We start from the raw sequence: 115,343 nt of genomic DNA, 5'->3' as shown, positions 1-115,343 counted from the left end.
TGCGGATGCTGCGCGACCCGGCGGACGCCGTCCCGCTCCAGCCGGTGCCGGGCCTCGGCGAGCTGGAGGCGTTGCTGGACAGTCACCGGGCCGCGGGCGGGACGGTGGAGCTGACGACGGGCGGCGCGCCGGAACCCGTGCCGGGCCCGGTGCAGCTGGCGGGGTACCGCATCGTGCAGGAGGCGCTGGTCAACGCGCGCCGGCACGCGCCCGGGGCACCGGTCCGGGTGAGTGTCGAAGGCGACGCGGGAGAGTTGCGGTGCGAGATCGTGAACGGTCGTGCCGCCCGGCGCGGTACGCCCGGCGCGGGTGTCGGACTCGGACTGGTCAGCATGGAGGAACGGGTGGACGCGCTGGGCGGCGAACTCGTCGCGGGTCCGACCGAGGCCGGCGGATTCCGCGTCATGGCCACGATGCGGTGGGAGCCCGCGGGTGTCTGAGCAGATCAGCGGGTCCGTCCTGGGCGAAGGGCCGATCAGCGTCCTCGTGGTGGACGACGAGCCCGTCATCCGCGCCGGGCTGAGCGCCATCCTGGACAGCCAGGCGGACATCACCGTGGCGGGCACCGCGGACGACGGTGAACAAGCCGTCGAGGCGTGCGCGCGGCTACGGCCGGACGTGCTGCTGATGGACATCCGCATGCCGCGTCGCGACGGCCTGTGGGCACTGGCCGAGCTGGGCCGGCGCGGACTGCTCGGGCCGGGGCGCAGCCGAGTGCTCATGCTGACGACGTTCGACCTGGACGCGTACGTCGACGACGCGCTGACGGCCGGGGCGTCCGGATTCCTGCTGAAGAACAGTTCGTACGAACAACTGACCGAGGCCGTCCGTGCTGCGGCGGCCGGGCACAGCGCGCTGAGCCCCGCGGTGACCCGGCGGATCATCGAGGGCCATCTGAGCGGCCGTCCACGGCCCAGCGACCAGGAGCTGGCCCGGCTGCGGGACCTCACCGAGCGGGAGGTCGACGTGCTGCGACTGATCCGGGACGGGCTGAGCAACGCCGAGATCGCCGGGGAACTGGTGGTGAGCCTGCACACGGTGAAGACGCACGTCAGCCGCGTACTCATGAAGACCGGCTGCCAGAGCCGGGCGCAGGCCGCAGTGCTGGCCAGGAACACCCTGTCCTGACCTGGGCGCCTACGGGTCACTCCTTGGAGTGACCCCGGGCCGACGGGAAGCCCGCCATCGAGCGATGTGCCGGCGGCGCGCCACTGACTGAATGGTTGTTGTGCGTGGGACCCGCCGGCGGCCGCTCGACGGGTGCCTGCCCGGTCCCTCGACGCACACAGCACATCGTCACGCGCCGAAGGGAACCGCCATGTCCGTACACACGCCAGACGCGACGTCATACACGTCGTCTCGATACACCTCGTCCCGCCGCCACCGAGTTTTCCGGGGAGCGCTGACCATGGTGCTGGCGACCTGCATGGGAGCGGCGCTCGTCAGCTGCTCGGACGCGGGTGCGGAGGAGGACGGGCGGAGTGCGGCGAGCCCGGCGGCCGGCGAAGAACTGGCCGGTCTCGCACAGCAGGCGGCGGACGCGGGCTCCCTGGGCATCGTCGTCCGCGTCGACTCCGGCGACGGAAAGCCCGCCGAGGCCGCCCGGCAGGCCGCCTGGACCAAGGACGATCACCGCCTGGCCGCCGACGACCTGTTTCGGGTCGGTTCGAACACCAAGACAGTGACCGCCACTCTCGTCCTCCAGCAGGTCGCCGAGGGCCGGATCGGCCTGGACGACCCGGTGGAGAAGTGGCTGCCGGGACAGCTGGAGGACGGCGCGGACATCACCGTACGGATGCTGCTCAACCACACCAGCGGGCTCGGCGACTTCCTGCTGACCTCCCAGTTCCTGCCCTCTCTCACCGGCCAGGAACAGCGCACGTGGACGCCGGAGCAACTCCTCGCCAGCACGCCCCAACGGGTGTCCGCGCCCGGTGAGACGTACTCCTACAGCAACGCCAACTACGAGGCACTGGGGCTCATTCTGGAGAAGGCCACCGGCACGGGCCTGGCCGAGCTGATCGAGAAGAGGATCACCGAGCCGCTGGGTATGGAGAATTCGTTCCTGGCGACGAACGCCGACTGGGACACCGACGAGACCACCGGGAAGCAGCACGTGACCGGCTACGAGCCGGCCGCCGAGCGCCTGAAGACCATCCTCTCCGCAACCGTGGACCTGCCCGAGGGCGTCGGATTCACCGGTCCTAAGCGTCCCGGGGACAACATCGACACCTCCGCCATCGACCCGAGCTGGTCCTGGGCGGCGGGCGGCATGGTCTCCACCGCACAGGACTGGCAGCGCTTCCTGACCGCGCTGATGTCGGGCGAGCTGCTGCCCGAGGCGCAGCTGGAGCAGATGCGCACCACCGTCGACGCTCCTGAGGAGGGCGGAGGCTACGGACTGGGCCTGATGCGGGTGGACACCTCCTGCGGCACCGTGTGGGGGCACACCGGAGGTCTGCCCGGCTACTCCAGCGAGATCTACACCGACGTGAGCGGACGGCGCAGCGTCGCCGTCCTGACGAGCACGAACTTCGGCATCAAGGACGAGAAGGCCGCCACCGCGAACAAGGCCCTCGTCGACGCGGCCACGTGTCAGATGCTCGGCGAGCCACAGCCCTCGGACAGCCCGACCGCATGACGACCGCGGACAGTCCGGCGGCGTCCTGCGGGCTCCGGACGGGCACAGCACCGGTGACGCCGGTCCCCAGAAGGCCGTGACGGCTCCCCTCGGGGAGATACGAGCATTCTTCTCCCGCATCGCGGACGTCAGCGATCTCCTCGCTGACGTCCGCGCCGGCGATCTCCTCGCTGACGGAACTGTCGGCGAGGACGAAACCACCGCCTGCGCCCAGGTGGCCCGCACCGTGAAGAAGACCGGACTCACCACGCCGAGTACGGCGGCACCGACCGGGCCATGCGTGCCGGGCGCGGCCGCCGTCTTACGGGGAGGGCACCGGTGACGCCGAAAAACGCCCGTCAAGGAACCGCGAGATCGTCGATGCCGGTCGCGCCCTGCGGGAGCCCATCGCCGGTATGTGGCGCACCTTGGGCAGATGCCCGATCTGACCGTTGACCAGGCCGAGGCGTTCACCAGATGTGCGCGCACCATCGAGAAGTCGGTCAGGGAACACAGCCGGCAGCAATCTGACGGGCAATCAGGCGCACCCGGCCCGGCCGGTTGAGGACGGCGACCGAGCACGTGCACCTGCCGCACGGCCGACTCCGGGCTCACCGCATCCAGTGCCCGTCCGCGCTCCACCCCACGAAGCGCCGGGCCCGTCCGGTGTCCGCCGTCCCGTCACGGCCGAAGGCGCCCCCCTCGCCGACCAGAACCAGGCCCGCCGGGGCTGGAGCGAGCCGGGCAGCGACATGGGCCGGGTGGCGGGCCGTCTCCTCCGTCATGCCCGCGATGGCCCGCCGCTGCTCCTGCGGCGGGCACAGGGACAGGTGGAACACCATCTGGCGCCACGCGTACGCGGCGTCCTTGATCGTGCCCAACGGCCGCGGGTTGCGGTGCACACGGGCGGTCAGCCGGCACACGGTCGCGAAGCAGAGGCGCGCCAGGTCGGACCATCCGGCCCGGGGGGTGATGCCCACCCGGTTCACCAGGGTGGCCAGGTTGTGCGTGGTGAGGATCTGCGCCTGCTCGATCACCATCCCGTTCGCCGCGACCGACCAGGCCCGCGAGGCCGGCCCAGCCCGTTCGGCGCACAGCCGCGCGAAGCCGGGAGAGGTGCGGGTGCCGGACGAACGGGACAGAGCCTCACCGGTCTCGACGATCGCCAGATTGCGGATGGCCGCGTAGTCGATGCCGTAGTAACGCTCGTACAGCGTGCCGCCGAGCAGCTCGCCCGCGACCCGTGCGGCCTTGAGGAACTTCGGGCTGAACGTGCCCATGAAGATGTCGGCAGCCAGCTCCTCCACGAACGGGGCCCCGAGGTCGCCCTGGCGGCCGAGGACGCCGAACTCGCGGATCAGCGGATTGGGCAGGAGTGTCCCCGGGAAGGCCTGTACGGCCAGCTCGCCCAGGTGCCGCAGCACAAAGAGCGCGCCCTCGCCGTCCGGCGTGTCCGGTGCCGCCGATCGCTGCCGCGAAACCGCCCGTACCCAGGGCAGTTCCTCGACACGCACCTGCCGTTCCAGATTGAGCAGGAGCAACGAGCGGCGGTTGCGGAACGCCCGGTAGTTCGCGGCCATCACGGCTCGCAGGGCCGCGTCGCCGTACGCGTGTGCGGTGGTGGCGGCGACCAACTGCGGCACCAACTCGGCCATGACCTCGGCGGACGGGATGACGCCCCGCTCCACGAGCGTGCCGATCGGGGCGCTCAGCGCGGACTCGACCACCTTGCTGACCGTGGCCGGTACGACGGCTCCGAGGGGCAGGCCGGTCTCCCGGCTCTCCTCCCCGTCCACCGGACCCAGGAGCGGGGCGATGTCGGTGATGCCCGTCCCCGGAGGGAGAGCGGCGAGCCGACGCGACATCAGCTGCGCCAGGGCGTGATGTGAGGGAAGCGCCGCCTGCTCGGCCTGCCGACGGCGCAAGGCCGTGTGCGCGGCCGAGCCGGGCAGACCGCGCCGCCGCACCATGGACCGCACCGCGTGTCGCAGCAGACCGAGCCGACGCGCCTCCAGCGGCCGTCCGGCGACGACCTCCTCCAGCGCCTCCCGAAGAATGCCCAGGTTCTCCTTGGGGTCGCGGTGCTTGGTGCACAAGGTGTGCTCCGCGGCGAGCACCCGGTAGCGGTCGAGCAGAGCCTCGCCCTGCGCCGGCCAGTTCGCCTCCGGAGCGAGCCCGAGAACGTCGCCGCCTTGAGCTGTCCGCAGCCAGTGGGTGAGCAGTTCGTCGGCGAAGGGCTGCCACACGGCGAGCGCCTCGCGCTGCGTCTCGACGGCCGCGTTGGGCCGCCGCCGGGCCAGGGTGTCGACGGTCTCGGAGACGGTGCGCCGATGGACGGCCGCGGTGGCGTCCGGTGCGGGCCCGTCCGCCGGGCGGGGCAGGAAGCGCAGCCGGTCGGCGAACGGCTCCAGCTCCGCCACGAGGTCGAGCGCCGCGCCGGTCTCCCCACGGCGCACCAGCCAGGCCACGGTGAGCAGTGCGGCTTCCTCGGGTACGCCGATCTCGTAGCAGCCGCTGTCCAACCGGGCCCACAGCCAGGCAAGTCCGGGTTCCGTGAGGCAGTACGCGAAGAGCGCACGCCGCTGAGCGGGCACGCGGAAACTCCGCGCGGCCTCGGTCTCGTGGGTCCGGAGCGGGCCGCCCGCGCTCGCCGAACCGGTGGCGAAGCCGCCCCGGACCACCTCGGGAGTGACCCACGGCGGAAGCCCGACCACGGGCGTACGCGAACCGACCGAGAGGCGGTCTGCGGCCAGCGCCGCCAGAACCTCCCGCCAGCGCTCCCCGCGTACCTCGGCGCGATGCCGTGCGCCGACGTCCTCATGGGTCAACGCGGTCACGAAGGCCTTGGCCAGTTGGCCCTCCGGATAGGACAGGGCCACGGTGAGAGGCTGCTGCTCAGCGTCGTCATTCATAAGCCGACGTGGCAGGTTCCGCCCCTGCGCCCTCCGGGACCAGAGCCCGGTGCTCTCCTGCTGAGCTACACGCCGATGACGGTAGACGCTAGACGCCGAGCTGATCATCGCACAACGGCTTTTCCGTGAGCGCGCACCTCGTGAGCACACCGGCGGGAAGCAGCAGCAGGTGACAGGGCGGACTCCCCGCGGGGAACAAGCGCCGGTCCCGTTCGGCCGGACCAAGCCGTTCACGGATCCGCGGCTCCGCCCGGCCGTCGACCGCCTCACCCCCAACGGCACGATCGTCGAGACGGGCACCACTGCCGCCACCACCTCGCGCATACGCGGGCACGAGCCGAGGAACCCGCCGCGGCCGAGCTGACTCCGCTCCCTTCAGGCGCCTGCGCCGCCGCCGACCGGCAGGATCGCGCCGGTACCTCTGCCGCCCGCCTTCGGCGCCGCGGCAGCCGCTCCGACGCGTCGTCGCCTTCACCCGATTCCGGTTCACGCGCGGCCCTGGCCGTAGAAGCGCACGTAATCGACCGTCATCGTCGCGGGAGACGGTGTCGAGGCGTCCGGGGGGCCGGGCCAGTCGCCTCCGACGGCAACGTTGAGCAGCAGATGCATGTCCTGTTCGAAGACCCAGTCGCGTGGCGCGGGCAACTTCGACGGTGTCAAGGTGAAGTACGGTTCGCCGTCGACGGACCAGGTGATGCGGCGGGGCTGCTTGTCGAGGGCGTACGTGTGGAAGGCCTCCGACGCGTCGGCCGGTAGGTCGGTGCTGCCACCCGCGCCGTTCTCGTTGAAGTAGGTCGGCCCGTGCGCGGTGCCGTACACCGTCCGCGGTTCTCCGCCGACCACCTCGCAGATGTCGATCTCACCCTGCGCGGGCCATTCGGCTCCGTTCTCGCCCAGCATCCAGATCGCCGGCAGCAGTCCCGTGCCGGTGGGTATCTTCGCGCGGATCTCCACGCGTCCACGGGTGAGCGCGACTTTCCCCTCGGTCGTCAGGCGGGCCGACGTCCAGGTGCAGAACTCCTGCGTGTAGCACGGCAGTTCGGAGCCGTCGGGGGCCGGACGCGCGGAAATCGCGAGGTGGCCCGCGCCGTCCAGAGCGGAGTTGGCCACGTCGTCCGTGTAGTACTGGAGCTCGTTGTTGCCCCACCCCTCGGCATCCAGGTTGCCGGTTTCGGTGTTCCAGAACCGTTCCGACGGGCGGGCGCCCGCCGCCCCCTCGAACTCCGCCTGCCAGAAGACTTCCTCACCGGCCGAGGAAGAGGGCGACCCTGTCGGAGCGGTCCCGCATCCGCCCAGCAGCCCGCTCAGTGCCAGCACGAGCGCCAGGCGGGTAGGTCGCTTCATCACGCTGCTCCTGGGAGGGGTACGGAAAGTGTGAGCACGGCCTGCTGCCCCAGGTGCCCGGGGCGAGCGTGAGCCCAGAGGCCGCCCAGCTCGAAAACCTCGCGGAACGGCGATTCTCGCAGACGCGCGAGCCCTCGGCGGGTACAGGAGTGCCAGGGCGTCCGGGGGAGGGGCTCGGCTCCGCCTCGCCTGCTCTGCCCGGCGGGACGCCCGCTGCCCCGGCCCGTCGCCCCGAGCGGCTTCCCCTCCCGGGGTGAGCGCGCCGGCGAGCCGCTGCGCACCCCGCTCGGGGAGAGGGGGCGGTCCGCGTGTGCCGGTCAGACGGGGCAGTGGGCACCACCGCGCCTGGCCCCTGACCGGTCCGGCCCGGCCGTCCGCCGGACAGCGCGGGTCCTGTCAGGGCGCGTGAGCGCGGCCACGGCGCCCCCGCCCGCGTCCGTTCAGCCCCGGGGCGGAGTCGCCGTGAGGGCGTCCGCGGACGCGTCCCCGGCCAGCGGGTCGACGGAGCGCGGCAGCCATTCCGAGGCGGGATGGACTCTGCGCCAGTGACGTGCGATGTCCACGCGGCGGGCCACCCACACGTCGGGGTGGCCGGCCACGACGTCGAGGAAGCGGCGCAGGTCCGCGGCACGGCCGGGCCGTCCGCTGATACGGAGGTGCAGCCCGACACTCATCATCCGCGGGCGCTCCGTGCCCTCCTCCAGGAGGAGTTCGAGCGCGTGTGTCAGATACGTGGAGAAGGACTCGGACTGGAAGCCGTAGGTGTTGACGTACCGGCCGTCGTTGTTGTCGAGGGTGTAGGGGAGTACCAGGTGCGCGGTGCCGTCGACGTCGGTCCAGTACGGCAGGTCGTCGCTGAACGAATCCGAGTCGTAGAGGAAACCCCCGTGCTCGACGACGAGGCGGCGGGTGTTCGCGCTGTTGCGGCCCGTGTACCAGCCGTGCGGTGCCTCACCGCACACCTCGGTGTGGATCCGTACGGCCCGCTCGATGTGCTCGCGCTCGGTGTCCGGGTCGAGTGCGGCGTAGTCGATCCACCGCAGCGAGTGCGAGGCGATCTCCCACCGGGACTCCCGCGCGGCCGCGACCAGTCCGGGATTGCGCCGGAGCGACTCCGATATACCGAAGACCGTCACCGGCAGACCGCGTTCCTCGAAGAGCCGGCGCAGACGCCAGAAGCCCGCCCGGGTGCCGTACTCGTACTGGGACTCGACGTTCAGGTTGCGACGGCCCCGTAGCGCGCTGGTCGGCTCCTCGGTGAGGAACGCCTCCGACGCCTCGTCGCCGTGCAGGACGTTGTTCTCGCCGCCCTCCTCGACGTTGACGACGAACTGCACGGCCACCTTGGCCCCGCCGGGCCATTGCGCGTGGGGGAGATCCCCGCCGTAGCCGGCCAGGTCGCGGGGGTAGTCGCTGGGGGGAAGGGTGCGCGTCATCGAGAGTCCTGCCTTGATCGCGGAAGGCCGTGCCGCCACAGGAACAGGCACGGTATCCTGAGTTCGGCAGGCGTCGGTCAGTTCTGACTAACCATGGCGGCGGAGGTGTGCGCAGTCAAGGGCGGGACTTCGGCGGCTTGCCCCTCGCCGAGGGCGGGGGCGGAACGGCCGGCGGACACGAGGCGTCCGGCGGGACGAGCGAGGGGACGACCATGAATGACCGCGAAGGGGCCATGCTTGCGCTCCTTCAGTTGATGTCCGCGTCGAGCGGGCCGCTGGGGACGCGCAACGCGCAGCGAGAGCTGGCGAAGCGGGGCCGGGAGCTCAGCGAGTCCTCCGTCTCGCGCCTGCTGCGGGAGATGGACGCCCGTGGGTGGACCGTGCCCGTGGGCACCAAGGGGCGGACGCTGGCCGCTGAGGGGCGGCGACGCGCGGCCGAGGCGGTTCTGACCCATCGCGCGTCGGACTCGTTGCAGCACGCGGTGCGTGACACCAAGGACCTCCTCGACCTGCTCAGGGCGCGCAGCGCCGTGGAGAGCGCGGTGGCGGGCGATGCCGCCCGCGCGCCGGAGGAGGACCGGCTGCGGGAACTGCGGAGCCTGTCGGACCAGCACGTCCGTGTCGTCGGGAGCGCCCCGATGATCGAGCAGCCGGGGCTGCGGTTCCATCGGGCCATAGTCGAGATGTCGACGAACCGGATACTCAAGGTGGCGGCCGAGATGATGCTCGCGCCGCACCTGGACCGGGTCGAGGCGGTGCTCGACACGGTGCTCGCCACCCGCCGCGACGAGGAGAACGTCGTCGCCGAGCACCAGGCGGTCCTCGACCGGATCGAGCGGCGGGACCCCGCCGGTGCGGAGGAGGCCATGAGGGCGCACTTCGAGGCGATGATCGCCGCCGTGGAGACGTCGATCGTCGGCGGCAACGAGGTGCTCGTCCAGCGGCTGCTCGACTGGGTGCCCGACGCCGCCCGAGCGGAGGAGGGTGTTCGTCAGTATTGACAGACGTTGGTGCCTGCTCAACACTGTCGTGCACCGACGCACGTGCCACCGGCACGGCACCACCGACGACAGGAGCAGGCATGACGCGGACAGGCACCATGTCCCCCGCCCGGATTCACCCCCGTCCCACCGGCGCCCGGTACCAGGACGCGTACCGCAGGTGGCAGGGCATACCGTCGGTCGAGCGAACCCGGGGCGGGCGGCTCTACGCCAACTGGTACACGGGGATGGAGACGGAGACCGGCGGCAACTTCGTCGTCATCACGAGCAGCGACGACGACGGCACCACCTGGACCGGCCCCAGGTTCGTCGTCGAGCACGACGACCCCGAGGTCCGCGTGTACGACCCCTGTCTCTGGCGGGACCCCGCCGGGCGCCTCTGGGCGACGTGGAACCAGAGCCGGGACTTCTTCGACGGCAGGATCGGTGTCTGGGTCGCCACGAGCGGCAACCCCGACGACGACGAGCCCGTCTGGACCGCTCCGCGGCGGATCGCCAACGGGATCATGATGAACAAGCCCACCGTGCTCGCCGACGGCACCTGGCTGTTCCCCGCGGCCATCTGGGCATGCCACACCCCGACCGAGGAACACGCCCTGGAGGCCGAACGGTTCTCCAACGTCTACGTCTCGACCGACGAGGGCGAGACGTTCGCCTACCTCGGCGGAGCCGACGTGCCGAACCGCAGCTTCGACGAGCACATGGTCGTCGAGAAGCGTGACGGCGAGCTGTGGATGCTCGTCCGGTGCTTCGACGGCGTGGGCGAGAGCTTCTCGAAGGACGGGGGAAGGACCTGGTCCCCCGGCCGCCGGAGCCACATCGACGGCCCCTGCTCGCGCTTCCACATCCGCCGGCTCCCGTCAGGACGCCTGCTCATGATCAACCACGCGGACTTCGGTGACCGGCGGTCCCGCGAGGAGATCGAGGAGCAGGGCAACGTCAAGGAATGGAAGGGCCGTACCAACCTCACGGCCTTCCTCAGCGACGACGACGGCGCCACCTGGCCGCACCGGCTCCTCCTCGACGACCGCGACGACGTCTCCTACCCCGACGCCGCCGTCGGTGCCGACGGCCGGATCTTCGTCGTCTACGACCACGACCGCTTCGGCGACCGGGCCGTCTACCTCGCCCGGTTCACCGAGGACGACGTCCTGGCCGGCCGTATGGGCAGCACCGGCTCCGCCGCCCGGATCGTCGTCAACCGCGCTCTCGCCCTGCCCGAGCCCGAGGGTGACGCACCGTCGCCCTCCGGTTCCGCCGCCGCCGGGTGACCGGGCGCCCGCTCCGATCGGCCCGACCGTCCCCCAGGGCGTACGCACCCGAGGTCCGCGCCCGCACACACCAGCAGAGGAAAGACCCATGGCCACGGCGAAGACAGTGTCGCAGAAGCGGTGGACGACGCTCCCCAACTGGAAGTTCCAGCTCCTTCCCCGGGACACCCGCACCATCATCACGTGTGTGTTCCTCGGGCTGACCATGGCCGTGATCCTCCAGATCACCGAGCGCCTCGACCTGGCCCTGACCGGCGGCAGCGTCCCGATCGTCTCGGCGATCGTCGTCTGCGCGATCTGGGTGCCCGCCGCGGCCTTCTACGGCCTCACCGGAGCGCTGATCACCGCGTGGATCAACCCGGTCATCTCCAACCTCACGGCCTCCCAGCCGATGGCGCCCTTCCTGTTCCTGACCAACGCCGCGCACACGATCCCCGTGGCGCTGCTGGTGTGGGCCATGAAGTCCCGCGACAAGGGCCTGAAGCTGTGGCAGCTCATCCTCATCGGTCAGATCGGCGGTCTGGGCGACGCGCTGATGTTCGGCGTGGGCAACCGCGTCATCCTGCATCTGCCCTGGGGCTTCATCACCGGCCAGGTCCTCGTCGTCCAGCCGTGCTACCTCGTCGGTTCCCTCATCACGTACGGGATCATGCGCCGGCTGGTCAACACCGGGCTCGTCCAGAAGGAACGCGACCTCAAGGCGGCCGCCGATGCCATCTGACCGGCCCACACGAACCGAAGGGGTACCGCGATGAGCGGAACGATGCTCTACCAGCCAGGAAAAACGTTTCTGCATCGCGCCGACGCCCGCGCGAAGATCGCCGCGATCATCGTCGTCCTCGTCGTCGCACTGACCACGACCCGCATCGACGTCCTCGTCGCGCTGACCGCCGTCGTCGTGATCGGGCTCGCGGCGCTCGCACGGATCACGCCCGCCTCGTACGCCAAGGCCCTGCTCCTCATCATCCCGCTCGTCCTCCTCCTCACCCTCCTGCAAGCCCTGGTCCAGGGCGGACCGGCGATGGCCACGATCGGCGGCCTCTCCCTCTCCAGGGCGGGTGTCCTGCTCGGTCTGGGCATCGGGATGCGCCTGTTCGCCATGGGCATCTGCTTCTACGGGTTCTCGGTGACCACCAGTCCGTCGGACATCGCGCTCGCGCTCCACAAGGTCGGCGTGCCCTACAAGTTCGCCTACCTGACGAGCTTCGCCTTCCGCTTCCTGCCCCTTCTGCAGGACGAGGCACGGACCCTGCTCACCGCCATGGCGGTCCGTGGTTCGGCCGAGAGCAGTTCACGCCACCCGCTGCGGAGGGGCCGCGCGATCGTCCGGATGCTGTTCCCGATGCTCGCCGGCTCCATGAAGCGCAGCAGCGACATCGCCCTGTCGATGGAGCTGCGCGGCTACAGCCTGCCGGGCCCGCGGACGTTCTACCGGACGTCCTCCTTCCGGGCCGGCGACGCCCTCCTGGTCATCGGCGTGGTCCTCCTGGCCGCCGCGCTCCTGGTCATGCAGTGGCAGATGCCCGCACCGTTCACCGAAGGGGCATGAAATGACCGCACCGGCACTGGCCGTCTCCGGCCTGACCGTCCGCTACGAGGGCGCCGAGCGGCGCGCACTCGACGAGGTCGACCTCGTCGTCGCTCCCGGGGAGATCCTGGGCATTCTCGGCCCGACCGGCGCGGGGAAGTCCACCCTCCTGCAGTGCCTGTCCGGCGTCATCCCCCACCACGAGGACAGCGCGGCCATGCGCGGCGGCATCGAGGTCTTCGGACGCCCGCTGGAGGACTTCACCGGCCTCTCCGAGATCACCGAGACCGTCGGCCTCGTCATGCAGGACCCGGAGGTGCAACTCGTCAACACCGTGGTGCGAGAAGAGCTGGTCTGGGGGATGGAGAACCGGGGGATCCCGGTACCGGAGATCGAACGGCGTCTGCGACGCGCCACCGACCTCTTCGACATCGGCGGCCTCCTCGACCGGTTCACGCACGCCCTCTCGGGCGGAGAGAAGCAGCGCGTCGTCGTGGCCTCGATCTTCTGCCTCAGCCCACGGATCATGCTCCTCGACGAACCGACGTCCGAACTGGACCCCGCCGGAACCGAAGGTGTCATGGACGCCATCCGCGTGCTCGCGGACGAAGGCGTCACCGTCGTCGTCGTCGAGCACAAGATCGAGGAACTCGCCGTCTACGCCGACCGGCTCGTCGCCATGCGTGCCGGCCGCGTCGAAGCGGCCGGCACCCCGCGCGAGGTACTCACGGGCCCGGCGGCCCCGGACCGGCCCCAGGTGCTCGACATCGCCCTGCGGCTGCGGCAGCGAGGGCACTGGGACACCGAACTCCCGCTGTCCGTGCCGGCGGCGGTCGCCGGCTGGCAGTCGATGACGCACGACCCGCACAGCGACAGGAACCACGCATGAACCATAAGGACACCGTCATCGAGATCACCGGCGTCGAGCACACCTACGGCGGAGGGGCCAAGGCCCTGGCGGGGGTGGATCTGACCATCGGACGGGGCGAGTTCGTCGCGATCATCGGGCGGAACGGCTCCGGCAAGACGACCCTCGCCAAGCACTTCAACGGCCTGCTCAGGCCGACGAATCCCGGCGGTACGGTCCGTCTGCACACCCGGGACGGCGCGATCGTCGACACCCGCGGCACCCGCCTCCACCACCTCGCCGCGACCGTCGGATACGTCTTCCAGAACCCGGATCGCCAGATCTTCCACGACACCTGCCGCGAAGAGCTGGAGTACGGCCCGCGCAACCTCGGCGCGGACCCCACGACGCTCGCCCGCGAGGTGTCCGACACCCTGCGACTGGTGGGACTCGAAGGGCGCGAGGAGACCAACCCCGTCCACCTCTCCCGGGGTGAGCGCCAGCGGCTCGCCATCGCCTCCACCCTCGTCATGGGCTGCGACGTCGCGGTCGTCGACGAACCCACCACCGGTCAGGACCGGGCCGAGTCACGCAAGATCCTCGATTCGCTCGCCCACCACCACGCCCTGGGCCGCACGGTCGTCATCATCTCCCACGACATGGCGCTGGTCGCCGAGTACGCCACCCGTGTCATCGCGATGCGCGAGGGCCGCGTACTCACCGACGGCACCCCCGCAGAGGTCTTCTCGCAGCGCGAGGTGCTCCAGGAGACCAACATCCGGCCCCCGCAGGCAGCGGTGCTCGCCGCCGAACTCGGGCTGCCGGGTGTGCTGACGGTCGACGACGCCGTACGCGAGATGAGTACCGTCCTCGCCCGCCCGCGCCCCGGGGCAACGCCCCTTCCCCACGACGACAAGGTCTGCTGAACATGCGCTATCTGGTCACCGGCGCCCGCGGTTTCGTCATGAGCGTCCTGGTCGAGCGACTGCTCACCACGGAGCCCGACGCCGTCGTCACCGCCGTCGATCTGCACGCACCCGACGACGTACTCACCGCTTCCCTCGCCGGACACGAGGAACGCGTCCACCATGTCCAGGCCGACGTCACCGACAGCGCGGCCGTGACGGACGTGATCGCACGGAGTGCGCCGGACGTCGTCGTCCACGGCGCCACGGTCACCCACGACCCGGAAAGCGAACACCGCGACCCCGGACGCTTCGTCCACGTCAACACCCAGGGCACCACGACCGTCCTCGACGCCGCCCGGCGCACCAGCGGGGTACGGCGGGTCCTGCTGGTCAGCAGCGGTGCCGTCTACGGAAGTTCACCCCTGCGGCTGCTCGCCGAGGACGCCCCGCCCTCGCCCGACGAGATGTACGGCATCAGCAAGCTGGCCGGTGAACTCGTCGCCCGCAGGTTCGGTCGGCTCTACGGTCTCGACGTCCCCGTGGCACGGCTGACCAAGATGTTCGGGCCGATGGAACGGCCGAGCTCGGGCCGCTCGGTCATGTCCCTGCCGTACCACCTCGCGGCCGCCGCGGTGCAGGGCCGAGCCGTCAAGGTCACGGAACGCACGCTCCGGGCGGGCGGCGACTGGCTCGGCGCCACCGAGGCCGCCCGCGCCCTGCAACTGCTCGCCCGCGGGGAGGGCCGAGGAGACGGGACGTACAACATCTCCAGCGGCGTCCGGACAAGCGTCCCCGACCTCGTGGCTCTCTTCGGCGTGGAGACCCTCCAGGTACCGGCCGACTCGGCCGAGGCCGACATGGACCCCGCCACCGAGTCCGGCAAGAACGGCGTCTACTCCTCCGACCGGGCACGACAGGAGCTGATCTGGCAGCCGGCCGGCCTCGCGGACCAGGTCGCCGCATACGTCCGGTGGGCGCGCGAGCACCCCGCGTTCTTCACGGCCGGCAGATGACCGCGCGGCGACCGCACGGCGGCAGGCTCGTCACCTTCGGAGAGGCGACGGACGTGACGTGGGCGGGCCGGCTCGGCCGCGACGCCCCACTGATCGCGCGGACCGACGCACCCGACAGGTGAACGCCGTCGCGCCCTCACCGGCTCGGCCTTCTCGGCTGCGGTGGCGTGCTCGTAGCCCGGGCCACCGATTCATCGGACGGTATACCCGTCCCACAGCGGACCCCCGGCCTGGTCCAACACATCCGACACGACCGCGGCGAAGGTGCCGGTGTGCCCGGCTACGGCTTGCTCGGCAGCCTCGGTCAACGCGCTGTGCAGGCCGGGGTCGGCCACGGCCAGCCGCCGTGACAGCCATTTGCCTCCGCCGATCCAGTGCCCCCCGGTCAGCAGGGCGATCTCCGAGGCACGCTGCAGCATGTGCGAGACCAGGTACACCCGCTCGGCCGGGTCTCCGCACCCACGCAGGTCGTCCAGCAGGTCCGTGATGCTGTACCGGTGGCGGTCACGCTCAGGGGCCGTGAGCGGCGGCGGGCCCGCAGCCCAGCGCCTTCGCGCCTCAGCCTGGAGCGAAGCGCCCAGCCCGTCCATGTCCACGAGGAGGATGCCGACGGAGCACATGGCGAGCAACGGCGAATTCCGCTTCGCCGTCTCCTGGTCAGCGAAGTCATGCCAGGTGGCCTCGGTCTGCACGAACAGCTCCACCGGCCAGCCGTGGTACACCAGGTTCTCCCGGTAGGGCGCCGGCGGACCGTCAAGGACGACCACGATGTCGAGATCGGAGGTCGGCGTTCGGCGGTCGGTCACTACGCTGCCGGCCAGGAAGGCCGTCCGGGCGGCGGGAAAGCGATCCCGGACCAGTTCGTGGGCGGTGAGCACAGGGTCGTCCATGACCGCAGCGTACGTGTCAGGGGCACGATGCTTTCCCGGCAAGCACCCCCGTAGCCAAGACTCGGATACCGGCAGGGGTTGTGTGGTCCGTAACCGTGGTTCGCGGCTCAGATCTGGAAGAGGGCTCCCCCTGGGGACGGGCCACCAGATCGCGCAGTTCCCGGGCGATGAGCCACCCGTTCCTCGGCCCCTCTCCGGCGCGCCTCGCCGTCCCGGCTCTTCTCGGCCCCCCGGGCCCGCTCCTCCACGGCCGCCAAGTAGGCCCGCCGGTTGCGCACCGAGCGACCGAGAACGCCGGCCACGAGCGGGAACACCGCCACCACTCCCAACCCGCCCCACCGGCAGCCCGCTCGGTGCGACGGCGGCCGTGCCGTCACGGGCCGCGGCGAAGTGGACCGCGGCGGCAGGGGCGGGCGTTCAGCAGTGCCCGCGCTCGTCGTCGCTGAGTGCAGGAGGCCGAGACATTCACAGGCGAGGACCTTCGGACGACAGGCGGCACCGAACGGGTGAGTCGACCGGCCGCACTGTGACGGCCATGGCCCCGCACGCCCTACTGGCAGGCGGCAATATGGCCGCATGACGACGAAACGACCGACGATCACCCTGGTACTCGGGGACATCACCGAGCAGCACTCCGACGTCCTGGTCAATGCCGCCAACTCCTCACTCCTCGGCGGTGGCGGGGTGGACGGCGCGATCCACCGGCGTGGCGGGCCCGATATCCTCGCGGCCTGCCGGGCCCTGCGGGCCTCGCACTACGGCAAGGGGCTGCCGACCGGGCAGGCGGTGGCGACGACGGCCGGCCGACTGCATGCGCGGCACGTCGTCCACACGGTGGGCCCGGTCTGGTCGCGTACGCAGGACCGCTCCGCATCGCTGGCCTCCTGTTATCGGGAGTCCCTGCGCGTGGCGTCGGAGCTGGGGGCCCGGACGGTCGCCTTTCCGGCGATCTCGACGGGCATCTACGGTTGGCCGCTCGACGACGGTGCGCGGATTGCCGTGCGTACGGTTCGTGAGGCAGCGTTCCCTTCGATCACCGAGGTCCGGTTCGTGCTCTTCGACGAGGAGGCCTACGCCCACTTCGATCGGGCGCTGACGGCGTAGGGGGCCTCGCTGCCCGCGACTTCCAGGACGGAGTGGTACGCGGGGGCACCGGGGGCGTCTTCGCGAGGGTGCTTCACGTCCCGTCGGCGCCGACGGGACGTGAAGCCGAATCCAGTCGGCCACGATGCCGCCACGGGCATGCGGTGTCAGCCGTCGGAAACACCTTCTCAGGTTCTGCTAGGGCGTGTGCAAGAAGTCGACCAAGGCGTGCGCTGATCACAGCACGTGACGTGGGGAGTCTTGACTGACGCTCAGTGGGTTGTGCTGGAACCGGCGACTCCCCAAGTTCCAGGTGGTCCTGGGCCACATACGCGTGCCGCGTCTCGGCCCAGGACGGCCACGCACCCGGCCGGACAAGGTCCGCGCGGACAGGGCATAAGCGCGAACAGATCGGCAACCGCAAGAAGCGCGGCTCGCACGGGGGCAGGCCACCGAAATTCGACAAGGACGCGTCACGCGGTCGAGTGCGGGATCAACCACCTCAAGAGGCAGCGCGCGGTTGCCACGAGGTACGACAAGCGCTCCGTCCGCTACGAAGCGACCGTGTTGGTCGCGGCCATCGACGAGTGGCCGTGACAGACCGGCGCCAACCCCCGCGAAAGGCAGAGCTCCCCGCTCCGGTTGGATGTCGTCGACAGCTTCGCGCAATGCGGGGGTGCCACGAAATCGGATAAGCGCTGAGCTCGTGAACGGGTTGAACAAGGTACTAGCGGAAAGCCGCTACCCCGGACGCGGGGTGCTGTGGTGCCGAACCGGCGACGGCGACCTACTTGGCGCGGGCACGAAGTCGCTACCGGCGACCCGTTCGCCGAGGTCCGCATCGCCGCCGAAAACCGCAGCGGCCTCCTCGATGAGCTGTGCGCCTCCCTGTCGGCTCACCTTCGGATCGCTGCCGCGGTCTTCTCGCCCGGCGGTCTCGCGGAGGCCGACATTCGGCAAGCAGCGCCGGCCCAGAACTGACATCAGCCGGGGCATCGAGTCCGCAGCCACGATCAGCCTCGGTGCCCCGGCTCACAAAGATCACTCCTGAAACACGCCCTAGGTCCTGTCTGATAATTGAACTTGTGGTGGGTCGTGGTGAGCTGACGGATGCGGCGTGGGAACGGATCGAGCCCCTGCTGCCGGGTATTGACGGTCGTGGGCGGCCGTGGCGAGATCACCGGCAGGTGATCAACGGGGTGTTGTGGCGGTTGCGGACCGGTGCCCCGTGGCGTGACCTGCCGGAACGCTACGGGCCGTGGCAGACGGCCTATGAACGGTTCGCCCGCTGGGAAGCGGACGGCACCTGGGCCCGTCTGCTCGAACAGGTCCAGGTCCGCGACGACTCCGTCGGAGCCGTGGAGTGGACGGTGTCGGTGGACTCCACGATCAACCGGGCCCATCAGCACGCCGCCGGCGCCCGCAAAAAGGGGCGACGGCGGGGGACGAACTGGAAAATCCGGCACGCGCGTCGGCTGGTCAGGCGCTGGGCCGGTCCCGCGGCGGGGTGACCACGAAAAGTCATCTCGCCTGCGACGGCCGGGGCCTGCCCCTGGCCGTCGTCGTCACGCCCGGCAACGTCAACGACTCCACCGTCTTCGACACGGTCATGGACGAGTTGCGGGTGCCCCGGGGCGGTGCCGGGCGGCCCCGCCGCAGGCCCGACGCGGTCATCGCGGACAAGGCTTACTCGTCCCGGGCAATCCGCCGGGTCCTGCGCAGGCGAGGCATCCGGGCCGTGATCCCGGAACGGGCCGACCAGAAGGCCAACCGCCTGCGGCGAGGGAAGGCCGGGGGCAGACCGCCGGCCTTCGATCGCGAGCTCTACAAGGCACGCAACGTGGTCGAACGCTGCTTCAACCGTCTCAAGCAGTTCCGCGCGATCGCCACCCGCTTCGACAAACTCGCCGCCCGCTACAAGGCCGGAGTCCACCTTGCCGCACTCATCCTCTGGCTCCGCGAACCCGCCCAAGATCCTTTGTCAGACAGGACCTAGCAGCTGAGACCTTCTCCGGGCTCGACGCCCAGAACCTGCGTGAAGCGCTCGTAGATGTCGATACGGCTCTGGACCTGCCCGGGGTTGCCACCGTCGCATTCCAGGCTGCCGTTGATGGCACGGATGGTCTCACCGAAGCCGGCGCTGTTGACCATCGCGTCGTGCGGCGTCATGGTGCCGGGCCCGCTCTGGGTGTTCCAATACCACAGGCCCGTCTTCCAGGCGACGGACGCGTCGTTCTGGACCAGGTCGGGGTTGTTGAGCAGGTCGATGCCCAGAGCGTCGCCTGCGCTCTTGTAGTTGAAGTTCCAACTGAGCTGGATGGGCCCGCGTCCGTAGTACTTGTCGTTGCCCGCCGGGCAGCCGTACGGCTGGGTGGCGTCGCAGTAGTGCGGGTAGTTGGCGGTGTTCTGTTCGACGACGTACACCAGCCCACCGGTTTCGTGGCTGACGTTGGCGAGGAAGGCTGCGGCCTCCTGCTTCTTCACCGTGTCACTGCCGGCGTTGGCGAAATCCGGATAGGCGCTGAGCGCGGCCGTGAGACCGCTGTAGGTGTAGAAGGAGTTCCTGTTCGGGAACATTTCGTCGAACTGGGCCTCGGAGAGCACGAACTCGGCGGCAGTGGACCGCGCGTCCGTCTTCTGGGCAACCGCTGTCGGAGCGAGGATCAGGGTGCAGAGGGTGGCGGCCGCGCCGGTGGCGGCCAGTAGTGCGAGTTTGCGGGACTTCATGATGTCGACTCCTGCTGGACGGGGACGAAGGCGAGACGGGTGGGAGGTCGGGAGGGGCTTGCCGTGACAAGCCCCTCCCGCGGGCGGGCGCGGTCGGCAGGCCCGTACGGGGCCACCGCTCTCCCGGCCTCACTCCACTTGGTGTGTCAGGCGCCGACGTTGACGTCGATGCAGGCGTAGAACGCGTTGTCGGTGTCGGCCACGTTCCACACGGCGAGCACCTTCTGCTGTCCGGTGATGCCGCCGAAATCGACCTCGTGGTTCACCACGGCACCCGGCTTGGCGCCGCCGTCGTCGAACGATGCGATCTGCTGACCGCCGACGTAGTACTCCCAGGTGCTGGTGGAGTGCTGAGCGGTCAGCTTCCAGGAGAACGTCGCGTTCTTCGGGACCGAGGTGACGGCCCAGCCCTTGCTGTCGTCGTCCAGCTCCGAGAAGCGGCTGTTCCCGCCGCTGCAACTGGTCAGGCCCTTGGGCCCTTCGACGCTCTGGGGTTCGTACGTGATGTCCCCGCAGGACACCGTGCCCGCGGCGCACTGAGCCTGCCGGCTGGGCGGGTCCGAGATGTAGCCGTGGGCGCTCGCCGAACCGGCGGGCAGACTGATCGCGATGACGGGGGCCAGGGCCGCACCGATCAGTGCCGCTGTCTTCCTACTGGCGTGCATACGGAACTCCTTCACATCAGGCCGCCCGGGGTGTGCGCGGTCATGTGTGGGGGTGACCGCACGCGCCGGGTACGGCCTCTGGGTGGGGGCCAAGAGGCGCGAAGGTCACGCGCACTCACCGTCCTCGTCGGCGTGCGGAGATGCCGACAGGGATCAACTCCGGAAGCGGAGCGGTGAGTTCTGTTGGACTAGACCATACAAGCGGAGGTGTTCGTGTCAAGCATGTGTCACGACATCGCCTGCGGGCGGTTCCGGGTGAAGGGGCAGGGGTGCGGCAAGGTTCCGGCCGGCCGGCATCACTGCGCGGGGGGCTCGCCTACTGGCTGCGCCGCCCGCTCCGGAGCGAGATCGCGGAGGAGTGGCGGCGCGTTGGGTTTTGGCGAGTCGGCGTGGTCGAGGCGGGGTCAGCGTGCCCATTTGGTGATCGCGACCTGGGTTCCGCCGCCGACCTCGGTCTGCAGGGTGAAGTCGTCGACGAGGCGGCGCGCTCCGCTGAGCCCGAGGCCCAGGCCCCCGCCGGAGGTCCACCCGTCGGTCAGCGCCTGGTCGACATCGGGAATGCCGGGACCCGAGTCCTCGAACACCGCGGTCACACCGACCCGCCCGTCCCGGTGGACCAGACCCACCCGCATGACCCCGCCACCGCCGTAGACGAGAGTGTTCCGGGCGAGCTCACTCGCGGCGGTGACCAGCTTGGTCTGGTCGACCAGCGAGAGCTTGCACTGCTGGGCGAGCGCACGCACCAGCTGACGCGCCCGGACCACATCATCGTTGGAACCGATCGGAACGCTCTCGTGCTCGGCGTCAGGAACGGGCGCGAGCCCACTCATAGCTGAGCCGGACGGGAATCGTCCCGCCTGGCCAGGATCTCCAGCCCCTTCTCCAGAGTCAGAGCCGTACGCACGCCCCCCAGCGACAACCCCAGCTCCACCAGCGTGATCGCGACCGCCGGCCGCATACCCACCACCACGGTCTGCGCATCCAGCATCCGGGAGATCGCCGCCGTCGTCGCCAGCATCCGCCCCACGAACGAATCCACGATCTCCACCGCCGTGATGTCGATCACCACCCCCGACGCACCCGAATCGACGATCCGCGCCGCCAGATCGTCCTGCAACTCCAGAACGACCTGATCCTCCAGCTCCACCTGGATCGAGACGAGAAGGACGTCACCGATCTTCAGCACAGGTACGCGCTCGCTCACGCCCGGCCACCGGGCCGCACGACAGCCGCGTCACCACGACGCAACGCATGCTTGAGAGCATCGGCCAACGACGACTTGGTGACGATGTCACCGAACTGGATCCCCAACGCCACAATCGTCTGCGCGATCTGCGGACGAATCCCCGAAATGATGCACTCCGCACCCATCAACCGGGCCGCCACCACCGTCTTGAGCAGATGCTGCGCCACCTCGGTGTCCACCGCCGGCACACCCGTGATGTCGATGATCGCCTGATCCGACCCCGTATCGACGAGAGCCTGCAGCAGCTTCTCCATCACCACCTGCGTCCGCGCCGAATCCAGCGTGCCCACCAGCGGAACAGCCACCACCCCCTCCCACAGCTTCACCACCGGGGTGGACAGCTCCATCAGCTGCTCGGCCTGCGCGCTGATGATCTCCTCACGCGTCTTGGCATACACCTCCAGAGTGAACAGACCCAGCGCGTCGATGAGCTTGCTCAGATGCAGATAGGCCCGGACGTCCCCCGCCGAAGTGTCCTCCGAGGGCGCCAGCACATCCTTGCCCGCCAGCACACTCGTCGCGGTCTCCGTCGGCGTGAAACCCTGCCGGGCCCGCGTCCGCGACAGCTCCGCCAGCAACGCCCGCACCTCCCCGAACGCATCCCCCCGCCAGTCCAGACCGCCCCCACGCAGCCCCTCCACCAACGCCGCGTACAACTCACGCAGCTCACGGTCGAGCTCGGCCAGCGAGATACGCCCACGCAACGTCCGCGAGACCGCCTCCACCCAAGCCGCACCTAGCGACTCCTGCTCCGCGGTCAGCAGCTCGACGAGCCTTGTGCATGTGTCCTGCTCAGGCACTGAAGTAACTCCTTCTTCCATTCCGGTCTCCAGCGACGCGGCATGCCGCAGCGCGCTACCGCCGGCAGCCGCCCAGGCGCGGGGGACCCGGCGCCCAGCTCCATCTTAAGTTGCCGTCCGACAATAGTTGTCGTCTGTCGCTTATGGGTAATCCTGTACGGCTCCGGCCCGGGCCGGTCTGCGCAGTCCCGGTGGCGGGGTCGTCCGAGGTGGCAGTAGCAGCCGCATGGGAGGCAGGTCAGGGCGTCGAGCAGTCGTCGCGGTGGATCGGTCGTCCCGGACGTCGGGGTCGGGTTTCCGCGTGCTCAGCCGGTACCGGTCGGAGACCGGCGTCGCGACATCCCGTGCGTCAGAGGCATCGACCTCGGCGGAGGCGCCTGGCCCAGGATTCCCGGCGACGGTGAGCGCACCGCTGCTGAAGGCACGACCGGTCCGGTCTCGGTGAGGTAGCCGTCGATGGATACGCGAACCGAACCCCCTGCCGATCACCCGCGACCTTGGGCAGGATCGATCGTTCGCCCCACACGTATCCCTTGGCCGGCGTACACGTCCGGGGGCGCGCTCTCCCTCATGGCGCATCACGCCCCGGCCGTCCTTCGGCTGCCGCTGCCCGCCGGTGCCCTCGCTCGTGCCACTCCCACGCCCCCGTCCCGGCGTTCACAACAGGTCTGGTGTCACGTCGACGTGAGCCCGGCTCAGGTGGTGGCAGTGCTGCGGGACAGGGCGCCGCGCGGCGTGAAGGCACCGAACAGGCGAGCATCGGGCATCCCGGACGAAGCTCCCGAACCGCTTGGTGCGGCAGGCCGGATGAGCTGATCCGAGCAGTTGACACCCTGTGGTTCGCTCGGTTTACTCATGCAACGTCAGAGCCGAGCGCTCGACGCCAGAGGTACGCCCATCCGGTAATACGGCCCTCGCGCCGTCAGTCCGGACCGAGTCGCCAGGACCGCGTGAAGCGGAGTCCGAGGCGGGGACGTGCCCTCCCACGTCGTGGAGTACGAAAAAATGCCCAACATCCACCGCGAGCGGTCCTGGAAAGGCCTCACCGTACGGGCGGCGGTAACGGCCGCCGCGATCGCGCCTCTGCTCGCCTGCTCCGCCGCGGACGCGGCGAGCCAGACGATCACCCTCCCGCCCGCGCACGCCGGTTTCGACTACCAGATCAACAAGCCCTACGAGCCTCCGGCCGGGGTCGAGGTCGTGAGCCGTGACCACACCGCGTCACCCGCGCCGGGGCTCTACAACATCTGTTACGTCAACGCCTTCCAGGCGCAGCCGGGCGCCGAGGGGGAGTGGAAGGACCTGCTGCTGAAGGACGCCGACGGCGAGATCGTCTACGACGGCGACTGGGGCGAGGCCATGCTGGACATCCGGACCGACAAGAACCGCAAACTGATCGCCGCCAAGGTGAACGCCTGGGTCGACTCCTGCGCCGACAAGGGATTCGACGCCGTCGAACCGGACAACCTCGACACCTTCGACCGTACCGACCTCCTCGGCGCGGACGACGCGAAGGCGATGATCAGGCTTCTGGCCGACCACGCCCACCAAAAGGGTCTGGCGACTGCGCAGAAGAACACCGCAGAGTTCTCCACGATGCGGGACGAGACCGGTCTCGACTTCGCCGTGGCGGAAGAGTGCGGACAGTGGGACGAGTGCGGGGACTACGCGGAGGGCTACGGCGACCACGTGATCGTCATCGAGTACGAGCAGGAGCATTTCGACAAGGCGTGCAGCGGTTTCGCGGACCGGCTGAGCATCGTGATGCGCGACCGCGATGTCCTGTCCCCTGGTGATGCCGGGTACGTCCGCGAGGTCTGCTGACCCGTACGCCCAGGCGGTCGTGACCGGCCCGTCACGCGCCGTAGCGTCGCGACCTCGCGGCCGCCGTCCGGCTGCGGGACCGCGAGCGGTGGATGAACAGCGGCACCTGCTCGCCCGGCGCCACACGCCGACGCCGGGGGACACCGTGCCGCTCCGGCGCACCGACGGGCCGGCGGCGGTGCGCCGGAGCGGCATGGTGCGGATCAGGGTGTCTCCGCTGTGAGCCACCGCCACCGCCACCGCCGCCGTTGTCGCGGGGACGGGCCGGGCCACCGGCTGCCGAGCGAGGCCGCCGCCCGTCCCGCCGCTTCGGGCTGTTCCGCCGACCGCCGTGGCCTCACTGTGCTGGTTGCACATCGTGGTGCCGTACGCGGCATTCCTGCGCTCCATGTGTTCGGTACCCGAGCGCCCTTCTCTCGGCAGGCAGCTCAGCAGTCCCGCGCGGCACTGGCGAGTGATACGCCCGGACGGAGACCGTCGGTGGTCGACATCGCGTGGCCCCCGCCCGCCTTTCGGCGCACGGCATGCGAAAGCCCGCACCTGTTCGGTACGGGCGATGGTCAGTTCCGGCGTGCGGCACAAGAACGCAAGGCACTCCTTCTCCTTGCCGTACCCAACGTATAGCGCACCGGGGGGCTTGTGGCAAGGCCCGGGTCGTGACGCAGAATCGTCGACCGAGGCCACGGCCCGCGGAAAACGGAGCCACGACGTGCGGCTGTTGTCGTCGACGTATCGGGGCTGCCGACCGGCCGGTCGTCGGAGGGACGGGACACCGAACGGGACACCGACTGGTGACGGGGTGTCCGACAAGGGGCTCGACGGAGAGTGAGATACCGATGATTCGGTCGGTCGGTGCAGTGCTACGGAACATGGCCGCCTCGGAGGCGGCCCGATGATCGAGCAGTATGCCCTGGACCTGCACGAGGTGGACGAGACGCAGGCCGCGGTCGTCGGCGGCAAGGGCGCGCACCTGGGCGGACTGGGCCGGATCGAAGGCATCCACGTGCCGACCGGCTTCTGCGTGACGACGGACGCCTTCCGGCGGGCCATGGACAAGGTGCCGGTCCTCGACCGCCGCATCGAGCAGCTGTCCCACCTCGAGCCGGACGACCGCGAGGGGGTACGCGCACTCAGCGAGGGGATCCGCCGTGCCATCGAGGGAGCCGCCGTCCCGGACGACCTCGCGGCGGCGATCACCGGCGCGCTCGCCCGGCTCGGCGAGCAGGCGGCCTGCGCCGTTCGGTCCAGCGCCACGGCGGAGGACCTGCCGACGGCCTCTTTCGCCGGCCAGCACGACACCTTCCTGGACGTCGTGGGGCCGACGGCGATCATCGAGCACGTGAAGCGGTGCTGGGCCTCGTTGTTCACCGAGCGGGCCGTGACCTACCGCCGACGGAACGGCATCGACCACCGTACGGTCCGCATGGCCGTGGTCGTGCAGCAGATGGTCTTCCCACACGCGGCCGGCGTCCTGTTCACGGCCGACCCCGTCACCGGCAACCGGGAGGTCGCCACCGTGGAGGCCGGCTTCGGCCTCGGAGAGGCCTTGGTCTCCGGCCTGGTGAACCCGGACGTCTTCACGGTGCGGCACGGTGAAATCGTCGCCAAGGCGATCGCCGCCGAGCAGCGTGCCGTTGGCGTCCTGCCGGCCGAGCGGGAAGCGGTGGTCGACGCACAGCGGCGGAAGCGGCAGCCCTCGCTGACGGATGCGCAGGTCGTACAGCTCGTGCGGATCGGGAGGCGGACGGAAGCATACTTCGGGCGCCCGCAGGACATCGAATGGTGCCTGGCCGACGGCACCTTCCAGATCGTTCAGAGTCGGCCGATCACGACGCTGTTCCCTGTCCCCGAGACCGGTGACCGGGAGAACCACGTCTACGTCTCCGTCGGTCACGGGCAGATGATGACCGATCCCATGAGGCCCCTGGGGCTCTCCATGTGGCAGCTGACGGCCATGGTGCCGATGCACGCGGCCGGCGGGAGGCTGTTCGTCGACGTCACCCCTCGCCTGTCCTCGCCCGCGAGCCGCGCCGGCCTCCTGGACGCCATGGGGAAGGGCGACCCCTTGGTCCGGGACGCTTTGGAGACCGTCCTCGACCGCGACGGTTTCGTCCCGTCGCTCCCGGACGCCGATCCGGGCGGGCCGCCGTCCGGCGGTACCTCCGAGCCGATCGAGGCCGATCCCGCCGTCGTCACTGAGCTGATCGAGCGCAGCCGGACGTCCGTCGCCGCCTTGGAGCACGACATCCGGACGAAGGCCGGGCCTGCGCTGTTCGACTTTCTGCTGGAGGCATTCGAGGAGCACAGGCGGGTTCTCGGTGATCCACTGAGCCTCCAGGTGATCACGGCGGGGATGGATGCCACGGGGTGGCTCAACGACAAGTTGCGGGAGTGGCTCGGCGAAAGGAACGCGGCCGACACGCTCACGCTGTCCGCCCCGGGCAACGTCACCTCGGAGATGGGCCTGGCACTGCTCGATGTGGCGGACGTGATCCGTCCGCACCCGGAGGTGGTGGCGTTCCTCCAGGGTGTCGAGGGCGAGGACTTCCTGGACGAGCTGGTGGGGCTTCCGGGCGGAACCGAGGCGCGTGACGCCATCGAGTCCTATCTCGACCGCTACGGCATGCGCTGCGTCGGCGAGATCGACATCACGAGACCGCGTTGGTGCGAGCGCCCCAGCACGCTTCTGCCAGTGATCCTCGACCACGTCAGGAATTTCGAACCCGGCGCCGCCGGGAGGCACTTCGAGCACGGGCGTCAGAAGGCGCGGGAGAAGGAGCAGGACGTGCTGTCACGCTTGCGGACCCTGCCGGACGGGGACCGGAAAGCCGACGAGGCCAAGCGGATGATCGACCGGGTCAGGACCTTCATCGGATACCGGGAATACCCGAAGTACGGAATCGTCAGCCGCTACTTCGTCTACAAGCGCGCCCTGCTGGAGGAGGCCGAGCGCCTCGTGCGGGCCGGTGTACTCGCCGAGAAGGAGGACGTCTACCACCTCACGTTCCAGGAGTTCCACGACGTCGTCCGCTCGGCCCGGGTGGACGACCGGCTCATCCAGCGGCGCAAGGACGAGTTCCGGTCTTACCACGCGCTGACACCACCCCGGGTGCTGACATCGGACGGCGAGGCCCTCAACGGGGCGTACCGGCGCGACGACGTACCGGCCGGCGCCCTGACCGGCCTGCCGGTCTCCGCCGGGACCGTCGAGGGAAGGGCCCGGGTCGTCCTCGACATGGCGGAGGCTGACCTCGAAGCAGGCGACATCCTGGTCACGGCCTTCACGGACCCCAGTTGGTCGCCGCTGTTCGTCGGGATCGCGGGCCTGGTGACGGAGGTGGGAGGCCTGATGACACATGGCGCCGTGATCGCCCGGGAGTACGGCCTGCCCGCCGTCGTGGGCGTGGAGCAGGCCACCCGGCTGATCCGCGACGGGCAGCGGATCCGCGTGCACGGAACCGACGGGCACGTCGAGTTCCTTTCGTGACCGAGCGATCCGGCGCGCCGCCTCGGCCGGACATCCGGCTCAGGGGTTCGGCCCGGAGGCGTCCCTTCTCGTGGGGCATGAGACTGTCCGGTCGTGCGAAAGATGACGAAGGAACTGGAGGCCACCCTGGCTGAGGCGTCGTCTCCCGCGTGGACGCGACGTGTTCGTGCCGGGCGTGACCTTGCTTCCTCGGCCGATGTACCTGAGGCTGCGGAAGCACTGGTGGGTCTGCTGTTGGACGCCGATGACACAGCGGTGACGCGGCAGACGGCAGAGGCTTTGACCCGGGAGGGGACCGAGGCCTCCGTAAGGCTCATCGCTCGCGCGGTTGCCGAGGCCGACGACAACCGGGCCGACTGGCTGCAGACCGGCGTGCACGACGCGCTCATGGGGCCGGGTGGTGCGCCGGGTGTCCTCGCGGCCTGTGGAAAGCTCGCCCGGGATCCGGAAGGAGCTGTCCGTCAGGGGGCCGCGCACATCGCGGCATGGGCGGCCGACCCACGGTGATGATCGATCTGCGCGACCTTCCAGCGGGTCGCTTCATGCGGCCGTTGCCCGGGGCGCACGAGAATTCGTGGAAGGCGCCGTCACAGCATCGCGAACAAGCGGACACGGCGGCGTCCTTCGCGTCGGTCCCGACCTCGCCCGGGCAGGGATCGGCGATGCTCCGCATGGCCAGTTCGGGCAGGTGGTCCGGTCCGGGGGAGTGGCTGTACAACCGGTGCCTGCCCGCCCCGGGAGAAGCGGAAGCTTCGGTGATACCCGCCACCGGAAGGGACACCCGCCCACCGGCCGGATCCACGCGCGCAGCGTGCTCCGCACGCGCCGGTAGTTACGGCGGCCGGGTTCAGGCGCAGGGCCGCCAGCCCAGTGCCGGTGCCAGCTTCGACGCGATGTCGGTGAGGATCTGCTCGTAGTCCTCACGCTCGAAGGTAAAGGGAAGGGCGAACGCCACCTCGTCCACCTCACGGAAAGCCGGGTGCGCCCGCAGCCGCTCGGCGATCACCTCCGAGGTGCCGACCAGGTCGGGCGCGAACATCATGCGCGCCGGGCCCTGTGGCGCCGCGGTGCGGGGCAGCCGCTCGGCGGCGTACCGCTCGTACCTGGCCCGCTGCTCGGGTGAGGCCGAGTCGGTGGGGATGACGACCAGGCCCTGGGAGACCCGGGCATCCTCCCCGTCGGGGTGCACCGCCCGGAAGGCGCGGATGTGCGAGAGCTGGATCGCGGCGAAGTCGGCGGGCTCATCGCCTGGGCCCTCGGCCTTGACGACGCTGCTGGTCAGCAAGTTCATCCCGTGCTCGCCCGCCCACCGGGCCGACCGCAGACTGCCGCCGCCGTACCACATCCGCCGAACCAGGCCCGGTGAGTGCGGCTGTACCCGGTCCGAGAAGACTTCGAAGCCCTCTCTGCCGCTGGAATCAGCGGCGGGTTCGCCTCGCACGAGGTCCATCAGCCGTTCCACTCGTCCGTAACCGAAGTCCTCGGCGTCCGCGGTATCCGGGTACAGGGCGTCCTTGACCCGGTCGTAGAACATCGGAGGGCCGACGCTGATACCCGGATTGAGTCGACCGCCGGACAGGACGTCAACCGTGGCCAGGTCCTCGGCGAGCCGCAGCGGGTTCTCCCAGCCGAGCGGCGTGACCGCGGTGCCGAGAGCGATGCGCCGGGTGCGCTGCGTGGCGGCCGCCAGCACGGCGACGGGAGAGGAGATGCCGTACTGGAGATGGCGGTGGCGGACCCAGGCGCTGTCGAAGCCCAGGCGCTCGCCCAGCTCGATCAGCTGGAGCGTGGCCTCGTGGCCCTGGCCCGGGTCGGTCTCGTCGAAGAGCCCGATGGTCAGGAACCCCAGCTTGCGCAGCGGTCGTGATGTGAGCGGCACTCAGCCCTCCAACATTGGGTCGCGTCAGACCTACGGGCGTGCCAACAGCAAGCCGTCCAGCGATGTTCCCCCGATACCTTCTTCGTGGCTCCGCAACGGAGCCTTGGGCCTTCGGGTCCGGCACGACTTCCCCCTGTTGCGATGCCATGCGCCGCTCGGGCAGCCGGACGCCGGCCGTCTCCTGAGGTGTCGTACGGTGGCGATGGTCTGTGGATCATGTCGGACGACTCCCTCTCATACAGAGCCTGCGTACAGCGGTCGCCGCCGCCTCAGCGGATGTACCCCTGCGCTTGCACCTGGCCCAGCTCTTGCTGGAGGCGGACCGGTCCGACGAAGCCGTCGCCGACGGCGCCTGCGCGCCGGTATTCGGGTCAACCTGCACTCACTCGTCCGGCGCCGAGTCTGGCCCCGTGTGGTCCTCGGCCAGGCGGCGTGGGCCATGCTCTGTGCCCTGCTGATCACCCAGGTCCCCTGGACACAACGAACGTTCTCCCTCGGGCTGTTCTGGGTCGGCATGGTGCCGACGGTGGCGACGCTGTGGTTCGACCGGAAGAAGAACCGCTGAGTGCCGGAGTGGCCCGCGCTGACGGCCTGCTCGCTGCGGAAGGTGTATCCGCGAGCAGAGTGACGCGCGTCGGTGACTGCCCGTCGTCCCTCCGGCGCCCGCGTATTGATCCGGGAGATTGCCCGAGCCCCCAGCAGGAAGCCGGGCGGACGGGCACCTCGCCGAGTTGGTCGAGGGGAGCGATGCGCTCATCCGTCACCGTGCACGGATGGGCCCAGTCGTCGTCCAAGCCGAAGACGTAGGTGAATCGCGCGCCGCCCATCGCCACTACCGCTCATCGATCCTCAGCTTGCGGCTCAAGGCTCGGTTCTTGGCGGCGTTTCGTGCCTTCCTGGTGTTGGCCGACTCGGCGACCAGGGCGAGTACCGCAGGCGACGTCGAATGCTCGGCGAGGAAGCGCCGCAGTGGTGGCGCTGTCCGCCGGGCACGCGCGTCGACAGCCCTGCCGTCCCTCGATGAGCTGTCGAACTCGGTCTACCAGGGCGGGCGGGTGTCGCGGCGTGCTTCCGGGGTCTGCTCGGGCAGAGCCGTGTCTTGGTCGGTGCGCAGCAGCATGCCCGGATCGGGTTCGAAGTCCTCATCGGGAGGTGCCGGCTGGTGGAAACGCTCGGTGCGCGCAATGGTGACTTCCACCAGTCGGCCCTCCTGGAACATCCACAGCCCGAAGCAGTCGTCGTCCTGGTCGCGAAGCAGGACCTGCACCGTATGCGGATACGGCCACGGCAGGGACTCCAGGTGCCTGAGCAGGCCCTTGCGGGCCCGCGTTTTCTCGAACTCCAGGGCCCACCCGAACTCGTGGCCCCACTGCCCCGCTATCGGGACGAAGCGGCCGCGCCACAGGCGTTCCGGATCGTCCTGGGTCAGCGGTTCCATCACCTCGTCCGCCCAGCGGGCGAGCACGATGACCTCGGCGTCTCTACTCATGCCGGAGTATCACCGCATCCGCCTGATCCATCGCAACCGCATTGTTCAACCGGTCGACGCAGGCAACGGTGGCTCGATCGGCGACGAGCTCTCAGTGCCAGCGGACCCGGCGACGGGGCCCCGCCAGCCACCAGCCAGTTCACGCCACCACCCCCTGCCCGTCCTGTCCCGGTCCATGACCGGCGACAAGCGCGGTGGAGCGGTCGGTCACGTGCTCGTGGGTCCCGGGTTACAAGTGTGGTCCCGGGGTACGCGCGGTGGCGTACGACGCACGCGCTATCCAGGGAGGTACCCCCATGGGCAAGCTGGGAGACATGGCGAACAAGGCCAAGGAGATGGCGAAGGGCCACCCGGACCAGGCCGACAAGGGCGTCACGAGCGCCGAGCGGATGGTCGACGAGCGTACCGGCGACAAGTACGACGCCCAGACCGACAAGGCCGCCGACGCGGCCCGCCGCTCCTACGGCGGCCGGCCCACAGAACGCTGACCCGCGTACTTCGAAGCCCCGGGACTTGGCCGACGCGCCGAGTCCCGGGGCCTCCTGACGGGAACCGGCCCGCTCCCCGCCGGCGCCTGGACGTCGTCGGCATGCTCCTGCTCCCGCCCGGCATCACCGCCGCCATCTACGATCTGACCCGGCTCAGCGGATCCGACGGCTTCACCACTCCCAAGGTGTGGCTTCCCCTGACCGCCGGACTCGCCCTGCTGCTCGGACACCTCGCCTGGGCACTGCGTCGCGGACCGGACGCCCTGGTCAACATCAGGCTGTTCCGCCACCGCGCTCCGGCTTCCTCGTGCGTCAGCCGCCCGCGAGGGAGGTCGACCGGACGGCGGCCGCCGCCCTCTTGCGCCGCCTGCGCAGCAGCACGACGACGAGCGCGAAGAGCTGGAGCAAGAGATCCAGGTCCGGCAGGTCGGCGGTGGCCTCGGAGCGGACGTGCCCGGTGCGGCGGATCGTGCCGACGGGCTCACCGTCGTCGCCGAACATGGTGTACTCCCGGTCTGCCGCCGCGGTCCGCCGGAACGGGACGACCCGCTCGGAGCACGTCAGGTTCCAACTCCGGCGCACCCGGTCCGTGCTCGCGACGACGGTCCCGCCGGCGTCGAGCAGTTCGTAGACGCCGCTGAAGCGGTGGGTGCGGACGTGGTAGTCGCTCCCGTGCAAGGTGAACCGCGCGCCGACGCGGCCCCTGCGCAACGAGAACGTCGTCAGCGCCCGGCCGTCCTCGGTGAGCTCGTACTCCTGGCTCGGCAGATGGATCCTCTTCGCGTGCAACATGACTTCATCGCAGCATCCGCCCACTGGCCGGACCCATGCCATTTGTCATGCATGACCGGGGGAGAACGCGAACGGGGGCACCGTTCAGGGGAGGGCCATGCTTACCTGCTCGACCCCCGCATCGGGTCCCCGCTCGTCCGCCCCTGCGACAGCCGGGCCGTAACATGAGCGCCGTGGACGCACGCGATCCGGACGAGTTCTCCGTCGGCCAGTGGCCGGACTGGAGTTTCTGGAAGAACCCGCCGGACGGATACAGGGCCCGCAGTCGGGGCCGCGTAGCCGTCGCCACGGCCACCGCGCTGGCCTCTCTCACCCTGATCGCACGGGCCCGGGACATCGCGCACGGCACCGAACCTCCCCTGCTCACCGCGCTCGCGATCGGCCTCGTAGCCTGCTACGGCATCGGTTGCATGCTGGCGCCCTGGTACGGGCCCGTGGCGCTGCGACGGGGGCGTGTCACCATCGTGGCGGTGTTGTTCCTGCTGGGGGCGGCACCGGCCGTGCTCCTCGTGTCGCCGTACTACCTGACCGATCTGACCTATGCGCTGGCGATCGGACTCATGCTGCTGCCGCTACGCCACGCGCTGCTGCTCGGCCTCGCCACCGTGCTGGGGCAGATCGTCTGGATGCGTCTGGCCCAGGGCGAGGTGGCCTGGGCGCAGGTGGCCATCCTCGTCGGCGTGACCGCGGCACTCGGCACCGTCTTCGCGCTCAACTTCACGATCGGTCACCTGCGGGCCGCGCGCGAGCAGGTCAAGAGGCTGGCCGTGAACCAGGAACGGGAACGGGTCGCCCGGGACATGCACGACGTCCTCGGCCACAGCCTCTCCACGATGACCGTCAAACTGGGGCTCACACGACGCATCCTGGAGTCCACCGGAGACGTGGCTCTCGCCGTCGGCGAGGTCACCGAGCTTGAGACCATGGCGCGCACGGCGCTGTCCGACATCCGGGCCACCGTTTCGGACTACCGCACCCTGTCGCTGGACAGCGAACTCTCCGGCGCCCGCCTGGCGCTGCGTGCCGCCGGTGTACGGGCCGATCTGCCCACCGCGACCGATACCGTACGTGCCGAGCTGCGCGAGGTGTTCGGCTACGTCGTGCGGGAGACGGTCACCAACGTGCTGCGGCACACCGACGCCGAACTGTGCACCGTCCGCCTCGGGCCCGACTGGGTCGAGGTCACCGACAACGGGAGTCCCACCGGCGTGACGAGTGCCGGGAACGGGCTCACCGGCCTCACGGAACGACTGGCCGCCGTGTCGGGCACGCTCGAACACGGGCCTGCCCCCGGCGGCGGGTTCCGGGTCCTGGCCCGCGGGCCCGCCCCGGCGACCGACCCCGCACCTCCTCAGAAAGCCGAGCCGACATGATCCGAGTCCTACTGGCCGACGACCAGGCACTCGTACTCGGCGCCCTCGCGTCCGTGCTCCGGCTCGAACCCGACATCGACGTGGTCGCCGAGATCGGCACCGGCACCGAGGTGCTGGCCGCCGCGCAGCGGGCCGTGCCCGACATCGCGCTGCTCGACGTACAGATGCCCGGGCGTGACGGCCTGACGGTCGCGGCCGACCTCCAGCGGGCGCTGCCCGCCTGCCGCACCATCATCTGCACGACCTTCAGCCGACCCGGCTACCTTTCGCGGGCGATGTCCGCGGGCGCGTCCGGGTACGTCGTGAAGGACTCCCCGCCCGAACAACTGGTCGACGCGATCCGCCGCGTCCACGCCGGCCTGCGCTTCGTGGATCCGGCCCTCGCCGCGGAAGCGCTGGCCGGCGGTGCGAGCCCGCTGACCGGGCGCGAGGCGGACGTGCTGCGCGTCGCCGCCGAGGGCGGCACCGTGGCCGACATCGCCAGGGCGCTCCGGCTGTCCCAGGGCACCGTGCGCAACCACCTGTCATCGGCGATCGGCAAGACGCAGGCCCGCACCCGCGCCGAGGCGGCCCGGCTCGCGGAAGCCAACGGCTGGCTGTGACCGCGACGCCGCCCATCAGGCCTTGGCCGGCCGGACTTACTTCCGCCGGAGAGGGCTGTCGGACCCTCATCGCATCGCAGGTGGCAGGAGTCGGGGCGTCGACGGATCTGGGCCTGATCGATGCCGAGTGGGCTGAGGCGAGGGCGGCGGGCGGCGGAAGCCGTGCCGGAGGCGTGGCCCGGAGCGGACGTTCACGGCCCCGCCACTCCCGCCGGGGGCCCGAACCAGTGGTGAAGGGCTTCACGCAACCGCTGGGCGGTGGTGCGGTGGGATGCCGAGGGCGTTCCTGTCCAGGCGGCGTGGCCGTCCGGGCGGACGAGCACCGCGGACGCACCTGACAAGCCATCAGATCGCGCCGACACCACGGTCACCCGGTCCGCCCACGCCTTTGCCGCCTCGCGCAGCGAGTCCGTTCCGTTGCTCTCGTCCACCAGCAGCGCTCCGCCGGCCGTACGGGCCAGTAGCGGCAGCAGACTGTCGCGTTCCAGCTGGACGTCCGGCACCATCCTCCCCTCCCAGGGATGACCACAACCGTGCCGAACCGGATAGCGGGTGCCGACGCCGGTGATCGCCTCGGCAAGGTATCCGGCCGTCTCCTCGGCCTGCGCCAGCTCGGCGAGCAGCTCGCGCACCGGTGCCAGCCGCTCGTCCTCCGCGGCAACCGCCGCCTGCGCCCGGGTGTTGCGCAGCAACCTGGCGCCAGCCGCATGCCGCTCGGTGTGGTAGGTGTCCAGGAGAGTCCCGGGAGCCTGTCCGCGCGCCACGAGTCCCAGCTTCCAGCCGAGGTTCATGGCGTCGTCGATAGCCGCGTTGACGCCGATGGCGCCGGCCGGGGGATGGATGTGTGCGGCGTCGCCCCCCAGCAGCACCGCGCCCTGCCGCAGCTGTTCGGCCAGCCGGGCCGCGTCCCCGTACCTGGTGAGCCAACGGGCTTCGGCTATCTCCACGTGCCGCCCCAATGCCCGGTCCAGCACGTCCTGGAAACCGGACAGCGTCACCGGCTCGTTGCGGTTGTCCGGCGGTTGAGGGTCGTGGGTGATGAGCCGTACACAGCCGGGCCGTGGGATGGCGAACACCATGCCGTTCGCGCCGGCCGTCACGCCGAACGGGATCGCCTGCGGATCGGCCAGGACCACGTCCCCGAGCAGGGTGAAGTGGCGTGCGGGTGTTCCGGGGAAACCGATGCCGGCCAGCTTTCGCACTGTGCTGCGACCGCCGTCGCAGCCGACCAACCATCTTGAGCGCAGCGGTATGCGCCCGGCCGGGGAGTCGACCTCGGCGCGCACCCCGCTGCCGTCCTGGTGGAACCCGGTCAGATCATGACCGCGCAGGATACGCACGCCCAGTTCCACGGCCCGCTCAGCGAGGATCTCCTCCACTCTGGTCTGCGCGATCCCCAGCACGTAGGGGTGTTCGGTGCGCATAGCGGCCAGGTCGAGCTGGGCCGCTCCGACGAACGCGGTGGTCGGCATGGTGGGGCCCTCGGCGAGGAAGCGATCAGCGAGGCCGCGGCGGTCGAGCAACGCCAGGCTCCGGGCATTGAGGTTGAAGCCGCGGCAGAAGCCGGGCGGGGCCGGCTGCCGTTCGAGTACCACGGTGCGCACACCGGCCAGGCCCAACTCGCAGGCCAGCATCAAGCCTGCGGGCCCGGCCCCCACCACCAGGACGTCCGCGTCGCCGTCCGGCGCATCTGTCGGCGACGCCGGTAGCGGGGAGCGCGGGGCGGTCGGCGGGCCGGTGGATATCGGCGCATCGGGTGAGTGCTGCTCAGCCCGTATAACTACGGGCCCAGTTGTGTCAGGCATGGGGGGAGACCTCCGGCCATTCCAGGGTGCCCTGCTCGATCTCCTCGGCGGTCCGCAGTACCCACTGCATCTCCGCTTGCAGCATCGCTCGGGCGTACTCCGCCTCGATCACGAACAGCCGTGGCGCCTTGTGCTCCTCCCTGGCGGCCCGATACGCCTGCTCGCCTTCGGAGACGCGGGCCTGCAAGGCCGCCGCCCGTTCGCGCAGCGCCTGCGCCGCCCGCTGCTTCCCCAGTACGCCCAGGTAGCTGACGGCGGACAGGAACCTGGGGTACTCCCGGGAGGGCTCGCGGACGATTTCGTCCAGCCACTCGGTGAACCACCGCTGCCCGTCACTGGTGTGCCGATAGACCGTACGCATCGGGCGGCCGCCCACCTGCTCGGTGTCGGTCGCCTCGATCCAGCCGTCTCGGGCCAAGGCCCGCACCGTGTCGTACAGCGACCCCGTGGTCAGTTTGAAGGCCGAGTCCATCTGGCGCTCCCGAAACGCGGTCGCCATGGCGTGGGGGTGCATGGGCTGCTCCAGCAGCACGCCCAAGACCGCAAGGGCCAAGGGGTTGGCCGGTCGTTTCACGGGCATCTCACTCCGCATTCAGGCTCGGGATCACTTGCGCTCGGATCCTACTACTCGGATCCGAGTAAGGTGTCGCAGTCGTCCGCAACCGCTGTCGTACTGACGGCCCTCCGCGGATAGCGGCGACCTCGGAGGCGACGCCGACGACTGGGCGGTACCGCCCGCGGCAGCGCACCAACTCGATGCGGCCGACGCCACTGTGCCGACGGTCTCCCGCATCTCGGCAAGGAGTCCAGCTGCGAAGGGCTGGGGTCCAGTCCTGATCCACTCCTCTCGAACGATTTGTCTGCCATGTCCATTGCCAGGCGTTCACCCATCCGCCGAGGGTGAGGTTGTGTATCCGGGCGATGTCCAGCACGGCGTGGTGGACTCCGTCGTCCTTGAGGCGGCAGTCGCGAGGGATCCTCCAGGTCTTCATGTGCGCGAAGACGTGCTCGCCGTGGGCGCCGACCTGCTGGTGAGACGTCTTGTGTGCTTCTTTCCAGTCGGAAGGTCTTCCCCCTCGCCCCGCAGTACGATCACCAGCTTGCCCAGCAGGCGAGGGCTCAGCCCGGTGAACGGGGCGGTCCAGGACGGCCCCGAAGCCGTGAACACACCAGCCACCGCGAGATCGTTCCACCCGTCACCGGGGCCCCGTTCACGGCGGTTCCGGACAGTCTCACCGAACCTTGAGCGCGCTCTGCGCAAGCCCCGGTGACCCGAGTCAGTCGAAGAGGGAAACGAGTCCATTCACCCAGATCGCGAGGAACACAAGGGCCGCCACCAGGCAGCCGGCGCCCGCCAGTACACCGCCGACCGTCCACGGCTCGGAGGGCGCCTCGCACTCCCCTCCCAGGTCGTCCCGGTAGGAGGCGGGGGCGTCCCAGTCGACGGGGTGCCCCAGCTCCTCGGCGCAGGCGGCCCGCACCGCGACCAGCTGCCCCTCCGCGAAAGAGGTGGCGGCCTCCGCCTCGGCGCCCTGCCAGGCGAGGGCCTTCATCCGCCACCCGGGAGACCCGTACCGTGCCTCGAAGGCAGCGATCTCGTCGGCGTTCCGGTCCTCTTCGAGGTACATCCAGCGTCCGGTCTCGGCGGCGTCGCCGTAGAGCCGGTACACCTCGGCCAGACGGCGGCGGAGCGCCAGGTCGTGCGGGAAGGACGAGACGAGACCCCGCAGGCGTTGGCGCGCGACGGGAATCCGGCCGGCGGCCAGGTCCGCATCGACTCGGGCAAGGGTTTCTCTGAGGGGCACGAACGGATAATCGGGCACCGCACTGACCTGAGTCGACCTTTTTGTCGCTCAGCAATCGCTCGGGCCCTTGAAGGTACCGGCTGAACCTCACTGAGACGGGACGCCGCCAGTTACGGGACGGCCCGTAGCACATCGGTTGGAGGCTCCACCGGGGTTCGCGGAGAGATCGCGCCGGGCGGGTCCCCGTGCTGGCTACGGTCCGCCTGTGCCGGGGGAAGTCGCCGACTGACGAGCAGGCCGTTATCTGGATCTGTTGGGTTCGTTGCACTTGTTGAGCTGGCTGTCTGCGTGGATCTCAGTGGCAGCGACGTGCAGCGGGAGCAACCTGACCAAACGTCAGCCGGGGACGGAAGCGCGGATCAGGCCCTTCAGTCCGTGTCCGTCGCGGCCAGCACCGCCATTTGGCGACGCCCCGGGGCAACGGCTGCCAGGCCGATGTCCCAGGCCACTCGCTCGAACCACTTGGTGGCAGCCCCAAAGCTGTACCAGTCGCATTCGAGTACCTGATGTTCGACCTCAGCGGCCGACGCGTGCACAGCCGCTCCCGAGAGGCCGGCGAGCGACCGCCAGGCGGCCAAACGCCCATAAGCTCCCCGCAGTCCGTGGTTGTACGCCCCGCCCGTTGATGCCGCTGCGAAGACCAAGCGCCAAGCCTGAGCCGCTGGACACGAGGAGACTGCGGCGAGGTCGCTGGATGTCAGCCCTCGAAGGGACTCCAGTTCCATGGATGCCAGCACGCTTGGGACAACGGGGGCCCGGACCGGCGCAGAAAGCTCGAAAGTCCTGGCTTCTATCCGTCCGTTGGACTCTTCGGCCCAGTTCGACACCGCCGCGGCGATGGCTCCGGACGCAGACTCCGTTGTCGTCTCGGCTGCCGGCGGGACTTCTGCGGTCCTGTCCGGTGCCGTCTGCGGACCGTCGTCAGACCGCACGTACGGTATCGACCAACTGCCCCCGCGAGCATGGTAGCTGGGCAGTCCGGGTTCCTCCTCGAACACAGACAGCGACAGCGGCAGCCACCCCAGCGGGTGGTGACTCCAGTGCGGCGAGGTCGCCCAACGCGCGATCCCGGGCATCTCGGCAACGTCCAGGCCTCGGAGGACCAGCTCGTGCACAAGACACGCCCGCAGTTCCTCGGAGGCGCGCGCATGCGGGGCACCGCCGTCGAACACCAGGACGAGGTCATGCGGAGGATGGCTGGAGGCAAGCAAGGACGCCACATGGCGGCTCTGGCTCCGTCTGCCGGACTCGGTCGTGGCCACCAGGCGGAGGCCCTGTTCGAAGTTCTCCTGTCCCGGGGTGACGGTCAGGAGCCTCAGCAGCGTGCTGAAGAGGCTTCGGTACTGCCAAAGGGAGTCACCTTCGGCACCGTACTTCCCGTGCAAGACGATGCCGAGATCCGCCACGAAAGTGGCGTCTCCTTCCGCGAGGCGGCGCTCGGCCATCCCCGCCACCTTGCTGACGTCCCGCATGCGCGGCAGCTTCGCCACGATCTTCTCTATCTTCTCCGCCACGCCGCTTAGCCTATGCGCCGGATGGTGCCGGACCTTTGGACCGTCAGCACGCCGGTGACGGGACCGTGAGCCGCGAGGGGTGTCTGGACGAGACGAGTGCCCAGCAGTCATCCTCGGTCTACTCCAACTCGCCCGCGACATCATCTGATGGAGCAGTGAAGTGCAAATCCGGGCGATGGTCCGAAGCATCTCGTCGCGGTTCTTGGCCTGCTGCATCCTTGCGGCAGTCGGGCCCCCACGGTCATCTTTCGGCCGTGGTCGTGCCAGGAAACCCCTTCGCGCGGCGGCGCCCGCACGAATCGTTTGATCAGGTCCAGGTGGAAGTGGAGGGCGGGAGTGCATCCTGGCCGCTGTGGCCGGAGTGCGGTCCACGGGATCAACGCGACCGGCGTGGAGCAGATCGCGGAGCGGGCGCCGGTGTCCAAGCGCACCCTCTACGCGCACTTCAGGACCAAGGGCGAGCTGGTCCTGGCCCATCTCAAGGACCTCTCCTCGAGGGGCACACCCTGGAGGGAATGCTGGTGCGCGAGGATGTCCCCACCAGGGAGCGAACCCTCGCACTGTTCGACCCGCCCCCAGCGTGCGCGGATTCCGTGCGCGGATGCCCGTTCGTCGACGCCGCCGCGGAGTTCCCCGACCCCCGGAACGCGGTCCACTCCTTCGCCCGCGAACGGAAACTGCTGATGGTGCGGCTGGTGACCGGTCTGGTAACGGAACTGGGTTGCGAGCCCGCCGTCCTCGCCGAGCGACTCGTGCCCCTCGCGGACGGCGCCGCCAGCCGCGCCATGGTGCTGGGCGAGGTGGACTACGGCCGACGCGCGCGAACGGCGGCCAAGAGATCCTCCTGGCCAATGCGCTGCCGACCCACGATATGACCGGCTCCGCCGGGTCGCCGGTATGCCCGACGCCTGTACCGTCAAGGCGACCACCAGCGCCGGCATGCAAGCCGACCCGGGAGCCGGCATCACGAACCTGGCCACCTGCACCCTTCTGGGGGCTCGGTCTCTTGAGGCTCGTGTCCGAAACGCCGCTCGCAACCAGCCCTGGCGCTGGATTGCCCATCCCCTTGGTGTCATTGGGAAGTCATCTCGATTGGCGAGTCCGCGGTGGAGATGAGGATGCAGGCGCCGAAGGTTGGTCGTACCCGATCAGTCGGCCGACGTGTCCTGTGTCGCCTCGCGCGCTTTGGTGAGGGCTCGCTGCCTGAGGTTGCCGCCGAACAGCTGCATCGTGGTGGCGGCCAGGACGTCATCCCTGCCGATGGTCCGCCCGTTCCTCTTGCGGGCGGACGGGGCCCGGAGGGAATCGTTGAGGAACGGGGCCGGGACCGGTTCGCCCGACATCACCAGGGCGGCTGTACCGAAACGTGCGACCCCGCCCTCACGGGTTACCACGGCCGCGTCTCGGGCGAGGTCCGTCAGGAACACGCTCGCAATGCCGTCGAGGTCGCGGACCATCGCTGGGGCGGCCGTCGCCCCCTGGCTCCGCAGCAGCTTCTTGACTCCGGCCTCGAACCTGTGGGCGCCGACCACAGCGCTCGGTTTGCGTGACCTGCTGCGCTTACGAGAAGGCACGATGACACCCTCGGCGTCGTACAGGACACCGGTCAGGCCTCGAAAGGTCGGGCTGTGGTCGTACCACTTGTTCCCGACCTCGAGCTCGGCGTTCCGGTCAAGCGCCGCGAGAAGGTCCCCGGGGACCAGCTTCTTTCGGCCCTCCGCCGCCGCCGCTCTCCTCGCGCCGTCGATGATTTCCGTCAGCACTGTCCGTATCACCGACGCGGCGGCCCACGCGGCCGACCGAGAGAGGTGCATCGGAGTCACGTCCCTGAACACCGCCTTGACGAGAGAGGGCTTGAACGGGGAGAGATCCGTGACCGAGTCGGTCTCTGGACCACTGCGCTCAGGGCGTGGAGGCTGTGCGGTCATCGGAAGAAACGCTCCCTGCTGTCGGAGTTGTCAGAGGCCCACACTTCATCACGCAGACCCGCTCTCCTCCCTCGCACCCCCCGCCCACCTTCACCTTCCTCAACTGCGGGCCCTGGCACAACAACCCTCGCCGTCAGCCGTGCGGAGCGTCCAGTGCACGCACCTGCACCGCGATCACGAAATGATCGGCGGTGAAGTGTCCCTTCTTCTTCTCGGCCCTGCCCGTGTCGTCAACGCGTCAGGAGCAGTGCAGAGCAACCGTCGCAACTTGCTGACCGAGCTGGCCTGCTGGGTATACCTCCACCCCGGTGCCGGGCCCCAGGATCTCGAACGTGACCTTCGTCCAGGCAGCAGCAGGGGAGAGCAAGGGCGGAATGCCGAATCCTCCCGCCCGCGGTCCTGGATCGGCGCTGAGGCGTTTCCCCGTATCGACCCGCACCGGGCTACCGGCTCGCCCAGCACGTCGTCAGTGACTGGAAACAGTTTCAGGACCATCGGCCGACCGGCCGGAACGCCGGTGTCTGCGCAGCCAGCCACCTGCAAGCAGCACTACAGCTCGTTCGTGGGCACCCCTTCGCGGATGCCCGGCCAGGACGGTTCGAGCGGGCCAAGGACCGGCCAAGGACATGCAGTCATCCCGACCGAGACGCTGGTCGACGCTTCTGCGCGCCTGGCTCGCCTGCACCAGACGGAACACAACCCGGAGGCGGCACTCTGGGCGATCCGACAAGGCTTCCGAGCGTCGGGCGATTCCGAGCATGAACTGGTCCGTGTCGTACCTGCCTACGACACGGACCAGGATGCCGTTCTCGCACCCCTGAGGAAGCTGCGGAGCAGGATCCCCAAGTAGGTTGACGACGCACCGTCGACGGGGATCGGGAGCCGGCGTGGCCCCGTAGGCGGCGGATCCGTTTGTACGGAGGGTAACGCGTGCGGATCCGGTGGCTGGAGCAGGCCGCCCCACATCCTGGTCGGCACCGCCACCGGCGGCGGCAGTACCACGATGCTGCGCTGCCTCACCGCCCAGTACCTGCACCAGGGCGCCCAGGCCCCGGTCCCTCGACACCGATGGGACGTATGTCAGTGCGCGGTGACTGAATACGCGGTGAGCGCACGGTTGCAGCGCGGCTTGGCGATGGCCCGGAGAACGTCGACCTGACTCAGAACGAGCTGTCGCACCGGCTCGGGCAGTGTGGCCAGACGCTCCTCCGTTCCGGCCAGGTCGAGGCAAGCAGCGATTTCCCAGTCACCGTCCTGAAGCTCTTCGGTATCGACCGACCCGCTGCCGTCGGCCGTCCAGCCGGCCTCGGGCAGGAGCCGCAACAGCCCCTCACGGGAGAAAGGCGTGCGGACGTTGCCCTGGCCGTGTGACCCTGCGGCCTCGATCTGTCCCTGGATCAGCACGGCGAGCAGGTGCGCCAACTGGTCGCCGGAGGCAGGCGTCATGTCCCACTCGGTGAACCACAGCCGCCGCGCCCACGGCCGTACCCGGGCCAGTGTGTCTCTCAGTTGTTCGAGCGACGCGAAGTACCAGGAACAATGGGCCAGCACCACGTGGTCAAAGGCACTTTCGGGGAACTCCACCGAGGGGTCGAGGACGTCGGTGCCGAAGCGGAAATCGATGCGCGGCCCGAGGGGGCCCGCCGCGAGCCGGGCTGCCGATTCCCCGAGCGTCACCGGCGCTCCGTAGGAGGGCTCGGCCACGTCGACGGCCACCACGCGCCCGTCGGGACCGGCCGCCTCCGCCAGTACGGCGGTCATATCGCCCTGGCCGCAGCCGAGTTCGAGGACGGTTGAACCTGGTGCGATGTGCCAGCTCGCCACGAGAGCGGCGCGGTGGCGAGTCTGGGACAGCTGGCTGTCGGGGCTGTGATCGGCGGCGGCCATGCCGGACGCCAGCGAGGGGGCCTTGGCTCGAAGATCGGAGAGATTCACAAAGTCCTTGGTGGTACTCGACGGTCGGTGGCGTCCGATGGTACGAGACGCGTCAGTAGCACGCCTCATGCTTCCGGGCATCCTGTGGTGCCGCAGCACGGACGGTCGTCTCGAAGCGGCCTGCGAGCTTGTCGAACCGGGTTGCCTCGGCCCGGTTGCGCTTGAGCGGGTTGATGCCCACAGTGGGCGAACGCGGGGCCGGCCGAGACCGGGACGAGGAACCTTGACGGCTTTCAGTACGGCCCCGAACTGCGGGCTGTCACCCCGTTGCCCGGTGTTGACCAGCAGAGCTAACGGCCTCCGCCCTTGCTGGCAGGGCAGGTGGACTTTCGTGGTCCCGCCCCCCCCCGCGAGGCCTGCCAAGTTCCCTCAGGATGTGCGTCAGCTGCTGGTGAGCGACGTCGCCGAGAAACTGGATCGTCTTGGCGGCATCCAGCAGCGCGGTGTGTTGACCGTCGAGAGGTCGTCGTGGGTCTGCAGGGACGCCCGGTTGGCCGGGCCGGCCTCGGCGAGGACGAAGAAGCAGGCCACGTCGACACCCGCGACGTGGTCCCGCAGCTGGGTGATCATCTCGTCTCAGAGGTAGCTCAGGGCGGCGTCGAACAGGACGGCTGCCCCGGCGATGATCATCTTGGACATGTATGGAGATCTTGCCAACTGCTCGGCCTTGAGCCCGCTGAAGAGGTTCGGGGCGTTCCTGCGCAGGACGGGCCGTTCGGGTCCTCGGGGGTGCGGACCCGGGCCAGCGTTCCGACGCCTTCCTCTGGATGGTCGGGCATGAACGCCAGGACGGACCTGTGGCCGGGGCCTTCGGTCACGCCGAAGACGTGGCCGCGCCCGGCCGCGAGCGCCGCGCCCACCCTGTTCAGTCGGCCGTCGACATCGTTGCGCAGGCGCAGCGGCCATGAGGCCGCAACGCCGTCGATCTCGGCAGGGGTAGAGGTGATCAGGATGCCGTTGCCGGACTGGCGGGCGTCCGCTGAATCCCCAACCAGCAACCCGTCAGCCCCGGCACGCCCGGGCCTGCGGCCACCTGTCCGGCCCATCAGGCTGTCGCTTTCGGCGCGCTTCTGACCGTACGAGGGAAGCCCGAAGCCGCCGACGGGCTTCGCGCGTACGCTGCCCGGACCCGCGGGAGCGCTGACCAGTTCGCCGCCGTCCTGGAGGACATCGCCACCAACGGGCTCCCGGCGGCGGAGGACTGCACGCCGTGGGAGAAGCCGCGCGAGACCCGCCTCGCCCGGCTCGCGGCCCAGCGCCCGGCCGTCGCCTGATGCCCGCACCCCACGGACCCGCCCGGATCGCGTCCACCGACTCCGCCGCCAAGCAGCGCTGGACGCCATCACCAGCGAAGCCGAGCTGTACGCCCTGGAACCGTACCCTGGTGGTCCTCTCCGTCGCCCCCAGCGCCAGGTGAGCCGGTCCCTGGCAGTGCTGACGGTCCCTGCTGTGGCAGTACGCCGACGGAGTCGAGCGCGTACGCCTTTGGTACCGGGTGACTGAGCTGAGGGCTGTGGCCGTCGTCGCGTGCATCGAGGTCTGGTCCGCGGCGTCCTGGCCAATCGCGCGGGCGTCGTCTCCCGGCCCGGACACCGACGATGTCCGGGCCGGGAGCGCATCAGGTCTGCTGTGTTCTCGTCCGCGTGTCTCGGGAGGTGCCCGAGGCGCGAGTCAGTGGAGGCCGTTGATCATGTTGAAGACCTTCTCGTAGTCGCCGCGGTGTTCGGCGTAGCGCTGGAGCTTGACCTGTTCCACGAGGATCTCGTGTGCGTCTGGCTGGGTGGCGAGCAGGTCGATGACGTTGTCGGCGAAGTCGTCGAGGGGAAGGGCGCGCGGGTTGGCGGCGGTGTCGCCGAGTCCGGTGGCGACGACGGGGGGTACGAGCTCGATGACCTGTACTGAGGTGTCGGCCAGTTGCTGACGGATCCCCTGGGAGAGGGAGTGGATGGCGGCTTTGCTCGCGCAGTAGGTCGCGGTGCGTGCGAGCGGGACGGAGGCGAGGCCGGAGGAGACGGTGACGATGGTGGAGCTCTGCTGGGTCTGCAGTTGTTCGATGCATGCGGCGATGAGGCGGATGGGGCCGAGGAGGTTGGTGGTTACCGTGGTCTCGGCCGTTTCCAGGAATGTCTCGGGTTTGTGCCAGTCCTCCGGCAGCATCACGCCGGCCATGGCGATGAGGCAGTTGAGGTCCGGGTGCTGGGCGATGACCTGTGCGGTGGCGTCCGTGACGGATAGGGGATCGGTGGTGTCGATACGGATGGTGCCGAACCCCTGCTCGCGGAGCTGGTCGAGTACCTCGGTGCGACGGCCGCCGAGGACGACGGTGTTGCCGCGGTCCTTGAATCGGTGGGCGAGGGCGAGACCGATGCCGCTGGTGCCGCCGGGGATGAAGATGGTGTTTCCGGTGATGTTCATGCGTTCTCTCGACTCTGGTTGACGGTGAGAAGGTTTGTCGGGTCCATGTGCGTCATGGCCTCCCGGATGTGGGATTCGGTCGCGTCGATGATTTCGCCTATGACGAAACGGGTGAAATCAACCACGCTGCGGAACGGTCGTGCGCCGTGGGGGAGAGCGAGGATGCGAGTGATCTCCTTGGCGACGGTGGCCGGGCCGGGGGCGATGCCGGGTTCGAAGAGGCTGTTGGTCGCCTCCGTATTCGGGCTACGAGGGGGGCGAGAGCCGCGTAGCCCTGGGAGCGTTCTTGGTCGCCGGCGCGGCTCGCGTTCTGGAAGTGTGAGGAAGGGAGGTGCGTCGATGACGGAGGTACTTCCGACACAGAGCAGCGTTTCCTTCCTCCGCTCGCGCAGATGGGGGAGAACGGCGCGGTTGACCCGCTGGGCGCCGAGCACGTTGATGTCGAGCAGATGGGCAATGTCCTCGGCGGTGAAAGCCTCGACATACCTCACCGCGAGAGCTCTCGCCCGGGCCTGGCACACCGTCTACGCGAGTATGCGGGACACCGGCGCCGAGCACGCATGAGCGCTGCGCCGGCCCGCCACTGACGAAGGCCTCGACCTGCGCACGGTCACTCTGGACGTCCGGAGCGACGCATCGGCCGAAGCGGCGGTGGCGACCATCCTCGCGGAGACCGACGGCATCGATGTCGTCGTACGCAACGCCGGACACCTCGCGGTCGGAGTTGCCGATGCCGGTCCGGCCTCGGCAATAAGAACGATGGACATCTTTCCCTTTCTTCCTGATCCCTTCGTGCCGGCGCTCATCCGGCCGAAGCGACGAGTGCCGGGTCCTGTTCGAGTGACTCGATGAGTCCGGTTCCGGACGGAGCCCACCCGAGCAATGTGCGGGTGACGCGGCTGGAGGCCGGGTTGTCCATGGCGACGAACGGCGTCAGGTATCCGAATCGCTTCTCTGCTTCTTCTGCAGAGGTAGGGCTCACGGGCACGCCGAGCCGGCGGGCGATGGTCTCGGCGATCCGGCGCAGCGGGATTCCCTCCTCGGCGACGGCATGCAGCCGCGCTCCTGCGGGCGCCGACTCCAGCGCGATGCGGTACACGACGGCGACATCGTGGGTATCGGCGGAGCCCCACCGGTTGCCGCCGTCGCCGCAGTAGCCGGCACGGCCCGTGGCGCGGGCGGTATCGATCAGTCCGGAGACGAAGCCGTAGCGGCCGTCTCCGTGTACGGCCGGGGGCAGCCGCACCACCGATGAACGCACGCCCTGGGACGCGAGCGAGATGGTCACGTTCTCCGCGTCGACGCGCGGCCCGCCCGGCAGGACGTCGTCCTCGGTGAGTAGCCCGGTGAAACCGGCCAGGCAGATGCCCCCGGTCGCGTTCGTACTCACGAATGGCTTTCCCGTGCCCGCGAGCGCCGCGCCGATCGACTGGACGGCGAGGAGGTCCGTCGCCGCCGCCCCGGCCAGGTCCCCGGCGCCCTGGGCGGCGTGGTCGAACGCCAGATGGATGACGCCGTCGGCCTCGTCGGCGGCAGCGGTCAGGGCGTCCCGGTCGCCGAGGTCGCCGCGGCGGACCTCGGCGCCGAGGCCCTCGACCCGGGCGGCTGCGGCGCCGGAGCGGGCGAGACCGGTGACGGCGTGCCCTGCGGTGATGAGCTCGGGGATCACGGCGGACGCGATGTGCCCGGAAGCCCCGGTAACGAAGACCTTCATGGTCGCCTTCCTTCGGCTCGCCTGTCACGGCAAGCCCGATTGCAGTGTCTGCAATCAAGGTTATGCTGTGATTGCAGACACTGCAATCACGTACAATGGCGCCATGCCACGCTGGGAACCGGACGCCGCTGGACGCCTCCATGACGCCGCGCTCGCACTGTTCACCGAGCAGGGGTACGAGCGGACCACCGTCGCCCAGATCGCCGAGCGCGCAGGCGTGAGCGAACGCACCTTCTTCAATCACTTCACCAACAAGCGCGATGTCCTCTTCGGGCAGACCTCGCAGAAGCAGAAGGACGTCGTGGCACGCGAGATCGCGGCCTGCCCGGAGAGCACCCCGCCCCTGGAGGCTGTGCTTCACGGCCTCCAGGCCGCGGCGGACGAGGTCCTCGGTGCCTTCCGCGTACCCGCACGCCCGCGGCGGGAAATCATCAACGTCACTCCCGAACTCCAGGAACGCGAAGAAGGCAAACGCGCCGCTCTCGCAGCCACGATCACCTCGGCGCTCTCCCGGCGCGGAACGGATGAGAAGGCAGCCGCCATCACCGCGGGACTCGGACTCGTCGTGCAGCAGGCCGCAGAGGCGCAGTGGGTACGGCCCGACGAACAACGCCCGCTCCGCGACCTGCTGGCGGAAGCCCTGTCCCACCTCCGCACCATCATCGACGAAGCGCCGGACGATGATGCGGACCACCCGTGAACGGCCCGCTCGCCGACACCCAGTAGCCCGCCGACGTCCTCTACCCCATCCATACCGCAGGCGCCGAGAACACCGAGCCCGCACGCGCGACAGCCCCTCTGTCGGCGACGCGGATGTCGGTTCGGTCGGCGGCCGCGGCAGAGAAGGTGTAGTGACCGCGGTCGGCGCGACGTCGTGCGTCGCGGACCACGTGCCACTCGGCGAACGGGCGAATGATCTTCTTCTGGTGCGGCGGCAGCGGCTTTAGCGCGGCGTCCAGCCAGAGTCGGAGACGGGCGAAGTTCTCTTGTCGGCGGGCAGGACACCGGAGGCGACGAGGATCTCGCGGACGTGACGGGCGGCCGCGTCCTGGGGCGGGTTGTCCACCGTGTCGTGGGTCAGAGGTTGTCGATGCCGGCGAGGGCCTGGACGAGGGGATCGAGCTGAGGGCTGATCGTTCCGTCCTTGCGGCGGAGGAGATCTTGAACTCGGTCGTTCATGACGCCGAGGGTATGACGCACGCGGCGCGGCTACCCTTCATCGACCCGGAGTCGGACCACCCCTGCCGCTGGTACTGCGCTGGGGGCGCCCCGGCCGAAGGCTGGGGGACGCCGGCAACGCCGCAAAAGTGCGTGCCACACCCCAACCTAACGAAGCACTCCTCATAGGAGCCGATCATTGTGGCGTAGTCCGTGTATCCCTCCGCGCCACCCGCGAAGCGCGTGTCGCGGTTGTCGGCGGCGAGAGGATGGCCGTGGGTGAACCGATCGACGAGGTCCGGGTTGGCGATGAAGGGGGCGCCGAAGGAAACCGCGTCGGCCAGTTGCCGTTCGAGCAGCTCGTTGCCGCTCGCTTGCGTGAAGCCGAGGTTGGCGATGACGGCGCCGCGGTAATGGGCGCGGTAGCGGGTGAACGCGGTGAGAGTGTCGGTTTCTGTGTCGGGTTCCGGGCCGAGGAGGTGGAGGTATGCCAGGTTGCTGTCGTCGAGACGCCTGAGGAGCTGGTCGTACTCGGCCAGTGCCTCGGCGTCTGCGGTGAAGGCGGTCCCGCTGTTCCAGTAGGGGGAGAGTTTGATTCCGATGCGGTCGCTGCCCCACACGCTGCTGACGGCGTCCACGACGTCGAGGAGGAACTGGGCCCGCTTTTCACTGCTGCCGCCGTAGGCGTCGGTGCGCTGGTTGAGCCGTGGGTTGAGGAACTGGGCCACGAGATGGGATACCTGCGCGTGGATCTCCAAGCCGTCGAATCCGGCACGCAGCGCGTTGGTGGCTGCCTGCCGGTAGGTGCCGATCGTGGTGGCGATCTCTGCGGCGCTCAGGGCGCGTGGCGTGAGGGAGTCCTTCGGGCCGTCGGGGGTGAAAGACATCTCGTGGGGATTGATCGCTGAAGGGCCGGCGGGGAGCCTGCCGCCGTGGTGATCCGGGTGGGAGGCGGCGCCGGCGTGGCCGAGTTGCGAGACGATCCTGCCTCCCGCTGAGTGCACAGCTTCGGTGACCTTGGTCCAGCCGGTGGTCTGGGCGTCGGTGTAGATGCCTGGGACGTTGATGAAGCCGATCGCGTCCGTGCTGACCCAGGTCCCTTCGCTGATGATCAGGCCGGCGCCGGCGCGCTGTGTGTAGTAGGTGGCGTGCAGGCCGGTGGGGGCCAGTTCCTCGTTGTCGGCCCGGGAGCGCGTCATGGGAGCCATGACGACGCGGTTGGGCAGCTTGAGTGCGCCCAGTTGAACAGGCTGTAGGAGGGGCTGGGTGCCGGGTACTGAGGTCAGGTCGGACATGAACATCTCCTTCGTGATGGGAGGCGCTCCGCGCGGACACGAGAAGCGCGATCGGGTTGGTGGGATCAGTCCTGCTTGAGGGCGTGAAGGGCGGACAGGGGGCCGCCGAGCTGGATGAGGCGTCCTCCCTCGCGCAGCGTTCCGAGGTCGACGGGGGCGAAGCCGAACTCGGAGGTCAGGTCTTTCACGGTGTCCTTGGCGTCGGCGTCGTCGCCTGCGAGGAACAGCACCTGCCGCCCCGCCTCGTGGCGGGGATCGGGTGCGATGAACTGCGCGTATAGGGCGTTGAATGCCTTGACCACGCGTGCGCCGGGAAGCAGGGAGGCCACGTATTCGCTGCCGGTGAGGTCGCCCAGGTCGGCGATCTCGGGTCTCGGGGAAAGGGAGACGAACTGGTTGGTGGCGTCGATGACGATGGTTTTGTCCAGGCGGGGGAACCCGGCGACGGCGTCAGGGATTTGCGGCCAGGGAACCGCGAGCACGACGAGGTCTGCGGCGGCGGCCTCCTCGGGAGGCGCGGCTGCTGCGAGCGCGCCCAGGTCCTTGGCCAGTGGGGCCAGGGAGGCAGGTCCTCGGCTGTTGCTGAGCACGACCTCGTGACCGTGACGGATCGCATGCCGGGCGATGGCCTGGGCGATTGCTCCGGCTCCGAGCATTCCGATCTTCATCAGGCGGCCCCGTGTCCGGAGTCGGCCGTCCGCGGTGTGGTGAGCAGGACGGTTCCACTCTTGGCCGGGCGGCGGGCGTGCTCGATGGCCGCCTTGAAGTCGGCGAGGTCGTAGCTGGCCGCGACGTCAAGCAGGTCTGGCGTGTTCTGCGCCAGGTCCTGGGCGAAGGCGACATCCTCGGCCCGCTTCCTGGGGGCGCGGCTCATCCAGTGCAGTATCGACACTCCCCGTACCGTCAGCTCCCGCGCTATGAGAGGCAGCGCCTCCAACGATGTCGTGCCGGAACTCAGATGTCCGTAGGAGATCAGAGTGCCGCCGTCGGCCAGCAGTTCGGCGAGGTCTTGGGTCATGGAACCGCCGACACAGTCGAGGACCACCTGGACGCCCCGCTCGCCGACATGGCGGCGGACTTGTTCCCGCCAGTCGTCGTCGCATGTCGCGATCGTGAGCTGGGAGGGGTACAACGTCCGCATCTTCTCGGCACCGGAGGTGCTGCGCACGAGGTTGATCAACTGCAGGCCGTGCCGGACCGCGGCTGCGCTGACCAACCTGCCGATGGACGAGCCGGCGGCGGTCTGAAGAACCAGACCCGTCTGCCCGTGCAAGGCCTTCTTCATCGCGCGATACAGCATGCGCAGCGTCAGCGGGTTGACCAGCATCAGGGCTGCAGTCTCGTCACTGACCCCGTCCGGCACCGGCACTGCCAGATCGGCTGGGATCACGACGAAGTCGCTCCATGTTCCCGGCGCCGGGAAGACCGCAACCCGCCGACCTGGGCGCAGTGTGCGGACGTCCGCTCCGACGCTCTTGACGACGCCCATCCCCTCCACTCCGGGAGTCCGGGCCCCCGACTGCTGTTCGGGCTGCCCCGGCAGACCCTCCACACCGATCAGGTCCCCCGGATGGATGGGCCGGACCAGCATGCGGACCAGAACCTCTCCGCTGCCGGGAGTCGGCCGGCGGGCCTCCTCCCTCAGCGTCAGTACCTGTGCGGCTTCCCCATGCCGCGTGTACTCCACGGTGCGCATAGGCGCCTCCACTCGCTCTTTAATGATGCCCATCATTAAAAGGAATAATGAGGGGTAACATCGAAAACGTCAAACACTGCCGACACAGGAGGGCGGCCATGCCGCGGATCACCAGGGAAGACAAGGCCAGGAACCGGCAGAACATCGTCGAGGCAGCCGGGCGCATGTTCCGCTCGCAGGGCGTCGACGCCGTAGGCATCGCCGACCTGATGAAGGAAGCGGGCCTGACCCACGGCGGCTTCTACAACCACTTCGCGTCCAAAGACGATCTGGCCGCCGAGGCGTGCGGCGCCTCGTTCAGAGCCTCTCTGGGCGTCCTGGACCAGACCCTTGAGGAAGGCCCCGATCTCACCGGCCCACCGCTGAAGCGAGTGGTGGACAACTATCTTTCGGCCGCCCATCGCGATGCCTCGGACGGCGGCTGTCCCTCCGCCTCCTTGGTCATCGACGCCGGACGGCACAGCGACACGGTCCAGAGCGCCTACGCGGTCGGCGTGGAGGGGTACCTCACCGGCTTCGCCGAGGAGTTCGCCCGCGAGCGCGAAGGGGAGATCACCTCACAGGAGGCGCGGGAGCGCGCGGTGCTGCTGCTCAGCCGACTCGTAGGGGCGATGGTCCTCGCCCGCGCCGTGAGCCACGTCCAGCCCGAACTGTCCGACGAGATTCTGCGGACCTGCCGCGCTCACGCTCTCGGCTGACCGGCTCCGCCCCCCGCCTCACCCCCGAACTGCTCGCGAAGACCACGATCCACCTCGGCAACCTGGGCGATCTCGACCCCGAGGCCGGAGAGATCCCCGACATCCCGCAGGACGTGACACCGCGGCCGAAGTCTCGTCGCAAGCGCGGCGGAACACGGTCCTCGACGACCGCGGCGGCAGGTCGGCCGCCGGTGACTGACCGGAGCACGGAACCCGGGCCGCGGGCCTTCGGCCGCAGCCTCGACCCGCTGGACGGTGAGTCCCTGGTCGGCTTCGTGCTGAGGTTCTCCTACCGTCTGCGGCTCGCCCCGCCCGGCTGCCAGAGCCTGATGACTGTGTGGTGGTGGCGTCCGAACAGGACGGACGGGGAAGTCCGCGCCGTTGTCCTGGTCTGCCTCCGTGACGGCCACGGCACCGATGGAAGGCTGGACCTGGGTCAACGAGATCCTCAGCGGCCTGGTCAAGCCGCCGCTGGCTGAACTCCGGTCGGTCGAATAGGAGTTGATTCCGGTGGGCGTCACCGGAAAAGTACTCAGGCGCAGGCTTCGCGGGGCGTATGCTGCCGCGGCCGTCCATGGGTGTTGATCGCACCGCAGTGCCGCGGAAGCACTGACCGAGCAGGAGAAAGAGCGATGTCGAGCACCCAGGGGAAGACATGACTACGGATACGGGTCATTCCGCGTCCCCGGTGAAGCAGTGGGTGATGCCCGCTCTCGTCCGGTACTCCTTCGTGGAGGCCCCGGCCGTGAGCACCCTGACCGCGCTCACGGCCGTGCTGGCAGGCGCTGCGCCGGTCGGTATCACCATCGCGATCGGTGAACTCGTGAATGGTCTCGCCTCGGCGGCCGGCAAGGGCACGAGCGGGCCGGTGGCGGACGAGTGCTTCCGCTGGGTCGGGGTCATCGTCCTGCTGTTCCTCGTCACTCACCTCGCCGAGTCGGCACGCAGCGCGCTGGGCCGGGCGCTCGGCCGCCGGGTCACCGGGCGGCTGGGCGAGCGCGTGATGGGGGCGGCCTCGGAGCCGGCGACCGTCGGCCACCTGGAGGACTCCGCCTACCTCGGCCGGATCAGCCGGGCCCGGGGTGCCGGGACCATCGACATGCCTCCCGGGGAGGCTGTCTTCGGGTACTCCACCAGGTCCACGCTGTGGGTGACCGCGATCGGTTCCGCGGCGCTGCTCACCGGGGTCGCCTGGTGGCTGGGGCCGATCGTCTTCGTCGTGTTCACCCTGCTCCACTGCCGGCTGGTCCGGAACTACCGCAAGGCCGTTGTCGAGACGGTGAACCGGACTACGGGGCTGCGCCGTACGTCCTATCTGCGGGATGTGTCCATCACGTCCGGAGCTGCCCGGGAGGTGCGGCTGTTCGGCCTGGCCGGCTTCTTCCGCGAGGCGTACGAGGCGGGGTGGCGTACGAACATGGCGGAGGTCTGGCGGCGCCGGCGCGAGCACGATCTGTTCGTGGTGGTGGTCGTGCTGCTCACCGGCGCCGCCGTGGCCTTGGTCTTCTGTTACCTGGCGTACCGGGCCGCGTCACGCGCCGACGGGACGACCGTGGGTGATCTGGCGATCGGAGGCCTGGCCGTGCGGGCGCTGATGCAGGTGCTCCGGGCGGACGAGGACGACCTCCGCATGGGCTTCGGGGGGAAGGCCGCCGGCGAGGCGCTGTCCTTCCCCGCTGTGGAACCGGCCGCGGAGCCGCCGCCGCCGGGCGAGCCGGTGTCCTCCGGCACCATCGCCTGTGAGGGTCTGCGGTTCTCCTACGGCGGTGGCGCGGGCGAGGTGCTGCACGGCATCGACCTCACCGTCCCTGCCGGTCAGTCGCTCGCCGTCGTCGGCCTCAACGGCGCCGGCAAGACCACACTGGCCCGCCTCGTCGCCGGACTGGACGCTGCGAGCGGGGGCTCGCTGAACATTGGCGGGGTGCCGGTCGACGACGCGGGTCGGCGCGGCTGGCAGCGTCAAGTCGTCGCCGTGTTCCAGGACTTCGGACGTTACGAGCTGACCGTGCGCGACAACATCGCGTTCGGCTCGCTGCTCCACGCGGACGACGAGGACGGACTGCGTGCCGTGGCACGACAGGCCGGGCTGCTGGACTTCATCGAGCGGCTGCCCGACGGCTGGGACACGGTGATGTCCAGCGGTTACGCGGGCGGGGTCGACGCGTCGGGCGGCGAATGGCAGCGCATCGCTATCGCCCGAGCGCTGTTCGGCCTGCGCCATGGTGCACAACTGCTGATCATGGACGAGCCGGCCGCCAGCCTGGACCCCCGTGCGGAGGCCCGGCTCTACGACACGTTCCACGAGCTCACCGCGGGGGCCACCACCATCGCCATCTCGCACCGCTTTGCCACCGTGCGCAAGGCGGAGCGGGTCGTCGTGCTCGACGGCGGCCGGATCGTCGAGGACGGCACACATGAGCACCTGCTGGCCGCCGACGGCCGGTATGCCGAGCTGTTCCGCCTGCAGGCCAAGCGTTTTGAGGATGTGGCGTCGTGATCGGCGCGCTGCGGTTCGTCCTGGCGATCGGACCACGCACGGATCGGGTCCGGTCCCTGCTGGTGGTGGCGGTGGCCCTGCTCGAACCGGCCACCGGGGTGGGCCTGGCCGTGCTGCTCGGCCTCTTCAGTGAGGTGGCGACCCGCCACTCGGCGGACGGCCTGATCGTCCTGACGCTGTCCGCGGCGGTATTCGTGATGCTCACCCAGGGCACGTTCGTGGCCGGGTACTTCACCCGGCTGCGGCTGCAGGAGGAGATCCAGCACCGGATCGAGCTGCGGTTCATCGGCGTGGTCGGCACGACGCCGACCCTGGAGGTCCACGAGCGTCCGAGCCGTTCCGACAAGGCGGCCACGGCCCGTGCCACCCGCGGCCAGATCGGACCGGCCTTCGACCGGCTGCTGTGGCTGACCGGAGCCGCGCTGGCGCTGATCGTCTCGGCGGTGCTGATGGCGTCGGTCGTCCCGGTCCTCGCGGCGCTGCCCCTCTTCGCCGTACCCACCGTGCTGGCCACCAAGGCCGCGGACAAGCGACGCGGCGATGCCGAAGAGCGCACCACGCCCAGCACCCGGCTGGCCGGGCACCTTTTCACGCTCGCCACCACCGCCGCACCCGGCCGGGAGACCCGTCTGTTCGGACTCGCGGGCGAACTGCGGCGCAGGCACCGCGCGCAGTGGGACGCCGCTGGCCGCGACATCGCCCAAACCGACGGACGGGCCCGGGTGAGGGTCGCCCTGGCGTGGCTGCTCTTCGTGCTGGCCTACGCGGGCGCGATCGTCCTGATGGTGCGGGCCGCACTGTCCGGCCAGGCCTCACTCGGCCTGGTCATCACGGCCGTCGCAGTCAGCAGCCAGATCACCGGACAGGTGCACGGCCTGCTGAACCTGAGCTTCTGGACCCTGGAGTCGCTGCGGGCGACCCGGGTCTTCCTCGACGTGGTCGAGGACGCCGACGCGGAGCGGGCGGCCGTCGTGCCAGCCACCCCGGCGCCGGTGCCGGACGCACTGCGCGACGGGATCACCCTGGAGGGCTTCACCTTCCGGTACTGGAACCGGGAGCAGCCCTCGCTGGACGCCGTCGACCTCCACCTCCCGGCCGGTGCGGTGGTCGCCCTGGTCGGCGAGAACGGCGCCGGGAAATCCACCTTCGTCACCATGCTCACCGGCTTCTACCGCCCCGACGCGGGGCGCGCCCTGGTGGACGGCACCGACCTCGCCCAGCTCTCGCCGGAGGAGTGGCGGGCCCGGACCACCGTGGCCTTCCAGGACCCGGTCCCGATCGAGATGACCCTCCAGGACACCATCGGACTGGGCCTCCTCGACCACCGCGACGACCCGGAACGCGTCCTCCAAGCGCTGCGGACCGCAGGCGGCAACAGGCTTTTCTCCGGGCTTCCCGACGGCCTGGACACCCGGCTCGGACGCACCTCCTGGGACGGCAAGGGCCTGTCGGGCGGCCAGTGGCAGACGCTCGCCAACGCCCGGGCCGCGATGCGGCGGACGCCGCTCCTGCGCATCCTCGACGAGCCCTCCGCCAGTCTCGACGCCCGGGCCGAGGAGTGGCTGTTCCAGCAGTACGCCGAGCTCGACCGCCTGGACGGCGGGGTGACCGTACTGGTCACCCACCGCTTCACCACCGCCCGCGCGGCCGACCTCATCGTCGTCCTGGACCACGGCCGGGTCGCCGAGGTAGGCACCCACGACAACCTGATCCAGGCCGACGGCACCTACGCCGAGCTGTACCGCCTACAGGCCAGATACTTCGTCTGACCACCCGAAGCGCTTTTCGCACTCGGCCCCTGTCGTACGTGGGCGGCCGGGTGGGCGTGCGCAAGGATGAGGCCATGGCCGACCGACTCGCGCAGAGCACCTCCCCGTACCTCCTCCAGCACGCCGACAACCCCGTCGGCTGCCGAGGCTCCGATGGCGGCGGCGGTGACGTCGTCCAGGTCGACAGCGACGGACTGCTGAGCTGTTGCTGCCAGTCGACGGGCTTCATCGATATCCCCTTGTTCGCTTAGAGGTCCTAAGGGTTGTCCCGTAAATGATCTTCGGATTGTCTCGGGCGTGGTTGGCTGCTGTGCGGCCCGCTGGTCTATCCGGCGAGTGCGAGGTTGTGCATCCGGGCGATGCCGGGCATGGCGTGGTGAACGCCGTCGTCCTTGAGGCGGCAGTCGCGCAGGATCTTCCAGGTCTTCATGCGGGCGAAGACGTGCTCGACTCGGGCACGGACCTGCTTGTGGCACTTGTTGTGCTCCTGTTTCCAGTCCGGCGGTTCGGCTTGGTCGTGCTGTCGGCGGTGCGGGATGACGAGGCCGGTGCCCGGGTAGCCACCGTCGGTGATCGTGGGTGTGTTGCCGACGGCGGACTTGGCCCGGATTCCTCCCATGCCTTGCAGTCGTTGCGGTTCCCGGCGAGCGGCCGGCCGACCACGACGACCAGGCGGGTGTCGGCGTCGATGACGGCCTGGTGGTTGGTGGAGTACCGGTAGTTCTTCGACTTCTCCGCGATGGCATGGTCGCGGGTGGGCACGAGGGTGCCGTCCACGATGAGCACGGTGTCCTTGGCGAACCGCTTGCGGGGCTGGAGAGCGAGCATCGGCCCGAGGTGGTCGATGATCCGGTCCGCCGCCGGCTTGGAGACCCCGAACAGCGGTGCGAGCTGGCGCATGGTCAGGTTCGTGCGCCAGTACGCCGCGACCAGCAGCGTCCGGTTCTCCAGCGGAAGGCCCCACGGCCGGCCCTTGCGGACCGCGTCCGCACCCTCGCGGCGCAGAACCGTCACCAGCTTCCCGAAGGCGCGCGGGCTCAGCCCGGTGAACGGGGCTGTGACAAATCCTTCAGTGATCACTAGATGAGTGATGTCGCTGGCCTGGGTGTCTAGTGATCGTTTCAGGATTTTGTGCTGTGGTGTGGCATGTCTCTGAGCTGGGATTTCCGTGGAGGTGCAGATGCCGGAGGGGCTCTGGAGTGCAGTTTCAGTGATTGTCTTGGAATGTAGTGATCGGCGTGGGATTTCTCTATTGATGCGTGGTTCAAATGGGCTGGTTTGCGCTGGTCAAGGGCTGGGCGGTGTCTGATTATTGGCGGCGGGGTCAGCAGCGCCTGGCTTTCCGGAGTGCTGCCCAGGGCTGACCGAGCTGTGTCGGCCCGCGATGGGGAAGATCCGACTCGACGTAGTGATGACTCGAGTCGATCCCGGTTGGCTGCGGGCCAGTGTTGTACGCCGTCCTGGGTCGCAGCGTCCCTCCGCCCGCTATCCGCTGAGCCCTGTCCGCCAGTTGCCGTCCCGGGCCTTGGCCTGCCCCTGGCTCCTGTCCGAGGACGGCAGTGTCGCCTTCCGACCGCCGCCCGTCTGTGCCGGTACCTGGCCGACCGCTCTACCTGGTGGTACCCACTGGTTGCTTATGACCCGTCGGTCGGTGGGCCCGAACGACCCTGATGTGGGAAGAGCCGCTGTGCCGAAGAGGCGGTGGTGGCGGAGGCGATCGCACAGAGTACGGTCCTGGCCGCTGTGCTTGACGATTGCCCAGGGCCGGTCGAAAGCGGCTCCCTACCCTGTGGCGGAGCTGAGAGAGTTCATCGTCGGGGATCAAGGGGAGGGGAGCCCATGGCTGCTGGTGAGGGAAAGCGCGTCAGGGCGGGAGGGTCCTCGCTGCTGGCGGAGTTCACGCGGCTTGGGGCACTGCCGTCCGCGCACAGGCGGGGCTACCAGCTTGAGGTGCTGCTGGAGCAGCTGTTCAGGCGGGCACACTTCCGGGTCGACCGCAACGCCTCCGTGGCAAAACCGCGGCAGACGGACCTGGTGGCCCGCTACGGGGACACCTGGTACCTGATCGAGGCCAAGTGGCACAACGAGCCAGCCGACATCAACGTCTTCGACGCCGTCCGGTCACGGATGGAGCGGGCCGCCTCATCCGCTGTCATCGGCGTCATCATTAGCGTGAACGGTTTCACCGACTCGGCAGTGGATGACCTGCGGGCGCGCCGGGACCGGGGGACGATCCTGCTGCTCGGCGAAGAGGAGCTGACCCAGGTTCTGAGCACACCGAGATCTCTGGTCAACCTCCTGCAGGTGAAACGGGAGGAGCTGATCACCCACGGCCGCGTGCACCTCGCCGCCGCCCCCAAGCCCCGGCGCCAGCGCCGGCCGGCCACCAGTCTCCCGGCGGCCGAGGCACGACTACTCGGCCTCGACCAGCAGCCGCTGCCGTACATCACGTCCGGGGGCGGGTTCGGCGAGTTCGTCTTCGTGCCGGAGCTGCCCGACGTGGACTGGGCGTTCGGCAGCGGCAGCGGCGTCTCACTCGATGTACCGGTCAGGCCGTACAACGAGGACGGCATCGTGGAGTTGCTGTACGCACTGGACTCGATGGGCTGGACCACAGCCGCACCACAGTGGAACATCCAGCAGTCCAGCGCGAACTGGCACGGCACCGGAGCCCAGGAGTTCGTCGAGACGCTGCGTGCCTGGAAGAACCGCGAAGACGCCCTGAAGAGCGCCCACCACACCGAACAGGTCACCTACTTCGATACCTGCCAGGGCGGAGGCTTCTACACCCTCACCGCAAGCATCGCCAACTACCGGTCCCGGGCCGTCTACGACTGCCGCCTGTCGTTCCAACTGCCCGGCGTCCCCGTGGACCTCCAACCCATCCGACACCTGTTCGAGCAATTCGACGCCGCAACATTCAGCTACTTCCGCCCGCTGAACAGCCCAGCAGTCGTTCGCCACCACCCTGAGCAGACAGTTCCGCTGGAAGCCGTCGGCTACATCGTCTCGCCCAGCGGGCCGGACCTGCCCGACTGCGACGGCGCGCCCGAAGAGTGGGTCACAGGCCTTGCGGTGAGAAATCCGCACCGCGACGAAAACGGAAGGTCTGCCCCGGACGCGTGGCCGGGCCGGGTCGCGGAAAGCGAACTGCTCATCTGCGCCCTGCGGTCACACCACCCGCTCCATGAGCCAAAAAGGGCGTACCGCCTCTGCTCATGGGAGTACGCGCGCACCTCCGACGCCCTGGCCCTGCGCCCCGTAGCCGACTGGTAGCGATCCGGAGGACGCACGTCGCCAGTCCAGTGCGGCGCAGGCGGGTGAATTGCCTGGCCGAAGCCACAGACCGCCGCTGCACCGCGCTAGAGACCTGGCCGGACCGTCTTCCGCGCCCTGACCATCACCCGCTCGAGGATCGCGCGGTCCCGGCCCTGCCGGGCCACGAACGGTCCGGCCGAGAGGCCTTCGCTGCCCAGAACCCGGCCGTCGGGCTGCAGATGGTGCAGCAGTAGCGTGCAGCGCCCGTCGCCTGCCCCCGGGGGCAGTGGCCGCCGTCATCCGCCGCTGGTCGGCGTGTGGATCCTCGACCCGGCGCTGACCGCCCTGGACGCGGTTCTCACCACCGAGCACAAACGCCTGGCCGGCCACCGTTAGGCCGTCCATTTGCGCCCCCACCCCGACGGCTGGGGCAGCGACATCACCGGTATCACCCCCGTGAACGCCGTGCGGAAGCAGACGCGGCGACGCCCGCATCTCATGCCCAGCTGCCTTTGTCGAGAGCAGCTGGCATGCGCCGGCACCGCTCTGGTGGTCGAATCATCGACGGCACTGATGAAGAAATAACCTAGGATCCGCCTCCCGCGCCGGTACGGCGCTTCTCCGAGTGACCGTGGCCGAAAACTGCCGTCCTGCCGAAATCCCACGAACAACAGAAAACACGGCAGCCACTCCCGTGTCGCGAGTCAAAAAGATCAACTGGCTAAAACCGTACGCAGTGCGGCAGCCTTTTCTCATCACTGCCCAAAAGGATCCACCTGCCGTGCCCGCCGTAAGGATTCTGTGGGCATGCGACTTCATCTGCTGCGATGGGTTCTTGACCCCGTCACCAGCTTAGCTGCCTTCCGGCAGAGCATCACAAGTCACGGAGAGGCATCGTTCGACGTGGCCTGGCGCCGCGCGCGCGTGGAGCGTTTTCCCGACGAAGCCCTCTATCGGCAACACGGCCACGCGCCCGGATCCCGCCCGCCAGAGCGAGACGGCACCATGCGCCGATCGGACAAGTGGCCGAATTGACATGCGCTGCATTCTGGTCGCTTCATTCTGGCCGGGGAGAGGGAGAGAAACCTGCCATCCTCACGGAAATAATCCGTGTCGAGAGGCTGTGTCAGAAAGAATCGAGCGGTCATTCCCTAGACAACCGGGAGAGCGAAACATGCCCGATGCCACTGAGCTAGCTTTGATTACCGCTTCGCTTCCAGCCGCGCTGACTTTCGTCTTCCAGCGCGTGGAACGCCTCCTCAGCTCCCGTGGTGTCGAACCCGAGGCCGACATCGCCGTACCCGACGCCCTGACCGGAACGCTGCAGTTGCCGCTGCAACCCGACCACGCCCTCCTAGACCAGCGCCGGCACGAACTCGAGATGCTGCGGGACGCCCTCGCCGACTACTCCCACGGCGACGTCCCCGTCCCCGCCTCACCGGCCCTGCTGCGCAACTGGGCCAGGCTCCGCGACGCACTGGAAGACATCTACAGCCAGCGCCTGACCTTCGCCGGAGAAGACCGGCCAGCCTCCGGACCGTTCGTGCACCAGAAGGCCGACGTCCTCACCGGCGAGGCCACAGGCATGGACGCCGACGACATCACCGGCAACGCCCGGGTCGTCCAGGACGTCGGCCGGGTGGAGCGGGACGCCAAGATGACCGGAATGAAGGCCCGGCGGATCGGCCCGTAAGCAGAACCGGCCATCGACCACGCCTGCGTATGCGGCACCGCCGTACCCCGATCCTGAAGGGCTGAGCCTTGACCACGCTTCCGCCGGCCGACCCCGACAACACCGCCACGCCGCCCTCAGCTCCATCCAGTCGGCTGCAAGCCCCGGCACCCGGCGGGTTCCCGCCTGTCCGCGAGGACACAGCGCAGACCGAAAAGACGCGCGCGGACACCGGAGAAACGGACGCCGAAGACGGCGCTGCTCCCACACCGGCCAGCGCGCCCCCGGCCGCAGCCCGCGGAGGCGAACCCGTACACGGCAGCACCGGTCACCAGCCGCCCCGCGCTGATGCCCAGCCCTCTGTCCCAGACCGTGACCCCGGACTTGGCGCCCGCGAGGACGACGGCAGGCACACCTCCGCACCAGCCGTCCAGCAGAACGTCCCCGTCAACCTCGGCACGGTCATCGGGACACAGAACATCAGCGAGATCCGCCGCCTGCGAGGCACTCCGCTGCCCAAAGACTGGATCGAGGACCGTCTCGCCTCCTACCTCCCAGACAGCCAACTGACCGACGCCATCAGCGGAATTCTCAAAAACAACCGCGTCGCGGTGCTCCACGGCCTGCCCGGCACCGGCCGCTACTCCACCGCACTGCACACCCTCACCCGCCAGTCCGCCGTAACGGCCATCCGGCAAGTCCGCCGAGAACCCAACGACGCAGTGGACCTCGAGGGACTCACCGACGAGGACACCGGCTGGATCCTGGACCTCAGAGACGAAGAAGAGACCCTGCATACCGGATTCGGACTGCACCTGAGAGAGGCCGAAGGGCACCTGAGCGCAACCCGCTCCCTGGTCATCGTGGTCACCCATACCGACACCTGGGCTTGCGTGGCCAGTGAAGCCACCGAACTCGCCCGCCCCGTCGCCCCGCCCGTGGCCCTCAATGCGCTGCGCGCGCACCTGAACTGCCCCCAGCCAGGCATCGACGAGCTCGAACAATGGCTCGCCCAGGACGCCATCGTCACCGAAATGGAAGGCGCCAGCCCGGCCACCGCAGCACACTGGGCCCGCATCATCCGCACCACCGCCGCCTTCAACAGCTCCAGCACCGACCCCAAGAGCGTTCCGGAACTGGTCGACGCTGTCGTCCAGGCTGCCCGCAACTGGCGCCACACTCTGCGCACATGGCACACCTGCAACACCGACAGCACCCACCGCAACTACCTGCTTGCCGCCGCGACCCTCGACGGCGCACCCGCCGAGGACATCTACGAAGCCCACACCACACTGGGCAAGATCCTCGGTGACACGCCACAGCCCACCCGGGGACAACAAGGCCCCGGCATCATCGAACTCACCCACACCATCGGCGCCGAACTCGGAAGCGACGACCGCGTCCGCTTCCTCAACCCCGGATACGCCGAAGCCGTCGTCGACTACTTCTGGGTCGACCGGCCCCACCACGTCGCAGCCTTCACCCGCTGGACCGCCGAACAAGCCGCCACACTGCCCCCTGACCTCGGTGACCCGCTGGCCGAACGCGTCACCCAGTGGGCCACCCACTACACCATCGCCAAGCAGAGCTTCACCGTGCTGAGGGCCATCGCCACCGACTGGGCCAAAAACCCCCGCCTCCACGACCGAGCCCAGGACCTCCTCGTGGCCGCTGCAGTCGACCCCACCGACGGCAAACGCGCACGCGATCAGTACCTCACCTGGGCCAAAGCCCCCGACACCGACGACCCCAGCAACCGCAAGCACATCCCCCTCGCCCTCAAACGAGCTCTCGCCGGGGCCCTGGCCCAACTCGCCCCCGCCTACCCCCAGATCGCCCTCAAACGGCTGTCCGAACTCGCCGTCCACACCACCGACGAAACGGTCGCCGACGCCGTCGGAGACGCCCTGACCCAGTTGTGGGACCAAAAAGCCCTCCAAACCACCGTCCGCACAATCCTCTCCTCCTGGTTCACCTCCCCCCAGACCCACTACGTCGCAGCCGCACGCCGAGCCTTCCTCCACCTGGCCGACCGGACCACCGCCGAGAGCCTGCCCCTGCTGGTGAACCACACCGACCACACCCCCGATCCCTGGACGCTCGCCGGGTGGCGCTGCGCCCTGGACGGCCCCGCCACCGCGCCGGTACAGCGAGCCGTCAATGCTTGGCTCGACGCCGCACTGAACCACCCGACGCTGCGGACCACCGTCCTGCGCACTTTCACCGAAGCCGTCTTCCGATCCGACGCCGACCGCACCTACCTCGCAGAGCGCTACCTGCGTCTCAACCAAGCAGCCTTCGGCTGGCAGCCCACACACGCCGAATCACACCCAGGTGAACGCTCACTCCTGCGCGACGCCCTCGTATGGGCCCTGACCCAAGCAGACCCCGCCGCACCTGTGACCGCGCGCCATGCCCCGCTCGCGCAGTAGCGGCAGCAGATGGCCCACACCCCGGGCAGGCACGCTCAAACTCACCTGCCCGGCTCCCACCATCACGCCGGGCTACTACTTCGAGCTCACCCTCGACGGGGCGTGGGAAGAACTGCCTGCACCCACCCCGCACCGCACTCCGGCGGCTGCAGCCACCGACCACGCTCTCACCGTCGTCCGCAACATCACCGCTAACTACCTGGCCACCGACACCGCCGCAGCCACCGCCCGCATCAACACCGTCCTCGGCCGCCCCAGTGACGTCCCCAGCCTGCCCGTACGGCTCTGCTGGGCCACGGCCCACCTCACCGCCCAGCCCGGCGCCCAACAAGCCGCCCTCACTCAGCAGCGCCTCGCGCACGAACAAGAACAGCGCCGTACAGAAGAACAACGCCGCCTGTCCGAGGCCCGCGCCCTGCGTGACACGCTGATGAGCGACCCGTCCCTGGCCCTGTCTTACTGGTTTGCCGCAGCCCCTCACACCATCGACACCGACACCCTCGCCCGCCTGGAGGAACTGTTCAGCACGGCCGCCGCCTACGCCCCCCACGGCCAGTGGGCACCGTTGGCCCGACTGCTGCACACGTTCGCCGATAACCTGACTGACGGCGCCAAGGCTCACCTGATTGACACCCTGGCCACCCTCACAGACCGATACGGACGCCCGGACATCACCGTCGCCATCAGGGCACTACACGCCCCGGGTCCGGAACGGACCTGATGCCGCGACCCCGGCAGATGCTGGCATGATCGCGACCAGGGCAGCGGCTTCGTCCACAGGACGGACATGGTGGTGCGGGTGCCGGAGGCCCGGGTGCCGGTGCTGCCGGAGACCGACCGCCGTAGCGAGGACGCGTACGAGCTGGTGGTCAAGCTGCGCCGGACCCGCGAGGGGGTCGGCTGCTGGCACCGGATGTGGACAGGCGCACCGTGGACCTGGTCCGCTCCCCGGCCGGACGCGATCGAGGACGTTGGCCGCGAGAATCGGCTGTGGCGGTGGGTCTATCCGCCGACCTGCCGAGAGGACCTGATGCCCTTCGCGTTCGTGTTCGCGGACACCACCGAGGCGAAGGTCGCCAACACGGTCGTCGTGCTGGAGGGGGCCGGCTGTCGCTACTGGGCTCCGCGCCGGTACGGCACCCTCTCCCCGATGACAGTCACCGCGTGGGACTACGGCCATGCGGTGTCCGTCGTCGTCACCACCCTGGAACGGCTCCAGGAGCACGGCGTGGACGCGGCGGTGTGGCGATGCCTGGGACGAAAGGACGGACAGACCCTGACGGCCGCGCTCGACAATCCCGACAGCGGCGCCCTCTTCCTTCGCCAGTACGCCCGCGCCGACGCGGAGGACATGCAGGGCCGCGCCGCGGGAGGCGCAGCGGCCGGTGTGCACGTGGTGCGGGCGCAAACTTACCGACGAGCGCTGGTCGTTGGACAGGCTCACCCTCGCGGGCCTTGATCTGCACGACGACACCACCAGCGGTGTCGAGTCCCACATACAAAGCCAACCCATCTGATTTCAGCTCAAAGGCGAGGTAGCGCGGCCAGCCGCGCTCACCCAGGGGCAGCCTGACTTCTTTGGTGCCCGCACGTACCGGCGGACGGACCGTGACGGCTCGTTCCACACGCTGTGGGGCGGGGGCGGGTCCGAGGTGACGGGCTGACCCAGCCGTGACGCACCAGTGGGCCGGTGTCGCCACTGGCCCACTGGTGCGTTGATATTCTCGCTGCCCCGCCCGACAACAGGTGTGGGCACAGGGGTTCGGGGGTGTGGAGTAGATGAGGCCACGTCTAGTGTTCGTGCACGGGGTGGGAAAGCCACGGGAGGCCAAGACCGAGCTGGAGGCGTGGCGGGCCGCGCTGACCGTCGGCGCGCGAGCGGCCGGGCACTCCCGAAAGGCCGCGGAGCTGCTCGACGGCGGAGCGGTCGACATCCACTTCGCGTACTACGGCGATCTCTTCCTCCCGGGGGCCGCTCCCGACAATGAGGCTGTGGCACCCGCACCCGCCGGACCGGACGAGGAACTGCGGGAGCTGCTCCTCGACATGGTCGACGAGCAGCTCGAAGCGCCCCGCGACGACCGTCAGGCACAGGCGCTCCGGGTGACCAGGAACAAACTGGCGCCGACCGGCGAGGAACAGGGACCTGGCAGCCTCGCACGGCAGGTGCTCGTCGGGGCCAACTCCCTCTTCGCGGTGCCGGGTCTCCGCACCTTCGGCGGCTGGCTCAGTGCCGGAGCGATGAAGCACGATCTGCACCAGGTCAGGAGATATCTCGCCCGCAAGGAGACCGACGAGGCTGGCCTGAGCCTCGACCGGCGCATCCGTGCCCGCGTCGCCACGGAACTCGACCCCGAGGGACCCACGGTCGTCGTCGCGCACTCGCTGGGGACCGTGGTGGCGTTCGAGACACTGCACGCGCACTCCGCGCACGTCCCGTTGTTCGTCACGCTCGGATCACCGCTCGGAATGCGCACGGCAGTACGGCCGCGGGTGCGCCCGCAGCCCGTACAGACCCCGGAACCGGTCGGCCGCTGGCTGAACTTCTGGGACCGCGACGACTTCGTCACCGGTGGCACCGAACTGGCCCTGTGCATCGCCTCGAACGCCGCCTCGGTCGCTCCGGTGAGCACGCGGGTCGATTCGGACGGACTGAATGTGCATCCGGCCGTCAAGTACCTGGCGCAGCCCGCCGTCGCGGGCCCGCTGATCGAGGCGCTCGACGCGGTCACCGTCGCATGACACCGTCCACACCGCCGCGTCACCTGCTGGTCATCGCGCCGCAGTGCCCGGCCCAAGGACTGCTGACCGGTCTGGAGGAGACCGCCGAGTCCCTGCACGCCGTCCTCCTGGACGACGAGCTGGGCGGCTGCGAGCCGAGCCCGCCGGGCGTGCCCTCCCTGCTGTGCGGGTTCAGCGTCTGCAGGGCCGAGATCGACCAGTCGGTCCGGGACGCGGCGGACCGGGCCGGGGCCGCGGAGGCGGTGCTGGTAATCGCGTTCCTCGGACACGGCACCACCCTCGGCCAGACGCCCAAGCTGGCCTTCATGGCGAGCGACTCCCACGAGGACGTCGCGACCAGTGTCGTGGACGTCGGCGGGCTGCTCACCCTGGCCCTGGACGTCCCCGGTGTGCGGGGCGTCATCGCCCTGGTGGACACCTGCCGCGCTGGCGGAGCCGTACCGGATCTCGGTGGGCTGGCCGGAGGGGTCCGGCAGGGCGCGACCAGCCTCTCCCTGCTGATGTCCGCGAGCGCGGTCGAGTCGGCCCACGGTCTCGCGTACACCCGGACGCTGGTGCGCGTGCTGCGCGACGGCCTGCCCGACGCGGGGATGTTCCTCTCGCCGCAGGACGTACAGGAGGCCGTGGACAAGGAAGCGGGCACCAGCTCCCAGTTGGTCACGCTGAACGGCCTCTCCCTGGATGCCCGACCCTGGTTCGCCCGCAACGCACGGCACAGGGCCGACGGCGCGCTGCTGGGGCCGCTGGGCGAGGAGGATCTGCGGCTCGCCCTTGACCCGCTCGGCGATGCGGCTCCCGCCCTGCCGATCGTCACCTCCGGCGATCTGGCCCGGCTGCGCCGGACCCTGGCGGCCCTTGACCGGTACCAGGCCACCGCCGACCAGCACCTCGCCCACGCCCTGCGCACGGTCGACCGGCTCGCGACCGCCGTACGCACCCGCGAGTTCCTTCTGTCGTCCTGGCCAGGCAGCCTCCCCGAGTCGGAACGCATCCGTCGCGCCTATGTGACGGCGGCCGGCCGGCCCGCGTCCGCGTCCGACGGGGACGAACTGCTGCGTGACTGCGTCGAGTCACTGTGCCTGCGAGTTCCTCGCGCCAAGGGCAGTCCCACGGCGCCTCTCGCCACCTTCGTCGCCGCGCTGGCCGTGGAAGACGGTCTCGCGGCGGGAACGCCCGGACTCACGGGGTGGGCGCGAGGCATCGGGGCCGGCGTGGAACTCGTCGACGCCTTCGCCGCCCAGGCACGTCGAGCCGCCGAGAACAGGCTGCGGCTGGTGGTCAGCCTGCACTCCGCGATGGCCGACGAGTGGCCCGAGACCCTTCTCGTCTGGCTGTTGGACGGCGAAACCCTCGTGGGACGTGATGACTTCCGCTGCCCTCCGACGCAGGCCGGCGTCGAACAGCGGTTGGGCGCGGTGCTCGCCTGGGCGACCCGGCAGGCCCGGTGCACCGGATTCAGGCTCAAACGCATCGACATCGCAGCGCCCGCCGCGCTGCTCGCCTGCTGGCGCCCCGAGGAAGCCAGGCTCGGGCAGCGACTGGGGCTCTACTACGACATCGTCCTGCGCTGGAGCGACCGTCTGAACCTCCCCGCCCACCTGGGCCTGATCAACGAGTTCGCCCGGAACCAGCTCGACGAGATGAAGGACGGCCCGGCCACGCCCGTGAACTGGCTCGACAAGGCCGAACTCAGCGCGGTGCAGAAGCTGGTGGAGAGCCTCGGCAATGGCTGCTACGGCGGCGCGCTGGCGCTGAGACACCGGCCGGAGCGGCTCCAGGAACTCCTGGAACCCCTGCTCGCGTACGCCCCGATGATGCTGTGGCCAGACGGCACGGGAGATCTGCCGCAGGCGTCGCAGGACAGCGTGGAACGCAACTGGGCGAGACTCCCCGGAGAGTTCAGCGCCGCCTACCGCACCTCCTGGAAGCAGGGGGACCCGGCGCACGAGCACACCGATCTCGCCCGGGTGCGTTCCGTGTGGCTGGACGAGCAATGGCTGGACTTCTGCGACGCGTTCGCGAACGACTCGGTCGATGGAGAGAACCCGCGATGACCTGGACACCCTTCTACGTCGGCGACGGCACCCCCCGGGACGTGGACCTCGGTGCCCCGCCGCCCTGGCGCACCTTTTCCCGGCAGCCCCGGCCCGAGCGGTTCCAGCCGCCACCCGGGCTCGTCGAGGCCGTGAACGCCGCGCTCGCCCTGCGCCGTCCGCTGCTGCTGACGGGTGCGCCTGGCTCCGGCAAGTCGTCGGTCATCAAGCAGGTGGCGACGGAGTTGCGGCTCGGGGAGCCACTGCGCTGGCACATCACCTCACGCAGCACCCTCGTGGACGCGCTCTACCGTTACGACGCCCTGGGGCGCATCCACGCGCAACGCCTGGGCGGCGACTCGGGCACCGACGACATCGCCCCCTTCCTGCAGCTCGGACCGCTGGGGACGGCACTGCTGCCGTCGAAGGCGCCGTCCGAGCAGCCCCGCGCCCTGCTCATCGACGAGATCGACAAGAGCGACCTCGATCTGCCGAGCGATCTGCTGGACGTGCTGGAGCACGGGGAGTTCGAGATCCCGGAGCTGGCGCGGTACCGGGACGACGACGTGGACGTGCGGGAATGGGACAGCGATGCCGTCCATCGGATCGTCAAGGGCCGCGTGCGGTGCGACAACTTCCCGTTCATTGTGCTGACGAGCAACGGCGAGCGCGACTTCCCGGCCGCCTTCCTGCGGCGCTGCATCCGGTACACGATGCCGATGCCGGACACGGAGTCGCTGCGGCGGGTGGTGGCGGCCCACTTCGAGACCGATGTGGCGCCCTCGGGTCCGGTCGACTCGCTGATCGTCACGTTCGTCGACCGGCTGCGGGCGGGCGAGAGCCTGGCCGTGGACCAGTTGCTCAACGCCGTGCACGTCCTGACCGGTGCCCAGGCGCCGGAGGGAGCCGCCGCCGAGGAGGTCAGGGAACTGATCCTGCGTGAGCTGACCGGTGCCTGAGGAAGCGGACGGGCCGGGGGATTCCCTGGGCGTGAAGCGGGTCACCGGCCTGAACGGGGCCGTGTCGGCGATCGGCGCCGTGGCTCCGGGGCTTGACGGGACGGCGCTCGCGGAGGCGCTGTGGCTGGCCTCCCGTATGGCCGCCGGCTCGGCCTCGCCCGCACCCGAAGAACCGGCGCCGGCGTCGGCGCAGGCTCCCGCACTGACCGGGCCGTCCGTCCAGCGCCTGCCGCGCGTGGGTGACTTTGTGCGCCAGAGCCCTCCGACGGCCCCGGAGAACCGGTCGGCCCGTCCCCTCCACGAGCGGCTGCCCGGATCCACCGGCCGAGTCCCCGGTGACGCGGTCGCCGTCCCCCGGGCGACGGCGCTGCCGTCGGCGCTGGAGATGACGCGTGCCCTGCGCCCCTGGAAACGCCCGTGGCGCACGGGGCGGCGGCAGGCGCTCGACCTCGACGCGACCGTGGCGGGGTACGCCCGCAGCGGGGAGCTGATCCCGGTCTTCGCTCCCGCTCCAGAACGCTGGTTCGACCTCGTGCTCGTCGTCGACCGCTCGCCCTCGATGCAGGTGTGGCGGGAGACCGTCAGCGCCTTCGCGGGGCTACTCGACCGGCTCGGCGCGTTCCGCACCCTTCAGGTGCGCGACCTCACCGTGGACCCGGATGACGGCGTCGGCCTCACCGACCGTCAGGGCCTGCCGACCTCGACCGGTCAGCTGGGCTCCCCCGACGGCCGTCGGCTGATCGTCGTGGTATCGGACTGCGCGGCACCGGCCTGGCGGGCACCAGAGATCTGGCAGCAGTTGCGGGCCTGGGCGGGCCATGAACCGGTGGCCCTGCTCAACCCGTTGCCGCCCAAGCTGTGGCGGCGCACCGGACTCGATCTGCCGACCGTGCGGGTGTCCCCGGACGCCCCGGGCACCGGCAACACGGGACTCCGCTTCCGGCTGCCTCCGCTGCTGGCCGTCGGCGAGGCGGACCCCGACGAGTGGCTCGCGCTGCCGGTGCTCTCGCTCTCCCCTCACGCACTCGGGCGCTGGTCGCGGACAGTGATGCTGGCCGCCCCCGAGGGCTGCTCGGCGGCCCTGATCCCGCCCGCCGGCCGCCCGACTCCGCTCGGCACGGGCCGTCCGGCCCGCAGAAGCGCCGAGGCCCGAACGGACGGATTTCTGCGCACCGCGTCGCCCTCGGCCGCCCGTCTGGCGATGCTGACCTCCGTGTTCGACCGGCTGAGTTTGGCCCTGCTCCATGTGCTCCGCCAAGAGCTGGTGCCCGAGGCCACGACCGAGGACCTGGCCGAGCTGCTCGGCTCCGGGCTGTACGCACTGGACACGGACACCGGCGGCCCGGTGACACTGACGCCCGCTCCCCAGGTGCGGGCCCGCCTGGAAGAGGCGTTGACGGAGCACGACACCATGCGGCTCAACCGGGTGCTGGACCGGCACATCTCCTCGGGTCAGGGCGGCGGGGGACGACTGTCGGCGGTGGCGGGCCGACCGGACGGCGAGGAGGCGATCGCCGCGGAGGCCACGGCGGCGGGCGTCGCATGGGGTCGGACGCTGGAGCTGCTTGGGCTCCCCCTGCCGACCGGCGGTACGGAACTGCCGGAGAGCGTCGGGGCGGCGACGGAGCCCGCGGATGCCACCGACCTCGCGCTGCGGGTGGCGCTGGCGATGTTGCCGCAGGACCGGCAGGCGGAGGCGGGCGAGCTGCACGAGACCGTGCACTCGGTCGTCACCCTGCTCGCCGCGCGGGGCCTCGCGGTCGACAAGGCGGTTCTGCTGAGGCAACTGGAGGCTTCCGTCTTCCAGTTCGTCACGCGGCCCGCCGTTCTGCAGGACGACCGGGACCACGAGCCGTGGTCGCCGGACGGTGACGGCACCCGAGGACGGGAGTTCTGGGAGCGCTATCTGAGGTTCCTGGAGTACGAGCGGATCCTGCCGCCGGCACAGGTCCGTCAGCTGGACGATGTCACCCGTGACCTGCTCTCCCAGCTGGAGGACCCTCGTCGGCCGGGCAGTTGGCGGCGCACGGGTCTCGTCATGGCGCCCGTCGGCTCGGGCAAGTCCACCTCGGTGATCGCCCTGGCCGCCAAGGCGGTCGACGCCGGCTACGGCACGGTCGTCATTCTGGCCGGTACGACCAATGCCGCACGCGATCAGATGCAGCAGCGCGTGGACGAGGGGCTGTTGGGCTTCGATAGTCAGTACGCGGCGAGTTCGGAAACCGGCGGCCGGATCGGCGCGGGTGCCATGCCCCATGCCCGCGCCCTCCCCATCGTGTCCGTGACGACCCGTGGCGAGCAGGGCGACTTCTCGCCGTACAAGGCCATAGGCCTCAGGCATCCTTCCCCTGCCCACCCGCAGATCTTCGTGATCAAGAAGAACCGTAGGATCGTCGACAGAGTCCGCGACTGGCTCATGCACACCTCACAGCCCGAAGACCGGCCCATGCTCGTCATCGACACGACAGGCGACGCGAGGGGCACGCTCAGCTCTCCCTCGAAAGTGGACGAGAGCGTGGAGCGGTTGCTGTCCTCGTGTCCCAGGGTCGGCTATGTCGGCTACACCTATACGCCCTTCCTCACGACATCGCAGGTCCTCCCCGACTTCATCTACCATGTCCCGCAGCCCCCTGGTCACTTCGGCCCCGAACAGCTCTTCACCGACACGGAGCAACCGCTGCCCCTGGTCCGCACGGTGTTCGATCAGGACCGCTGGCTGCCGCCCGGGCATCGGGCCGACCACGTGCCGGGCCGGGAGTTGCCGGTCTCTCTCTTCACCGCGCTGAAGTCGTTCGTGCTGGCGTGTGCCGCACGCCGAGTCCGAGACCGGAAGCGGACGAGCAACTCGATGCTGGTGTCCGTGAGTCGGTTCGTCGCGGTCCAGACGCGAGTCTGCGACCAGCTGGCCGAGCGGGTCGGCGTCATCGCCGAGGACCTCAGAGACCGGCGCGGCCCGCGCGGACAGCGGCTCATGGCCGACTTCGAGGAGTTGTGGCGCCAGGACTTCGTCCCGACCAGCGAAGCGATCGCCGACGCGGCCGTACCGGCGGTCTCATGGAAACAGGTGGCCGACCAACTGCCGATCGTGGCCCAACAGTTGGTCGTCGTCACGGCCAACTCCGCCTCCGACATGATGCCCCACTTGCACGAGAGCGAATACGGCGGTCTGAACATCGTGGCGGTCGGCGGCGCCAAGTCGGCCCAGGGCCTGCCTCTCGAAGGGCTCACCACCAGCTACTGTCTCCGAGCTCCGGCCAACTACGAAACCCTGCGCCTGCTGACCACGCCGTTCGGGCCCCACACCGGTTACCAGGACCTGTGCCGTCTTTACGCCACGCTGGAAGTCCTCGACACCCAACACCGGTTGACGGCGACGATCAACGGACAGCGCAAGGAACTGCAGGAGCTGGCCGGTCTCGACATCACCCCCGCCCAGGCCGTCTTGCATGTCCGGGCCACGCAATCGCCCGGCAGGTCGTGGGAGACTCTGGACTTCACATTGGCCCTCGAGAGGGTGCGGCAGAACTTCCGGACCCTGGAGGCATTCATCCGCGGCCTCGGCCGAGCCGGCACCCCGGACCCACGCACCGCCGCGAACCTGCTGTGGCATGGCGTCACACCCGCGAAGATCGCGGAGTTCCTCGACGCCTATCTGCCAGGTTCGGAGCCATCGTGGAACCGGCTCGCCGAGATCTGCCGGTACCTGCGCCGGGGCGCCGGCCTAGGAGGGCTGGGCGAGTGGACCGTTCAGCTGGTGAGCCCGTCGAAATCGCCGGTACTGGTTGAGGTTGCGGGGCATCGGGTCGGCACGGTTCGCCGTGCTCCGTTGCCGCGCGGCAATGAGGACGGGTTCAGGATCCGGCGGCTGTCCGCTGTCGGAAACGAGTACGCGGATCTCGACCCGGACCAGTACCTCAGAGCTATCGACGTGACACGCTCCGCGGCGGCGGTCGATCCGGCTCGTCCGGCCCGGGGGCATGAGCCGACGCGGCCCTCCCGTGCGGCGGTGGAGGCCGTGCGCCGCCCGGACCAGGCTCTGTTGTCGATCTACCTGGTCCGGGGGGAGGAGACCGTCGACTACGAGGTCACGGCTCCACTGGTGGGCCTGGCCGTTTCCCTGCCACGCTCGGCCGCGCTGTCCGAGCCCTCCTCCCCGCTCAGCTGAGCGGCGGCCCAGGTTCCGGAGTCGGTACCGGCTCCGGGCCCGGAGGGATCAGGGACGGCGACGGATCGGGAGCCGGTCCGGGGCGCCATCCTGGACCTGCTTCTGGGACAGAGCGCCGATGCCCCCCTGCCTCGTCCCCGACAGCCCGAAGCCGCGCCAGGTTCGGACCTCCTCTATCTGATTACTGCGTCGGCAAGGACGAAGACGTGAGAGGGAAGAATCCGAAGCGCTGGCCGTGTGCCTCGCGGCTGAACATGTAGACCTGCGCCTGATCGAGGATGTCCGACGGCGGGTCGGTGTTCTCCACGACGATGGCCTGGCCGTGGAAGGCGTTGAGCAGATGCCGGTAGAAGTGCCGGGGCACGCTCTGGCGCAGATCCGCCTCCCGCACCCCGGGTTCCCGGAAGGTGACCAGGGGGGAGTCCAGCACAATGAAGCCGGGATGGCTGCGCCGTTGCTCCAGGCAGTAGTCGGCCAGAGCTGTAATGAAGGCGGCGTGCAGGACGGCACGCATGCCCTTGCCGTGGCCGGAACGGGACCGGTCGCCCACATACAGCTCCGCCGTGTACTGGTCGTAGATCACCTCCTCCTCCCGCCGTACCTGCCAGGCATCCAGCGTCCGCTCGACGGTGCGATCGAAGCCGGTCAGCGTGGCGGGCGGGATGCCGCGGCTGGGCTGCCCACCAGGCTGGGCCTCTTCGGAGACCAGTTGCGCTCTGACGTCTTCCAGCTCCTCGATCCGTGCGTGCAGGCCGAGTTCGTTCTCCAGGCGGGAGCGGGCGGCCATCACCTCGGCCACCTCGTCCTGCAGGGGGTTGAGTTCCTCGCGTTCGATGCGGGTGATCTCGGCGTCCGCCTGCTCGGCCAAGGCGGCTTGCGCGGCCTGGTCTTCGGCCACGTACTCACGTTGAGAGCGCAGGTCGTCGATGGTGAGCAGCAGGTCGGCCAGGAGCGTGCGGGTCTTGGTGCTTTCAGCGGTGACGGTCTGGTGCAGGGCGGTGGTTTCCATGGAGTCGTGACCGGCTTGCTGGTGGTGGGGCTCTGCGCCGCAGAACACGCACGGGCCGCTGCGGAAGTAGCCGAGCAGGCTGCCGGCCTCGCTGACCATGCCCAGGCGGGCCAGGTCGGACTCGTACTGGGCCCGCAGCAGCTCGAACCGGCCCAGCAGGTCATCGGTCTCTGCCAGGCGCTGCGCGTAACGGGCCAGCGCCACGGACAGGGTCGCGCGGTCGGAGGCCGCCTGCGCGTGACGGCGGGTGACGTTCCGCAGCGACTCGGCGCGGTTTTCTTGATGTTCCAGCAGCCGCCGCAGCTGTTGCTGCAGCTGACTCTGGTTGGCCTCGCGTGTGGCCAGTTGGCGCTGCAGTCCGAGGATTAGGTCGTCCAGCAGGCTGATCTTGCCTTTGTGGACGCGGCGCTGTGCCTGGTTGAGGCGGCTTGGCGAGGGCTGCTCACCCGCCCCGGTGAGCAGGAGCTTGAGGGCCGACTTGTGCGCGGTCTGGCCGCTGGTGCCCGACGTGCGCAGGACGGGGGAGACCTTCGAGACCATGCGGGTCTCGCTGATCAGGCACAGGTGTAGCAGGTCCCGGAAGCCGGCGAGTTTGGTGCCACCGGAGTCGTTGGTGGCCAGCAGCGAGCCGTCGAGCCCGATACGCTCCATCAGGTAGCGGGAGAGGTTCTTGGTGGTCCGGGGGCTGTGCTGGGCGGAGAGCACCAGGTCCGGCGACCGGTAGACGAGGTCGCGGATATCGTCCTCGAAGACGCTGACCCGCCCGGACTGAGGCGCTCGCATCAGGGTAATGACCGATGCGTCGGGCAAGGCGATGCCCAGCAGGATCTGCGAGTAGCCCTCGGCCTCGGGGATGAGGTTCAGCTTGCGGGCGCCGAGCATGTAGTCAATCGACTCGGTGACGAACGACTTGCCGGTGTCCGAGGCGCCGTAGACGATCGTCAGGCGGGGGTCGAAGTCCACGCGGGCCGTCTCGCGGCCCATGCCGGCGTAGGTCAGATGCAGCAGGCGCAGCTCAGTCATCATCGCCTCCCTGGCGCGGCAGACGATTCTCGAACGTCCCCATCCACCGCTGTGTGATGTCGTCCGTGGCGGCACGGCTGTCCGCCGGGACGCGGTGATGGAAGGCCAGCGCCCACTGCGCCCGCTCCCGCAGGGCTCCGACATATGGGGCCTCGAGCAAGTCGAGGAAGCCCGGGCCTTCCTCGCTCGCCCGGTACATCAGCCCGCTGTCGTCCGCCTGCACGTCGGCCAGCCCCGCGCGCATCAGCACCACCAGTCCCTGCTCGAGCAGTTGGCGCTTCATGGCCAGTTCGCCCGGGCCGGCCGGCAGTGACGGGTGCACACTGGGCGGCCCGTCCATCTCGCCGCTGTGCAGCATCGCGTAATCCAGGTACACCAGTTGAGGCAGGTCCAGCGGCCGGGGAAAGGAGGCTGCGAGCAGCACCAGAGCGCGCACACCGACCTCCAGCGGGCTGTTGAGCGCTCTCACGTCTCCTCCTCGACCCAGGTCAGCCGGTCGTCGTTGGCGAGCTGGTGACAGATGCCCATGCGGTCAATGGGCTCCACCACGTGGACCAGGACGTTCGTTCCCAGCTGCATGTCGCGTGCCGCGTCCTGCACCGCGTTGAGCCGGTCGAATCCGGTGGCGAAGTCCCGCCAGGTCACGTTGACGACACCGTCGTAGACGTTCTTCTGCAGCGATTCGAAGGTGCCCTCCGGCACGCTGTCACGGGCGAACACCCGCAGTTGCTCGGCGCAGTAGAAGGCTTCCCGCTGGTGCTGCAGGTGAGGGCCCGCCTTGGAATGCGCGCGCACCTGCCCCATCGCTCCGGGGTCACAGCCCCACTTCTCCTGGTAGACGTCCAGGAGCTTTTGGATGTACCGGGTTTCCACCGGTGTGTGCTCCGGCGGGGGCGCCTGACGGGCCTCGCGGTCCGGCAGCCGCGTGCCGAACCTGCGCACGTGATACGGCGTGGTGGCGTGCTGCTCGAGGATCCGGTCGAGATTGGCCGCCTCGAAGCGGGCGAAGTCCGTCTCTCGGGCCAGCTCCAGCGCCGCTCCGAGCGGATCTGCGCCGTACTCCGCGGTTAGCCGGTCCGCACCCTTGGCGACCCAGTCGAGGAACGACTCCTTCAGCTCCGCGGGCTTGGCCAGCAGTTGCGTGAGTGAGGCGCCGATCCTGGGTGCCACGAAGACGTAACGCTCGGGCAGAGTGCGGTACTTGCCGCCGGCCACCACTGCGATGATCTTCAGTATCTCGACATAGGCAATGGCCGGGGTGAGCGCCTTCCCGTAGTGCTTGCACTGATAGCAGTGCCACCGGTCGTCCGTCCGGTGCGCCGTGAGGAACGCGGCGACATCGGCGCCGCCGTCGTGGGCGCCGCCCAGCTGCATCACGTCCACGTATTCCTCCTCCTTCAGCGCCAGCAGCCACTCGTAGACGAACTCCTCGAACTGAGTCGGCGAGTGATGCGCGAGGATCTGCTTGGGCGTCACCGCAGGGCCTGTCGCCATCATGGGGGACAGCACTGTCACTGGGACCTGCGACGGCTTCGGCACCTCGGAGAACAGCGGCTCGGCGGAGCCGTCGGGTGAACTCATGCATCCCCCGTCGCATGATCATGATCGTTGCCCAGGGCACGTTCTTACCATTACCCGCCGTGTCCCGAAAGCGTGCATTCCGCCATTCAGGACCCGTGTGGCCAAGGTGGGGCATCTCGGGGTGAGGGGCTGACGGCGAAGCCTCCGCGTATGGCGTCCGGTGCCGCCGCCCGGGAGCCTTCTGTTGCCGGGTGGATCCTCAACCGGCCTGTCACGCACCGACGGCTCCCCGGCGGCTGTGCCGCGGAAGGCGCTGGTTGCTCCGGGTGCGCCGCATGTGCTCGCCACAACAGCAATGATGGAAAGGCTGTGTGATATCAGGTACACGGCCTCCATCGAGACGATCGACAACGGCCGGGCCGGCATGCTGCTCGGCGCCCTGAACGTCTGGCAGGTACCTGCGGCCGCAGACCTGAGTGCCGCCGCGCGCTGTTGATGGGCCCGGAAGGAACGGCAGACGACACTACGGCAAGCGCACCGACCTAAGCAGCGGGTCTGCACCGGCCGTCCGCTGATGGCACCCGCGGCTTGTTTTAGTAGCGGATCTGGGCTGTCGCGGCGTCGATCTCCTTCATGGTGATGTTCTCGCTGCCGCTGCGGATCGCGATGACGGCGGCCGTGGAGACGACATAGGCGAGGGCTTTGAAGTAACCGCCGGTGCGCTGGTGCAGTACGGCTGCATGTTGGCTCAGGGCGTTCTCTTCCAGCTGGTACAAGCTCAGGTCGGCCTCGAAGCTCGCCAGGACGCGCCGGAACATCTCCTGTTCCTCGGCCTTGGTGCCCAGGGGCAGGGGGTGCAGCCAGGTCACCGGCAGCAGCGCGATCGGTGAGGGGGAGACGGGTTGGGCTGGCTGTCCCGCCCGTTCGAGCCGTACCCGATTCTCCTCGCTGACCCGGGTCAGCTCTCCGGCCAGGATGCGGGCCTGGTGCAGGCGGTGGCTGGCGCCGGTGCCGCAGAAGACGATGGAGATGCCCAGCTTCTCGCGCAGGTAGTCGAAGTAGGGCAGCACGTTCGCCAGGTGCTGCGGCGAGGCGCGGTTGATGTCGTCGATGAGCAGCAGACGGGTCTGCGCCGTCTCCAGGACGTAGTTGACCGGCAGGGTCACGTCCTGGTGCTTGCGCATCTCCAGAACCTCCTGGAGGTTTTTCGGCTCGGGGTTGAGGCCCAGGTAGGAGCCGATCTCCCAGAGCCAGTTCACCCTCGGCTCCGGGTCTGCGGGAGTGGTGATGTGCACCACCGGGATCGTGTTTGGCTGCCTGCCGTTCGTGACGGCTTCGATCTCTTTCTGGGCGGTGCGTCCCATCGCCCGCAGCAGGCAGGTCTTGCCGGTGCCCGGGGGCCCGTCGATGACTTGGTCCATCAGCCCGTCACGGCACCCGCTGTTGCGGTGGACCGCTTCGACGACCGTCTCCTGCATGTGGGTCGTCGCGTCGGTGGACACCATCCGCAGATGGCGATGGTAGGCGATGGCCTGGTCGTCTTGCTTCCTGCCGGCAGTGGGAGTGCCGCCCGTCGGCAGGACGGGCGGCTCCACTTTCTCGTCGACGAAGTGGGTCCAGCCGGTGAGCTGGAACAGCGGCAGGGGCCGCATCGGGGTTTCTTGCAGCTGCTGACGCAGGCGGGCTTCACGTTTGGCACGCAGTTCGACGGATGCCTTCATCATGCTTCTCTCTCGTCACGGTCCTGGCTCACACCGGCAGACCGGCTCCGGACCGGGAAACCTCTCCGCCCCCGGGGCCGGCCTGCGGCTGCATGGTGCACGGCCCCTGTCACCGGTCGCCTACATCTCCCATACGTCGCCCTCGTCCTCGGTACCGTCATCACCGTCCGGATCGAGGTCGTCGAGGAGTTCCGCCTCGACGACCTCGTCGGCAGCCTCCGGTGTTACGGCCGCGGAGGCCTCCGGCGGGCTGTCGTCGCCGTCGTCGGGGAAGAGAGCTGCCAGCGGATGCGGAGCCTGCCCGCTGCCCGGGGGACGGTCCGCGCCGCCCGTGCAGGCGGGCAGCGCCGGGGCGGGCGGCGCGGACGGGGGCGCCAGAGGGGAGATGGGCTGCGCCGGGTAGGGCCGCAGGGTCGACAGGTCGAACTCCTCCAGACCCGCGTAGGGGTCATGGGAGAGCTGTTCGGTCTCCAACTCCACTCCCTGGAAGGGCGGTTCGGCCCCGGTGCGCTTCGGTGGCGGCCTGCGACTGCGACGACGCCGGTCGCGCTGCGCCAGGGACAGGGCGATCACCTCCTCGTCCTGCTTGCTGCCGCCGGCCGCCTGGTGCCGCTCGGCGTGCTCCTGCCACATGTCCGCGGTCCACGGATCGTGCAGCAGGTGCCGGAGCCGGAAATCGCAGGTCACCCAGGTATCGGCCGTGTGGTCGTACAACCACACCCGCTCGGGACGGTAGGGGTTGAAGCGGCATTCCCACTGCTTCTCCCGGCCGGGCAGCTTCGAGCCGCCACGCAGGAGGATCTCCCGGTAGTGCCCGGCGTCCTGCGCGAGGGGCTGATAGGTCCGATAGTCGATCATGAAGCCGCCCTTGCCGGGGCGGACCCACTGCCGCAGCAGGAAGAAGCGGTTCTGGGCGGGGGAGAGCGGCACCGCCCGGTAGCCGCTGCGGGCCACTTGGACCGCGTACATCTCGTTGGGCGACAGCACGACGCCTGGCCGGAACGGGTCGCGCAGCCCCGCGTCGGGGGTCTGCTGGTACTCCAGCGCCACCCACTCCTGGGCCATCTGCTGGAGCTCGGCAATCGTGTACAGCGGCATCCGGTCGATGCCGCGGCCGCGTTTCTTGTGGCTGCGGCCCTGCCAGCCGTGCGTGACGTGCTGACTGAAGCGGTGCGCGAGGGTGACGAAGAAGTGCTCGGGCAGCGGCTTGTCGGTCGGGGTCTTCTTGCGCGCCGGGCGGCGGGCGATGCGCAGCCGGTCGCAGACCTCGGTGAAGTGCTCGCTCACATAGGGGCTGCCCTGGTCGTAGATGATCAGCTCGGGGCGGATGACCGGGCGGGCGGCGGTGGCCTCGGTGAACCGCTCGTCCGCCGCCCGCAGCGCTCCGAACGGCAGACTGGAGGCGGCGGCCCCACTGAGCGGGTCCCAGCCGGGCATCACCGGCCAGGGCGCGAAGGCCTGAGCCAGCATCAGGGTCAGGTCGATCGCCCGGGTCGCCTGGCCCACCTGCCCGTTCTCGGCGTCCCGGGGGCGGCTGGGCGTGATCATCAGCGCGCACACGTTGTGGTTGGCCACATCGATGAGCGTGGACAGCTCCGTTGCGGTGGGCCGGCCGTCGTCGCCGCGGGCCAGGATCCGCAGCGGCGTGGTGTCGGTCTGGGTCACCTGTCCCGGCCGCAGCACGACCTCGCGCCCGCCATGGGGCAGCGGCGGGGTGGAGGCCAGGGCGGCCCGGGCCCGTGTCGGCTGGCCCAGCGCATCGGCCAGGCCGGACTCCTTCATCCGCAGGTAGAAGGTGGAACGGGAGGGCAGCAGGGCCGCCACGGCCGCCGAGCCGAGTTCCTCGGCGTGCCGCGAGTGCAGCAGGTCCTCGACTTCCTCGCGGATCACGTCGATGGTCACGTCCGACGCATGCGCACGCCGGGCCACCACCTCCTGCATGGCGGCCAGGCACCGCGGATCAGTGAAGCCCCCCGGCCGCCCCTCCCGCGGCTGAGGCAGCAGGACGACCGGGTTCTCCCCGGCCGCTTTCCACTTGCGCCGCTTGTCGGCGAGGGTGTGGGCGGAGCAGCGGATGCCGTCGGCGGCCAGCCGCGCCGACATCGCGGCGCACCGCTGGGCCAGCGTCGTGTCCGGCCCGAATCCCCGCGCATGCTCGCTTCGGCCCGGCGCCAGACCGGTGTCGATCTCCACCATGCGTGCCTGCCACAGTGCGGCCTCCTCCTCCCGCCCCTCCGGCCGGCCCCACCCGCCGAGAGCCGCCCCACCCGCGGCCGGTGCCGCACCGCCACTGAGGACAGCGAAGTCCTCCGCGCCCACTAGCCACCGGAACGACACCGCCCGGGGTGCCTCGGCGCCGTCCCGAGGCACCAGCGTGACCAGCGGTCCCTGCCACTCCGCCACCTCCCATTCGTGCCTGTGCCAGCGCACCAGCGCCCCGATGGACAGCGACCCCGCAGACCGGCCCTCGTCTGCTCCCGCCATGTGCCCCCTCCTGGTCGTTCAGGCCGTCCAGGCCACGGCGTCGGGCAGCAGCGGATACGCGGCATCGAACAGCAGCCGCCGCTGCCAAAGCATCCGGTAGGCGAGGTCCAGCCCGGTCAGCTCGTCCAGCCCGCTGGCCGCCACCCCCGCCCGCAGACCGGTCGGCGCCCTGAACGCCTCCAGCAGCGCCCGCCCCAGGCCCTCCTCGTCGCCCACGGCAAACCGGTAACCGGCCAGCCAGCCCAGGTTCCGCGCGCGCAGCCCCGACGGTTCACGCACCTGCCGCACCCGCCACCCGGCCGCCTGCGCCACCTCCTGAAGCACCTCGAGTCTCACCGCGGGCAGGCTCTCCTGTCGGGGCGGCTTCAGCACCAGCACCTCACGCTCGCCCTCGGCCGTGCGCGCCACGAAGTCGGGGCGCCAGCGGCGAAGGCGTCCTCCGGCCCGCCACCGCAGTTCCACCGGGCCGGCGCTGAACGCCGCCCAGGCCGGCTCGAAGTCCAGCTCTATCGCCAGCCGCCACTGCCGCAGGCTGCCGCACACCACGGTCTGCTCCCGGGTCGCCACCGGCCAGTAGGTGATGATGCCCTTGCGGCCCCGGTAGGGCACCGGTTCGCTCACCGGCCCGAACTCCTCCAGTGCCACGCCCCGAAGCCCGGCCGCGCTGCGCAGGCGCACCGGCCCGTAGGGCTCGCGGTACAAAACCACGACACCCTGCCCCGCCTTCGGCACGGCCTCGCCTTCCATCAGGCCGCCGGGACCCTCCGCCGCGTTCACGCCGCCCACCCCTTGCCGTGCCGCCGCAGGGTCCCGCATACCTGTCCGGTCGGCAGCCCCTTTTGGGCCCAGTCCCTGACCTGCACCGGCCGCCCCACGAAACCCGCCCGCCGTCGACTGCCCCCGCACCGGCACGGGTTGGCAGGAGCCGGACAGCCAAGCTCCCGTCACCTGTTCACCCGCCCCTGCCTCTTTCGGTGATGACTGCTGCCGTAGCCCGGCATGCCCATGCTGCTCCGCTCCGCGCTGCGAGGACTTTCCCGCCTGCCGGATACACCTGAAAGGGTGAACAAGTCGGCGACAACGAAGGACGCCGGGCGCTGCCCGGTCGCCATCCCGCGCGGCGGCTCAGCTGCTGAACTCGCCTGCCAAGAAGCCGACTTCGGCCCGCTGGACGACTTCTGCCCGATCAGGAGTGCCCGGGCAGCTCCCACCGCACCTCGTCACCGTCGTGATGGAGGCGCCAGGTGGTCACGAGACGGGCGCGGACCAACTGGTCGAGGAGGTCCTCCAACTGCTGAGGCGGCTGCCCGCACTGGCGGGCGAGAGCATCGAGCTCACCCCCGCCCGCCCCAGCGGTGCTGTGGGCGGCCAGTGCCAGTGCGGCCAGCCGTAGAGCGGAGGGCAGGGCGGGCGAGAGGATCAGCGGGGCGGGGCGCAGCGCCCATTGGGCGGCGCGGACGCGCGCGGTGCGTCCGGGATCCTGGTGGAGGACGGGGGCATCGAGCAACTGCGCCTGGACGGGGGAGCATCTGCGTCTGAAGCGGTGCAGCCAGCCGGCGTGTTCCAGCTCCAGCCACAGCTCTGCGCGGCCGTGCAGCCGCATGCCGCGCAGGAAGCCGTGGGGCAGGCGGATCTGCCCCTGGCGGTCAGCGCGCAGTGCGCACTGCAGGGCGAGCAGCCGGGCCGCGGGGGAGGAGAAACGCGGCAGTGCTGTGGCGAGGTAGGTGAGCATTTCGCGTACGCGTTGCTGCTCTGCCGGGCCGAATGGCGGTGCGATGCGCGCAGAGCGCGACGTACTGGAGTGCGTCGGGGTGCGGTCGGCGCGGAGCAGGGTGGGCGGTACGACGGCGGTGCGGCTCATCGCCGCCGCGCAGGCGGCGCAGGCATCGGCCAGCCGCCAGGTACGGCCGCCGCGGTCGCAGGTCAGGGCGAGCAGAACGGGCCCCGCACAGCCGCGGTGGCGGGGGTGCCAGCGGCAGCCCAGCGCCCGGCACTGGCAGGTGCGCAGATGCCCGGGCAACGCGTCGGCGCGGGCATGGCGGGCCAGATGAGTGAGGGCGGCCGAGCGGGCGGAGACGGCCTGCAGGACGGGGCTGTGCGTGCAGCGAGGGCAGGCCAGGGCCGGTCCGCCCGTCTGCGGGCGCAGGCGCACTGTCCAGATGCGCTGCACCGTGGCGTGTGTGCTGGCAAGCCGCATCGGCTCGTTGTCCCTCCGCTCTGGTCTGCGCCGGCGTCGCGCGGTGGTCTCCCGGTGCGCACGCGGGAGCCGCCCGCACCGTAGTGCAGATTCCTGCACTCGCGCAGAAGCGGGGGCCTGGTGCGCTCACCTGCACTGATAGTGCAGAAATCCGCACTGACAGGGCAGGTGTCTGCACCGTCGGATGGTGGAGTGACGATCTTGCCCCCCGACCCGGACCGCGACGCCCTGCGTGTGACGCTGGCACGGTTGAGGAATGAGCGCGGGTGGACCTTCGACGAACTCGCCGGCCGCAGCGGCCTGGCCCGGCGCACGCTGATCGACCTCGAACACGGCCGAGCCGCCGGCACCGTCACCACCTGGCATGCCCTCGCGCACGCCTTCGACGTCCCCATCGAGCAGCTGCTCGGCTCACTCTGCGAAGGCCACACCCCGCCCGGATCCAAGGGCGCCTGACTCCGGTCGCGCCAGGCCTGAAGCGCGGCACAAATCACCCGAACCGGCGAGCACGCATAGAACGCACACTCGCAGAACCGCGTCACCGTTCGATACCGCTGGGCCGGCCGGGGGACTGCCGGCCCGCCTGCCCCGCCTCCGGCAGGGGGCGCCTGGCACGGTCCTCGCCATGCGCCCCAACACCGCCCCCACCGGCTGCCACTGGGACGGCAGCCCCCGCACCGCACCGGTGCGCCGTCCGCTGCGGGTAGCCACCACCAGCCCCAGCCGCCTGCTGCGCGCCGGCCAGAGCCGCCGCTGCCCCCAATGCGGCAACCGCATCGACCTCTACCCACGTACGGACGGGCGGCCCACCGCCCTGCATCCCGCCGAACTCGCCACTGCCCAGGTCCCCGCCCCCTGCCGCTGGCACCTGAGTTCCGGCATCGCCCACCCGCACGACGACGGCCGTACCTGGTGCCGCATTCCGCACGCCGTGCTCTGCCCGCAACGCACCCCCATCTGCCGGATCAGCCGGCCCCTTGAGTCGGCGCGCCGCCAACTCGCCGTACGGACCCGCCGCCTGATCGACACCGGCGCCTTCACGCCCACGGCTTTTCCCACCACAACAGCGCCCACCGGCACCGGCTCCCCCGACCACCCGGTCGTACGGATGCTGCTGTGCCTCTACCTCGCCGACGGCCCCGTGGAGGCCGTCCGCTGCGTAGCCCAGACGAACCACCGCCGCCGCTGCCCCCGCCCCGTCCTCGACCCGGACGGCCCGGCCGGATCCTGGAGCCTGCTGCCTGTCGGCCCCCGGCGCGGCGAGCTTGCTCTGCCCGAACAGACGATGGCCGTCTACGACCTCAGCCGGCTGCCTCACGCCGAACAACGACGCTGGCGCATCCAGCGCTGCTCCGCGCACGCCGTCCCCCACGGCACCGCCGATCTGGCACTGGCCGGATGGCAGGTCTTCGATCCCCTTCTGCACGCCGAGCACCTGCGTACCGATCTGCCCTATCCACCGGCACACGAAAGCAGAGAGCGGTGACGATGCCGCACCACGCCCTGGAAGTCGTCCTGACCCGCCCCCTGAGCTCAGCCGAACTCCGCGAAGCCGTCCGCGTGCTGCCGCTCGCCACCAACCACGACACCACCCGCCTCATGACCCTCGTACGCGCCGAAACCCCCCACCGCGCCGCGCACCGGCTGCGCCAACGCCTCGCCGCACGGCTTCCCGTGGACGTGATCACCACCCACTACCCGGATGCCGCAGGACAGGTCCTGCTCAACCTCGCCTTTTCACCCGCCGTCCACGCTGCGATCCGCCAGGCTGCCCATGAAGCGGGGCAGAGCCCGGAAATCTTCGTGAAGCTGGCCCTGCACCGCGCGCTGGCCCAGCACGCCAGCGACGAGGCCCACCGGCTCGACCGGGCCGTGCAGCAACTGCTCGCCCACACCACGGCCGCACACCTCCTGGCAGCCGTCGGCCACGCCCTGACCCGCACCCCCGGAGCAGCCCCCGCATGAACCCGACCGACGAACAGACGGCAGCGGCTGACGCCTTCCATGCCGGCCAGCACCTCGCCCTGCAGGCCGGCGCCGGCACGGGCAAGACCACCACCCTGGCCCTGCTCGCCCGCACCACCACACGCCGCGGCCGCTACCTCGCCTACAACCGGGCCATCGCCCAGGACGCCTGCACCCGCTTCCCCGACACCGTCCAGTGCAAAACCGCCCACGCCCTGGCCTACGCGGCCGTCGGCCACCGCTACACCCACCGCCTGAACGCACCCCGCCGCCCCGCCTGGCAGACCGGACAGATGCTCGGCATTAACAAAGCCGTCCGCATCGGCGACCGCGAGGTGACGCAACGAGCCCTCTCCAACGCCACCCTGCGCACCGTCGCACGCTTCTGCCACACCGCCGACGAAGCCATCACCCCCCATCACGTGCCCCGGCTGCGCGGCCTGGACGACACCGACCTCCACACCCAACTCGCCGCCCACATCGTGCCGTTTGCCCACAAGGCGTGGGCCGACCTGCAACACCCCGACGACGGCGCCGTCCGCTTCGACCACGACCACTACCTGAAGATCTGGGCCCTCACCCGGCCGCGCATCCAGGCCGACTTCCTGCTGCTGGACGAAGCCCAGGACACCAACCCCGTCGTCGAACAGATCTTCCTCGCCCAGCGCGACCACGCCCAGCTGGTCATGGTCGGCGACTCCGCCCAGGCCATCTACCACTGGCGCGGCGCCAAGGACATCATGACCGGCTTCGACGGCACCCAGCTCGCCCTGTCCCAGTCCTTCCGCTTCGGCCCCGACCTCGCCGCCGAAGCCAACCGCTGGCTGCACCTGGCCGACGCGCCGATCCGCCTCACCGGCACCCCCGCCGTGCCCACCGAACTCGGCCTCGTCACACAGCCGGACGCCGTCCTGTGCCGGACCAACGTCGGCGCCATGGCCCAGGTCATGACCCACATGGCAGCCGGACACCGGGTCGCCCTGGCCGGGGGAGGAGACAGCCTGCACGCCCTGGCCCTCGCGGCCCGCGACCTCAAAGAAGGCCGCCGCACCCACCATCCCGAACTGCTTCTCTTTCCCTGCTGGGGCGACCTGCAGGACTACGCTGCCCACGATCCTGCGGGCCGGGACCTGCAGCCCCTGGTCAACCTCGTCGACACCCATGGCGCCGACGCCATCCTCGCCGCCCTCACCCACCTCGCCCCCGAACCGCACGCACACGTCACCGTCTCCACGGCTCACAAGGCCAAGGGACGCGAATGGCCCAGCGTCCTCATCGCCGAGGACTTCGCCCGGTCCCTCGACGACACCACCGGCCAGACGGGAAACACGCCCGCACTCGTCCCCGCCCCCGTGGACGATGCCGAGGCCCGTCTCGCCTACGTCGCCGTCACCCGCACTCGCCGACGCCTCGACCTGGGAGGCCTCTCCTGGATCTACGACCACCCGGACGGCACCCCGCCGAGCCAGGCACACCCTGATGATCACCGGGCGGGGTCACGATGACGTGATCTGCCTCCAGGAACCTGTCCGCAAGCAGCTGAAACCGTGCGAGGAGATACTCCCCGCCCCGGCTGGGCCGCTATCGGAGGCTTCTCCTGAGTGCAGTGACGGCTGTTGCCGACGTCCGCCGTCCCCGCGCGGTGTGGCCTGCGCTCTGGCTGAATTCTCGCCAGGCGAAGGGGCGTTCGGCGGCCACGGTCTGCCGTTCGCCGAGCATTCCCTGGACCAGGCAGTGGCCGATGCGCTGGAGCAGCTGTTCGAGCCACTCTCTGGAGGCGAGGAGGCTGTAGGCCGTGCCGCTTGGACGGTCCCACGTCAGGTACTGCACCTGGAGGTGCCCGTCGGCGTCGTACCAGCAGGGACGGTCAGGGTCGCGTCGCAGTCCGCTGTCTCTCAGGAGCGGGTCATTGAGCAGCGTCACGGAGACGGGCGCGTCGAGGGAGCAGTCGGAGCTCTGCCCACTCCAGCTGTAGGTCTGGTCGGTGGGGATGGCGGTGACGGGTTGTCCGGCGGGGTCCATGGCGCGGTCGATCCGGCCCTGCGGCTGTGCGGCGAGGGCGCGTTCGAGCCAGTCGTCCTTGTCGTCGACCGGGCCGTCCGCCCACTGCTCCGCCAGGTCAACGAGCGACTCGGCCTGCCTCTCTTCCCTCCTCTTCCGCCACATGGCGAGAGCGTCGACGGTCTCGGCGTCGGCAGCCGGTCCAAGGGCTGTCTCCGGCGAGGCCAGGTCGTTGTCATCGTCCGAGATATCAGGATAGTCCTGGGCGGTTTCATATTCTTCATGCTGGAATATGCTCACGTGCCAGGAGTCCGGTTCGGGGTCGGTCCAAGGACCGGGCACGGTGGGGAAGTCGGCGAAGAGGAGACTATGGCGGTCGGGACCGTCAGGCATCATCCGGTGTGTGAGGGCACGGCCTTCAAGCCAGGTGAGCAGACTGGTGAACTGATCGTCGGACACGATCCAGCTGTGGACGCGGTGCCACTGCTCAGCCTGGCCGTGGGTGGCGCTCCATCCTCGGCCGTCGTGGTCATCGGTGGCCTGCTCATGGAGCACGACCCATTCCCTGCCCTGGCCGTCGGTTCGTACCCCCAGTTCACCGAGGTCGGGCAGGTTGCCCGGATGGCTGATCCACTCGTCGATACCGTCGGCGTCCGGCAGCGCCGGAACGGGCGGTGCCAGAGGATGCGAAGGGCCGGCGGGCGCAAAGGTGGCGTTGTCGGCCTCGCTGCTGCCGCTTTCTTCGTCAGCACCGGCGAACGGGTGCCGGGCCGGGGGGAGGGAGGGATCGATGTCAAGCAACGACAATCGTGCCGCTCCGGGGTAGTCGGCCGGGTCGTGCTCACCGCTCCGATGGGGGTGCCGGTGGTTCGCCAGCCGCTCCACCAACTCGTGGAGAGCCATCCACTGGTACTTCTTGCCGATCCGTTCGCCCTTGTGGGACTGGCGGGAGCCGGACATGCGTCCCCGGGAATTGTCGAATTCCGCGAAGAGTTCGGGCGACCAGCCCAAGCTGGCGACACGGGCGAGCACCCACCTGGCGGCCCACTCCGCGTCCACTTGGGCATCGGCGAGGCGTTCGTCCACGGCCGGCGGCACCCGGCAGTCCTGCAGCAGCGCGTACTGGTCCTGGTCGAGGACTTGCCTCGCCTTCCACCCGGTGAGGAGCTGCTCGACGGCGACCGGTGTGCTCAGAGCAGGCCGGACGGACTCCGGGAGACTTTCCGCGAAGGCCGGGATGCGGCCCGGGTCCACCACGACAGGATCATCGCGGCGCTGCCACGAGGGCCGGCGGGGATAGTCGGATGCGAGCGGCAACATGCTGAAGTGGTGGACGGCCGGGCGGACCTCGTAGTCCGCGAAGTCACCCAGCGATGACAGGGACGAGCGAACCGATCCCCACAGCGACTCGTTCTGCTCCCGCCGGGGGAAGAGGACGTCGAGATCCTCCTCCGCAGGAGCCTGCCCGACCTCGGGGCAGGCGTGCGGATGCCTGACCGCGCCTGCTTCTTCGCCGGTGATGGCTCCAGCGGCGTGCGCCATGGTGACGATGCGGGTGGCCGCATCGCACAGCAGCGCGTTCCGTGAGGCGTGCGCGGGCGATGCGATATCACCGTAGAGGTACTCGACGAGCCGCCGCGCGACCTGCCCGAGGAGGCCGCGCTGCTCCTCGCCCTCGCCGCGCCGGGCCACCACCCCGTATGCGACCCACACCAGGCGCTCGAAGAGGTAGGGGTCGTCGACCTTCTCGACGTCCTCGTGTAGGAATCTGTCCAGGAGGGACACCAAAACGTCCCCGCGGCCCAGGAGCAGCTGCACGAGGGCTTTGGTCGCCCGGTCCCGCAAGAACCGGTTGGAGGACGTGAGGGTCCACACCAGCGTCGTCGCCGCCAGCCGGACGACTTCCTCATCGGTGGCGCCAGGCACTATCACGGGCCCGCGTGAGCGGTCCCCGAGCCGCGGCCGGGCCGGACGGGACGCGGGGTGCAGAGCATGCGGGGTGGGGTACTGCTCGGCCCAACGCAGCAGCCGGTGCAGCGCCGTGACGTCCCACAGCATCGCGTAGGTCTCGACGCCCCACCACGCGTCGCGTTCGGGCCGCGGCCTTCTCACCAGCACCCGGTGGAGACGGTCGGCGTTCAGCAGATGCCCCGGCTCCGCGGTGACCGCCAAAACGGCCTCCAGCACATCGGCAGCGCGTCCGTGACGGGAGGCCGTCTCGTTGAGGAGCGTGATCGTGCGTTCGTTGACGCTTCGTGTGCTGCGCAGGGGAAGCGTCTCCAGGAAGCTCCGGGCCAGCAGGTAGCCCTGGGTGTCCGCGCGGCGGCCGGGCCCGGCGGTGTCCGTGGCCGGCAGGGTAGGGCACGCCAGCAGGTCGACGAGTTCCGTGCCGGCCTGCTCGGGCAGGAGAATCGATGCAGCTTCCTGATAGTTCGGGGCGGCTTGACGCAGCCAGCTCCGCAAAGGGGAGTCGGCGTCCAGCGGCCGGCCTTCACGTAGCGAGTCGATCTCGTCCTGGTGGGCAGCGAAGACCGACCGCACGACGCGGTCGTCGCCCAACGCCTGGTAGGGGAAACCGATGCCGATGCCGATGCCTTCCGCGGCCTTATAGGTGCGCTCGTTGGACACGATGCCCTGAGCGAGGAGTTGGCCGAGCATGGTGTCCGGCCACGCTGTGGCCGCTGGAGCGTAGGCGTCGACAAGGGTGCGGGCTTCATCACGCGGAAGCACGGAAAGCCGTGCGGCGGCCATGCGTGAGGCAAGGGCGTCCACCGCACGGTGCACGGGCCGCTCGAGAGGATCCAGTCCAAGCCGGTTGCAGATGGTCTCTGCCCGGTGATCGACATAGGCGTCGAACACCGCGCTGCGGTCACGCGGATGGCTGCCCGAGCCGGCCGCGCCCCGGTGCTGGCTCTTGCCCAGGCTGTCCGCATACAGCTTCACGAACAGCGGGTTGGTGAAGACCGAGGTAAGCAGGGGAGTGTTGGGAAGAGCAGCGGGATTTCCACGAAGGTAGCTCTCGAGACCTTCCATCTCCCGTCCGGCGAAGCCGGAATGCACCGAAGCCGGCCCGTCGAAACGATCAGGCACCACCAAAGACCTGAAGGTCGAGCGGCAGGACACCACCAAAGCGATGTGCCGGTACGCGGCCAGATGCCCCTGGAGAGCGAGCAGCTCGCTCTTCCAGTTCCCGGCATCGTCGGAGTCGTTGAGGGCATCAATGATCAACAGGAAGCGGCAGCCGCTGGCCGCGCCGGCGGCGTCCATCGCCTGGAGGAAGTCCCGCTCGGCAAGGGGGCCCAGTCCGCGCTTCTGCGCGATCTCACTCAACGTGTTGTGCCCGCTGAGCTCCTGCCCGAACACCACCAGCGCCGGCCGGCCATCGTCCACGGCCCTTCGCGCGGCGTCGACCAGCAGGTGCGTCTTGCCCTGCCCGGCTTCACCCAACAGCAGCCACGCTCTCTTCTGCGCTGCCTTCGCAGCGGCGCCCTGCATCAGGTCCTCCACCCGCGCGCAGGCGCTGCGGGCACGAGCCAGAGCGCCCTCACACAACGGCGCCACACTCTGCGAAGCCGTCACCGGCCCGCCCCTGCCCGGCTGTGCCACAGGTGCCGCGGAAGATTCAGCGGATTCGGGCAGTTCCTCCGCGAACCGGTCGGCCAGCTCCCGGAATTCGCCCAGCTGCTCCAGCATGTCCTCGGCCACAGCGGCTGCCTGCTCAGCGGGGAAACCGGACGTCGCGGATACCGCGGACAGGTCGTGGACCAAGGTTTGCGCGCCCTCCCGCAACGGAAACGTCCACGAGCTCACCCATTGTGACAGCGCCTGGTGCGCCGGGCTGCTGTCCGGCGCGGGATAGCGGCTATGCCACCGCATCATCTCGGCGAGGAGAGTCTCAACGGCGGCCTGCAGGTCCCGGGCCCGCTGGACGCCCTGCCGCAAGAATTCCTGCGGCAGGGCGCACGCGTCCGCCACCTGAGCGAGCGGCAACGCCACATGATGTTCGGGTGTGTACCGCGACTCGGCCAGACGCTCAGCAAGCGTGACCTGTTCCCGGAACCACTCGCTGCCCAGCGCACGCCTTTCGAAGAAGAACCACTGGCGTCCCTCATTTCCAGGCTGGGTCAGCCGTTCCAGCAGTTCACCACCGCCGACGTAGCAGATGTCGACGTCGGCGAGACCGGGCAGCTGCTCCTTCCACTGGGCGACGTTTTTGTTCCACCGCTCCCTTGCGCCGGTGCGCGGCCTTCCGCGCGGGGTGACGGGGGTGGGGTCGGAAAGGTCGAAGGGCGTCAGGAACTCAAGTCGGACGATCTTCCGGTTCGCCATGTTCTCGCCGACGGTCGCGGCGCTCTTCTTCGCCTGGGGGATCAGGTCTTCGATGCTGTGGACGAACTTGACCTGGTATCCGTGCGCGGCACTGCCGTCGGGCGCCTGGTCGTACCATTCGACGCCGCCGTCCGGAGCAGCGGTCTTGATCGTCTCCCAACCCGGAGGGGCCGGCTTTCGGAGCTGGAAGCACAGTTCTTCAAAGGCACGATGCTGGCTTCCGTCCCACTCCCGGATGCTCTGCCAGTTGTGTGCCCTGCTGTCGTTCGCTGTCACTGCCGCCCTCTGAACCGTTCTGCCGCCCCACGGCGCGCGCATCGGATTCCAGCCTAAAGGGCCGCACTGACACACGAGGTTCTCGGCTGCCGGTGGGACGGGCAGGTCGGTGCAGGTCAGATGCGGCCCCGCTGCTGCGGCCCGTGCCCTACGGACGGTTATGGCGCCGGTGGTGACGGCGCCGGCCTGGAAGGCTGGCCCAGGGGCGGCCCGCTTTGAGGAGCTGCGCAGCTCACCCACTGATCGGCACGGCCATTCGGCTCAGCCTGCACCCCCTGCCAGTCCGCCCTGGGGCGACAGCTCCTCCGGTGAATAAAGCCCGCCGTGGGCCTGACCGACTGGGTCTGTTGGCAGAGCTCCGTCGCGCAGTTGGGGCAGCAAGGGTGCCTCCGGGGTGAGCAACGTACGCAGATGAGGCAGGGGGAAGGCTTCCTGCCGCAGAACCCGGCCGTCGGCGAGCAGTTGGGCCACGCAGGGGGCGAGGTGCGGCGGGAGCCAGGCGGCCGCAGCGCGTGCTTCGTCGGCTGTGGCGGGCGGACCGGAGCGTGGGCGCCCGGAGGAGAGCTTTGTAGAGGCCGGTTGCGGGCAGCAGCGGGGGGAGGCCGACGGTCTGTGCGTGGTGGCTGGCCTGCTGGGCGCAGTGCAGGCCGTCGACGTCGAGATCCGCGTACATCAGCAGGGTGTCGGCGGGGTGGTCGCGTTCACGGAAGGAGGCCAGGGCGGTGGGGATGGAGGCGACCAGCTGGTCGCCGGATCCGAAGCCGAGCCATCCCACCTGGCCACGGTCGGACCATGCCCCGAGGATCTCTCGCAGACTGGTGAACGCGGCGGTGTTCTCCACGATGAGCATCCAGGGCGCGGGCCCGAGTTCGAACATGGCCAGCGGGGCGGGGGTAGGGCGCGCCCGTAGGTGCGTGGCCACGTCGAGGAGCCCCTTGGCCACGAGGTGGTGGCGGGCGATGTCCTTGAGGTGCTTCTCGTCGCCGTACAGCTGGTAGGAGCGGTCGGCGATGGGAACGATCTCGGCATCCGGCTCGTCCCGCAGCAGCACGTTGACGGGGCCGAGGAGCGCGTGGCTCCTCCTCGGACAGCGGCGGCCGAGGGGGCTCACCCGCGTCGTGGAGGAGATTCCTCACGAAATCCTCCTGCGCGGGCCGCTCGCCACTGAGTGTGCGGCTTACAGAGCTGGCGGCGCGCGCTTCCTTGTCCGCGTACCTCCGCAGGGGCATCTCAAGTCTCTGAAACAACTCGCGCAGAACAAGGGCGAGTTCCCGGCGCTCAGGGCCCGCATCCGGGTGAAGCGGGCCGAGGGCGCCAGCCCCACTTCGACGTCTACTGGTCGTCACTGCCCCAGTGTCGGCCACCACTTGGCCCTGTCAGACGGAGCGTTTTCAGCGTGGCCACTGATCGAGTGACGCCGGTCAGGTTGAGGTGAGGGCCGCAACGCACAAAGCCCCCGTGCCGTTGAGGGAGGTGTTCGACGTCTCAACCCACCGGCACAGGAGCCCTGTTGGTTCCCTATCCTGCCGCACTCGACCTTCCTCACGCCCTGGTCGAGTGGGTCACCATGCTCATCGTCACCCGCGAGGGTGACCGCCGCTGCAAGCTCCCGCCGCACCAGCGTGCGCTCGTCGCTCTGGTGTACCTGCGCCGCCACGACACCCTCGCCCGGATCGCGACCGGCTTCGGGATATCCGTCGGCACCGCCCACGCCTACGTCACCGCCGTGACCGGCCTGCTCGCCGAACGAGCCCCCGGCCTGCTCAGAACGCTGCGCGAGCAGGATCCGGAGTTCGTCCTGCTGGACGGGACCCTCGCCGAATGCGACCGCGTCGGCGACAGCCGGGCCGACTACTCGGCCAAGCACCGCCGGCACGGCGTGAACATCCAGGTCGTGACCAATCCGACGGGCGAACTGCTGTGGATCTCGCCCGCGCTGCCCGGTCGCACCCATGACCTGACCGCGGCCCGAACCCATCGCATCATCCGGATCTGCGAACGCCAGGGCATCCCCGTCCTCGCCGACCGTGCCTACCAGGGTGCCGGTTTCTGGGTCACCACTGGACTCAAACGGCCACCGGGTGGCGAGCTCACCCTCACCCAGCGCACCGTCAACCGGGCCCTGGCCGCAGCCCGAGCACCGGTCGAACGCGGCATGGCACGGCTGAAGTCCTGGCAGATCTTCCGCAGATCCCGCATCAGCCCGAACCGCATGACCGTCATCACCAAAGCCGTCCTCGCCCTGGAGCGGCAACGCTGAAAACGCTCACTGTTGCGCACGAATTGGCAACGCGTTGCACATCGTTGGCAACTGTTGCCCGCTGCGCATTACCCTCCGCGCACCTCAAGCTCGCAGCATGACCCAGACGGCTCCAGAAGCTCCCCAGCGCAAAACCTCCCGCCTACGCCGCGCCGCCGCGGTCGTGATCCTCGGCTTCATCGGCGGAATCGCAACGGGCCTGGGGAGCACCGCAGGAGCGGAGCTCCCGAACTGGCTCCAACTGCTGCTCAGCGCATCGCCGTGGTGACGACTGATCAGAGGCCAGCTGCACGTCAAAGGTGGCCAAGTAATAGTCAAAGTCACAGATGTCCCGCCTTCCGTCCTGCCGCGGCCCGCCAGGCCGCCGCTGTCCACAGGCGGCATCAGGCAGGCTCCCCACACCATGAACACCAGCTCGCCGGGCATCGCCCGGAACAGCAGGACGACGCTGCGCTGCGAGCGCCACGACGCCCTCCTCCACCCGGAAGAGCAGGCCGAGTCCGCCGCGCGGTTCCCGGCAGGCCACCAGGCGCAGATGGCATTCCTCCTGGCCGCCTACGCCGGCAACACCTCTGTGGTCGCTGCGCTCTTGGGCACCCGCGCGCGTACGGTGCACCGTCACTGCCGTGGGTGGCCGCTGCCTCCCGGACCCCGGCTGCGCCGGGTCCTGCGCCGCCGTGTCCTGGACCTCGTGTGCCCGCGGTGCCTGTCCGATCGGGCGGTTGAAGAGGCACGCCAGGCGAGGTGGGACGCCCGGCGGGCGTCCCGCAGACTTCCGCGTGAGTAAAGCGGTCCTCACCGCTGGCCTGTCGGCCCGGGCGAGAGACGCCATAGCGAGGGTCCTCAGCTCACTCGTGAACAGGTGAAGCTTCTATGCATCACTGATAGCAATTAGCTAATTTCAATGCGAAAGGTGCATGGAATCGGGTAGATTAGGGGTATGGGATTGGCTTTGGAGGAGTCGTTGCGGCTGACGGTGGCCGCATTGATGCAGGTGACGGGTGACTCGCAGCGGTCGGTTGCGGGGGTGCTGGGACTGACGCAGACGCAGGTGTCGCGCAGACAGTCGGGTGCCGTTTCGTGGAGCCTGCGTGACGTCGATGTCCTGGCCGAGCACTACGGCATAGGCGCGCTGGACCTGCTGGCGGGGCCGACGCGCGCGTGCGAGGTGCTGCCCGCCGACCGGCACCGCTCCGCCCGGGCCGATGCGAAGGGCACGAGCCGGTGAGCGACTTCGACGAGATCGACTCGCTGCTCGACGCCGTTGGCCCGCAGGCCCAACTCCCGCCCTGCCAGGTGCGCCGCGAGCTGCGGGAACGGGCCCAGTTGTCCAAGGCGCAGGTGGCACGCGCGCTCGGCGTTAGCCCGTCCACCCTCAGCGGATGGGAGAGCGGCCGGGACCCGGCCGGTGAGGCCCGGGCCAAGTACGCATACCTGCTGGACGGACTCAACGCCAAGCTCGCCACCGAGGAGACCCCGACCGAGACCGAGAACACGGCGGAGCTGGCCGAGCAGCCCATGGCGTCAGGCGCTGCTGCGGCGGCCGTCACTTCCACGTCTTCGCCGGAAGTCGGCCAGGACGAGGACGAGGTGGAACTGCTCGCCGTGCCCGAGCCGTGTGTGCTGTGCGGCCGTCCGGCCGAACAACGCGTGGCGGGGTTCGCTCAGCACCTCGACCTCTCCGACTGCCAGGCGACCCCTGTCGGAACCCCGAAGCCCGAGCTCGCCGCGCTGTCTGCCCGGCCCCACGAGTCGCGCACAGCACGCCCGCCCCGCCCGGCCGGCGGGAAAGGTACGGCCCCGCGCGGGCGCGCGTTCCAGGAGCCGTCCGGGCCGGGCGACTTGATCCACGAAGCGGTTCGCGCCGCGCTCGCCGAGCACCAAGGCGATGTCGAAGCCGCGAGTGCCGCGTTGCTGAAGCGGGCCATCCCGGACGCGATGCGCCTGCTGGACGAGACCCGCAAAGGCGCCCGCTACGACGTGATCGCCCACCCCTGGATCCCCGACATCCTCAAGAAGCCAACGTCCAAGGGCGCCGACCAGATCTGGGAAGCCCGCCCCAAGTGGACGCGGCCCGAACTGCCGCCCGGGAAGCACGACGTCACCGCGCTCGACATCAACGGCGCCTACCTCTCGGCCCTCAAGACCCACCTCCCGCTCGGCCAGATGGAACACTCCAGCGGCTTCGCACACGACCGGCGCCGCGCCGGAGTCCACCTGATCACCCCGCCCGCCTGGGAGCACGACGCGGTGCTGCCCAACCCGATCGGCCAGCGCGACGAACCGGGCCCTTTGTGGGTCACCGAACCGACCCTGCGCCTGCTGCTGCGCCTGTCCGGCCCGAAGCACGGCCTGTGCGAGCCGCCCGAGATCCACGAGTCGTACACCTCGGGCGCCACCGAGAACCTCCTGGAGAAGTTCCGGATCGCCCTCAAGGACGCCCGCGACACCGCGATCGCAGACGGCGACGAGCTGACGCTGGAATACGTGAAGGCGATGTACTCCAAGTTCGTGTCCACGATGGGGGAGTCGAACTACAACCGGGAGCTCTACCGCCCGGACTGGATGCACATCATCCGCTCCCAGGCCTTCGCCAACCTCTGGATGAAGGCGCTCAAGGCCCACGACGCGGGACTGACGGTCGTACGGGCGATGGGAACCGACGAACTCCACATCATCGGAGACTGGCGCCGTGTCTTCCCCGAAGGCCGCTCGGTTACCGAGGTCAAGGTCAAAGACACCTACACCGCCGGGACCGGCACCGAAGCCGGCACGGGGCAGGAGCAGTAAATGCCGGAGAAGAACATCGACTTCGGGAAGTTCGGCGCGAGCGGGATCAAGGGCAGCGAAGCCGTCGCCCGCCAGCTCGACCGGCTCGCCGCTCACATCGCCACCCCGGTGACCGCCAGGCGCGGCCTGATGGCACGCCTGCACTACCTGACGACGTCGGACAGGGCCTGGCAGGCAGCCAAGGACGCCGGCCTGACCGTGAGCGACCGGACGCTGAAGGCGTGGATGCAGGGCACCCGCCGTCCCTCGAAGGCCAACCTGGAACGCATCGACACCGCCTACCGGGCGGTGCGGCGCCGCAACGTCGCCCGCCACCTCACCGCCCGCCTCAACCGCGAGGGCCGCGGCACCCGCGTGGAGATCCACCCCCTCGACCAGTCCGGCGTGGCCCGCCAGCTTCAGCGGGTGGTGGCACACCGGACGATGAACGTGCGCCGCTGGGACAAGATCGTCGGATCCTGGGCGGCCGGCGACCACCAAGGCCTGGACGACGTCTGGACGGCCGATGTCCTGCCCGATCTGGGCTCCCAGTGGGGCCAGTATGAATACGTCAAAAACATCGGCTTCGCCGCGTAGCAGCCGCTGCGTGACGCTGTCGCCCGTCTGGTCCAGGACGGAATCTGGACGTCCAACCAGGCCGTCTCACCGGGGCGAGCGGAGCGATCAATCACGCGGCGGGGAGCCCCGGAAGCCGGTCGTAGGCAACATCGCCGGGGAAGGCGATGGACTCGATGTGCTGCGGCGGGATCGCATTGCGGTAGAGGACGTCAGCGTTGGCCGGGGTATGGCCGATGGCCTTGCCGACGAAGGTGTGCACCACCGATTTGAAGACGAGGTGCCTGCCCGGACTGGCGAGGTCCACGTAGGCGGTGACCAAAGCGGGCCGGCCCAGCGAACGCAGTCTCTGAGCAACGCCGGCATGGTCGTCGCAGTGCTGCCAGTAGATCGCCTCGCCACCCCAGAAGGACAACAGCCGCCACGCCCCGTTGATGTTGTGGGAGGTGGCCTCGGCGGAGAGCGTCAGACAGACCTGCCCCTCTCGATTGCCCGACTTCTGCCTCCCCGGGACGACCATGCTCTGGGAGCGCAGCAACTCCCGCTCGGCGTCGGTCAGATAACCTCGCTCCTGAGCCTGGTTCAGGCGGTCATCCACGAGAACGAGGTCCAGGGGCCGCAGGCCATGAGCACGAATCGCATCGGCCTCGTGGTCGAGCAGTCTGGTGCAGTGCTGCGCCCGCAGCAGGTGGTCACTCAGTAGGTCGAGGAGCCGCGCTTCCTCGTCCTCCAACTCCAAGTCGACATACAGATCCGGCTCGGCCAGTTCGGTTTCGTCGGCGATCTCGTAGATGAGATCTGCCACCGGCCGGGGCCACGTGGCGGGATCGTCTACATCTACGACGGGCCGGCTGTCGGCAGCGTGATCCGGTGTCATACGAGCCAGTATCCCGCTGCCGGACCAACAGGCTCCGGACCGGAAAAGGGCCACGGGACCTGGTGGGGCGAACCGACGCGGTGGTGGAGCAGCTCGGTAGCTCGCTGGGCTCATGACCCAGAGGTCTTCTCTGAACCAACCGCTATGCCGAGCGTGTGAGCGGCCGATACCTTGTGGCGATGAACGCTCAGCGAGCTATTGAGGTCCTGACGGGGCTCAAGGAAGAAGCAGACCGGCGAGGGGCGGAGCTTCGGCCGCCTGGTGAATTTGCATCCTGGAAAGGACGCGTGAGATCCACCCTCATCCGAGCCCTCGGGAAGGACCATCACCTGCTGGCCGATTTCGAGAGTGTCCGGTACTCGCTGATGGCATTCAGTACTGACACGCCTGACTCGTCCTTCGAGAGGGCCTTTCTGGGAGGGCTGCGGAAGGCCAGCGGAGTCATCGAGGCAGCCGTCTTCGAGCTGCAAGAGGCAGGAACCAGCGACGACGCAGTGGACGAAACGGCATTCGACCCGGACCTGTGGTCTCACGTTCAGGCACATGTCCAGAATGAGGACTGGCAGACGGTCGCCAGCCAGACCGCCATCTATGTGGAGGACTGCGTTCGGAGATGGTGCGGAAACCCCCGGGGAAACAACGGCCAGGCACTGGTCGGCAAGGGCCTCTTCGCTGCAGTATTTGCCACTGATGCCCAGTACCGACTCGGCAAGGAGCCGGGAGAATGGGAAGGGTGGCGAGGGCTGGGAATGGGGTTCGCTCAGGCTCTGAGCAATGTGGACCGCCATAATATTCAAAAGCGGGACGATGCAAAGCGATACGCATTCGGCGTACTCGGGCTGGGAAGCCTGGTTCTGACCCAACTTCGCCACCAGCACGGCGAGGACCTGCACGACCTGTAGGCAATGGGCGGGCCAGTGGCCCGCCCGCGTGAGGTTGATAGGTCGCGGTGTGCCCAAGAACTCAACCGCCCGCGTGAACATGGCGCGAGCGGCGTTGTAGTTCAGTGGCCGCCGCGGGCGTCGCAGGGTCCACCACAGCGGCTGATTGCGGCCGCGTGGAACTCCGCTGCACAGATGCAGGTTGGAGGGCCCGAAACCGGTACGGGTCGGGCCCTCCAACCTTATGAGGCCTACATGTCGGCGGCTGCCATGCCCAACTGCCAGGTCAGGCACGAGCGCTGGCTCACAGACCCGGTCCGGGACGCGATCCTGTTGTGCCCCAGAGCCAGCGCGAGGCGAGGCGGACCCACCGGATAGCCCCGCTCGGGCGACCCCATACGATGCCGTCCCAGCCACACCAGCAGCGCCTGACGCCCTGCAGCCACGTCCACGCCCAACCCGGACATCAACTGCTCCACGCCCACAAGCCATCGGGTCCGGGCCGCCGTATCCCGCTGTCCGGCGCGTTCGAAGTCCACCATGGCGCGCGCGAGCTCGGCCGCCTCCGGGTAGATCACCAGCGGGGCCGCCCGCATTTCCCGCGCATCCAGCCCGGCCGTCCAGGCTCGCTGTACCCAGCGCGCGGTGTCCGGCATCCGCGTCCACCAGTACACCGCCACCTGGAAGGCATCAGCGAACAGCTCCTCACCGGCCGGCCCCCATTGTTCGGCCAGTTGCCGGCGCACGTGGTGCGCCCCTATCGTCTCGGGTAGTTCGGCCAGTTGCACGAAGTGCGGACCACGGCCGCGTGAGTCGTCGGTCCAGTAACCGTGCCGCAGGCACACCTGCCAGCTGTCCGACGACATCAGCCACACCGCCTCGCCGACACCCAGGTCATCACCGCACAGCGGGCAGTACCGCACGAGGTGCCCCGTCAGCGGCTCCCAGGGCCACCTCCACTCGGCCTCTTCGTCCTCGCCATCTGCCTGCAGCTGGTCTGCGTTCAGGCTGGGCAGATCCTGCTGCAGGAGACTGGGTGACCGGTCGGCCAGGACAGACAGGTAGCGCAGTCCCGCCTCGTTCACGTACATCTCGGTGGACTGCGGGTACTTCTCCACCCGCTCGGGGTCCGCGGGTGCCTCGCCCTGTCCGACCCGGTCGAGGAAAGCAGCCAGGCTCAGGCCGTTGGCGTGCGCGAGCCGGTTCACGAACGACCCCGTCGACTCACCCGGCACCGGCTTTACGCGCAGCGGCAGAGGCATGCGAGGTCCGTACAGGCCGGGATCGTCCAGCACCGCTGCCCTTCCGCTGAAGCCGCCACCACAGCCCACCGTGACCGGCCCGCCGGAGGCTGGTCAAGAGCGCCGGCACTCGTTCAGGTGAACCCAGGCGAACGCCCAGGCACGGCCTCGCACACTCCTTCCACCCTGTGAACCAGGTGCCTGTGCACACCGTCACCCGGGGGAGGACCATGGCCACGACGACACGCATCCGCCCGGACACGACCGTCCCCGCCCCCGCGACTGCCTCGCGCCTGAAGACCCGCCTGCGCGGAGGCCAGCAAATCGCCGTCGACACCTCCGCGAGCAGCTTCATCGAGGGCTACCGTCGTGTCAGCGTTTACATGGCCACCGGCACCGGAAAGACCCTGGTGGCCCTGCACGTCGTCCAGGAAACCGCACCCGAAGGCGCCTCCCTGGTGGCAGTCCCCTCCCTGCGACTGCTTGAGCAGACCGCCGCGAAATGGCACAGCGAAGGACGTCCCGGCCGCTACCTCGGTGTCTGTTCCTCAAGCCACCCGGCAGACCCGTACCTGGCCGACGTCCTCACCATGGTGGGCACCGCCGACGACCTGGCCTGGCAGGCAGCCGACACCCCAGGACCGCTCAACGTGTTCTGCACCTACGACTCCCTGGACAAGGTCGTCGAAGCCCACCGCGACTTCCATCTGCCCCGCTGGGACGTCGTGGTCGCCGACGAAGCCCACCGCACCGCCGGTGACTACGACAAGCCCTGGGCCCGCGTCCACCACGACGACAAGCTGCCCGCCCGCCACCGTCTCTACATGACCGCGACACCCCGTGTCTTCGACGAGAAGAAAGCCCGCGAAAAGGGCATCAACGCGGACACTGTCGTCGCCTCCATGGACGACGTGAGCATCTACGGGCCCGTCGTCTACCGCATCTCCCTGAGAGAAGCGATCGACGAGGGGCTCCTCGCCGACTACCGCATCGCCGGCGTCGTGATCAGAGACGAAGACTTGCGAGGCCTTCTGAACCGGCTTCCCGCGAACACCTGGACCGGCGAAGCCTTGCGTGCCGCAGCCGCTCAAGTGGCCCTGCTGGTCGCGCAGCACCGCTACGACCTGCGCCGCACCCTGACCTTCCACCCCTGCATCGCCGCAGCGGACGTCTTCGCCGAAACACTCCACGAGACCGCGGCCCTCATGTCCCCGGCCTACCACGCGCCCCTGCAGGTCGGCACCGTCAGCTCCAGGCAGAGCCCCTTCGAACGCCAGAAGAACTACACCGACTTCGCCTCCGCGCCCCTCAACACCCCCGCCTCACAGCAGCCGCCCCGCCGGGCCATCCTCACCAACTGCCGCTGCTGCGCCGAAGGCGTCGACATCCCCGCCATCGACTCCCTGCTCTTCGCCCATCCCAAGACCAGCAGCATCGACATCATCCAGTCCATCGGGCGCGCACTGCGCCAGACCCCAGGCGACAACAAGATCTCCACCATCGTCATCCCCATCTACATGGCACCCGGCGAGACCCTCGAGGAGGCCGTCAAGAAAACCGCCTTCCACCTGATCTACCGGGTCCTCATCGACCTCGACGTCTACGACGAGCACACCTTCCACCTTGTCGACCACTTCCGGTACCCGAGCGACCCCACCGACACCCCTCAGATCGCCCCGCGCCCGGAACGCGCCGACGAGATCATCCCCGTTCTCGACCTGAACGACGTCATGGCCCCCAACCGCGTATGGGAGGCCGCCTTCGAAGTCGCCACAGGCTTCCACCTCCAAAACGGCCACCTCGACGTCCCCAGCCGCTACCTCCACGACGGCCGCTTCTACCTCGGATGGTGGATCGGCGCACAACGCTCCATGCGCAACAACGGCCTGCTCCTGCCCGAACGCATCGCAGCACTCGACACCCTCAGCATGATCTGGGAGCACCCCCCGCACAGCATCGAGCGCAAACTCCTCATCGCCCGCGACTACGTCACCCGCCACGGACACCTCGCACCTCGGTGGGGCGAACACCACCAAGGCCTGCACCTGGGTCGCTGGCTCGCCGACAGCCGAAAGGAAGCCAACACCCGTCGCCTGCCCTACTGCTACCAGCGGGCCCTGAACGAGATCTACCCCTGGTGGAACGCCAAAGGCAGAGCCGAATGGAAACGCACCTACGCCCGCGCCCACGCCGCCGCACGCGACAAGACCTTGATCTTCCCCGGCCCACACCAACTCACCGGCGCCGCCCCTGTGCTGACCCAATGGCTGGCCGAGCAGATCGACAACCTCGACAAGCTCGAGGACTACCAGCGCCACCTTATGGGCGACCTCCCCATCGAGCACCCCCTGGCCCTCCTGCTGCGCCGCCCGCGCGGCGCTTCCCAACGGGCCTTCGCCCGAGGATTGAAGGCCGCCTACGCCTACCGCTGCCGCCACCATCACCTGGACGTTCCCTACAACTACACCTGCGAAGACGCCTTCGCCCTGGGAAGGTGGCTCGCCGAGAAGCGGCGTTTTCCGCAGGCCCTCTCGCGAGAACAACTGGACGCCCTGGAAGCCCTCGACATGCGCTGGATCTCACGCCACCGGCACCGCACACCCTGAACCGCCGACCAACCGGCAGACCACGGGCGCGCCCCTGCGCTCCGCCCCCCGCATGAACAGCTGCATGGGATCCTCCCGGCAGCGGCCGCCGCACCCGTCCAACCGACCCGCAACCCCAGCCCGGCTGACATCACCAGACGTACCGCAGCCCAAAAGCACGAAAGAACCGAACGACCTCAACCAGGAGTACGGCATCATGACGACACCGCCCCACTCGCCCGGCCGGCTGCCTGTCTTCAACATCGGCCTCACCCACGTCACGCTCCCCACCTCACAGGTACAGGTCAACCGCCTGACCGAACTCATCAACGAAGTCACTCTGGGCACCGACGTGATCGTGATCGTGGTGAGCCCCGCCGCCCACTTGGCCGAGACCGACGTCGATCCAAGCCGCTTCATCTGGCCGACCTGGCAGGGAGAGACCATCCCCGAGGCCCACCAGAAGTGGAAGGCCGTCTTTGCTACCCAGGACCGCACCTTCAGGGGCATCTACTACGAGGGCCCCACCCTTGAAGAGACGCAGACCTTCCGCGTCCCGGCCACCGTTCTGTCCGACGCGATGTGGAAGATGGTCCAGAACGAGCCCTGCGCGGTCCTGTGCACCGGCCTCACCGGAGACCCCTCAGCAGCCGAAATCACGACCGCGCTAAAGGAAGGAAGGCTCCAAGCAGTCCTGGTAGAAACCCTGTTCGCCTAGCCCCCAGACCAGCCCCACGCCATCCCCTAACGTTGCACGGACACGACCCACACCCACCGACCCGGCCTACTCCTCCCACAACACCACTCAGCGAAGGACACCCGACACGATGGATCCCGCCGGCCACCGCTCCATCGCGCACTGAGGATCTTGTTTCATGCTCTCCGAGGAGCCCGTCGCCGAGATCTCCGCCGTCACCGCCTTCCGCACCCGCCCCGCCCGACTCTCCCTACGTCCGGACCAGCAGCGGGCGGTCGACAGCGCGGCACGTCACCTGGCACGCGAACACACCCGCGGACACATGGTGTCGGCCTGCGGCACAGGGAAAACGCTCACCGCGCTGCGGACCGCCGAAGCCCTCGACGCCCGACACCTGCTGATCGCCGTGCCGAGCCTGGACCTCATCTCGCAGTGGGCCAGCACAGCCCGCAACGATGGACGCCCAGAACCGATGATGGCCGTCTCCTCTCTGGCGGCAGCCAAGCACCCGGTCCTGGCCGGAGCAGCCGTCCACAGCACCAACAACCCGGAGTTCCTGGCGACTTGGCTGGCCCGGCACGAGCACGCCACCGTCTTCGTCACGCTCGACTCTCTCCCGAAGATCGAACAGACCCAGCACACCCGTGCTCCCGTGCCGACCTTCGACTTCCTGATCGTCGATGAGGCACACCGCACCGCGGGAAGCTGGGACAAGGACTGGACCGTCCTGCATGACCACACCCGCATCCGGGCCGACCGCCGTCTCTACCTGACCGCCACCCCCTACGAATGGAATCCACCACGCCTGACCGAAGCACCCACCACCCGCCCCCAGCCCAAGCGCACTGCGGCCACCGCCCCCGCCTGGGACACCCCCGCCCTCGTCGCCTCCATGGCGGACACGAAAACCTTCGGCCCCCGCCTGCACACCTACAGCCACGCCGATGCCATCGACGACGGAGTCCTTGCCGACTATCAACTGGTCGTCCCTACGATCACCGACACCCACCTGCGCACCGTCCTCACCACCCCCGACACCTACTCCGGCTTCGGCCCGACCGCACGCCGCACCACCGCCCTGCACCTGGCAGTCCTCAAAGCGATGACCGAGCACGACCTCCACCACGTGATCGTGTACTTCCAGCAGGTCGCCGACGCCACCGACTTCGCCCGCCAGTTCCCCCACACCCTGCGCACCCTCACCGAAGACCAACGTCCGGCCTGGACCAGCGACCTGGTAGTCCAGTCGATCAACGGCACCCACAGCCCCGGCCAGCGCCACGACATCCTCACCGACTTCGCTACCGCCGACCGCGCCGTGCTGACCAACTCCCAAGTACTAGGGGAGGGCGTCGACCTGCCCGCCGTCGACGCCGTCGTCTTCGCCGACCGCACCGCCAGCGTCCGCCGCATCGTCCAGGCCCTCGGCCGCGCCCTGCGTAAACCCCCCACCGTCGACACCAAGTGCGCCAGCCTCGTCATCCCCGCCTACATCCCCCACGGCGCCGACCCCACCGACCTCCTCGGCACCCCCTACGAAGCCCTCTGGCTCGTCACAGCAGCCCTACGCCACCACGACCAGACCATCGCCGCCCGCGCCCCCCGCACCACCGCCAAACACCGCCTGGACCAAGGCGCCCGCACGCTCCTGGCCCGCCGCTTCCGTTTCGACTTCACCCTCGACCCCGACAGCATCGCCCGGGCGATGGACCTGATCGCCTGGCCCGCCGACGCCGCCGTCCTCTCCGCCCCACGCCGGGCGGGCCTGGCGGCCGCGACCCGCTTCCACGCCGAACACCGCCACCTGCGCGTGCCCACCGACTACGAAGACGCCTACGGCTATCGGCTCGGCGCCTTCGTCACCGGCCAGCGCACTGCCCGCAGGCAAGGCATCCTCGCCGAAGACTGGATCGCCGAACTCGACGCACTCGGCATGATCTGGGATGACCACGAAGCCGCTTGGCAGGGCAACCTCACCACCGTCACCGCCTTCCACGCCGAGCACGGCCACCTCGCCGTCCCCCAGCACGAGCCCGGCGGCCGCTTCCTCGTCACCCAACGCGCCCTCGCCCGCGACAACCTCCTCGACCCCGACCGCCTCGCCCAGCTTGCCGCCCTCGACCCTCACTGGATCCTCCCGCACGGCCCCGACTGGCACCGCAAATACCACCTCCTGCGACGCCACATCGAAGCCGGCCACAGCCCCGCCTCACTCCACCGCGACACCGTAATCGACGAGGTGAAGGTGGGCAGCTGGCTGCACCGCCAGCTCTCCACCTGGAACCGGCTCGCCCCCGCACAACGCGACCTCCTCACCCGCCTGCAGCTGACCCCCGCCACTCCCCTGCCGCCCGCGCAGCGCACCACCAGCCCGCCCGCAGCGAGGCGGACCCGCCGGTCCTTCGAACAGACCGCGCAGATCCTCCAGCTCTTCGTCGAACACCGGGGCCGCCCGCCCGCCGCCCGGGAATGGATCGACGTCGACGGAGAACGCATCATGATCGGCCCCTGGCTGTGCAAGGCCCGCACCCGACACAACGCCCACCAACTCACCTGGGAACAGGACGAGCTGATGGCGCAGATCCTCCAGGCTGACTGGACGACCCCCGCATCCGAGTAACGGTGCCCGGCGTCGGGCGCGGGGCACACGCGTCGTCCTTGCCCGCTTATCCCTCGGAAGGGTTGCCCTGTGCCGGATCCTTGGGCGTGTTGAACAGGGACTGATACGTGCGCAGTTCTTCCTCGGTCAGTTCCGGATCGCCGTTGACGGCCACCACGGTGGTGTCCCACTCGCGGTAGCCGTCGGTACGCGGCGTGAGCAGTACACCCACGGACCTCAGGCCAGCGAGGTCGTGATGCTCGCCGCGTTCATGGTGGCGCAGCTGGAGCCAGGCGGAGAACGCGGCGCGCGTGGTGTCGGTCAGGGCGGAGCAGGCAGCGAAGCCGAGCTGGTCCCAGTTGGGTCCAGCGACGAAGGTACGCATCTTCCATGCCGTCGTGCCTTCTTCAGCCCCGGTGACGGTGCCGAGGGCATCGAGGAGGAAGCGGCCCAAATCCGTCCGATAGCCGACGGGTAGGCTGTCGAGGGACGCCAGCACCTGCTGCCAGTTTTCCCGTTCGTCGGGTCCGGCCGGGCTGGTGGCAACGTCCTCGAGCATGATGCGGACCATGGTGTGCGCCTGGTCGTCATCGCTGCCGGCCGGGGCGGCAGGCAGCAGCGGCACGCTGTGCGGCTGTCCGCCGAGCCGGGCCCAGGACGGGTCGACTATTCCGGGTACGGCGGCGGCGTCCGCGGCGGCCAGCTCGTAATAGCGTTCCGGCTCGCCGCCCAGGACGGGCGTCGAGGCGCCGGCACGGTGCAGATAGCCGACAACCGCGTGGGTGGAGCGCAGCTGGTTGAACAGGAATTCCCAGTCACGCCGTATCAGGGCGATCACCGGCGTATCGGCGGAGTCGGCGGCAACCGCCAGTTCCTGCGGTGGGTCGGGATGTTCGATGATGATGACGCCGACCCAGTCGATGGCCGGGCTGTCGATACGGAGGCTGCGGCCTCGCCCGTTGACCATCTCCACGCCCTCGGTCTTCAGCCGGCGCACGGTGCCGTGGATCTGCTTGCCAGCCGAGATGAGCTGCTTGCCGACCCAAGACCTCTCCCGCTCGGGCGTGCCGGGCTCGCCTTCGCGGGCCTTGATCTGCACCACGACACCGCGTTCGCCGACCACCAGCAGCCCGTCGCTGATCTCCCTGACGCCGCGCCCTTTGCGCTCCACGCTCGGAGTCATCACGAAATCGGGCAGCCCCCAGGTCGCGGCTGCGTCCTTGACGGCCGTCTCCGCGGCCGCGCCTCGCCGTTCGTGGTGGCGCAAGGGCGTCGCGTGCGGGACGACCCGCTCGTACACCCCGTTCGGCGTGCTCACCACCAGTGTGAGCGTGCCGGCGTCCTGGACGCGTCCCAGGCCGATGTCCGAAGACGCCAGCGCGGCCAACTCCTCGGCGGACCAGTGCCTCGAGGAACGCGCGGTTTCGATCCAGGTGTCCGCAGTAGCGGAGCCGCCCGCTGCCAGCACGCGTCTGCTGCCCGGTACCTGGCGGGAGAGGTAGGTGAACGATACGGCGAACCGGGTGACCGTCTCGATCGCCAGCGTCAGCCGCCGGTCGAAGGTGTCCTCGCCGTCGGCCGGGGTGAACCCTTCGGTGAAACACAGGTCGATGTGGGTGCCTGCTTGTGCGGCCACCGTGTCCCCGCTCCGGTAAGAGCTCAGCCGGTAGCGGGCCAGGACACGCTCTTCAGCGCTCAGAGCCCCCGGCTCCGCGGTTTGAAGATTCTCGAGTACTGCGGGTGCCGCGGCATGAACCTGAGGTTCGACGGGGGTGGCCCAGGCGCCCATCACGGCCTCCGCATCCAGGCTCGCTTCCCACTCCACCAGGTACCCCAGCCCCCGGCGGATCAGGTCGATGACGTCGTTGCCGTCGCTGTCGTGGAAGGGCTGACAGTCCTGCACCATCGCCACGTGCGAGCGCAGGGCACCGTCCATGCACGACTCGGCCAGCAGCTCCCTCAGTCCGGCTGGCGAATCGGCGACCGGGAAGAACCGGGGACGCTCCGGACTGCGTGGCCGCTGCAACACGCTGAACGCCTCGACGGACTCCACCACCAGTGCGTCTAGACACGCCCACAGTTCCCGGACACATCTGCGGAACAGGTCGGTCAGCTCCGACTGAGTCCCGGGCGGCCAGGCCAGCCAGGCACCTATGGTCCCTGACCCGTCCGGGTGCGTCACCACGCTCTCCTGGACGAGCTCGTCCTGGACAAGCGTGTTCCACGACGAAGCCATTGCCGCTTTCGCCCGCTGTGCGGCACGCAGATGCTCCCACGCCCGCGGGTAGTGCTCCCTGATCACAGCGCCGACCCTAACGCCGGGCACCGACACTCCCCGTACACGAACCCCTCGGCGGTGAAGCCTCAGCCGATGCGCACCCCAGCGAGGCATCGCTGATGCGCCTTGGGTTTCCGACGTCGCCGCTCTCCAGCAGCATGACTGCCGTCCAGGCGCCAGCCAGATGCGCTGTCCCGGGAGGTTGCACGCTCTCCCCACATACGGTGCTGCGGGCGTCCGGCCGTCAGGTTTCCACGTCGATGCCGTAGTCCAAAGCCAGCCCCGCGAGGCCGGTGTCGTAGCCCTGGCCGACGGCACGGGCCTTCCAGCCAGTGGCATGCCGGTAGAGCTCCACCGCGATGCCGACTGTCTCGTCCGAGGAGAACGGCCCCGGTACGAAGACCAGCTGGACGCCCGAAGCCTGGGTGATGTCCGCTTGCCACTGGGTGTGCTCGTCGAAGACCGCGGAGGGCTGGGCCTCGATGTCGATGCTGACGATCACGGCGACGGAGGCAATGTCGTCAGGGACCAGGCGCAGATCGGCGGTGACGGTATCTCCTCCGACGCGGACTCCGTCGTGGCAGGGATGGTTGTAGAAGACGAGGTCGTCGTCGCTGCGCACCCTGCCGTTGCGGGCGAGGAGTACAGCAGAGACATCGACGGTCGCGCCGGTGCAGGTGATCCGCACGGTCGTCGGTTCGGTGGCCACAGCCGTGTTAGCTCCCTTGGCCAACGTCTGCCGAGCGCCGTGCCCCCTCGTCGCGGCCCGAGGCGGTGGGGGAGCGGCACCCGGCCGGGGCAGGCCGGTGACGGTGAGCGAGCCGATGACCTGCTGCAAGATGGGCCAGCCTTCGGCTTCCTCCCCAGGCCACGGCCACGTCAGACGCTGCGCGCCGAACTGCTTGGCAGTGGGCGGCTGCCCGAGCGCCTCCTGGAGCTGCAGGTAGCGCAGGCTCTCAGCGGCCAGACGCCCGAGCCGCCACTGCCGTTGCGTCTCCTCCGGGTCGTTCCTCCAGGTGTCGTGATCGACGGGCTTTCCGCCCAGCTCCTGGTAGACCCGCTGAGCGAAGTCGTAGCCCTCCTCGGTCAGCAGGCGGGCGCGCCGCTGCTGCGGAGACGGCGCAGGCTCACCGATGGCCGTGCACAGTGCCTCCAGGTCGCCGCCCGTCCAGTGGTTGGCTGCTGTGGTGGCGAATCGGGCGAACTGCGCCAGTGTGGGCGGCCGCCCCTTGGCGGCGACGAAGCGGTGGTGGTCACGAGCAACCTCCTCCAGCTCCGAACGCCAGCGATGCTCCACGTAGGCGTCGAGATGCTGTTCGGCCCAGGCACGGCGGTGTCGTGTGATGAGGTCTCGCACCCGCTCGAAGCCCTCCCGGCGGCTGCCGCGGCTCATGCCGAAGGTGATCGTCATCTCCCCGTAGGGGGTCTCGACCGTGCTGCTCTGGCGGTCGGTGATTTCCTCCTCCGGGCCCAGGAGCTGCTCGGCGGCGCACAGCTCGCGGAAGAAGGCAGCCTCGACCGGGCATCCGGCCGCGCGCAAGGCGGTCAGCGCCCTGCTGTAGTAGCTCTCGACCCGGTCCAAGGTGGTGCGTGAGTAGGGACCTTCGCACACGAACCACGCGGTCAGGCCCACGCCGTGCCAGAACTCGACCGCAGGACCGAGCGCCTCGGCCATGGTCTGGTGCGGGCGCGGGTTGCTGACGATGCTGCCCGGGTGCTGCGGCAGCGTCACCGTCTCCCACAGCCGCCCCACCCCGTCGAGAACCCCAGAAGGCAGACGCTGCCGGTACGCCTGGGGGGTGTAGCCCTGCTCGGTCCGGGACACGCTCATCAGGTCCTGATCGACCAGACCCCACAAGGACGGCATTCCCCGCGACTGGACAGCATGTGCATGATCGAAGGCCGCCCACCAGTCGCCTAGAGTCGCAGCCCGCTCCTGCACAGGGGACACGGAACTGCCGCCGCCGAGGAACGCCGCGAGCATCGCCTGGACCTCGTCCTCCGCGATGCCCGCCTCAGCGGCCACGCCGGCCGCCTGAGCAGCCACGCCGACATACAGACGCGGCTCGGGCAGAGCAGTGATGATCTCCTCATCCGGGTGCGGGGGAGCCTGCAGGTAGTCCAGCACGGCCAGCCAGTCGCCCCCGAAGTAGGCACAGACGACCGGCTGCAACTCTTTGGTAAGCACCCGCCGCGCCAGGGCCGTGCCAGCCTTGGCCTTCTTGGCGAAACCAGCCATCAGACCCTGCACACGCTGGATGCGATGACGCGCCACAACCTGCACGAGATCAGCCGCGGCAAGACTCTCCAGCAGATCCAGGCGGGCCTGCTGCTGCCCCGTACGGTCCAGCTCATGCCAGCCGCCGCCGAAGCGGAAGGCTTCCAGCGCCCCCTCACCGACACCCAACAGCCGGTAACGCTCCTCGATGACTGCCCAGAATCGCCGCTGCTGTGTGGGCGGGAAGATCTCTCCTACCGCCCGCAGCCGGACCGGCTCAAGCAGCGTTTCGAACAGCGGCACCAGCAGCGCCCACAGCAACACCGTGTCCCAGCCCTCCACCGCGGTGAGACGGGCGCTGTCATCGGCGGCCAGCGTCAGAGCGTGGGCAGGGCGTTCACGCAGCAGAAACGGCAGATTGACCACCCCCGCCTTCACCGACACCTTCTCCGGCAGGTACCACGCGCCGCGCCGCTGTTGTTCCCGGACGTCGAAGACGGTGGCGCAGAAGGCCCTCTCCTCCCGAGTCAGGGCTGTCACCTCGCCGGTGTCCGGCGTGTGACGCCCTCGGCCGGTGACGATGGTGGCAATCGGCCGTCCGGCGAACCCTGTGGCCAGTAGCCGGGCCGCCAGCGCGTCGATGTCGGCGAACCGCTGCTGCTGCCCGGCCGCCCGTTCCAGGGCGAGTGCCGTCCCCGGGCTGCTTTCCAGAGCAGGCTGCCACCATCGCGACGGGTTACCGGACACCAGTCACCCTCCGCATGTACTCGACGAACTGCTCAAACGGCACCGGCGTCGCGGTGCCCTGCGCATAGACGGCGTAGCGCTGGGCCATCAGCTGCATCTCCCGCTCGTCCCTCCGGGCTTCCACACGGGCCAGTCCGTGGACCACACGCTGCTCGACCCGCCCCCGCTCATACAGCACGAACGCGTCCACCCCTCCCGAACCCCCACCGGCCCCCTCGGCGCCGGTGTCAGCGTCGGCCGCAATCTCCTCCAGCGACGCGGAGTCGATCAGCGGAACGTCCAGCAGCACCGCGGGATCCATGTCGTTGTCCGAGCACATGGCCTCCAGATGCTGCTCCAAACCGAGTTCGGCATGGCAGACCACGTCCAGGTACTGCTGCCCGGCAGCCACTGCGGTCTGGCGCAGGACACGAACACCCCGGCCGACGAACTGGTAGAACTCGCCGAAGCTGCCATAGGGGCGGATGGGAACGACGACAGTGATCGGCGGGAAGTCGTAGCCCTGACCGAGCATCCGCAACTGCACGATGCCCTGCAGGTCCCCCGCGTCGGATTCAAACCGCCGCCGCGTGGAGGCGATCGCCGACGCGGGCATGCTGTGATGAAGCGTGGCGCAGGGGATACCGTGCTCCTCGGCTATCCGCGCGATCTGCTCGGCATGCGCCTGGCCCATCGCAGCGAACAGCACACGCGGCTTGACGGGCGCCAGCAGCTTGGCCTGTGCATCCAGACACGCCCGCGTCACCGCCATCACCTGCCGGATAGACGCCTCGGACTGCGCGGTGATGCGGGCCATCTTCCGCTCATCGCCCATCGCAGCCAGCAAAGCGTCACGGCCCACGATCTGCTCGCGCCGCCCGTCCGGCCACACCGCCTCATACACCGTCGACGCCACCTCAGGGGCGAACCGATGCACCCGCAGGTTCTTCGCGGAGCCGTCCGCGACGGAGTCCACCAGCCGATAGCGGTAGACGACATCGGCGTCGATCGGCTTGCCGTCCAACCGCAGGAAGCACGCCGACATCAACAACGTGCGCGCACCCTGAAAGTGCGCGAACAACCTCTGATAGGAAGCGCTGGCCGCGATGTGCGCCTCGTCGACGACAATGAAGTCGACATCGTCCGGCTCCAGCTTCGCCAGCAGATCCCCGTCACTGTCCCCGGAGCCCAGCGCATGGAAGTTCGTCACGAGGACGTCCGCGGCCAGCAGTCGCTCACGGCTGACCCCGCTGATCTGCCCGTCCTCCGCATCCAGAACCAGCGTGGCCGGAGGACGGACACCGGGCAACAGCGGACCGCCCGCCAGCCCGTACAGCACATTGCCCGGCACCCCCGGATCGAGCGCCTTGGCGAACGTCCCGCGGATGACCGAGCCAGGCGTCACCACCAGCGCCCGCCGTCTGCTGAACGACAACGCGGCCGCCACCCCCAGAGCCGTCTTACCGGCCCCGACCGCCATCACCGTCGCAGCGTGCCGGCCACCCGAACCGTAATAGTTCGCGAGCGCGGCCAACGCCTCGTCCTGACACGACCGCAACGGTCCCCGGCTCACCCGGGTCCGCGCACCCGCGAAGTACCCCCCGTCCGAAGCAAGTTGGTCCCAGCGGGGCGGATCGGCCGCCCGCATCGGATCGCCGACCATGTCCGGGACCTCAATACGCGGCACCGCAGTCACCAACGGAGCCAAAAGCGGATCCTGCCGCAGCATCGCCTGCAACTGGGCCACGCAGCGCGCGGTGTCCACACGCACCGCATCGTAGGAGAATCGCAGCACCGTCAGACCAGTCGCGGCCAGATCATTCTGCCGAAGCCGATCGTAGGTGAACGCCGCCCGGTCACTGTGGAAGGCGAACCCGTCCAACTCGACGGCCAACTGCAGCGCCTCACCCGCGATCAAGTAATCCAGCCGGTACGTACGCTCGTTGACGGTGACCGGGTGCTGACTACGCACCCGCGAGACGACCGCCGTGTCCACCGCAGGAGTCAGAACCCACCGCAAGAACGCCTCCTCCAAGTAAGAGGACGACGGGATCAGTTGCTCCAGCCCCGCTCTCATGCCGATCCACCCTGCGCAGCAGCCTCAGTCACCAGCGCCCGGGCCTTCTCCTCCAGCCGGACCACCACGTTTTCACCCTGGCCGAAACGGACCAGCCGCCGCGCCACCGCAAGTGCTTCCCCGAAGGCTCCCTCACGCTCCAACAGAGCGATCAACCGCGGCACTGAGGACACCTGCACAAACTTCACCGCCGTAGCAGCAGTCTTGAAGGACACCGCGTGTGGGGCTGCCTCCATCAAATCCAAGTCCAGCAGAGCGAACACCTCGAGCGCGGCGAGTGCCTCAGGCTCGGCACGCCGTGCACCCCACAGCCGCTCGACCGCGCTCTGCAGGACGAAGTGGTAGTCCATGGCCGAGCCTGGAAGCTCCAACGCCTCCCAGACACGGGCGATCAGATCAGCACCTCCCACGTCGAACGGCACATGCCGACTGGCCGGCGTCGCAGACGTACTGCCCTCTGCCGTCGGCCACATCGGCGAACCGTACGACTCGTCGGGGCGATCCGCCCAGCCCGGCACCGCCTCCCGCACAACACCCGGACTCCCGGCAAAGGCAAGACCGGGGACAGCTGCCATGCGTTCAAACCACGCCCCCACGTTGCCTCCTCACATACGCAGGGAACCCACGGCCTCACTTGCGGCCAGGTCACGCACCCGCCCCCTGCGGTGCCTCATTGTCGCAGCCGCACAGCACCATCTCATCCGAAAGTGGATAGGTGTCCCCGTCAACCTGCCCTTGGTGGCGTCCAGTCAGGACTGGGAGCCAAGCCTCCGCGCTTCGAGGGACGACCATCGGCCGGCAGCGGCGGTTCAGTCAGCTCATCCTGACGCCAGATCAAGTGCTACTGCAGACAGTCAATCTGAATGACTGTATGGAGAGCTCAGCGTTCCTCCGACGGCCGCAAGCACCCCGGCGCATGGATCTGCGGCCAGTCCACCCAGCATGATCAGCCCATGGCGCCAAGAGGCGGGGGAGGATTCTCGTAAACTCGTATAGTTTTTTGCTTCCTTAGATGAGACATCCGAAGCCGCCCGTTACTGTTGCCGGGCTTCACCCCAGACACCCCGATGGGCAGCCAGCCCGATGATGCGCGCGGAGCGGGCGTCATCCTGAGGCACCATCACCAAGCGACCAGCTGAAGGGGATAGGTGAGGTGAGGTGTGATGGGAAGCAGATCGCGGAGCGATCAGGTTCCCATCACACCGACCCACCAGGGTGCTCCACGGAGTGGAGCACCCGGCCACGGAGTGGCCGACGGTCTGCGGAGCAGACCGGTCTCCGCCGCGTAGCGGCGGCGCGTCGTGTCTGCGGAGCAGAC

General features: G+C 69.4%; 91 protein-coding genes, 1 tRNA gene and 3 pseudogenes (1 of these 95 running past the window's edge). 53 read left to right on the top strand and 42 right to left on the bottom strand.

The annotated features are described in order from the left end of the window. The 4 genes from SACTE_RS35340 to SACTE_RS35335 all read left to right on the top strand — a co-directional run. A protein-coding gene (locus SACTE_RS35340; RefSeq protein ID WP_014044047.1) for a histidine kinase crosses the window boundary here: on the top strand, positions 1–440 show its 3' end. It extends 742 nt beyond the left edge of the window; the window shows 440 of its 1,182 coding nt (coding positions 743–1,182); its start codon lies off the left edge, out of view; its stop codon occupies positions 438–440. Beyond that, on the top strand, positions 433–1,128 hold the full coding sequence (locus SACTE_RS00440; protein ID WP_014044046.1) for a response regulator transcription factor: 696 nt from the start codon (positions 433–435) through the stop codon (positions 1,126–1,128). Before SACTE_RS35340 ends, SACTE_RS00440 begins: the two co-directional genes overlap by 8 nt. A 280-nt stretch (positions 1,129–1,408) precedes the next feature. Next, complete coding sequence (locus tag SACTE_RS00435) at positions 1,409–2,641, top strand: serine hydrolase domain-containing protein (protein WP_014044045.1); 1,233 nt, start codon at positions 1,409–1,411, stop codon at positions 2,639–2,641. A 415-nt stretch (positions 2,642–3,056) separates the two neighbouring features. Next, positions 3,057–3,185 (top strand): hypothetical protein, encoded by a 129-nt coding sequence (locus SACTE_RS35335; RefSeq protein ID WP_256059425.1) that lies wholly within the window; start codon positions 3,057–3,059, stop codon positions 3,183–3,185. A 46-nt stretch (positions 3,186–3,231) separates the two neighbouring features. On the opposite strand, the gene SACTE_RS00430 is transcribed toward SACTE_RS35335, so the two are convergent. From SACTE_RS00430 to puuE, 4 genes are all read right to left on the bottom strand, one after another. Continuing rightward, positions 3,232–5,532 carry a hypothetical protein gene (locus tag SACTE_RS00430; protein WP_014044044.1) on the bottom strand — a complete coding sequence of 767 codons (2,301 nt, stop codon included), beginning with the start codon at positions 5,530–5,532 and terminating at the stop codon, positions 3,232–3,234. A 3-nt stretch (positions 5,533–5,535) separates the two neighbouring features. Then, a tRNA-Gln gene (locus tag SACTE_RS00425) sits at positions 5,536–5,607 on the bottom strand. Between the two features lie 411 nt (positions 5,608–6,018). Continuing rightward, positions 6,019–6,876 (bottom strand): glycoside hydrolase family 16 protein, encoded by an 858-nt coding sequence (locus SACTE_RS00420; RefSeq protein ID WP_014044043.1) that lies wholly within the window; start codon positions 6,874–6,876, stop codon positions 6,019–6,021. Between the two features lie 440 nt (positions 6,877–7,316). After that, complete coding sequence (puuE, locus tag SACTE_RS00415; protein WP_014044042.1) at positions 7,317–8,312, bottom strand: allantoinase PuuE; 996 nt, start codon at positions 8,310–8,312, stop codon at positions 7,317–7,319. 212 nt (positions 8,313–8,524) lie between these two features. Between puuE and SACTE_RS00410 the strand changes: the two genes are divergently transcribed. The 8 genes from SACTE_RS00410 (at position 8,525) to SACTE_RS35330 (ending at position 15,002) form a co-directional block, all read left to right on the top strand. Next, complete coding sequence (locus SACTE_RS00410; RefSeq protein ID WP_014044041.1) at positions 8,525–9,313, top strand: FCD domain-containing protein; 789 nt, start codon at positions 8,525–8,527, stop codon at positions 9,311–9,313. 80 nt (positions 9,314–9,393) lie between these two features. Further along, positions 9,394–10,584: a sialidase family protein gene (locus SACTE_RS00405; RefSeq protein WP_014044040.1), complete on the top strand. Its 1,191-nt coding sequence runs from the start codon at positions 9,394–9,396 to the stop codon at positions 10,582–10,584. An 88-nt stretch (positions 10,585–10,672) separates the two neighbouring features. Next, a complete protein-coding gene (locus SACTE_RS00400) occupies positions 10,673–11,305 on the top strand; it encodes a hypothetical protein (protein ID WP_014044039.1) in 633 nt (210 codons plus the stop codon). A gap of 30 nt (positions 11,306–11,335) precedes the next feature. After that, a complete protein-coding gene (locus SACTE_RS00395) occupies positions 11,336–12,133 on the top strand; it encodes an energy-coupling factor transporter transmembrane component T (protein ID WP_014044038.1) in 798 nt (265 codons plus the stop codon). Position 12,134: 1 nt separating this feature from the next. After that, on the top strand, positions 12,135–13,001 hold the full coding sequence (locus tag SACTE_RS00390; protein ID WP_014044037.1) for an ABC transporter ATP-binding protein: 867 nt from the start codon (positions 12,135–12,137) through the stop codon (positions 12,999–13,001). Further along, complete coding sequence (locus tag SACTE_RS00385) at positions 12,998–13,885, top strand: energy-coupling factor ABC transporter ATP-binding protein (RefSeq protein ID WP_014044036.1); 888 nt, start codon at positions 12,998–13,000, stop codon at positions 13,883–13,885. The genes SACTE_RS00390 and SACTE_RS00385 overlap by 4 nt, the downstream gene beginning before the upstream one ends. Before the next feature lie 2 nt (positions 13,886–13,887). Further along, on the top strand, positions 13,888–14,880 hold the full coding sequence (locus tag SACTE_RS00380) for an NAD(P)-dependent oxidoreductase (protein ID WP_014044035.1): 993 nt from the start codon (positions 13,888–13,890) through the stop codon (positions 14,878–14,880). Next, positions 14,877–15,002: a hypothetical protein gene (locus SACTE_RS35330; protein ID WP_014044034.1), complete on the top strand. Its 126-nt coding sequence runs from the start codon at positions 14,877–14,879 to the stop codon at positions 15,000–15,002. The genes SACTE_RS00380 and SACTE_RS35330 overlap by 4 nt, the downstream gene beginning before the upstream one ends. 69 nt (positions 15,003–15,071) lie before the next feature. Here the strand turns inward: SACTE_RS35330 and SACTE_RS00375 are convergent, their stop codons facing one another. Further along, positions 15,072–15,770 carry a nucleotidyltransferase domain-containing protein gene (locus tag SACTE_RS00375; protein WP_014044033.1) on the bottom strand — a complete coding sequence of 233 codons (699 nt, stop codon included), beginning with the start codon at positions 15,768–15,770 and terminating at the stop codon, positions 15,072–15,074. A 576-nt stretch (positions 15,771–16,346) separates the two neighbouring features. Between SACTE_RS00375 and SACTE_RS00370 the strand changes: the two genes are divergently transcribed. Next, positions 16,347–16,874, top strand: coding sequence for an O-acetyl-ADP-ribose deacetylase (locus SACTE_RS00370; protein ID WP_014044032.1), 528 nt, complete (start codon positions 16,347–16,349; stop codon positions 16,872–16,874). A gap of 1,064 nt (positions 16,875–17,938) precedes the next feature. Continuing rightward, a protein-coding gene (locus SACTE_RS32740) for an IS5 family transposase (protein WP_264371039.1) occupies positions 17,939–18,849 on the top strand; the annotation gives its coding sequence in 2 pieces (ribosomal slippage) (positions 17,939–18,287 and positions 18,287–18,849; 912 coding nt in all). Here the strand turns inward: SACTE_RS32740 and SACTE_RS00355 are convergent. From SACTE_RS00355 to SACTE_RS00335, 5 genes are all read right to left on the bottom strand, one after another. Next, entirely contained in the window at positions 18,846–19,580 is a 735-nt protein-coding gene (locus SACTE_RS00355; RefSeq protein ID WP_014044030.1) for a chitinase, read from the bottom strand. The genes SACTE_RS32740 and SACTE_RS00355 overlap by 4 nt on opposite strands. A 146-nt stretch (positions 19,581–19,726) precedes the next feature. Next, on the bottom strand, positions 19,727–20,245 hold the full coding sequence (locus SACTE_RS00350) for a lytic polysaccharide monooxygenase auxiliary activity family 9 protein (RefSeq protein ID WP_014044029.1): 519 nt from the start codon (positions 20,243–20,245) through the stop codon (positions 19,727–19,729). 404 nt (positions 20,246–20,649) lie between these two features. Next, the gene (locus SACTE_RS00345; RefSeq protein WP_014044028.1) at positions 20,650–21,075 is read right to left on the bottom strand and encodes an anti-sigma regulatory factor; all 426 of its coding nucleotides are present in this window, start codon (positions 21,073–21,075) and stop codon (positions 20,650–20,652) included. Beyond that, on the bottom strand, positions 21,072–21,449 hold the full coding sequence (locus SACTE_RS00340; protein WP_026359267.1) for an STAS domain-containing protein: 378 nt from the start codon (positions 21,447–21,449) through the stop codon (positions 21,072–21,074). The genes SACTE_RS00345 and SACTE_RS00340 overlap by 4 nt, the downstream gene beginning before the upstream one ends. Beyond that, positions 21,446–22,291, bottom strand: coding sequence for an STAS domain-containing protein (locus tag SACTE_RS00335; RefSeq protein ID WP_014044026.1), 846 nt, complete (start codon positions 22,289–22,291; stop codon positions 21,446–21,448). Before SACTE_RS00335 ends, SACTE_RS00340 begins: the two co-directional genes overlap by 4 nt. A 1,005-nt stretch (positions 22,292–23,296) precedes the next feature. On the opposite strand from SACTE_RS00335, the gene SACTE_RS00330 reads away from it, so the two are divergent. From SACTE_RS00330 to SACTE_RS00320, 3 genes are all read left to right on the top strand, one after another. Continuing rightward, a complete protein-coding gene (locus SACTE_RS00330; RefSeq protein WP_019993918.1) occupies positions 23,297–24,115 on the top strand; it encodes an endo alpha-1,4 polygalactosaminidase in 819 nt (272 codons plus the stop codon). 892 nt (positions 24,116–25,007) lie between these two features. After that, entirely contained in the window at positions 25,008–27,602 is a 2,595-nt protein-coding gene (gene rph, locus SACTE_RS00325; protein WP_014044024.1) for a rifamycin-inactivating phosphotransferase, read from the top strand. Between the two features lie 102 nt (positions 27,603–27,704). Then, complete coding sequence (locus SACTE_RS00320) at positions 27,705–28,109, top strand: hypothetical protein (RefSeq protein ID WP_226995136.1); 405 nt, start codon at positions 27,705–27,707, stop codon at positions 28,107–28,109. Between the two features lie 340 nt (positions 28,110–28,449). Here the strand turns inward: SACTE_RS00320 and SACTE_RS00315 are convergent, their stop codons facing one another. Continuing rightward, positions 28,450–29,481, bottom strand: a complete 1,032-nt coding sequence (locus SACTE_RS00315; protein WP_014044022.1) for an LLM class flavin-dependent oxidoreductase — start codon at positions 29,479–29,481, stop codon at positions 28,450–28,452. Positions 29,482–29,893: 412 nt separating this feature from the next. Here SACTE_RS00315 and SACTE_RS33865 point away from each other — a divergent pair, with 412 nt between their 5' ends. Further along, positions 29,894–30,046, top strand: coding sequence for a hypothetical protein (locus SACTE_RS33865; RefSeq protein ID WP_019993920.1), 153 nt, complete (start codon positions 29,894–29,896; stop codon positions 30,044–30,046). A 474-nt stretch (positions 30,047–30,520) separates the two neighbouring features. Here SACTE_RS33865 and SACTE_RS00310 read toward each other — a convergent pair whose 3' ends face one another. Beyond that, a complete protein-coding gene (locus tag SACTE_RS00310; RefSeq protein WP_014044020.1) occupies positions 30,521–30,970 on the bottom strand; it encodes a hypothetical protein in 450 nt (149 codons plus the stop codon). Between the two features lie 296 nt (positions 30,971–31,266). Here SACTE_RS00310 and SACTE_RS00305 point away from each other — a divergent pair, with 296 nt between their 5' ends. Beyond that, positions 31,267–31,458, top strand: coding sequence for an antitoxin (locus SACTE_RS00305; RefSeq protein ID WP_014044019.1), 192 nt, complete (start codon positions 31,267–31,269; stop codon positions 31,456–31,458). A 312-nt stretch (positions 31,459–31,770) separates the two neighbouring features. On the opposite strand, the gene SACTE_RS00300 is transcribed toward SACTE_RS00305, so the two are convergent. Then, positions 31,771–32,250, bottom strand: a complete 480-nt coding sequence (locus SACTE_RS00300) for a hypothetical protein (RefSeq protein ID WP_014044018.1) — start codon at positions 32,248–32,250, stop codon at positions 31,771–31,773. A gap of 164 nt (positions 32,251–32,414) precedes the next feature. Between SACTE_RS00300 and SACTE_RS00295 the strand changes: the two genes are divergently transcribed. Beyond that, positions 32,415–33,623 carry a histidine kinase gene (locus SACTE_RS00295; protein ID WP_014044017.1) on the top strand — a complete coding sequence of 403 codons (1,209 nt, stop codon included), beginning with the start codon at positions 32,415–32,417 and terminating at the stop codon, positions 33,621–33,623. After that, complete coding sequence (locus SACTE_RS00290) at positions 33,620–34,225, top strand: response regulator transcription factor (RefSeq protein ID WP_014044016.1); 606 nt, start codon at positions 33,620–33,622, stop codon at positions 34,223–34,225. The genes SACTE_RS00295 and SACTE_RS00290 overlap by 4 nt, the downstream gene beginning before the upstream one ends. A 191-nt stretch (positions 34,226–34,416) precedes the next feature. On the opposite strand, the gene SACTE_RS00285 is transcribed toward SACTE_RS00290, so the two are convergent. The 5 genes and pseudogenes from SACTE_RS00285 to SACTE_RS00270 form a co-directional block, all read right to left on the bottom strand. Continuing rightward, entirely contained in the window at positions 34,417–35,889 is a 1,473-nt protein-coding gene (locus tag SACTE_RS00285) for an FAD-dependent monooxygenase (RefSeq protein ID WP_272920098.1), read from the bottom strand. 133 nt (positions 35,890–36,022) lie between these two features. After that, a complete protein-coding gene (locus SACTE_RS00280) occupies positions 36,023–36,622 on the bottom strand; it encodes a PadR family transcriptional regulator (protein WP_014044014.1) in 600 nt (199 codons plus the stop codon). 298 nt (positions 36,623–36,920) lie between these two features. Further along, a pseudogene (locus tag SACTE_RS32730) lies at positions 36,921–37,097 on the bottom strand (IS5/IS1182 family transposase); the annotation flags it as partial. Between the two features lie 210 nt (positions 37,098–37,307). Next, positions 37,308–37,835, bottom strand: coding sequence for a DUF6584 family protein (locus SACTE_RS00275; RefSeq protein WP_026359268.1), 528 nt, complete (start codon positions 37,833–37,835; stop codon positions 37,308–37,310). 368 nt (positions 37,836–38,203) lie between these two features. After that, entirely contained in the window at positions 38,204–39,349 is a 1,146-nt protein-coding gene (locus tag SACTE_RS00270; RefSeq protein ID WP_014044012.1) for a DUF6183 family protein, read from the bottom strand. Between the two features lie 521 nt (positions 39,350–39,870). On the opposite strand from SACTE_RS00270, the gene SACTE_RS00265 reads away from it, so the two are divergent. Then, positions 39,871–40,224, top strand: a complete 354-nt coding sequence (locus SACTE_RS00265) for a hypothetical protein (protein ID WP_226995248.1) — start codon at positions 39,871–39,873, stop codon at positions 40,222–40,224. A gap of 273 nt (positions 40,225–40,497) precedes the next feature. Here the strand turns inward: SACTE_RS00265 and SACTE_RS00260 are convergent, their stop codons facing one another. The 3 genes from SACTE_RS00260 to SACTE_RS00250 all read right to left on the bottom strand — a co-directional run bounded on the left by SACTE_RS00260 (position 40,498) and on the right by SACTE_RS00250 (position 43,782). Then, the gene (locus SACTE_RS00260) at positions 40,498–41,277 is read right to left on the bottom strand and encodes a hypothetical protein (protein WP_014044011.1); all 780 of its coding nucleotides are present in this window, start codon (positions 41,275–41,277) and stop codon (positions 40,498–40,500) included. Between the two features lie 1,080 nt (positions 41,278–42,357). Beyond that, positions 42,358–43,212: a methyltransferase domain-containing protein gene (locus tag SACTE_RS00255; RefSeq protein ID WP_014044010.1), complete on the bottom strand. Its 855-nt coding sequence runs from the start codon at positions 43,210–43,212 to the stop codon at positions 42,358–42,360. A 381-nt stretch (positions 43,213–43,593) separates the two neighbouring features. After that, a complete protein-coding gene (locus SACTE_RS00250; protein WP_014044009.1) occupies positions 43,594–43,782 on the bottom strand; it encodes a hypothetical protein in 189 nt (62 codons plus the stop codon). A gap of 500 nt (positions 43,783–44,282) precedes the next feature. Between SACTE_RS00250 and SACTE_RS34740 the strand changes: the two genes are divergently transcribed. Then, positions 44,283–44,486, top strand: a complete 204-nt coding sequence (locus SACTE_RS34740) for a hypothetical protein (protein WP_078492677.1) — start codon at positions 44,283–44,285, stop codon at positions 44,484–44,486. Between the two features lie 397 nt (positions 44,487–44,883). Here SACTE_RS34740 and SACTE_RS00245 read toward each other — a convergent pair whose 3' ends face one another. From SACTE_RS00245 to SACTE_RS00235, 3 genes are all read right to left on the bottom strand, one after another. Continuing rightward, complete coding sequence (locus SACTE_RS00245; protein WP_014044007.1) at positions 44,884–45,627, bottom strand: SDR family NAD(P)-dependent oxidoreductase; 744 nt, start codon at positions 45,625–45,627, stop codon at positions 44,884–44,886. After that, the gene (locus SACTE_RS32535; protein ID WP_019993927.1) at positions 45,624–46,118 is read right to left on the bottom strand and encodes a hypothetical protein; all 495 of its coding nucleotides are present in this window, start codon (positions 46,116–46,118) and stop codon (positions 45,624–45,626) included. The genes SACTE_RS00245 and SACTE_RS32535 overlap by 4 nt, the downstream gene beginning before the upstream one ends. A gap of 311 nt (positions 46,119–46,429) precedes the next feature. After that, on the bottom strand, positions 46,430–47,341 hold the full coding sequence (locus SACTE_RS00235) for an SDR family oxidoreductase (protein WP_014044006.1): 912 nt from the start codon (positions 47,339–47,341) through the stop codon (positions 46,430–46,432). A 103-nt stretch (positions 47,342–47,444) separates the two neighbouring features. Between SACTE_RS00235 and SACTE_RS00230 the strand changes: the two genes are divergently transcribed. After that, positions 47,445–48,041: a TetR/AcrR family transcriptional regulator gene (locus SACTE_RS00230; protein ID WP_014044005.1), complete on the top strand. Its 597-nt coding sequence runs from the start codon at positions 47,445–47,447 to the stop codon at positions 48,039–48,041. Positions 48,042–48,516: 475 nt separating this feature from the next. Here the strand turns inward: SACTE_RS00230 and SACTE_RS00225 are convergent, their stop codons facing one another. The 3 genes from SACTE_RS00225 to SACTE_RS00215 all read right to left on the bottom strand — a co-directional run bounded on the left by SACTE_RS00225 (position 48,517) and on the right by SACTE_RS00215 (position 51,490). Then, positions 48,517–49,794 carry an alkene reductase gene (locus tag SACTE_RS00225; protein ID WP_014044003.1) on the bottom strand — a complete coding sequence of 426 codons (1,278 nt, stop codon included), beginning with the start codon at positions 49,792–49,794 and terminating at the stop codon, positions 48,517–48,519. Positions 49,795–49,859: 65 nt separating this feature from the next. Then, positions 49,860–50,462 carry an NAD(P)-binding domain-containing protein gene (locus tag SACTE_RS00220; protein WP_014044002.1) on the bottom strand — a complete coding sequence of 201 codons (603 nt, stop codon included), beginning with the start codon at positions 50,460–50,462 and terminating at the stop codon, positions 49,860–49,862. Beyond that, positions 50,462–51,490 (bottom strand): zinc-binding dehydrogenase, encoded by a 1,029-nt coding sequence (locus SACTE_RS00215; RefSeq protein ID WP_014044001.1) that lies wholly within the window; start codon positions 51,488–51,490, stop codon positions 50,462–50,464. Before SACTE_RS00215 ends, SACTE_RS00220 begins: the two co-directional genes overlap by 1 nt. Before the next feature lie 98 nt (positions 51,491–51,588). Here SACTE_RS00215 and SACTE_RS00210 point away from each other — a divergent pair, with 98 nt between their 5' ends. The 4 genes from SACTE_RS00210 to SACTE_RS34340 all read left to right on the top strand — a co-directional run bounded on the left by SACTE_RS00210 (position 51,589) and on the right by SACTE_RS34340 (position 56,705). Beyond that, positions 51,589–52,188, top strand: a complete 600-nt coding sequence (locus SACTE_RS00210; protein WP_014044000.1) for a TetR/AcrR family transcriptional regulator — start codon at positions 51,589–51,591, stop codon at positions 52,186–52,188. A 655-nt stretch (positions 52,189–52,843) separates the two neighbouring features. Then, the gene (locus SACTE_RS00205) at positions 52,844–54,685 is read left to right on the top strand and encodes an ABC transporter ATP-binding protein (RefSeq protein ID WP_014043999.1); all 1,842 of its coding nucleotides are present in this window, start codon (positions 52,844–52,846) and stop codon (positions 54,683–54,685) included. Continuing rightward, positions 54,682–56,454 carry an ABC transporter ATP-binding protein gene (locus tag SACTE_RS00200; protein WP_014043998.1) on the top strand — a complete coding sequence of 591 codons (1,773 nt, stop codon included), beginning with the start codon at positions 54,682–54,684 and terminating at the stop codon, positions 56,452–56,454. Before SACTE_RS00205 ends, SACTE_RS00200 begins: the two co-directional genes overlap by 4 nt. A 74-nt stretch (positions 56,455–56,528) precedes the next feature. Further along, positions 56,529–56,705 carry a hypothetical protein gene (locus tag SACTE_RS34340; protein WP_019993903.1) on the top strand — a complete coding sequence of 59 codons (177 nt, stop codon included), beginning with the start codon at positions 56,529–56,531 and terminating at the stop codon, positions 56,703–56,705. A gap of 74 nt (positions 56,706–56,779) precedes the next feature. Here SACTE_RS34340 and SACTE_RS00195 read toward each other — a convergent pair. After that, positions 56,780–57,546: pseudogene (locus SACTE_RS00195) on the bottom strand (transposase). Between the two features lie 747 nt (positions 57,547–58,293). Between SACTE_RS00195 and SACTE_RS00190 the strand changes: the two are divergent. The 11 genes and pseudogenes from SACTE_RS00190 (at position 58,294) to SACTE_RS00150 (ending at position 73,715) form a co-directional block, all read left to right on the top strand. Further along, entirely contained in the window at positions 58,294–59,730 is a 1,437-nt protein-coding gene (locus SACTE_RS00190; RefSeq protein WP_014043996.1) for a restriction endonuclease, read from the top strand. 237 nt (positions 59,731–59,967) lie between these two features. Next, the gene (locus SACTE_RS34335; RefSeq protein ID WP_157839244.1) at positions 59,968–60,108 is read left to right on the top strand and encodes a hypothetical protein; all 141 of its coding nucleotides are present in this window, start codon (positions 59,968–59,970) and stop codon (positions 60,106–60,108) included. A gap of 850 nt (positions 60,109–60,958) precedes the next feature. Beyond that, positions 60,959–61,405 carry a hypothetical protein gene (locus tag SACTE_RS00185; protein WP_019993901.1) on the top strand — a complete coding sequence of 149 codons (447 nt, stop codon included), beginning with the start codon at positions 60,959–60,961 and terminating at the stop codon, positions 61,403–61,405. A gap of 68 nt (positions 61,406–61,473) precedes the next feature. Further along, positions 61,474–63,816, top strand: a complete 2,343-nt coding sequence (locus tag SACTE_RS00180) for a hypothetical protein (RefSeq protein ID WP_014043994.1) — start codon at positions 61,474–61,476, stop codon at positions 63,814–63,816. Continuing rightward, on the top strand, positions 63,797–64,537 hold the full coding sequence (locus SACTE_RS00175) for a hypothetical protein (RefSeq protein ID WP_014043993.1): 741 nt from the start codon (positions 63,797–63,799) through the stop codon (positions 64,535–64,537). Before SACTE_RS00180 ends, SACTE_RS00175 begins: the two co-directional genes overlap by 20 nt. 66 nt (positions 64,538–64,603) lie before the next feature. Continuing rightward, a complete protein-coding gene (locus SACTE_RS00170; RefSeq protein WP_014043992.1) occupies positions 64,604–65,275 on the top strand; it encodes a hypothetical protein in 672 nt (223 codons plus the stop codon). Positions 65,276–65,355: 80 nt separating this feature from the next. Further along, positions 65,356–65,480 (top strand): annotated as a pseudogene (locus tag SACTE_RS35530) (hypothetical protein); the annotation flags it as partial. A gap of 145 nt (positions 65,481–65,625) precedes the next feature. Next, positions 65,626–66,558 carry an alpha/beta hydrolase gene (locus SACTE_RS00165; RefSeq protein ID WP_226995135.1) on the top strand — a complete coding sequence of 311 codons (933 nt, stop codon included), beginning with the start codon at positions 65,626–65,628 and terminating at the stop codon, positions 66,556–66,558. Continuing rightward, a complete protein-coding gene (locus SACTE_RS00160) occupies positions 66,555–68,612 on the top strand; it encodes a hypothetical protein (RefSeq protein ID WP_014043990.1) in 2,058 nt (685 codons plus the stop codon). Before SACTE_RS00165 ends, SACTE_RS00160 begins: the two co-directional genes overlap by 4 nt. Then, a complete protein-coding gene (locus SACTE_RS00155) occupies positions 68,609–69,550 on the top strand; it encodes an AAA family ATPase (RefSeq protein WP_014043989.1) in 942 nt (313 codons plus the stop codon). The genes SACTE_RS00160 and SACTE_RS00155 overlap by 4 nt, the downstream gene beginning before the upstream one ends. Beyond that, positions 69,543–73,715, top strand: a complete 4,173-nt coding sequence (locus SACTE_RS00150) for a Z1 domain-containing protein (RefSeq protein ID WP_014043988.1) — start codon at positions 69,543–69,545, stop codon at positions 73,713–73,715. The genes SACTE_RS00155 and SACTE_RS00150 overlap by 8 nt, the downstream gene beginning before the upstream one ends. Before the next feature lie 181 nt (positions 73,716–73,896). Here SACTE_RS00150 and SACTE_RS00145 read toward each other — a convergent pair whose 3' ends face one another. From SACTE_RS00145 to SACTE_RS00115, 7 genes are all read right to left on the bottom strand, one after another. Then, on the bottom strand, positions 73,897–75,747 hold the full coding sequence (locus SACTE_RS00145) for a hypothetical protein (protein WP_014043986.1): 1,851 nt from the start codon (positions 75,745–75,747) through the stop codon (positions 73,897–73,899). Beyond that, positions 75,740–76,216, bottom strand: a complete 477-nt coding sequence (locus SACTE_RS00140) for an ABC-three component system middle component 2 (protein ID WP_014043985.1) — start codon at positions 76,214–76,216, stop codon at positions 75,740–75,742. Before SACTE_RS00140 ends, SACTE_RS00145 begins: the two co-directional genes overlap by 8 nt. Then, positions 76,213–77,328: an ABC-three component system protein gene (locus tag SACTE_RS00135; protein ID WP_014043984.1), complete on the bottom strand. Its 1,116-nt coding sequence runs from the start codon at positions 77,326–77,328 to the stop codon at positions 76,213–76,215. Before SACTE_RS00135 ends, SACTE_RS00140 begins: the two co-directional genes overlap by 4 nt. 533 nt (positions 77,329–77,861) lie before the next feature. Beyond that, the gene (locus SACTE_RS00130) at positions 77,862–78,992 is read right to left on the bottom strand and encodes an ATP-binding protein (protein WP_014043982.1); all 1,131 of its coding nucleotides are present in this window, start codon (positions 78,990–78,992) and stop codon (positions 77,862–77,864) included. 117 nt (positions 78,993–79,109) lie between these two features. After that, positions 79,110–81,473, bottom strand: coding sequence for a DDE-type integrase/transposase/recombinase (locus SACTE_RS00125; RefSeq protein ID WP_014043981.1), 2,364 nt, complete (start codon positions 81,471–81,473; stop codon positions 79,110–79,112). Between the two features lie 18 nt (positions 81,474–81,491). Next, positions 81,492–82,250 (bottom strand): TnsA-like heteromeric transposase endonuclease subunit, encoded by a 759-nt coding sequence (locus SACTE_RS00120; RefSeq protein WP_226995134.1) that lies wholly within the window; start codon positions 82,248–82,250, stop codon positions 81,492–81,494. Between the two features lie 409 nt (positions 82,251–82,659). After that, complete coding sequence (locus SACTE_RS00115) at positions 82,660–83,670, bottom strand: hypothetical protein (RefSeq protein WP_014043979.1); 1,011 nt, start codon at positions 83,668–83,670, stop codon at positions 82,660–82,662. Positions 83,671–83,862: 192 nt separating this feature from the next. Here SACTE_RS00115 and SACTE_RS00110 point away from each other — a divergent pair, with 192 nt between their 5' ends. The 4 genes from SACTE_RS00110 to SACTE_RS00095 all read left to right on the top strand — a co-directional run bounded on the left by SACTE_RS00110 (position 83,863) and on the right by SACTE_RS00095 (position 87,140). Continuing rightward, the gene (locus tag SACTE_RS00110) at positions 83,863–84,126 is read left to right on the top strand and encodes a helix-turn-helix transcriptional regulator (protein WP_014043978.1); all 264 of its coding nucleotides are present in this window, start codon (positions 83,863–83,865) and stop codon (positions 84,124–84,126) included. A 169-nt stretch (positions 84,127–84,295) separates the two neighbouring features. After that, complete coding sequence (locus SACTE_RS00105; RefSeq protein WP_014043977.1) at positions 84,296–85,156, top strand: DUF6083 domain-containing protein; 861 nt, start codon at positions 84,296–84,298, stop codon at positions 85,154–85,156. Continuing rightward, positions 85,153–85,635 carry a hypothetical protein gene (locus tag SACTE_RS00100; RefSeq protein ID WP_019993896.1) on the top strand — a complete coding sequence of 161 codons (483 nt, stop codon included), beginning with the start codon at positions 85,153–85,155 and terminating at the stop codon, positions 85,633–85,635. Before SACTE_RS00105 ends, SACTE_RS00100 begins: the two co-directional genes overlap by 4 nt. Then, positions 85,632–87,140, top strand: coding sequence for a UvrD-helicase domain-containing protein (locus tag SACTE_RS00095; protein ID WP_014043975.1), 1,509 nt, complete (start codon positions 85,632–85,634; stop codon positions 87,138–87,140). The genes SACTE_RS00100 and SACTE_RS00095 overlap by 4 nt, the downstream gene beginning before the upstream one ends. Positions 87,141–87,216: 76 nt before the next feature. Here the strand turns inward: SACTE_RS00095 and SACTE_RS00090 are convergent, their stop codons facing one another. Next, complete coding sequence (locus SACTE_RS00090) at positions 87,217–92,241, bottom strand: hypothetical protein (protein ID WP_014043974.1); 5,025 nt, start codon at positions 92,239–92,241, stop codon at positions 87,217–87,219. Between the two features lie 1,510 nt (positions 92,242–93,751). Between SACTE_RS00090 and SACTE_RS00080 the strand changes: the two genes are divergently transcribed. From SACTE_RS00080 to SACTE_RS00060, 6 genes are all read left to right on the top strand, one after another. Continuing rightward, a complete protein-coding gene (locus SACTE_RS00080) occupies positions 93,752–94,501 on the top strand; it encodes an IS5-like element ISStsp5 family transposase (RefSeq protein WP_014043973.1) in 750 nt (249 codons plus the stop codon). Between the two features lie 97 nt (positions 94,502–94,598). After that, complete coding sequence (locus SACTE_RS34325) at positions 94,599–94,769, top strand: hypothetical protein (protein ID WP_158502620.1); 171 nt, start codon at positions 94,599–94,601, stop codon at positions 94,767–94,769. Positions 94,770–94,904: 135 nt separating this feature from the next. Continuing rightward, positions 94,905–95,288: a hypothetical protein gene (locus SACTE_RS00075; protein ID WP_014043972.1), complete on the top strand. Its 384-nt coding sequence runs from the start codon at positions 94,905–94,907 to the stop codon at positions 95,286–95,288. A 153-nt stretch (positions 95,289–95,441) separates the two neighbouring features. Next, positions 95,442–95,729 carry a helix-turn-helix domain-containing protein gene (locus SACTE_RS00070; RefSeq protein ID WP_014043971.1) on the top strand — a complete coding sequence of 96 codons (288 nt, stop codon included), beginning with the start codon at positions 95,442–95,444 and terminating at the stop codon, positions 95,727–95,729. Then, positions 95,726–97,291 carry a helix-turn-helix transcriptional regulator gene (locus SACTE_RS00065; protein ID WP_014043970.1) on the top strand — a complete coding sequence of 522 codons (1,566 nt, stop codon included), beginning with the start codon at positions 95,726–95,728 and terminating at the stop codon, positions 97,289–97,291. The genes SACTE_RS00070 and SACTE_RS00065 overlap by 4 nt, the downstream gene beginning before the upstream one ends. Next, on the top strand, positions 97,292–97,867 hold the full coding sequence (locus SACTE_RS00060) for a hypothetical protein (protein ID WP_014043969.1): 576 nt from the start codon (positions 97,292–97,294) through the stop codon (positions 97,865–97,867). A gap of 91 nt (positions 97,868–97,958) precedes the next feature. Here SACTE_RS00060 and SACTE_RS00055 read toward each other — a convergent pair whose 3' ends face one another. Next, entirely contained in the window at positions 97,959–98,723 is a 765-nt protein-coding gene (locus SACTE_RS00055; protein ID WP_019993893.1) for a hypothetical protein, read from the bottom strand. 287 nt (positions 98,724–99,010) lie between these two features. On the opposite strand from SACTE_RS00055, the gene SACTE_RS00050 reads away from it, so the two are divergent. Further along, positions 99,011–99,625 carry a TIGR02391 family protein gene (locus SACTE_RS00050; protein ID WP_014043967.1) on the top strand — a complete coding sequence of 205 codons (615 nt, stop codon included), beginning with the start codon at positions 99,011–99,013 and terminating at the stop codon, positions 99,623–99,625. A 230-nt stretch (positions 99,626–99,855) separates the two neighbouring features. On the opposite strand, the gene SACTE_RS00045 is transcribed toward SACTE_RS00050, so the two are convergent. Then, the gene (locus SACTE_RS00045; RefSeq protein WP_014043966.1) at positions 99,856–100,866 is read right to left on the bottom strand and encodes a TniQ family protein; all 1,011 of its coding nucleotides are present in this window, start codon (positions 100,864–100,866) and stop codon (positions 99,856–99,858) included. 209 nt (positions 100,867–101,075) lie between these two features. Here SACTE_RS00045 and SACTE_RS00040 point away from each other — a divergent pair, with 209 nt between their 5' ends. From SACTE_RS00040 to SACTE_RS00030, 3 genes are all read left to right on the top strand, one after another. Beyond that, complete coding sequence (locus tag SACTE_RS00040) at positions 101,076–103,451, top strand: DEAD/DEAH box helicase (protein ID WP_014043965.1); 2,376 nt, start codon at positions 101,076–101,078, stop codon at positions 103,449–103,451. Between the two features lie 196 nt (positions 103,452–103,647). Then, positions 103,648–104,148, top strand: coding sequence for a hypothetical protein (locus SACTE_RS00035; RefSeq protein ID WP_014043964.1), 501 nt, complete (start codon positions 103,648–103,650; stop codon positions 104,146–104,148). Positions 104,149–104,305: 157 nt separating this feature from the next. Further along, positions 104,306–106,747 (top strand): DEAD/DEAH box helicase, encoded by a 2,442-nt coding sequence (locus SACTE_RS00030; protein ID WP_014043963.1) that lies wholly within the window; start codon positions 104,306–104,308, stop codon positions 106,745–106,747. A 46-nt stretch (positions 106,748–106,793) separates the two neighbouring features. On the opposite strand, the gene SACTE_RS00025 is transcribed toward SACTE_RS00030, so the two are convergent. From SACTE_RS00025 to SACTE_RS00010, 4 genes are all read right to left on the bottom strand, one after another. Then, entirely contained in the window at positions 106,794–109,028 is a 2,235-nt protein-coding gene (locus SACTE_RS00025) for a hypothetical protein (protein ID WP_141707992.1), read from the bottom strand. Positions 109,029–109,248: 220 nt separating this feature from the next. Further along, a complete protein-coding gene (locus SACTE_RS35325; protein ID WP_014043961.1) occupies positions 109,249–111,969 on the bottom strand; it encodes a TerD family protein in 2,721 nt (906 codons plus the stop codon). After that, the gene (locus SACTE_RS00015; RefSeq protein ID WP_014043960.1) at positions 111,959–114,025 is read right to left on the bottom strand and encodes a DEAD/DEAH box helicase family protein; all 2,067 of its coding nucleotides are present in this window, start codon (positions 114,023–114,025) and stop codon (positions 111,959–111,961) included. Before SACTE_RS00015 ends, SACTE_RS35325 begins: the two co-directional genes overlap by 11 nt. Further along, the gene (locus tag SACTE_RS00010; RefSeq protein ID WP_202434122.1) at positions 114,022–114,600 is read right to left on the bottom strand and encodes a hypothetical protein; all 579 of its coding nucleotides are present in this window, start codon (positions 114,598–114,600) and stop codon (positions 114,022–114,024) included. The genes SACTE_RS00015 and SACTE_RS00010 overlap by 4 nt, the downstream gene beginning before the upstream one ends. Between the last annotated feature and the right edge of the window lie 743 nt (positions 114,601–115,343).

Source organism: Streptomyces sp. SirexAA-E, from assembly GCF_000177195.2.
In the GTDB taxonomy this organism is placed as follows: domain Bacteria; phylum Actinomycetota; class Actinomycetes; order Streptomycetales; family Streptomycetaceae; genus Streptomyces; species Streptomyces flavovirens.
This window is presented reverse-complemented; position numbering and strand designations above follow the sequence as displayed.

Coding starts and splice junctions, on each gene's coding strand:
- SACTE_RS00435 (WP_014044045.1), top strand. CDS start 1,409: ATGGTGCTGGCGACCTGCATGGGAGCGGCGCTCGTCAGCTGCTCGGAC.
- SACTE_RS35335 (WP_256059425.1), top strand. CDS start 3,057: ATGCCCGATCTGACCGTTGACCAGGCCGAGGCGTTCACCAGATGTGCG.
- SACTE_RS00430 (WP_014044044.1), bottom strand. CDS start 5,532: ATGAATGACGACGCTGAGCAGCAGCCTCTCACCGTGGCCCTGTCCTAT.
- SACTE_RS00420 (WP_014044043.1), bottom strand. CDS start 6,876: ATGAAGCGACCTACCCGCCTGGCGCTCGTGCTGGCACTGAGCGGGCTG.
- puuE (WP_014044042.1), bottom strand. CDS start 8,312: ATGACGCGCACCCTTCCCCCCAGCGACTACCCCCGCGACCTGGCCGGC.
- SACTE_RS00410 (WP_014044041.1), top strand. CDS start 8,525: ATGAATGACCGCGAAGGGGCCATGCTTGCGCTCCTTCAGTTGATGTCC.
- SACTE_RS00405 (WP_014044040.1), top strand. CDS start 9,394: ATGACGCGGACAGGCACCATGTCCCCCGCCCGGATTCACCCCCGTCCC.
- SACTE_RS00400 (WP_014044039.1), top strand. CDS start 10,673: ATGGCCACGGCGAAGACAGTGTCGCAGAAGCGGTGGACGACGCTCCCC.
- SACTE_RS00395 (WP_014044038.1), top strand. CDS start 11,336: ATGAGCGGAACGATGCTCTACCAGCCAGGAAAAACGTTTCTGCATCGC.
- SACTE_RS00390 (WP_014044037.1), top strand. CDS start 12,135: ATGACCGCACCGGCACTGGCCGTCTCCGGCCTGACCGTCCGCTACGAG.
- SACTE_RS00385 (WP_014044036.1), top strand. CDS start 12,998: ATGAACCATAAGGACACCGTCATCGAGATCACCGGCGTCGAGCACACC.
- SACTE_RS00380 (WP_014044035.1), top strand. CDS start 13,888: ATGCGCTATCTGGTCACCGGCGCCCGCGGTTTCGTCATGAGCGTCCTG.
- SACTE_RS35330 (WP_014044034.1), top strand. CDS start 14,877: ATGACCGCGCGGCGACCGCACGGCGGCAGGCTCGTCACCTTCGGAGAG.
- SACTE_RS00375 (WP_014044033.1), bottom strand. CDS start 15,770: ATGGACGACCCTGTGCTCACCGCCCACGAACTGGTCCGGGATCGCTTT.
- SACTE_RS00370 (WP_014044032.1), top strand. CDS start 16,347: ATGACGACGAAACGACCGACGATCACCCTGGTACTCGGGGACATCACC.
- SACTE_RS00355 (WP_014044030.1), bottom strand. CDS start 19,580: ATGAAGTCCCGCAAACTCGCACTACTGGCCGCCACCGGCGCGGCCGCC.
- SACTE_RS00350 (WP_014044029.1), bottom strand. CDS start 20,245: ATGCACGCCAGTAGGAAGACAGCGGCACTGATCGGTGCGGCCCTGGCC.
- SACTE_RS00345 (WP_014044028.1), bottom strand. CDS start 21,075: ATGAGTGGGCTCGCGCCCGTTCCTGACGCCGAGCACGAGAGCGTTCCG.
- SACTE_RS00330 (WP_019993918.1), top strand. CDS start 23,297: ATGCCCAACATCCACCGCGAGCGGTCCTGGAAAGGCCTCACCGTACGG.
- rph (WP_014044024.1), top strand. CDS start 25,008: ATGATCGAGCAGTATGCCCTGGACCTGCACGAGGTGGACGAGACGCAG.
- SACTE_RS00320 (WP_226995136.1), top strand. CDS start 27,705: ATGACGAAGGAACTGGAGGCCACCCTGGCTGAGGCGTCGTCTCCCGCG.
- SACTE_RS00310 (WP_014044020.1), bottom strand. CDS start 30,970: ATGAGTAGAGACGCCGAGGTCATCGTGCTCGCCCGCTGGGCGGACGAG.
- SACTE_RS00305 (WP_014044019.1), top strand. CDS start 31,267: ATGGGCAAGCTGGGAGACATGGCGAACAAGGCCAAGGAGATGGCGAAG.
- SACTE_RS00300 (WP_014044018.1), bottom strand. CDS start 32,250: ATGTTGCACGCGAAGAGGATCCATCTGCCGAGCCAGGAGTACGAGCTC.
- SACTE_RS00295 (WP_014044017.1), top strand. CDS start 32,415: ATGAGCGCCGTGGACGCACGCGATCCGGACGAGTTCTCCGTCGGCCAG.
- SACTE_RS00290 (WP_014044016.1), top strand. CDS start 33,620: ATGATCCGAGTCCTACTGGCCGACGACCAGGCACTCGTACTCGGCGCC.
- SACTE_RS00280 (WP_014044014.1), bottom strand. CDS start 36,622: ATGCGGAGTGAGATGCCCGTGAAACGACCGGCCAACCCCTTGGCCCTT.
- SACTE_RS00260 (WP_014044011.1), bottom strand. CDS start 41,277: ATGACCGCACAGCCTCCACGCCCTGAGCGCAGTGGTCCAGAGACCGAC.
- SACTE_RS00250 (WP_014044009.1), bottom strand. CDS start 43,782: ATGATCACCCAGCTGCGGGACCACGTCGCGGGTGTCGACGTGGCCTGC.
- SACTE_RS00245 (WP_014044007.1), bottom strand. CDS start 45,627: ATGAACATCACCGGAAACACCATCTTCATCCCCGGCGGCACCAGCGGC.
- SACTE_RS00235 (WP_014044006.1), bottom strand. CDS start 47,341: ATGAAGGTCTTCGTTACCGGGGCTTCCGGGCACATCGCGTCCGCCGTG.
- SACTE_RS00230 (WP_014044005.1), top strand. CDS start 47,445: ATGCCACGCTGGGAACCGGACGCCGCTGGACGCCTCCATGACGCCGCG.
- SACTE_RS00225 (WP_014044003.1), bottom strand. CDS start 49,794: ATGTCCGACCTGACCTCAGTACCCGGCACCCAGCCCCTCCTACAGCCT.
- SACTE_RS00220 (WP_014044002.1), bottom strand. CDS start 50,462: ATGAAGATCGGAATGCTCGGAGCCGGAGCAATCGCCCAGGCCATCGCC.
- SACTE_RS00215 (WP_014044001.1), bottom strand. CDS start 51,490: ATGCGCACCGTGGAGTACACGCGGCATGGGGAAGCCGCACAGGTACTG.
- SACTE_RS00210 (WP_014044000.1), top strand. CDS start 51,589: ATGCCGCGGATCACCAGGGAAGACAAGGCCAGGAACCGGCAGAACATC.
- SACTE_RS00205 (WP_014043999.1), top strand. CDS start 52,844: ATGACTACGGATACGGGTCATTCCGCGTCCCCGGTGAAGCAGTGGGTG.
- SACTE_RS34340 (WP_019993903.1), top strand. CDS start 56,529: ATGGCCGACCGACTCGCGCAGAGCACCTCCCCGTACCTCCTCCAGCAC.
- SACTE_RS00190 (WP_014043996.1), top strand. CDS start 58,294: ATGGCTGCTGGTGAGGGAAAGCGCGTCAGGGCGGGAGGGTCCTCGCTG.
- SACTE_RS00175 (WP_014043993.1), top strand. CDS start 63,797: ATGCCCCGCTCGCGCAGTAGCGGCAGCAGATGGCCCACACCCCGGGCA.
- SACTE_RS00170 (WP_014043992.1), top strand. CDS start 64,604: ATGGTGGTGCGGGTGCCGGAGGCCCGGGTGCCGGTGCTGCCGGAGACC.
- SACTE_RS00160 (WP_014043990.1), top strand. CDS start 66,555: ATGACACCGTCCACACCGCCGCGTCACCTGCTGGTCATCGCGCCGCAG.
- SACTE_RS00155 (WP_014043989.1), top strand. CDS start 68,609: ATGACCTGGACACCCTTCTACGTCGGCGACGGCACCCCCCGGGACGTG.
- SACTE_RS00145 (WP_014043986.1), bottom strand. CDS start 75,747: ATGACTGAGCTGCGCCTGCTGCATCTGACCTACGCCGGCATGGGCCGC.
- SACTE_RS00135 (WP_014043984.1), bottom strand. CDS start 77,328: ATGAGTTCACCCGACGGCTCCGCCGAGCCGCTGTTCTCCGAGGTGCCG.
- SACTE_RS00130 (WP_014043982.1), bottom strand. CDS start 78,992: ATGATGAAGGCATCCGTCGAACTGCGTGCCAAACGTGAAGCCCGCCTG.
- SACTE_RS00125 (WP_014043981.1), bottom strand. CDS start 81,473: ATGGCGGGAGCAGACGAGGGCCGGTCTGCGGGGTCGCTGTCCATCGGG.
- SACTE_RS00115 (WP_014043979.1), bottom strand. CDS start 83,670: ATGCGGCTTGCCAGCACACACGCCACGGTGCAGCGCATCTGGACAGTG.
- SACTE_RS00105 (WP_014043977.1), top strand. CDS start 84,296: ATGCGCCCCAACACCGCCCCCACCGGCTGCCACTGGGACGGCAGCCCC.
- SACTE_RS00095 (WP_014043975.1), top strand. CDS start 85,632: ATGAACCCGACCGACGAACAGACGGCAGCGGCTGACGCCTTCCATGCC.
- SACTE_RS34325 (WP_158502620.1), top strand. CDS start 94,599: ATGACCCAGACGGCTCCAGAAGCTCCCCAGCGCAAAACCTCCCGCCTA.
- SACTE_RS00075 (WP_014043972.1), top strand. CDS start 94,905: ATGAACACCAGCTCGCCGGGCATCGCCCGGAACAGCAGGACGACGCTG.
- SACTE_RS00070 (WP_014043971.1), top strand. CDS start 95,442: ATGGGATTGGCTTTGGAGGAGTCGTTGCGGCTGACGGTGGCCGCATTG.
- SACTE_RS00060 (WP_014043969.1), top strand. CDS start 97,292: ATGCCGGAGAAGAACATCGACTTCGGGAAGTTCGGCGCGAGCGGGATC.
- SACTE_RS00055 (WP_019993893.1), bottom strand. CDS start 98,723: ATGACACCGGATCACGCTGCCGACAGCCGGCCCGTCGTAGATGTAGAC.
- SACTE_RS00045 (WP_014043966.1), bottom strand. CDS start 100,866: ATGCCTCTGCCGCTGCGCGTAAAGCCGGTGCCGGGTGAGTCGACGGGG.
- SACTE_RS00040 (WP_014043965.1), top strand. CDS start 101,076: ATGGCCACGACGACACGCATCCGCCCGGACACGACCGTCCCCGCCCCC.
- SACTE_RS00035 (WP_014043964.1), top strand. CDS start 103,648: ATGACGACACCGCCCCACTCGCCCGGCCGGCTGCCTGTCTTCAACATC.
- SACTE_RS00030 (WP_014043963.1), top strand. CDS start 104,306: ATGCTCTCCGAGGAGCCCGTCGCCGAGATCTCCGCCGTCACCGCCTTC.
- SACTE_RS00015 (WP_014043960.1), bottom strand. CDS start 114,025: ATGAGAGCGGGGCTGGAGCAACTGATCCCGTCGTCCTCTTACTTGGAG.
- SACTE_RS00010 (WP_202434122.1), bottom strand. CDS start 114,600: ATGGCAGCTGTCCCCGGTCTTGCCTTTGCCGGGAGTCCGGGTGTTGTG.